The following is a 115,343-nucleotide window of genomic DNA, read 5'->3' as shown; positions in this document are numbered from 1 at the left end:
CCGACGTCTCTCTTGTTACGTGCTCTGGCAGAGACCACCACCGCACCTTCCACGCCAATAAAGACCCACAGGGTAATCAACATGGTGTCTTTCACCTGCTGCCAGACCGGGGTGTGCAGGGCGATACCGGTGAAATCAAAACTGAAGGTATCGAGGCTGAAGGCCAGGCCGGCCAAAACAATAAAACCCCCGATGGGCAGCAGTTTTGCCAGTGTAGCCGCCATATTGATGCTGGCGGCAGTTTGCACGCCACGTAACACCAGCGCATGAACCAACCACAGCAGCAAGGAGGCCCCTAGCAGCGCCTGCCAGGTGTTACCTTCGCCAAAAATAGTGGTGCCCGACTTATCGGTAAAAAAGCTCAATGCAGCAAAAACAATCACTAAATAGGATACGTTTGCAATCACCGCGCACAACCAGTAGCCCCATGCGGAAAAGAAGCCGATAAGGTCACCAAAACCCTCTTTGGCGTAGGTGAAAATACCACCATCCAGATCAGGGCGTAGGCGCGTTAGCAGTAACATGGCAAACGCCAGGAAAATAATCCCGACGCCAGTAATACTCCAGCCAATAAGTAATGCCGCCGGACTGGCCACTTCAGCCATATTTTGCGGCAGGCTGAAGACACCGGCACCCAGCATTGAGCTGAGGACTAGCGCCGTGAGCGCAGTCAGGCCAAGTTTTTTTTCCAATTAGGGTTCCTGATTTTAACAGTATTAATGAATGGTTACTGGCTTGTAAATAGCATTATATGAGGCGGATTAATCAATATTTAACAGATAATAGGCCAGAATTTTCGGAGGATTTTACGGAGTGATAAGCCATCATGCAATGATTAGATATGCGATTTAGACAAAAAAGTATTCAGTCCGTGTTGAGTGGTGAAAAGGGCGCGGCATACAGATAGAAAAGGGCAGCGCGCGGCTGCCCTTATTGCGGTTATCGTGACTAGCAAAGATTATTTGAACAAGTCAGCGCTAACACTCAGATTACCACCACTTTGGTTCTGCCATTGGCGGGTCACATGGTAATACTTCGCACCTTTGGCTGCGGCGCGTTTCGCGACTTCATGGGAGACATCAGTCATGCTGTTAAAGTGACCGCTAAAGCTAATTGAATCAAAGGGGGCCATTTGCGCAGCGGTAGTATTACTCAACTCCTGGATTTGCGTACCATCAGCCAAGGTGACAGTGTAACGCTTACCTGTTGATGATTGCGTCTCAAAGAAACGGCCAACATCAGCACTTGGTGTACCTGAAGAGGCAACACCTGGAATTTCAACATTCGCGGCTGCTGCGCCACCGGCTGCCAGTGCAGCACGGCCCGCATCTGAATCTGCTGGGATCACATCTGGGCTTTGTACCGCGCGTTTTGCGGCGTCTTGCTTATAGATATAAGCGGTCACAAATTGGTTGCCGCCCTGATTGGCATCAACCTGACGCACGATGAAGAAAGAGTATGCTCCTTTCTCTTTCGCCGCTTTTGAAATGGCATCATTAATATCTGGTTGGCTGCGGAAGAAGCCGCTGACAGAGACAGTGTCATAAGGCTGCAAGGCAAAAGCTTCGGCTTTTGGTAGCTCTTTCACCCCGTTAAAGTCACGATACTGGGCTTCTTTGCTCACTTCCGGTGCATCTTTATGATAAACATCGGCCGTTACACGCCAGTTGCCGCCATTATTGTTGCTATTGATATCTTGAATATAGAAAGAGTCCGCGCCCAATTTATCAGCACGGCGGGATACCGCATCAGCTGCTTCATTGATTGCATTAAATCGGCCAGTAATTGTAATGCGATCAAATGGCTTAATGGCTGCTGCTTGCTCTGGTGCGAGTTCTTTTGCCGCATGTGCAGCAGAAAGCGCAGTGAGTGATAGCAATGCCGACGCGATGATCGTGTATTTCAGCTTCATAAAAAATCCTTTCGCCTTGCGCATTAACGTTGATACGTGCGGAACAATTGATGTGTAACAGAATAGCGGATGATTATTACATGTAATAATGGCGGGTGTCTCAGCAATTTATATGACTGGGTGTATGAATACTGAAGTTTCGCCATCAGTACTTTACATTAAGAATCTGGATAAGCTTTACGAATAGTGGCTTTAACGTCATAAGTGCGGGTTATTTACATTTTTCTAACCTGATGCCGCGCCACTACTGGGCTGCCTTATTATCGCGAGACTTGTCACTCTTGCGCAAAGTTGCAGGAGATGCCGCTAGTAAATATAATTTTTATAGTGAATTATACAGAGTTCTTTCCGCCTGCCAGTTTTAGTGCAAAAACTGCATCAGAAGCTCAGACAAATATGGATCATCGGTCACATTTTCAGTAGGTTATAGGGAGCTATAACCGAGCAGATTTGTCAGTACATAGGCAGGATGACATTATTTATCATCAAAGACAGGTAAAAGGGAACATTATGCGTATTGGTGTACCAAGAGAGCGGTTGGCCAATGAAGCCCGTGTCGCAGCAACACCGAAAACGGTGGAACAATTGCTGAAATTAGGCTTCACCGTGGCGATTGAGAGCGGAGCTGGGCATTTAGCCAGTTTTGACGATGCAGCGTACCAAGAAGCGGGTGCCACCATTACGGATACCACCGATGTGTGGCAATCCGACCTTATCCTCAAAGTGAATGCGCCCTTTGAGGACGAAATTGCGCTAATGCGCGCCGGGAGCACCTTGGTCAGCTTTATCTGGCCGGCGCAGAACCCAGAATTATTGCAAAAACTGGCAGCGCGCCAGGTGACGGTATTGGCGATGGATTCCGTGCCGCGTATCTCTCGCGCCCAATCGATGGATGCCCTGAGTTCCATGGCGAACATTGCGGGTTACCGCGCCATTGTTGAAGCCGCCCACGAATTTGGCCGCTTCTTCACCGGGCAAATCACGGCCGCCGGTAAAGTGCCACCGGCAAAAGTGGTCATTATTGGCGCCGGTGTGGCGGGGTTGGCCGCCATCGGTGCAGCCGGGAGTTTGGGGGCGATCGTCCGTGCTTTTGACACCCGTCCGGAAGTTAAAGAGCAAGTCCAGAGTATGGGCGCTGAATTCCTTGAGCTGGATTTTGAAGAGGAAGCGGGCAGTGGTGATGGCTACGCGAAAGTGATGTCCGAAGCCTTTATCAAAGCTGAAATGGAGCTGTTTGCCGCACAAGCCGCTGAAGTGGACATCATCGTCACCACCGCCTTGATCCCAGGCAAACCTGCGCCACGATTGATCACCAAAGAGATGGTGGCATCAATGAAATCGGGCAGCGTGATTGTCGATTTGGCCGCGCAGACCGGGGGCAACTGTGAATTGACCGTCGCCGATAAAGTGACCGTCACCGAGAATGGCGTAAAAATCATTGGTTATACTGATTTACCTAGCCGTTTGCCGACTCAGTCATCTCAGCTATATGGAACCAACCTGGTTAACTTGCTGAAATTGCTCTGTAAAGAGAAAAATGGCGAGATTGACATTGATTTCGAAGATACCGTTATTCGCGGTGTAACCGTGGTTAAAACCGGTGAAGTGACCTGGCCTGCGCCACCGATTCAGGTGTCAGCACAGCCTCAGGCAGCCAAAGCTGCGCCAATAGTGAAAGAGGAGGCTAAACCAACATCACCATGGCCGAAATATATCATGATGGCGCTGGCGATTGTGCTGTTTGGCTGGTTAGCGAATGTAGCCCCGAAAGAGTTCTTATCTCACTTTACGGTCTTTGCGCTGGCGTGTGTGGTTGGCTATTACGTGGTGTGGAATGTCAGCCATGCGCTGCATACCCCACTGATGTCAGTGACTAACGCCATTTCGGGCATTATCGTCGTCGGCGCGTTGTTGCAGATTGGTCATGGCGGCTGGGTGAGTTTCTTATCCTTTATTGCCGTGCTAATTGCGAGCATCAACATTTTTGGTGGCTTCACCGTCACCCAGCGTATGCTGAAAATGTTCCGTAAAAACTAGTTTTTCGATAAAAACTCAGTTGGTATAACACCATGACTTATAAGAATGAAGGGGTAACTGATGTCTAGTGGTCTCGTTACAGCTGCGTACATAGTTGCTGCGATTTTATTTATTTTCAGTTTGGCTGGGCTGTCGCGCCACGAAACATCCAAACAAGGTAACACCTTCGGTATGACAGGGATGGCCATCGCGCTTATCGCGACCATTCTGGGGCCGGACTCCGGTAACGTGGCCTGGATTATCATTGCCATGGTGATTGGTGGAGCCATTGGTATTTATCTGGCGAAGAAAGTCGAAATGACCGAAATGCCAGAACTGGTGGCGATCCTGCACAGCTTCGTCGGTCTGGCGGCAGTTCTGGTTGGCTTCAACAGCTATCTGGATCACGGCACGGCAGTGATGGATGCGGTGATGGTGAACATCCATCTGACCGAAGTGTTCCTGGGTATCTTTATCGGCGCGGTGACATTCACTGGCTCTATTGTTGCCTTTGGTAAATTACGCGGGATTATCTCATCCAAGCCGCTGATGCTACCACAACGCCATAAATTGAATCTGGTGGCGCTGGTTGTCTCATTCTTGCTGATGATTCTGTTTGTCAAAACCGATAGCCTTGCCCTACAAGTGGTCGCGTTGTTATTGATGACCGTGATTGCGCTGGGCTTTGGCTGGCACTTGGTGGCCTCTATTGGTGGCGCAGACATGCCAGTTGTGGTGTCGATGCTGAACTCCTACTCCGGTTGGGCCGCGGCGGCAGCAGGTTTTATGCTGAGCAACGATCTGTTGATTGTCACCGGTGCTCTGGTGGGTTCTTCTGGTGCAATTCTGTCGTACATCATGTGTAAAGCGATGAACCGTTCGTTTATCAGCGTCATTGCCGGTGGCTTCGGTACTGATGGCTCCTCTACCGGTAATGCCGAAGAGATGGGCGAATACCGTGAAACCAATGCGGAAGAAGTGGCTGAGCTGCTGAAAAATGCTAGCTCGGTTATCATCACTCCGGGCTATGGCATGGCGGTAGCGCAGGCACAGTATCCGGTGGCTGAAATTACAGCAAAACTGCAAGCTCGTGGCATCAAAGTGCGCTTTGGTATTCACCCAGTTGCGGGTCGTTTGCCTGGTCATATGAACGTGTTATTGGCCGAAGCCAAAGTCCCCTACGACGTGGTGTTGGAGATGGATGAAATCAATGATGATTTCGCCAGCACCGATGTGGTGTTGGTGATTGGTGCTAATGACACCGTTAACCCGGCAGCGCTGGAAGATCCGCGCAGCCCAATTGCGGGTATGCCAGTGTTAGAAGTGTGGAAAGCACAGAGTGTGATCGCCTTTAAACGTTCAATGAACACCGGCTATGCTGGCGTGCAAAACCCATTGTTCTTTAAAGAGAATACTCAGATGCTATTTGGCGATGCCAAAGAGAGCGTAGAAGCCATTTTACGCGCACTGTAGTGATCGGGTAGTACAGACGAAGGGCCACATTATGTGGCGCTCAGACTGCTGACGAACCCCGATGATGCGATCTGGAACGGAGAGGACGGGTAGAAGAGTAAAGCGTCCGCGCCAGGGATGGCGCGGTTCGAGCCTCCAGGGAGGGATTTACGGCGTCTTTACGATCTAGCTGTTCTCTCCTCAACCGGCACTTTGTCAATAACCTCAGGGCCACATTATGTGGCCCTTTTTTAGCTTAATGATGAGGAAGTAGGGAAGGGGATCTACTCGGTATCATCCTGATCTTCATGGCCTTCTATCGGGCAGGTAAATCCTTCTGGCTTAATGGCCAACAAATCACATTTAAGATGGTCGATCACATGTTCGGTGGTGTTGCCAATAAAGGCGGCAGACAATCCGGTGCGGCCTAACGTCCCCAGCACCACCACGCCAGCCCGCAAATGCTCAGCCAAATCAGGGATAACCTCTTCAGGTAATCCTTTCTCTACGTGGGTGAATTTCTCATCGATACCAAACTGCTGGCGCAAGGCTTTCATCGCCACCAAATGTTGACCACGAATAGCATCGTTATAGACGCTCGGGTCAAAATCAGGCAACTCAATGGCGATATTAATCGGTGTAACCGGATAGGCACTGATCAAATGCACTTGAGTTTGGTTAACATTCTCGGCGAGTTCTAGGGTCTCTTTAACTAACCGCAGATTGAGCGGGTCATGAAGTGGGTCTTCGCTTGAGAGGTTGACGGCCACCAGCGCGGTGCCACCCTCCGGCCAGGGCTGATCTTTGACCATCCAGACCGGGCATGGACATTTGCGCAGTAAGTGCCAGTCAGTTGGCGTGAAGATGATCGACTCCAGCCGGTCATGTTGATGGGCCATTTTTAGCAACAAATCGTGTTTGGCTTTCAGCACTTCCTGAATAATGGCTTCATAGGGGCGGTTATGCCACACCACTTTGATCTCAATGGGGATACCGGCATCAATATAGAACCGACACTGCTCGCTTATCCATGCAGAACGCTGGCTGATAACCCCTTTACGCATTGCGGTGCGCTCATCAGGTGATAGCAAGGTCGTCATATCATATGACAGATCATAAATAGGCAAAAATGCTTTGATTGTGCCGCCATTGCGCTGCACAAGGTAAACGGCACGTCTTAATGCCGGTTGATCATCCTGATTGGGGTCAATAGCAACCAGAATATTCTGATACTTTGCCATAGAGTCTCCTTACAACCGTGAATTAACAGTATGTTAGTTAAAGAGTAAACCATGAAAGTGAAAGTGGATAGCTGGGAAAGAGAACCAGATCAATTATATTGATCTGGTCTACGATGATATTACAGCGTTGCTCTTGGGTTACCGGCTAATTTGCCCAAGGCTTCAGTATTCTCGATTGTGATATATTTACCTTTCACACTCAGAATTTCGCTTTTCTGGAAACGGCCTAACAAACGACTGATGGTCTCAACCGTCAGACCTAAATAGTTGCCGATATCACCCCGTGTCATGGTGAGGCGGAACTCACGCGGAGAGAAACCACGTTGCGCAAAACGGCGTGACAGATTATAGATAAAGGCCGCCAGACGCTCTTCTGCATTCTTTTTCGACAGCAGCAAAATCATATCTTGATCCCCTTTGATCTCGCCACTCATCAGGCGCATCATCTGCTGACGCAGGTTGGGCATCTTGCCGGATAAATCATCCAGCGTATCAAACGGGATCTCACAGACCATTGAGGTTTCCAGCGCCTGTGCAAAACTTGGATGCTGCAAATTACTGATAGCATCGAAACCGACCAAATCGCCCGCCAGATGGAAACCAGTGATCTGCTCGTCACCCTCTTCGGTGATGGTATAACTCTTGATGGTCCCGGAACGGATGGCATACAGGGATTTGAGTTCATCACCTGCTTTAAACAGCGCCTGTCCTTTCTGAATAGGTTTTTTCCTTTCAATGATATTGTCGAGCTGATCCAGCTCATGTTCATTTAAGGTAAACGGTATACAGAGCTGGCTAATACTGCAATCCTGACAGTGAATTGCACAACCACCAGATTGAATACGTCGGATTACGCGTTTTTCCGGGATCATAGGGTATTCCCAATAATATTGATATGCGTCAATTTTAACATCTTTTCTGGCGTCTGATAAGTGCAAGAACGGTTAGCATGCTAAAAGATAACCCTCATGCATTAATAACCAGCGTTTTCGCTCCACCCCACCGGCGTAACCGGTCAATGCCCCTTGCTGCCCAATCACCCGATGGCAGGGAACCACAATCGAGATAGGATTCAGGCCATTCGCCATGCCGACGGCGCGCGAAGCGGTTGGCCGATTGATTCTTTGTGCCAATTCGCCATAGCTAATGGTTTCGCCGCAGGGTATTTTCCGCAACTCCTGCCACACCTGCCGCTGAAAATCAGTACCGGCGGTTTTCACCGGCAGATCGTCAATGATGCTCAACTCGCCAGCGAAATAGCGCTGCATACAGTCACTCAGCCCGCCGGGATTGCGTTTCTCCACCAGGGTAAAGCTATCCGCGCGGTAATGATGGCGTAGCAACTTTAGCAGGCGCTCATAATGGTCGCTCCAATCAATGGCCCGTAGCCGGTGCTCTTCGTCTGCTATCAGTACCAGTTCACCCTGCGGGGTCGCCATCCGATCAATAAAAAATCTGTTCATAACTCTCCGCTACATCGCTGCCATCAGCCGATAAACATTTTGCCGATAATTATTGCATGAAATAGGGCTTCACTAGCGACCTATCATGGTGCCAAGTTAAAAACCTGCTTTTATCGTGATGATAATCGCATAACGCAGAAAGTTTAGTTATAAGGCCAGGGTGGGTGAAACGGCGATTAGTCGCTAGGATGCCGGGCACAGCTGTTACCACAACTCCTCAATACACTGAATGATCCCGCATAAAGGGTGATAATAGCTATTTGGCGTAGAAATGATGTGCTCTAGGTTCATGACCAGAGGCTATTAATTAGCTATTATCGGCATAATCATCATCTCCTATTTGCCACATAATATTCATTAAGGTTGATAACCACGTGGAATCGGAATCGAAACCTGCACGCATCCTGATCAGCGCCTGCTTGATGGGAAAACCGGTGCGCTATAACGGCAGTGCACTCCCTGTCAGCGATGACATTATTCAGCGCTGGCAGGACGAAGGGCGCTTAGTTCTCGTCTGCCCGGAATTAGCCGCCGGAATGCCAGTACCACGCCCGCCCGCTGAAATTCAGCAAGGTAACGGTGAGGCAGTGCTGCAAGGGCAGGCGCGGGTGATTGAGCAGTGGGGCAATGACGTCAGCCGCGAATTTCTGCAAGGGGCTTATCAGGCATTGGAGTTGGCGCAAAAGCACCATTGCACATTGGCAATTTTGACTGAAGGTAGTCCATCTTGTGGCAGTAGCCGTATCTATGATGGGCACTTCAATGGCAGCCAGCGTGCCGGTCAGGGGGTCACTACGGCACTATTGCGCCGCCATGGGATTACAGTTTTCAGCCATCTCCAACTTGAGCAGGCGGATGAATTTTTGCGAAGCTCTTCGCAGATTCAGGTTAAAAGCGAATAAATGTCATAAAACATCGCTATGCTGTATAAATAAACAGTTGTTGTGCGAAATCGTAATTTTGGTCACTTAATCTTTATTGAAATCATTCAGTCGAGGTAACGATATGACATTTAAAATAGTGGAAAAACAGCCGAAAAAAATCGTCAGCATCCGGCTCATTGGCCCTTATCACGAAACTATCCCGCTAGGTTTTAAGCAACTTTCATCACTCTACTCCCAGCACCAGCTTCCCGCTATAGAGTGGCTGGCGCTCTACTGGGACAATCCAGAAACCAATCCTCCGGCTGAATTACGAGCGGATGTTTCCCTGTCTGTTGCTGATGACTATATTTTGCCGGCACAACTGGGTGATCAACTGACACTGCAACAGATCCCCGGTGGTCTGTACGCGGTCTATCACAGCCGCGTGACAGACGATGATTACGCCAAAGCATGGGGTGAATTGTATCATCATCACCTGCCGCAAAGTGGTTATCGCCCGGCGGAAGGGGCATGTTATGAGGTCTACCTCAATGATGGTTTGACCGACGGCTACTTTGATATCGATATCTATCAATCCGTTGAGAAAGCACTTTAATCGCTAGTAGCAGCCGAGCAGAACAGTTCGGCTGCTATCGTGGTCACAGGTGTGCCGTGCTGCTGTAAATATTGCGGTGTCGCACAGGTGGCTTGTGGTAGCAGTGCGACGCGGCGAGCCACCATATCGCTATCTTGCAAATTACCGACACGTAACAGATGAAACCGCTAAGAGAGCATCTGGGGGGTAACCTAACAGCCGCAGGAATAATTAATATCGACTGTCATAAAAGCGTCATTCGCTTGTTCTAGTATCCGTTGTAACCAATTAATACAAACTGTATTACTGTTTTACAACAAGGAATTATACTGATGCAGAACCGCGAATCCTCTTTTATCCGTCGTAATTCACTATCCGTGATCGCGTTATCCACCCTGATGCTAAGTAGCACGCTATTCACACCCAATGCCATTGCCGCCGCCACCGGTCTATATGATCGCAGCGCCCAAGGTGATATCACACAATTTGGTGGCGCGCGCCGTTTGACCGGTGATCAAACCCAGGCACTTCGCGATTCGCTCTCCAATAAGACAGTGAAAAACGTCATTTTACTGATTGGCGATGGTATGGGGGATTCAGAGATCACCTCGGCACGTAACTATGCCATGGGCGCTGGCGGCTTCTTTAAAGGGATTGATGCCCTGCCGCTGACGGGGCAATACACGCACTACTCATTAGATAAGAAAACACAAAAACCGGATTACGTCACTGACTCCGCCGCCTCTGCTACCGCATGGTCATCCGGCGTGAAAACCTATAATGGTGCCTTAGGTGTTGATGTATTTGGTAAAGATCAGGTCACGTTACTGGAACTGGCTAAAAAAGGGGGCAAAGCAACCGGCAATGTCTCTACCGCTGAATTGCAAGATGCCACCCCTGCGGCGCAGTTTGCTCACGTCACTGGGCGAAAATGCTATGGCCCAGAAGAGACCAGTGAGAAGTGCGGCACTAATGCGCTGGAAAATGGTGGGCGTGGCTCCATTACCGAGCAGATGATCGCCGGCCGTGCTGATGTCACCCTCGGCGGTGGCGCTAAATCCTTCAGCCAGGTGGCCAAAGCGGGTGAATGGAAAGATAAATCCTTACGTGACCAAGCCTTGGCCCGAGGTTATGTGATTGTCGAAAATCTTGATGAGCTGAATGCCATCAAACAAGCTGACCAACAAAAACCGCTGTTGGGGCTATTCAGCGCCGGCAATATGCCGGTGCGCTGGCAGGGGCCGAAAGCCTCCTACCATGGCAACCTGGATAAACCGCCGGTGGTTTGTGAAAACAATGCTGAGCGCACCAAAGAGGTTCCAACCTTAGCGGTCATGACGGAAAAAGCGATTGATCTGCTGAAAACCAATGAGAAGGGCTTCTTCTTACAAGTGGAAGGGGCGTCAATTGATAAGCAAGACCACGCAGCTAACCCTTGCGGCCAGTTTGGTGAAACTGTTGATCTGGACGAGGCGGTGCAAAAAGCATTGGAGTTTGCCCGCGCTGACGGTAATACATTGGTCATTGTGACGGCAGACCATGCGCACTCCAGCCAGATTATCGAAGCCGATGCTAAAGCGCCTGGTTTGACCCAGGCATTAACCACCAAAGATGGGGCGGTAATGGCGATAAGTTACGGCAACTCTGAAGATGATTCGCAAGGGCATACCGGTACGCAATTACGTATCGCCGCTTACGGCCCGCACGCCGCAAACGTTGTGGGTCTGACGGATCAAACTGATCTGTTCTTTACCATGCGCGATGCCATGGCAATTAAATAAGTCATCATCCATGGTGATTAAACAATCCCGGTATAGTTATGGCCGGGATTTTTCGTTTTTATTTCCGCTATTGCATCAGATTATTGTGCCTCAAGGCTCTCAGCAATCATCCCCGGATCAGCAATTTTCTTAACTAAAGAGAGGAAAGACATCCCCCAGTTATCGGCATGAGCAGCGCCATCAAAATCCTGTTCAAATATCAATTTCTCACCTGAGGCATAATTCCACAGTTTGCCAGCAAACCAGGAGCAGTTATTAATGGGCGTATATGCCCCATTTTTTGGATCTTTCACTTCCATACCCATAATATTTGCAATTGCATAACTTTCTTTATTTAATCTGGGAATAATAGTTTCCTCCAAGGTGGCTGGATGTTTTCCAGGATCGGTTAAAGGTACTGTCCGTTGCAGATGGAACCTCCGCTCGGGGCTATCATTTCTATCGGATGCAATACCATTTTTCACAAAACCATATTTTTCATGATAGGCATAGGTGGTACAATCGCCTTTTTTAGCACTATAAAAAAATATGATCCAAGCATGACCAAAACTACCACCACCAAATAGTTCCGTCAGCACTTTAACAACAGCCTTAGCTCGATTCTCTTTATCATCGGCAGGGAACTGGTTTGCAGCATTGTCAGCGATTTTAATCACTTCATTTAAATCTGAACGCTCGGCAGTACGGTTAGTGCGAATAGATAATTGAGGGTAGCTGACACTCGCGTCTCCAGTTGGCGCATATTTGTCATTTGAAATACTAAATAATTCATATTGATTTGACATGATTATTTTCTCCTATCTATCAACAGATATATAAGTGTTGGTTTTAATTGCCAACATAATCATGCTACTACCACCGACAATACAATGACCTTAATTATCTCTATTAGGGGTGGGCGGGGAAATGGAAAGTATCTTGGTTTTCAATTGCTTTAATTGCGGGCCAGGGCAAGCCCGCGACATAAAACTCACAATAAAAAACTAAATGCGGCCATAAAAGGTCACTCTGGCCGTTTCGGATAACGCAATATTTGGCTGTGCATTATAGGCCAACACCACCAGCATGCGCGTAATATCCCCTTGGGTGGGGGTGACACGGTGAATAGCATTTCGCCCACGGAATAACACCAAATCACCGGGTTCAATCTGCAATGTTTTAGGGACAATCTGTTGATTTAATAATTGTTCCACGCCGGCGTAATTCATCTCGCCATTATCGGCATCACGCATCTCTTCAATATATTCAAAAACGCCACCGGCCTGAGGTTTTTGTACCAATAAAGTAATAGCAAACGACGAGTTATCAAAATGCCAACCCAGCTCCTGGCCTTGACTGGCATAGTGTAAGTTAATTGATGAAAGCGAATCTGCGTAGGGATAGAGCTGATTTTCATCTAATACAGCACACAGAAAATCTTGAAAATCTTTGGCGTCATAGAGTGTTCGTAGTGCGGAATTCGCCGGGATCTCCTCATCGGTAATACAGCCTTTTGACGAAGTGACTAACCGATTTCGCGGATGGTCGGCGGGGAAGGCGGGGTCTGGCTTGGTTAGATAAACATTATGCTGATTAGCGGCATAATAGGCTTGATACTGCTGTTCGATCCCCTCCTGCTTAATGCTGGCCAGCACCGGAGCTAATAAAAAGTCCGATAATACCAGTACACCGGAGGTTTCAAGGGTGCTCTTACACTGTGCAATGAACAGCGCATCGCTGATTGGATGGGCAACCATATTAATAATTTCAGCTAATTTCTGCATATATCCCACCGTGATGCTCAATGTTACGGGTTGATGTTTCACCAAAAGCTACGGAATTTATGCCATGGTTGCATAGACTTTACTAGCTGAATGCATAATCAACTGGCATAATTGATTTATTAGAGGCTTAAGCCTACTGTATTGTTGTCTGGACAATATTTAAATTTAAAACTGACTTATTACTTAACCTATAAATTTGACTTAAGTACAAATTAAGGCTTTTTATACGCTTTTTTACTCTAATCCATTGCTAACTAAAGCGTGTATAAAAAGAATTTTTTATTAAAAATCGCCATTAAAGGCAGTATAAAAATTAGCAGTTTAAGATAGGGGCATATAAAGCATCGTGGCTAAGAGAAAATCTACCGGTACTGGCTGGGTTATCCTACTGATAGTCGTTTTAGGGCTGATCACCGGAATCCCAAGAGAGGCGTGGATTGCACTAAGCGCGGCTATCTTATGCCTATTTTTTGTTTGGCAAAACCTCAAAGGGGCTAAGCCCCGCCTGAGTCCAGTGATTAGCAGTGACATGCAGAAAACTGCCGCTATCCCCGATCTGGGGGATTACCCGATAACCCCTTCGCAACTGGAACCGGAACATACCACGGATAACAATAACACTAAGCAAAATCCACCCGTGGAAGAGGCCAGCAAACCTGAGGCGAAACAGCCCGAAATATCCCGCGGTTCTCTAGCCCGTGCATCATGGCTGCGTCCTGGTGAACTGGCGGTGGTCGCCGGAATTAACTTGCCGGATGGCATGGTTTACATTGGTAATAAATACAAAAGTAATCGTACCGGTGCCGAGCCTGCATTTATTAATCCATCAATGGATGTCGCGGAAACAGAGAGTGATATCTCATTACCGCTGATTGATAATGCGCCCGACTATTCGACATGCTCACCGGAAGCAAGACGAGCCTATTTACAGTGGTTATCAGAAGGTCGTAAATCGCCTACAGCGCAGATTGGTTATGTTTTCTTATTTTTCTATGGCTTAGAGCACCGAATATTGGTTGATGCCACCATAGATCCCGTGGCGAAAAGGGAACTGCCTACTCTTGAGGCAGAGATTAACCGGCTGTTAGGAATTTATGGAAAAAATAATGCGTTCAACCACTACGCGCAGAATTTATTAGTTTATCTCTCTCGAGTAAATATCGAAGAGAAACTCTATTTGTCGCCTCCGCCACCCACACGGGATTCGTCAACGGAGTTACCGCTGGCACTGCTGGTTGGGTTAGGGCAGTTAGCTGTTGACCAAAAACCATTGCCCGCAGCCTGGGCACTTGCCTGGGGGGAAGCCGATCCGGCAATAAATCAGAATGTCTCGATGGCCCATTGTGCTGATATTTTCTCCGCGCTGTTTCAACAGCGTTATCAGGAGAAGTATGGCGATGGATTTTTATTACCCGTTAATAAAACCAGGCTACTGATATTTTACCGGCCAGCTTCTGCGGGGTTAATGGGGCAAGAGTTTTTCCAACAAATGGGCGAGTTGCCCAATGTGGCTGTATGCAAAGCTCACCGAGATAAACTACGGGCAATATTTGAGTCTTGTCAGCAAGACCTCGATATTTATAACCGCTTCGCCAGTGTTAATCCAAAGAAAAAAATGTCGCTGGAGGGGCAGTTATTAATGCCGATACCTTTGTGGTCTGCGACATTAAAAACTGAGTTAGAGAGCATCAAAGCCAGAGTGGGCTATGGTTTATTGCTGATCACACTGGAGGAGATTTTTCTTCGGCTCAGCACCGCGTGTGATACCAAACCCTTAGAGCGCATTACTCGCAGTCAGGTGATGGCACTCACTTTTGCTCTCGCCTCTTTGCAAGTGGGTATTGAACCTGATGTCAGAGCGGATAATCGCACTCCAGTGCTGCAAGATACTGTGGCGCTATTTCCTATTGAATCAATGGTGGCTGAATCTGCGAGCTTTGCCGCATATCGTGTCACTATGTTGGCAGTGGAGCTCGCTTGTGCTGCGGTGATGATCGATGGGCATATCGGCGAGCCTGAGTCACTGATTTTAACTCGGCATATTGATGCCTGGGGTTATTTGAGCCCAGGTCAGCGTATGCGCCTAAAAGCCTATCTCCAACCGGGTATCAGAAAAAATAACACCTTGTTGGCACTGAAAAATAATCTAGAGCCGCTCTCGCTGGATAATCGCCGTGCTATTGCGCGTTTCCTGGCACACTTAATGCAAGTTGAGGGAACTATCACCCCGCAAGAAGTGAAATTCCTTGAGCGGGTGTATAAGCGTTTTGCCTTAGACAGCAAATGGGTTTATACCGACCTTGATAGTCGGGCTACGCCAATGACATTAAGTCTACCATCGCCAACAGCTGAAATTATTAATAATACCGATCGGATTAATCTGCTAAAGAGTGAGAGTCTGGAGCTGGTAAAATTGCTCGAAAACCTATTTGTCACCGAAAATGTCGTGGTGCAGACCCCAGAAGAGATTCATCCACAATCAATGAGTGCCATCGCGGCTAATTTAGCTGAGAGCACAGCTACCTTCTTGAAATTGCTTATTTCACGTGACACTTGGGAGCGTGAGAAGTTGGTTGATATTGCGGCAGATATGGAGGTTAAACTCGATGATGCGCTGGTTGAGATTAACCGCAAAATTTTAGCCGCATTTGAAGCGCCACTCATCACTGGCGAGGCGACGATTGCCATTAACCGGGATATCTCCGCAGCACTGCTTATATGATAGTCAGCGTAGCTTGAGCTAAGCGGTAATAGCCGCTACCATAGCGCGCCTAATGATATTAGAGAGATAACAGTGATGAAATACCAATGGATATTGTTCGATGCGGATGAAACTTTATTTCACTTTGATGCTTATCAAGGGTTAAAGCTGATGTTTTCGCGCTTTAATGTGGATTTCTCCGTGCAGGATTTCGATCACTATCAATTGGTTAATAAGCCTCTGTGGGTTGATTATCAGGACGGTAAGATATCTGCCAGTGAATTACAAAATACCCGTTTTGAAATGTGGTCGGAAAAATTAGGTGTGGCGGCAACGCGGCTGAACAGTGAGTTTTTAGTGGCGATGGCTGATATCTGTTCATTATTACCGGGCGCCCGTGAGTTGGTCGATGCGCTGAGCGGTAAAGTGAATATGGGCATCATTACCAATGGTTTTACCGGATTACAGACCATTCGGTTAGAGCGCACTGGCTTAAAAGATATCTTCTCTCCGCTCATTATTTCTGAAGAGGTCGGGGCAGCTAAACCTGATGTGGCGATCTTTGAGTATGCTTTTAATTTAATGAATCATCCGGCGAAAGATCAGATTCTGATGGTGGGAGATAACCTCCATTCGGATATTCAGGGCGGTATTAATGCCGGTATTGATACCTGCTGGCTCAATATGCATGGGGCCGCACTGGATGATGATATTTCACCACGCTATCAAGTCAGCTCATTAGCTGAATTACAGAAGTTATTGCTGGCGTAATTGACCGACTCTGTTAGCCAGAAGAGGCCGTTAACGGCATATTACCGCAACGGCCAATTTAAAATTAGCTATCCGTTCTGAGTCACACCTTATACAGATTATACCCCAGCGCTTTTGCCACATGAGCCACCATTTTCTGTCCGCGAACACTATTGCCGATAGAGTCTAACGGCGGTGAAAACCCGGCAATGGCCATCACCCCTGGAACCACCGCTAATATCCCCCCGCCGACACCACTTTTACCCGGTAAGCCGACACTGTATGCCCAATCACCGGAGCTACCATATAAGCCCTCCATCGTCATCTCAGCCAAAATAAAGGGGATGTTACTGGCAGTTAATACCCGCAATTTGCTGATAGGATTAATGCCAGCGGCAGCCAAGGTGGCGCCGATAGTTGCCAGCTCAATGGTATTTAGCAATGTTGAGCATTGGCGGGTATAAACTTCGCACGCCTCCATCGGGTCACAATACATCGTGCCGGCAGAGTAGAGTAACCAGGCAATGGCCCGATTATGAAAGTTGGTTGTCTGTTCCGATTGATTCACTTCATCGGATAAACTAATGGGGGCTGCGGATAATTGTTGCTGGATTTGCAGAATATCATGCCAACGCGCCTCGCTACTATTGGCTTGAATAATGCTCACGGTGGACATTGCACCGGCATTGACCAGTGGTGATAACGGTTTGCCCTGATGTAATTCAAGCGCCATAACTGAATTAAAGGGTAAGCCCGTAGGATCAGCGCCGACTTTTTCTTGTACTTGCTGCGGGCCGACATCTTCCAGTGCCAGTGCGAGTGTACATATTTTAGAAATAGATTCGATGGCAAAGCGATATTCTGTATCACCTGCCGCAATAATATCGCCATCAATGGTCACCGCCGCCAGGCCAACTAATGATGATGGGACACTGGCCAGATAGGGAATATAATTGGCGTTACTCCCGCCAGCGGTGGTTGAATATTGTCGATGCGCTTTATTGACGCTGTGTTGCAGCACTTTTAAGTCAGGTTTCATCATCCCACTCCACAGTGAGTTGCAGTTATCAGCCCGTTGATTACTCTGGTTTTTATGTTTTCTAATCTATAGTCTCACCCTGAATGCTCATGTTCTCCTTAGTTATTAACCTCTCTGCGGGCAGGCCGGGATGGCTATTTGCCGCTTGCCAGGTAAAGGGGGCAAAATCAGTTTTTTCATCACGCCAATGGGGTTTACGCGCCGCATAAATCAGCAGCGGTAAAATAAAGAAGAACAGAGTGGCGATAATTAAGATGCCGACATAAGTTTCTGGGCTGCCGATGGCAATTTGACTGGGTGGCACAAAACTGAGCAGGAAAACCAAAATTGAACCAATCCATCCAGCGCCACCAATTACCCACATACCAATATTCCCACCAGGAATACGATAGGGGCGAGGGCGTTGTGATTGGCTATAGCGCAGATAGATGGCGGCGCTAAACATCAGGATATACATAATGAGATAGAGAATAACGGTTAATTGGCTGAGGATCTGAAATGCCGCTTGCACCGAAGGTAAGATGACAAACAATATTGATAATAGAGAGACGATCAGCGCCTGTAATAATAAAATATGTGTTGCCATGCCATTCTTGTTGGTATGTTGCCACCAGCGGGGTAAATAACCGGCTTTTGCCACGGTCAATAGCCCGGTTGAAGGGCCGCCGACCCAGGTTACCACTCCGGCCAAGACCCCGATAGCCAACGCAATCGCCATTATCGGGCTGAGCCAGTGCAATCCGGCCCACTGGAACATATCTGAATAGGCCACCAGAATACTTTGCGTCAGATTAATATCAGCTTTCGGAATAATAAAAGCGATGGCGAGAGTGCCAAAGACAAAAATAATCACGGTTCCCAGCGCGGATAACATAATGGCAATGGGATAATTACGATTAGGATTATCCACATCCTTAACATGAATTGCATTCATCTCCATGCCGGCATAGAACAGAAAAATACTAGCGGCTAAAACAATATTGTTAAAATTGGAAAAATCAGGGATAACTTCATCCCATGCCAGTGTTATTTGTGGCGTTCCGCCTGCAAACAGATAAGTAAACCCCAAAATAATCAGAATAATGGCGGGAATGATGGTGCCGATAATACCGCCCCATTTGGATACTCTGGCAAAGGTGGCAACCCCCTTAAAGGCAATAAAGGTCGCCAGCCAATAGACAATTAACACAATGCTCAGTACGAAGAATTTATTGGCCGATAGCGCCTCATCCCAGCGCTGATTGGGGCCAATAAACGCCAACGAGACCGCGGCAAAAGTTAATACTGTCGGGAACCAAACCGTGACCTCTATCCAGAGCATAAACATGGCTAAAAATGCCCAGCGGGGGCCAAAAGCCTCACCGACCCAGCGAAAGACGCCCCCTTTTTCAGGCCAACCGGTCGCTAATTCAGCTGCCACCAGAGAGACGGGAATAAGAAAAAAAATGGCGGCGAAAATATAGTAAAAAATAGAACTTAATCCGTATTCAGCTTCAGCGGGTAAGCCTCTTAAACTGACAACGGCAACAATATTCATAATAGCTAATGTGGCGATGCCGAGTTTTTTGGTAGCCATCGGCCTGGATTGATTATTTGCCATAGATATCCATCCTTTAATTTCTGCAATTAAGCTGGCAAGTTCTAGGTGTGCTTGAAACTATTCTGTTGGGCAACGCCATGGAGTTCGGGGTGCTCATGCAAATAGTGGAGCGAGTATTTAATGTCATCCAGTAATAGCGCGGCAAAATCCATTTCGAATCCGCGGCGACACATAATTCGCATCACCACAATATCGCTGGCATGACCGGTTAGGGTAAAGGCGGGCACTTGCCAACCTCGCAACCTCAATCTCTCAGAGAGGTCATACAGGGTATAACCCGGGTTAGCGCCCGCTTTAATTTTGAAGCACACGGCGGGTAACCCCTCTTTAGGATCACCGGTGCAGATAAATTCATAGGGGCCCAATGGCGCAATCGCCTGACTTAAGAAGTGTGCGACCTGATAGGCCGCTTGTTGCACTTTGGTATAACCCTCGCGACCCAATCGGATAAATTCATAATATTGAGAGATAACCTGCCCGGCAGGGCGGGAGAAATTGATAGCAAAAGTGCCTACTTGCCCGCCGAGATAATCCACATTAAAGATCAGCTCATCCGGCAGTGCGGCTTGATCACGCCAGATAACCCAGCCGCAGCCCAGCGGGGCTAAACCATATTTATGGCCTGAGGTGCTGATGGATTTCACTCGCGGCAGACGAAAGTCCCACTTGATCTCTGAGGCGACAAAAGGGGCGAGGAAACCGCCACTGGCCGCATCGACATGAATATCAATATCTAGCCCTTTCTCTTGCTGTAGCTTATCCAATGCCTGGTGCAGCGGTTCGGGAAACTCATAGTTTCCTGTATAGGTCACGCCGAAAGTAGGGACAACACCTATGGTATTCTCATCACAGGCAGCAATCATGCGCTGCGCATCCATAAAATAGTTTCCCGGTTCCATCGGAATTTCGCGGATTTCCACCTCCCAATAGCGGGCAAATTTGTGCCAGCACACCTGCACAGGGCCGCAGACCAGATTAGGTTTGTCGGTAGGTTTACCGGCAGCTAACTGCTTTTTACGCCAGCGCCACTTCATCGCCATACCCCCCAACATACAGGCTTCGGATGAACCTATGGTATTGGTGCCTGTGGCCTGGCCGTTAATGGGCTTTGGCGCATGCCAAAGATCAGCCAGCATATTGACGCAGCGTAAATCGATGGCCGCTGATTGTGGATACTCCTCTTTATCGATCCAGTTTTTATTAATCGACAAATCCATTAGCCTATGAACATATTCATCATCCCAAGTTTGACAAAAAGTGGCTAAGTTTTGTCGTGCATTACCATCTAAATAAAGTTCATCACTAATAATTTGAAAAGCAATATCCTCGCGCATCTCTTTTAACGGGAAATGGCTCGACTCAGCAATATAGCGAGAGGATTGCGAACCAAATCGGGAGTCTAATAACTCTTCTTGCAATTTATTTGCGGTGTTACTAATCATGATTCAATAACCGTGTTATATGAGTAAGAGTTTTAAACGTAGACGGGTAAATTATATGGCGCAAGATTTAAGTTGATATAATGAAATTAATTTTATTAGCTAATAAATCATTTAATTTAGCTGCATTTTCAAAATAGCAGCCACATCATTAGAGTGGCAGGTTATTATTAGCCTAATCACGGGATGAGGTGTGGTGAAATTATCTTGCTTAAATTTAAATAGAGGCTGTTGTTATAATTTAGTGGGGTAGGGATCTATTTTATTATAAGTCAATGCTACTCAGTTAGCCTTTGTTGATGTCATGTTTAAAATTCAGCCATTAAAATTAGAACTCTTTTCTAGCAAGAGAAGTGGTCACTGCGTTAAGAATCAATAAGCCTAAATATTTCGCAGTTAACTTTTTCATCTGGATTAAGGTATAAGTCCAAGGAGCTTGATATGTATATGATTGACTATAATAGTTTTCGTGCTGTTAAATCCTTTAACTCCCGTGTACGATTTTTAGTTTTACACTACACCGCTGAAAATTTTGAAGGATCAATAAAGTCCTTAACTGGTGATAACGTCAGTGTTCAATATTTGGTGCCAGATATTACCGATGAAAGTTATATTCAGGCCGGATTTAAAGATATGCAGATATTTAACCTGGTGGATGAAAATGCCCGCGCATGGCATGCGGGAGTCAGTAGTTGGGCAGAGCGCACCAATCTCAACGACACCTCCATTGGTATTGAAATCGTCAATTTAGCCACTGAAAATAAAGGTGTTTGGCATTTCCCGCCTTATACTGCGGTGCAAATTGCGGCGGTAAAACAGCTGGCGGCCAATATTTTACAACGCTACCCCGAGATCTCGCCGGTAAATGTGGTGGCACATTCTGATATTGCCCCCACTCGTAAGAGTGATCCCGGCCCCGAGTTCCCCTGGCAAGAGCTATATGAAGAGGGTATTGGTGCCTGGTATGACCCCGAGACTAAAGAGAAATTTATTCAGGAATTTACCGCTGAGGGGTTACCGAACAAAGCGGAAATAGTCGCGCACTTCGGCACTTATGGTTATGACGCCACTATTGCCAGCAGTGAGTTAGGCTACCACGACTTAGTCCGGGCATTTCAGTTACACTTTAGGCCGAATAATTATGACGGCGAAGTCGATATTGAAACCGCCGCTATTTTGTATGCGCTAGTCGAAAAATATTTGCTGATACTCTAACGGCCAGCTCTGCAATGGCTAATTATGGTTATGCACTCCCGATATAGATCGGGAGTGATGGTGATATATTTACACTACAAAAGATCTGCGCTACCCAATATTTACGCTACCACGACTGTGATTCTCACTATTTACCCAGTGGGGATATTAGTCTGTTTTGAGTAATCTATTTTGAGTAATCTGTTTTAAAAAGCATAAAAATTGCCGCTAATTGTTGGCGATGGTGCGCCGTTATTTCACGGCTGGCTGAATACCCCTCGTTCTGAATAATGATTTCACCTAAGCCAACCAGCCAGTCATAAATATAAAATGCCGTATTATTGGTCGGCGTGTGGGCTAATTTGGTTAATCGCTGAGCGGCTCCCAGTGGGGTGGCTGATTTAGGCGGCTGAGCAAAGATCTTCGCGCCGCGATTAATGCGGCTATCAGGGCGTTGTGCTTCACTGATTTGCAAGAAACCGAGCCAGGCGACGAAATCACCCAAAATGGTCAGGGCGCGCGAGACCTGGCGATCCGCTTTCGCTTCGCGCTGCAGACCCACTTGCTCGCTGTCCGCCAATATCGTGACCAACTGCCCGGCAATATCCAATCGAATGCTCGCGGTAATCAGCTCCGCAACCAGCAACTCAAGGGTCGGTTTGCTGATCCCCAATAGCTCAATTAATGGGCCATTATCTGGCAACTGCCGCAGGTGGTTGATCCAATAGCGCTGCACCCTCGCCGCATATTCGGTTTCATAATCATAGCCGGCGGCGGGGGTCATTGACCGCTCTACTTCAGGCGACAAGGGCAGGTCGCTGAATAAGTCGATATCAATACCGATACTAAATGGCTCGGGGTTGACCGCAGTTAAGCTCAACTCGGCGCTTCGATGTTGCGGTTGCCGTGAGTCGGGCTGCTGTAAATAGAGCGCACGTAACTCATCGCGGCAGGGTAACAACCGCTCCAGTAACTCGCCGTGCAGGCCGGTGCGCGTTTGCAATGCTTTGAGCAAAGTTTCGGCGATCCGCTGTTTTTGTTGTGATTCACTGGCCGCCGATTGTGTCCAGTCCGCCAGCAGGTTCTCGGTCAATTCCCGTTGTAACTCAATGAGTTGTTCATTGATACGTTCTGTTTTGATATCACGGCGAATCTCTTGGGTCAGGTAAGTGACCATGCGCTCAATCCCCCGGCTATCCAGTGCCAGCAGGGTGCCCCAGCTGTCGCCGGGGTTACCGACATATCGTTGCACCGCTTCGTCGTAATTCGTCGCGCCCGCCACTGATTGATCTGAGGTGATGCGCTGATCAAAAGGGGTCAGCGCCCAGATTAACCCTGGGTTGCGGCGGCTACGCACTTGCGCATTTTCACCTTGCGTCTGTTTAACCCAATAGTCCAGCGCCTTACCGACCACTTTGACCTCGGCGCGTTGAGCCGCCGCATTACAGACCAACAACAGGTTAATTTGCTGCTGGTCGGTGTAGCGCTCCAGTAAGTAGCTATTTTTAGCCTGTGATAGCAGTGCCGCTAGCGGATAAACGTGGTGATCAAGGGGGGGCGCTGCATTGAAGCTGGGGTTAACAGCGGGAAAGTCCAATAGATCGACGGATGCAAAGATATTATCAGTGGCGGGCATTGATAGTGGGATCTGTAGCTCAACAGCTAACAGCGTCAGTTCGGCAAGTGACAACGTCACTGAATTACCCGCCTGATGATTAACCCATGGCAGCACCTGAATATGAGTATCCGCAGGGGTGTTCAGGTCATCGAGGGTCGCGACATTCATGATGCCATTGGCTGGCAGTAACATATCGTCGACTAACACGCTAAGCGGGGCCAATACTTGGGCCGCACCGCCCAAATGTTGCAGCGTATAGGCGAAATGACGATAAGCCTCCGTCAATGGCGGGCGTTCTGCCCAGAGCACCGAGAACAAACGGGCGCGATCATCAATGCTAAGATAGGGGGCTAACTCAATGGCCACCGGCCAGAAGTGAGAGTTCAGTATCTGCTGATGTGGCGCATCATGGCGGGCCAGATAATCCCACAGCCTAATCACCTCATCACCGCTGATCCCGGCGATGGCCAGCGGCTGGCGGCGCATGATCAGTTGCTGCAAGTGATCGGCAATATGTTGTTCATCCAGTGCATGCCGTTGCTCATCCTGCTGATTATCTAGCAGAGAGGCCCCTATCACCAAGGTGACAATATCCACTTCCCTCAGTAAGGAGAGCAGCACCGGATGGCTTGCATGATTGACCGCCGCCTGATAGCTAAAGCGGGTCACTACGCCACTGGCCTGATATCCCGGCTTGACTTGCTGCCAAAAATCGAGAGTTTTGCCGCCGAGCGAGGTCTCCAGTCGGCCATTGCCATCCGCCACCAGTGCTGAAATAAGGTGCTGTTTTCCTGCGGCGGAGTGGCCGAAAAAGCCGATACTCATGGCGGTCAATGCGCTATCTGACAACTGCCGCGCCTGATGGTGATGGCGGCGCAGTTTAATGGTCAGCAGGTCAGCTTCAATATCCAGCCGCATGGCGTGTTGGCGGGCATCACTCATCCAATCAATCGCCTGGTCTATGCCTTGGGTTATCTGCTGAAGTTGGTGATTGAGCTGCTGGTTGGTTAATGATCTCATTTTCTAAATACGCTCCCACTATCAATCCAATAATGGGTTGATCCTGAGCCATGGCTGGCTAATGTGTTTAGCTTGAGGCGCAGATGATGCAGCGGAACCGGACTGCCATCTTGCAGCACCGCATCGGCTATCTCAAAACGCTCGGGGCTATTTTCAGTTTGTTTATCAGATTGTTGCGCTTCACCTTGCGTCAGTTTTAACCTAACGTGCAACACACTGTCACCGGCAACTTTACGCGCCAGCTCTTGATCGACAATCGACAGGGTGTAGAGCGGCGAGGCGGGCCAGCGATCATTGTCAAGCTGACGGAACCCCAGGCACAACGCGCCTGTTACCTGAAAACGGCTCTCGGTGGGCAAGGCAAAATCGCGGCTATCCAGATCGATATCGCGATAGTAAACATTCTCTTCGCTCAGCGCGTCGCGGCTATCTAACATGCCCAGATAGCGGATGGTTGAGTAGGGTTGGAAATCGCCCGCTTTAAAGTAAAAACCGGCCAGGCGCAAATCGAGCGCCAGCAAACAGAGCATCGCCCCCACTGCGGCGGTGGATTTTGGGTTATCAATGCGGCCATGCTTGTTAAACGGATACCAATCACTGGTGTGGTAGCCATCCAGCGAGAGAATACGATTATTGGGCAACGGTTGTAGATGGCGAAATAGCGCCTGAATCCCGGGGAAGCGCGCCGGACGGCCGGTCAACAGCAGCACGTCGCAGGCGTAGAGCGAAACCACTTCCGAGAGTGAACGCAGATTTTGCGTAATACTCATGCGGTGAGATAAGAACTCGCCGTGCAATTTGCTCAGCTTCAGCACCAACGGCAACTGCAAAATATCAAACTCTCCGGCATCGGCCGGCAGCTCACGCTGAACTTCACTGTTAATGTAATCCAACACTTTTTGGGTCGGGCGTTGTAGTAATAGTTCGCCGAAGCTGGCTTCGATCTCGGCATTTGCATCTAGCGGATCAAAGTTTTCATAGGCTGCCAAAATGGCCCGCCCGATGGGCATAAATATCTGTAGTGTCGCTTGCTGGCGCAGTGTCGATTGCCCATCCATCCGGCCATCATTGCCAAATAATTTATCCATCAGCGCATCACTATTGGTGACCGCGGCTTTTTTCAATCGCGCCTGCAAGGCTGGCAAAATATAGAGCTGAATAACATCCAGCAAGATATCGTCACCCGCCACTTTGAATCCTTCGCGAAACAGCAGACGCGGGCTGATTTTGACATTATTGCCAACACCATCATCCAGCCAATATTGCGTAATCGCCAGATCCGTGGTGCCACCGCCAATATCAATCGAGGCGATACGCACGGTTTTTCCGGCCACTTCACCGGCGGCCAACTGCTTATCGGGCCGCGCCATACTGGCAAAGAAGGCGGCAGTGCGACCGCCGAAATTAACCTGGGTTTCGTTATAGAGATAGACCATCTGACCGCAAGTCGCTTCGTCCCACTCCATCTGCACGCCTGGCACCGGAATTTGGCTTTTGGCGCGGTCTGACGCGGAGGCAAAAGGATCATCTGCCGGGTGCCAGCCCATGGATTTCCACACTAAGGCAATGGCTTCATGCATCCGACGGCGGAAAATTTCGCGCTCCGGTTTTGGCATGGCGGAGGGCAACGTCAGAATGATGGCACGCAGTTGCCGTGGTGCATTGCTATGGGTCATCTTTAGCCGTTGCGCCGCGCTGTTGATCTGCATCAGCGCTTGCGCCAGTAGCTCTGACAGCATTAATGTCATCAATGAACTGCGGCTATAATGGGGGGAAAATACCGGCAGCCGTTCATCCAGCGGTAAGCTATACAGCGGTTGACCCTCATCATTGAGCAGATGGGTCAGCGGCAGTGCCGTGGCGGGCGGCTCATCTGTCTGCGCCGTTGCTGTTTCATTAAAGCGCCAACCCGGCGCGTAACTCTCTTCATCCCACAAGTAGCGCCGTGGGCTGGAGAGGCCAGTAGACCCCTCGGTGCCTAATCGGTGCAGCGCCATACGGCTGGCTTCGCGGCCAACACGGGTAATGGCCGGCCAGATAAAGGCATCATCACGACCACTCTCGACGGAGAAATTCTGCTTACCAAACTTCGCCTGGGCGAACTCAACCCGGCTCTCAAACAGCTCGTTATACAGCGAGTGAGGCTCGCTCAAATCACGAATCTGTAGCTCATAGCTCTGTTGCAGCCCATGACTCTCATCATGATGATCTTCCACCAAAATACCGCAGGTATGGGAGTTGCCGACATCAAGAATCAGATCGACATTGACCACTGGCTGTTGCCCGCTGCGGGCATTGATTTTGATCTCAGGCACGCCAATCTGACTGCCCAGTAACTCCAGCAGGTTAAGGTAGTGCGCTTGATACTCAAACTCCCGCAACGAGGCGGTGATATGCCGGGCACTGCGCGCTTCTTGTTCGCCGGCTTGCTGGGTAAACACTTCCCGTAGCCAGCCGTCGACCCAGGTCAAATCAAGAAACTCCGCCAGCTCTTCATTATGGTAAGCCAGCGCAAAACTTAATCCGCTTTTGATGTCGTTCTCATTGGGGGCCAGAGACTCATTGGCGTGACCTTCAGGGTAAGCTTTGGTATCAAAGGCCATGGTGACCCGTAATGTATTGCCATCCTGATCCGGCGTCTCCAAGAGTAAGATTTGCACTCTGGCCCAGTTGTCCGGCCCATTAAGAAAGGTGCGCGGCGGGTTAAAACGCAAAAATGGCAGCGGCAGCCAGATCTTGTTCAGTAGCTGCAGCGACTGCTCCAGCGGAAAGCTAAATTCAGGCTTCACAATCTCAGGGGCGGCACCGGGCACCAACAGCGAATATTTGCCATTGTCGGGATGGTAGTTCAGGCGCAGTAGCGGGCCATTGGCGCTTTTACGCACAAATTTATTTGGCAGTTCGCTATCAATTGCGGGCTTTAACGCGAAGTCCAGAAACTGGATGCCACTGTCCTGAATCAGCGTGATTTTCTGTTTATAATCAGTGATGGTTGCCAGCATAATATTATTTAGTCTCACGCTTCATCGTCATGGGAAGGGTCGTATTGGCATCATATCGGCCTTTGCACTCAGCAACGCCGCTCACACCTTGCTTACAGACAATCTCCGGTATTTGATATTTAGAGCCATCGCTGCACTGCGCCCGGTAGCGGCTATTGATCACCAAATTACCTGACTTCATCACGCCGGCGGTGATGTTGGCACGGCAAGTGACATTATCACCATGGGTGATTTTTGCTGTGCCTTTGCCATTGTTAATCTGATATCTCAAGCTGGGTGCTCTACCTGTTTGGGCGGCTTTAATCTCGGGAGTGACCCGCCAGTTACCATTAAGGAAGGCGGTTGAACCCACTTTGACGGCCTCAAAAGGCAAGATCAGCGCCGTTTTACTCTCCGCGGCACTCACAGCCGGGATTGCGGCAGCTTCCGCCACGCTGGGTGCAGAGATCACGGTGGCAGGGTTCAATGGGAGTTGTGGTGCCAGCGGCGGTTGAGTCCTGTTGGCTTCAGGGGCGGCAACCCTATTTTGCGGTTCAGCGGCTGCGGTTTGGACTTCGGCCGCTTTGACCGCAGGCACCGCAGATGGCTGCTCAGTCATTCCGCCACTAAATTGCACTATTAATGCGATAACTAATGCCAATACAGGCAGCGCCCAACTAAATCGCAGCCAACGGCCGGTTTTTTTGACCGGATCTACAGCGGGTGCGGGTTCAGTGGCCGGCAGCGGAGCGGGTGGCACTTCTGGCGCTGGCGGCGGTGGGGCGACCGGGGTGACCACTGGCGCCAGCGGTGCGGCACTCAGCGCGGTGATTGGCGGCTCAATGATCTCTGCGGTTTGACGTAAGCAATCGAGTGGGTCAGTGCGCGGCTTTTTATCCTGACCGACAAAGCCCCAGAAGCTCAGCACCGGTTTCCCCGCCACCAAATAGAGGTAGCTCTGATCAGGGAACTGCATGGTTTTGGCGAGTAACACGCCAAACAGTCGCTGGGCGGCTTGGTCTGATTTTTGCGCACGTTGACACAAATCACTGGCGCTCGCCAGACAGACTGACAGCTGCTTAATCGCCGCTTTGCGCTCCGCGTTACTGGCCGCCAGCCATGAGGTCACTTTACCTTCAATGGGGGCGTACCAATCAATGCGGTCACCTTGCTCATTGAGCTGAGGAATGGCGAGGCAATCAGCAATATGCTGTTGTTTTTTAAGGCGCAATGCCTCTCTAATCTGCAGCGCTGAGACATAAACCGGCTGCCCGTTTTCGCCCAACGCCAGAATATCGTCCAAACTACCACTGCGTAAAAATGATTTCGCCACGCAAAAGAGACCTTTGTAAGAAGAGCAAGGCAGAAAATAGTGTGCTATCTGCGACAACCACTACTTTAGTGCTGATAAAGGAAATCAAACGCCGGAATAAGTGGCAAAATCGGCCGTTGTTTAGCGGGCAAAGTGGGATCGCCACAGGATGAGGGTAATGAAAAGCTGCGCCGAGAGGTTGGCCCTAACTCAATAAGTTTGCTGTGAAATAGCGCATTTTGCTGCATTGCGGTGTAGGGTAAACTCATCACCGCCTTTACACGTATTGCAAGGAGTTATCTTGAATCAATCACAAGCGACGACCCATCTCTCAGCCACCGAGGCGATTGATCAACTGGAGAGTTTATACCAGTCGGCGCTGACGGCATTACGTGATGCTATCAGTGCATTTATTCACGACGGTAGATTGCCTGATGTGGGTGAGCGGGCCAAGGGGCTGTTTTCGTACCCGCAACTGAGTGTCAGTTGGGATGGCCGATTCCGTGACCATCAACGCACCCGCGCCTATGGGCGTTTCTCACGCACGGGCCAATACAGCACCACCGTGACGCGGCCCGCGCTGTTTCGCGAATATCTGACCGAGCAACTGACGTTACTGGAGAGTGAGTACGGCGCGAGGTTTGAAGTGACACCGTCACAACAAGAGATGCCATACCCTTTTGTTATCGACGGTTCCGACCTGGTGCTTGACCGCTCAATGACGGCGGGGCTGGCTCAACACTTCCCGACCACTGATCTATCAAAAATTGGTGATAGCATCACTGATGGCATTGATACCGGTTCGGCCGATTTTCCGCTATCGCATTTCGATGCGCTGCGCACCGATTTTTCACTGGCGCGGCTGAAACACTACACCGGCACGCCAGCAGAAGATATTCAGCCCTATATTCTGTTTACCAATTACAGCCGCTACGTTGATGAGTTTGTCAGTTGGGCCTGCGAACAAATTCTGGACCCAACCAGCCCCTACCAAGCGCTATCCTGCGCCGGTGGCAGCTACATCACGACGGAAAATGCCGATCCAGAGAGAACCACCTCTGATCTGGCATGGAAAAAGCATCAGATGCCGGCCTATCACTTAATCGCGGAGAGTGGGCATGGCATTACGCTGGTGAATATTGGTGTAGGCCCATCAAATGCCAAAACCATCTGTGATCATCTGGCGGTGTTGCGGCCTCATGCCTGGTTGATGATAGGGCACTGCGGTGGCCTGCGTGAGAGTCAGGCCATTGGCGATTATGTTTTGGCCCATGCTTATTTGCGTGACGACCATGTGCTGGATGCGGTGCTGCCGCCAGATATCCCGATCCCCAGCATCGCCGAGGTGCAACGGGCACTGTATGACGCCACTAAAATGGTCAGTGGTATGCCGGGTGTCGAGGTAAAACAGCGGCTGAGAACCGGCACGGTGGTGACCTCTGACGATCGTAACTGGGAACTGCGCTTTTCTGCTTCCGCACTGCGCTTTAGCTTAAGTCGGGCGGTGGCGGTGGATATGGAGAGCGCCACCATCGCGGCGCAAGGTTATCGCTTCCGCGTGCCTTATGGCACCTTGCTCTGTGTTTCCGATAAGCCGCTACATGGTGAGATAAAATTACCCGGGCAGGCCAACCACTTCTATGAAGGGGCGATCTCTGAGCACTTGCAGATTGGTATTCGGGCGATAGATTTGCTGCGGGCAGAGGGCGATCAACTGCACTCACGTAAATTGCGCACCTTCAATGAGCCGCCGTTCCGCTAATGGGGCGGGGTAATCATAGTAGGCAAGTAGGCGACGTTTAAGGCAACATCGCCTGTAAAAGTAGGGAGTTAGCTAGTGCATCAATGGCAAATTTGCGCCACTTCTTTATCGCTCAGCCCAGTCATTTTCATTACCGTGACGCGATCAAGACCATTGGCGAGCATGGTACGGGCAATTTTAAGAGTGGCATTCTTCTCGCCTTTAGCTTCGCCTTCTTGTTTCAATTTCTGCGCAATCGTCATGAGTTCCTCCTCGTGCTGTGGCAAGTGGTGGGCCAGATCCAGGATAAACCTTTGCGGCTCAGTCGTTTCACCATTTTGTAGTATGTAATGTATCACCGAGATTAGCTGATCTTTGGTAGTGTAACTGTTCGATAACAACCTGACCAGTTTACCCGATAATTCGGAGAGGTCACGTTGACGAATATGTTTCTGCAACAGTTCCAGCAAGGCGATACCCTTGTGGGTCATGATTTCATCATCGGGGATAACGGTCACATCAATCAGCGGAAAGTTGCCACCATACAGCTCCCCCGCCAGTGTTGGCTCGCTGAACCCTTGCAGCCAGCTCATGGGATAGGGGTATGGCGTGACCATCCCATGGTAGAACAGGATGGGGATCACCAGCGGCAGTTTGTCGTTGCCATTATCAAGATGGTGTTGCATAGCGGCAATGGCATAGCGCATCAAGCGGAAAGCCATATGTTTATCAGGGGAACTTTGGTGTTCGATTAGGGCGTAAATATACCCGTCCTGCCGCTGCGTTTTTAGCGAGTAGAGCACATCGGAGTAGTAAGCCCGCAGGCTATTTTCGATAAAGCTGCCCGGCTCCAGCCGCAGGGTTCTCAGGTCACAGATTTTCCGCAGGGCGGGGGGCAAATGAATATCCAGAAAGTCACGCGCGGTCTCCTGGCGAGTCATAAACTGCTTAAACAGTGCATCATGAGGTGTAGAGGTGGTTTTCATCGGGCGATGATAGTCATCGAGATCTGTGTGAGCAATGACTCAGCGCCACTTTAGGATAAACATTTTTTTCTGTAAAAATAATAGGTTATAGCGGTGAATAAGCAGAGGGGGAATAATCACAGCGTGAAATAAGTAGGGGGTTAAAGTTGCCGCCATTAGCGGCGAACACCGGTGCCAATAGTGATACTGGAGATGCCACCTGAGCCGCCGCTCACCCCAACATGGCCACTATTGGCACAGCCGAGCAAGAGTAGGGCAATCATCACTACCGGTAATATCTTCATTTGGTGTCCCGCGCTATTTAAATCATTCGATAACTCATTATATGTGCAACAGCGGAATAGGTCGCCTGCAAAGTCATATACAGCGTAAATGTATAGCGATAATAGGCTGATTCAACCTGATTGGTGACAGCATCTGTTTAATAATCAGATCAACACCTTTGGTCACACTTAATTAACAGGATCGCCTATGCACTTTACTCAAGCCATCGCCAGACGCCCAGCGGAAACCTGTGCTAGCGGCCAGACCACTTCCCAACTGGGGGCACCGGATATTGCCGCCACCGGTCAGCAGTTTTTGGCCTATGTGGATACCTTGCTGCAACTGGGGCTGAAAGTGACTATTTTACCGGCGGCCCCCGCCTATCCCGATGCCCATTTCGTTGAGGATACGGCGGTGGTGATGCCTGAGCTGGCGGTGATAACGCATCCCGGTGCGCCGAGTCGTCAGGGGGAGGTGGAGACCATCGAGCCACTATTTACTGACCGCGCCGTTTTTCGGATGAGCAGTCGCGGCCATCTTGATGGTGGCGATGTGCTGTTGGTGGATAAGCAGTTTTTTATCGGGCTGACATCACGCACTGATCAGGCGGGTATCACTGAATTTACCGACGCGGTGGCGCGCTATGGCTATCGCGTTACCGCCATTGAAGTGAGTGCCGGGTTACACCTGAAATCAATCGTTAACTACGTGGGCCGCAACACCTTGCTGCTGACGGAGGATTATCAGCACCATCCCGCATTTGCCGCGTTTGATACCATGGTGATCCCTGCTGCGGAGTCTTACGCCGGTAATACCTTATGGATCAATGATACGCTGATAACCCCTCAGGGTTATCCTGACACCCTGGCGCAAATTGAAAAACTGGGGATGCCGATCATCCAGCTCAATACCCATGAATTTAAAAAGATGGATGGCGGCTTGACCTGCCTCTCACTGCGTTTCTAATGACGACTGTTTTTAACGATTTTTCGTTTATCACCACTTGCTACCACCGGGATGTTAACCATGAAAAAGACATTAGCGGCTCTACTGACTGGCATGATACTTTCTGCTCCGATGCTTTCGGCCACAGCTGCGGCTGCGGCGATTGAGACGATAAGCTTTGGGGTTGATGGGGGGTATCCCCCTTTTGACGTGCTCTCTCCCAGCGGGGAGATCACCGGTTTTGATATCGATATCGCCAATGCGCTGTGTGACAATCTGCACGCCAAATGCGTCTTCGTGAAACAGCCCTTTGAAAGCATGATTGCGGCCCTTAACGCCCGCAAATTTGATGCCATTATTGCTTCACTCAGCATTACCGATGAGCGCAAAAAAGAGGTGGATTTCACCGACCGCTACTATCGCAGCGCCGCGCAGTTAGTGGCGCGTAAAGGTAGCCCGCTACTACCGGAAGTGGCTAGCCTCAAAGGTAAAACCGTCGGCGTGCAGACCGGGTCGATTCATGAAACCTACGCGAAAAAACATTGGGGTGGGCAGGGAGTAAAAATTGTCTCCTATGCTAATCAGGATAACGTCTATCTGGATCTGCTCTCTGGTCGTATCAATGCGTCACTGCAAGATAATATTCAGGCCGCCAGTAGCTTTATTGATACGCCGCGTGGGCAGAAATTTGCTTTTGCAGGCCCGGTTATTCAGGATGACACCATCTCCTCTGATGTGGGCATTGCGGTCGGTAAAGATAATCCGGCATTACGTGATGCACTGAATGGCGCGATTAAGGCGATCCGCGCCGATGGCACCTATGACGCCATCCAGAAGAGATATTTTAGCTTTGACATCTACGGCGGCTAAGCGATTGACGGCGATGAAGATATTGCTGGCCACGCAGCTTGATAGCCATTTGCTTCTCTTGATCAAGCCAAACCCGGCGGGAGGCCGATAATGGTCACAGACTATTTGCCACTACTGGCACAGGGGGCGGGGTTGTCGCTGTGTGTCATGCTGCTGTCATTAGCGGTAGCACTGACCCTCGGGCTGATAAATGCGGTGATCAAGCTGTTTGGCCCGCGCTGGCTACGTTGGCTCTCCACCGGTTACACCACCCTGGTGCGCGGCATTCCTGAACTGGTGATCATGCTGCTGCTGTTCTTTGGCGGTGAAATGGTGGTGAATGGCCTCCTCGGGGTATTTGGTTTGGGGCCGATTCGCTTCAACACCTTTATCTCTGGGGTGCTGGCGATTGGCATTGTGTTCGGCGCGTACTACACCGAAACTTTCCGTGGGGCGTTTCAAACGGTGGATCGCGGCCAGTTAGAGGCGGCGGTGGCCTATGGTATGCGTCCGGCACAGGTGTTTCGACGCATTATGTTGCCGCAAATGCTCAGTTTTGCTATTCCGGGCATCAATAATAACTGGCTGGGATTGATGAAGGCGTCAGCGCTGATCTCTATTTTGGGATTGGAAGATATGGTGTGGCTGGCGGAACAGGCGGGGCGAGCGACGCAAAAACCCTTCCTGTTCTACTTCCTGGTGGCGATAATTTATATGGTCATTACCGCGCTCTCCAGTTGGGGCTTTAGCCTGCTGGCGCGGCGCTATGCGCTATCAACCTCAACCGCTGCGAGGGCGCAGTGATGAACCTGCAAACCATGCTGGAAGCCGCGCCCACCTTTTTGTTCAGCGACGGTTCGGATACGACCGGGCTGGCGATGACCGCCAAACTGTTTTTACTGTCGGTGCTGCCGGGTATGTTGCTGGCGCTACTGATGGCGGTCGGGCAGGCGTTTGGCCCTCGGCCGCTATCCTGGCTTATCCGCAGCATCAGCTACTTCTTTCGCAGCACGCCGCTCTATCTGCAATTAATGCTGATCTACTATGGCCTGTCGCAATTTGACATCGTGCAGTTGGGTTGGCAGGAGGATCAACCGTTCTGGTTGCTGTTCCGTGATGCCACCTTCTGCGCCACGCTGGCACTGGTGCTCAACACCAGCGCTTATGTCGCCGAACTGCTGGCGGGCATGATGGTGACCTTTCCGCGTCAGGAGTGGGTGGCGGGCGAGGCGTTCGGCATGAGTCAGTGGCAGATTATTCGTCGGCTGGTGCTGCCCGCCACACTGCGGCGCGGTATTCCGGCATTGAATAACGAGATGGTGTTTCTGCTACATGCCACCTCGCTGGCCAGCACCGTCACCTTGCTGGATATCACCGGTGTGGCGCGCTCTTTTTATGCCTCGACCTATTCGCCATTTATCCCCTTTCTGATGGCCGCGGCACTCTATCTGCTCTGTACCTTTATGCTGATCTTCCTATTTTCGCGGGCAGAACGGCGCTGGCTGGCCTTTGCCCGCCACGACTGAGTGCGGGTTCAGCTTTATTTGATCACTTGTAACTCGGTCAGGGTGACGATTCTATCGACCCGAAATTTCTTACTGGTCAGCCAGTTATCGGCCAGTAAGCGGTAATGCTCCATGTTGCGGCAACCAATGCGCACCAGAAAATCAAAGCTGCCGCCGACCAGCCAGCAATCCAGAACTTCCGGCGTTTTGCGCACTTCTTGTTCGAACGCCCCTTGCGATTGACCATGGTCAGCCAGGGCGATTTGCGCCTGAATGACAAAAGTATGCTCTGGCTCCGGCAGCGCAATAATGGCGCTGTAGCCGCGAATAATACCGGCACGCTCCAGTAGCCGAACCCGCTCCAGACAAGGGCGCGCAGTCAGATTGACCTGCTCAGACAGCTTCTGATAAGAGATGCGGCCATCCTGGCTCAGTATTTCAAGGATTTTTTTGTCAATTCGGTCAAGTCGGGCTTTCTTTTCCACAGATAGGAGGTCCAATGAAAATCAATCATCATAAGTTACCTGAACATGCCCTGAGTGGGCAGCGGCAATTAACCAGTTTTCATTTCGGCCAGCCGGATCTTGGCGAAAAAATTTACCTGCAAGCGGGTCTCCATGCCGATGAGCTGCCCGGCATGCTGGTGTTGCACTATCTTAAAAGATTACTGAGTCAGGCGGAACGGCGCGGTGATATTCAGAGTGAAATTGTTATTGTGCCGCTGGCAAACCCGGCGGGTAGCGCGCAGCTGCTGTTGAACTGCGGCATCGGCCGTTTCGATCTGGTGAGTGGTCGCAACTTCAACCGCGATTTTCCTGATCTGGCCCGACTGGCGCAACCCCGGTTGAGTGCGGCCCTATTGGACAGTGATAACAGTCCGGGCGAGCAAAAGTCTCTGCGGCAACAGATCCGCCGCGCCATGGTTGAGGCACTGCATGAGCTGCCTGCACCCAGTGAAGTGGCCGCCATCCGTCAACAGTTGTTGCAGTTGGCCTGTGATGCTGATCTGGTGCTTGATCTCCATTGTGACGACCGCGCCATTTTGCACCTATACGCCGATCCCGCCTGGCGTGAGCAGGTGGAGACACTGGCGCAATTTTTGGCTATCGACACCGTGCTGCTGTCACAAGATAGCGGTGGCGGCTCCTTTGATGAAGCTTGCGGCCTGCCGTGGCATCGGCTGGCGGCGCACTATCCGCATCTCAGCCTGGCACCGGCTTGCATGGCGGTCACCGTGGAGCTGCGCGGCCAGCAGGATGTCAGCCACGCAGTGGCGAGTGCCGATGCCGAAGCTATTTACCACTACTTGCAGCACCGTGGCGCGCTTGCCGGGCCAGCGCCAGTCAGGCCGCAGCGGGAAATCGTGATGTTGCCGTTCAGTGCCGGCGAGATAGTCAGCGCGCCGGCCAGCGGCATTCTGCTGCTGTTGCGTCAACCGGGTGAATGGGTCGGCAAGGGGGAGGTGGTGGCTGAAATCATTGACCCGATCACCGACACTGTAAAAGCGGTCCGCGCCCAGGCGGGCGGGATCATCTACGCCAGCCGACGCGCCCCCTTTGTGACCCTTGGCGCAGAGGTGATGAAAATCGCCGGAAAAGTGCCCTATGAGGGTGGCGGGGAGGTAGCGCAGTAGCGGTTGCCGCAAACCATTAACTCGGGCAGGGAGTTATTCTCCTGCCCGATGTTTATTGCCCATGGCACGACTGATGGTATCGAGTGCCGTGCTTTTTCCGCTGTTACTTCAAATGATCAAAGTCTGATGCGTCGTGGCGCTCCGGTAACTGCTCTTCCGGCTCGCCCCAGGTGCGGTTAACAATGCGCCCGCGCTGCACCGCCGGCCGTTTGGCGATATTTTCGGTCCAGCGCAGCAGGTGAGTGTAGGATTTCACATCTAAAAACTCCCCAGCTTCATATTGCAGACCCAGCACCAGGTTGCCATACCAAGGCCAGATGGCGATATCGGCAATGGAGTACTCATCACCGGCAATATACTCACGCTCTTTGAGCAGGGTATTGAGCAGATCGAGCTGGCGCTTGGCTTCCATGGTGAAGCGGTCGATGGCGTACTCAATCTTCACCGGCGCATAGTGATAAAAATGGCCAAAACCACCGCCTAAATAGGGGGCCGCCCCCTGTAACCAAAACAGCCAATTCAGTGCTTCGGTTCTGCCCGCCGGGGATTTCGGCAGGAAATGACCAAATTTGTCAGCCAGATAGAGCAAAATGGCCCCGGACTCAAATACCCTGATTGGCGTGGATGTTGAGTGGTCCATCAGCGCCGGGATTTTTGAGTTGGGATTGACCGCCACAAAGCCACTGGAGAACTGATCGCCTTCACTAATGCGGATGAGGTGTGCGTCATATTCCGCCCCTTGCTCACCGAGCGCTAGCAGCTCCTCCAGCAGGATAGTCACCTTCTGCCCATTGGGTGTTGCCATCGAGTAGAGCTGGAGCGGATGCTTACCCACCGGCAGGGTGGCTTCATAGCGGGCGCCGGCGGTAGGTCGGTTGATTTTCGACCATACACCGCCGCTTTCACTGTTCTCACGCCAGACCTTCGGGGGCTGGTATTCGTTATCTTTCATCATGGATTACCTTAGTTGAGAATGAAGACGAACTTGATCATACGCATAATAGCCGCAGAAATTATGCTATCTCTACTATTGCATACTCCCGCAGAATTGAGCGAGTTTCAGTCAATTAACGCCATTCAATCCATTATGCACTCTCATGCAACACCTCTGATGTGGCGGCTTCCAGTTGCCGCTCCAGACTGTTGAGGATCTTGGATAACACCTTCTCTTGTGATTTGAACCACTCATCTTTATTGGCGTGGCAGGTGACCAGCCGCCAGGACTCCTGACCTTCCAGCTCATCCAGTTCGCGCAACATGGCATCAATTTGGTCTCTAACTTCATTGATTTTGCGGCGAAGTCGCTCCACATCATCAATGCAATCACTCGCCATCAACGGCTCCAGCCCTTGCTTTAAACTCCCCAGCAGAGTGTGGATCGCCGTGAAATCGCCTCGTTGGCGAGCTTGATTAAGCTCAACCATCAGTTGATGGGCATTTTCTTTAAATTCATCCGCCACTAAATCTGGGTGGCATAGCCGACTGGCTTGCCGCCACAAGCGTTTTAGCTCCAGACGCTGATCATCTGAGAGTTTTCGATCACTGTCATGGCGCTGCTCAGCACTATATTGCTGCTCCTGATAGCTTTCGTACTTCTCTTTCGCCTCTTCACGGGCTCTGCGGGTTGATTCGGTATTATGGGTATAGCAACTGTTTTCAAACTGTTGGATTTCGCTCAGCAGAGAGGTCACCAACTCTGTTTTTTGGTGGATCTGCTGACGTAGCTCGATGGTTTCATTGGAAACAGTGGAGAGCGATAACCAGCGCTGCTTTAACGCCGCCAACTCATCAATGGCCTGCGCAATATAGTGCTGGCAGTGACGATAGTCGCGCTCTTTGCGGCGGGCTTCGGCCTCAGCTTTGCGCAGGGTACTTTCCGCTAACTGCTTGCGTAAATTGAGGATCTGCTTCGTTATTGGGCCAAGACGCACATGGTAGAGATCGTTAAAATCATCGAGCAACTGGATGCGCTCGTTACGTTTATCGATTAACTCGCGTAACTGCTCCTCCAGCGCTTTTAGCTCCAGTTTACAGGCGGCTAATTCAAGATCCTGCCACTGCGTGACCCCCTGTTTATTGTTCAGCCACGCCGAAATCGCTTGCAGCGCATCGTGAAATTTCCCCTGTTCAATCGCCATGACGATAAACCCCAACGCGACATCTTCAGCTTCACTTTTAAGGTAGGGAAGTTGCTGGCGGACAATATCATCATCTTCAAGCTCAATGGCGCTTTTAATGATCTCCAGCCGCTTAATGATTTTTTTCATAGATTTCAAATTGGTTAATGGCGAAAAGAGAATACCCCCATACTAAACAACGGTGACCATTTGTTCCAGATGAATAGGGGGTATCCAGCAAAATAGAGTGATAATTCATGGGCGAATGGTGGAGGTACTGATTGGCGATGTCTTAAGTTAAATTCGCGTGCTCGCGGGGCTTACGCGAATGTCGAGCCACCCATTCAAGATGGTGATCGGGTTTATGCTAAGCCCGATGACCGCGTTATTTAAAGTCGTCAAACTGGCGTAGTGCCGATTTAATTACAGGTTCCCTTAAGCGTGAATTAATAAATGAAATTTACATATCAGATGGCAAGCCGATACTTGTCATCTCATCTTGGCAATCAGTTGTTATCACGCGTTATTACAAGGGGAATCACATGACTAATATTACCAAACCGGATCAAGCCACCGATCACTCTTATGTTATTGATGGCTTTATTCCGACAACAGAAACACAGAAACTGAGTTATACCTCCGCGCGGGTAGTTAACCCGCTCTATAATCACTATGCGACTCAGGGTAAACCAAAAGTATTTGGTTACTATACCGATTGGTCACAATATGACGGACGATTGGAAGATATTAATTGCCCGCCCGCTTCCCGTGGACGCGGGGTCGATTTAGCACTATTGGACCCAATGGCATTCGATAAAATTATTATCGGCTTTGTGGGGATTCTGGGTGATCAGGGCGACAAATCGCGGGAGATCTCTGCCGCAGCGCCGCAATTTGCCCGCTCCAAATTAGGTGAGGTGACCTTCCTTGACCCTTGGGGCGATTGCCAATCTGCCAGAAACAATGGTTTTGACGGTTGGGCCGACATTCAGCTACCGCGTGATTTTTATCAGGACAAAGTCAGAGGCGTATTAGGCGGGTTACGTGATAAACAAGCCGCCGCGCAACGGGCGGGTCATAACCTGATTCTATCATTCAGTATTGGTGGCTGGACCATGAGTGATGGTTTCTACCACACGGCTCGCGATCCGCTGAAACGCGCTAATTTCTGTGCCAGCGTGGTGGATCTACTCCACCGTTTTGACATGTTCTCGGAGCTGGATCTGGATTGGGAATATCCCGGCGCTCCGGGTAACGGCAATAGCTATGGGCCGGACGATTGGCAATACTACAAATTGTTAGTGCAAGATCTGAAAGCCGCGCTGACGAATTCTGGGCTAGGTCAGGTGAAAATCAGCATCGCGACCTCAGCCGACCCGATGGTGATGGCGCTAGCACATATACCGGAACTGATCAGCGCCGGAGTGGAAGGCATCAACCTGATGACCTACGATTTCTTCGGCACCCCTTGGGCGGCAAAACTGAATCACCATAGCAATTTGTACAGCACCACGGAAACGGCATTTAGCGTCGATGCCGCCGTCAATTACCTGTTAGATCTTGGGGTTAACTCGGCCAATATTAATATTGGTTATGCGGGTTACACCCGTAATGGTCATAATGCGACCATTGAGAGTGAATCCCCGTTAAGTGGTCATTATATTCCGCAGCCTGAAGTGGGCACCACGACCGGTAGCTTTGAGTCTGGGACATCCGAATGGTTTGATATTCTCTATAACTATTTGGATCTCAATGGGAAAGCAGGTAAGAACGGCTTTTCGCTGTATACCGATGAAAAAGCTGACGCAGACTATTTGTACAGTCCACAGTCTCATCTCTTTATGTCGCTGGATACTCCACGCAGCGCAAAAGCCAAGGGAGCCTACGCCTTGAGCAAAGGGCTGGGCGGGGTATTTACCTGGACCATCGACCAGGACAATGGCCTGTTAGTCAATGCGGTGCGGGAAGGATTGGGCTGCCATGTCACCACTCAGGTTGTCGATATGCAACCCTTCTACTTTAAGGGGGTGAATGTCGGGCCATCGCCGATTGATAAACCGCCGGTCGCGGTGATTACTGGCCCCGATAACCCGGTAACACCCGGCGAGCCACTGACCTATAGCGGCGCGAAATCCTTTGATCCCGAAGGCCAGGCGTTGACTTATCACTGGAGTGCCTCGAAAGGGCTAGAAGTGATTGATGGCATGAATAATGTCACCATTCAACTTCGCGTGCCAGCCAGCAATCCGGCAGCGACCTATACCATATCGTTGACCGTTTCTGATGGTAAACAGAGCAACAGCAAAGAGTCTCTCATTCAGGTGGCGGGGGGGCAGAACTTGCCGCCAGTGGTGGTGATTACTGGGCCAACGCAGGTGAACAGCGGGGCGGTAGCCACCCTTTCCGGCAGCCAATCACATGATCCCGAAGGCTTTGCGCTAAGTTATTTCTGGGCGGTGCCTCAGGGGGTGAAGGTTGATTCACTGAACCATGGGGTGATCAATTTTACTGCCCCCACGGTGAACAGTGATACTCCGCTGATCTTTAAGCTCACAGCAACGGATATTCTTGGTCTGAGCGCTAGCCAATCACATAGCATCTTGGTGAAAGCTGCCGATGCCGCCCCGCTCTGGAGTGCGACACAGAGTTACAATACCGGTGATAAAGTCTCTTGGAATGGCTACAACTGGGAAGCTAAATGGTGGAATCAAGGTGTGGAGCCGGGCAGCGAAGAGCGTCCGGGAGGAGGTGCTTACCCATGGCAGCAACTCGGAGAGATTGGGCGTAATTCTGCCACACCGACGGCCTCTCACTGTTATCGACGAATTGATCGTAATCCTGGTCGTGCTCGTCGCTAAGGGGGGTGATTAATTTTGTGGCTAACTATTTTTTGACCATTGTCACAAAATTATTGAAATGGTGTTTTAAAAACAGTAAGCTCTGTTTTGTGATGCACATCACATAGAACACGCCAATCTTTCAGGGGAGCAGCAAATGAAAAACTTAGCCAATATTCGCCAATTGTTTGAAAAACTCGGTGATGCCTACGATGATTTTTGCCAACGTATTGGCTCCGTTGTTTCACCGTTTTAATGGGGCGTGGTAGTGGCTGTTACTGGTGTTTGGAGAGTCGTGAGTGAGTGCGCATACCGCCGTCCCATATTCCCGACATCTGTTTCACTATGCACCGTTTAGAAACTTATTTTTTGCTCGGCTGCTCACCGTATTAGGCAATGGAATTGCCCCTATTGCATTAGCTTTCGCGGTGTTGGATATCGGCGGCTCCGCAACTGATCTAGGTCTGGTTGTTGCTGCGCGCTCTATTTTCAATGTCGCTTTCTTATTGATCGGCGGGGTACTTGCCGATCGTTATTCCCGCAGTATTGTTCTACTCTCTTCATCTACTATTGCCGCCTTATCTCAAGGGGTGGTGGCCTGGTTAGTGCTGGATGGCACCGCAACCATCATCGGGTTGGCGGTACTTGGCACCATTAATGGTGCCGCTGCGGGCATCGCACTGCCGGCATCGTCGGCCATGGTGCCACAAACCGTACCGGCATATCACCTCCGGGCAGCAAACGCTTTTATCCAAGTGGGCATCTATGCCGGCACCATCATGGGGGCCTCTCTGGGTGGCATTTTGACCAGTACCATTGGGCCTGGCTGGGGCTTAGCGGTTGACGCCTTAGGATTTGCCGCCGCCGCACCGCTATATTTCTTCATCCGTATTAATCCCGCACTCGCTGTGGAGTCGAACCGCCATATCTTGCAGGATCTGCGTGATGGTTGGAGAGAGTTCATTGCTCACTCATGGGTTTGGTCTATCGTTGCCCAGTTCACCATTGTTAATGCCGCGTTCAGTGGCGTGGTCATGATCCTTGGCCCGATAGTGGCTGATGCCTCATTCGGCCGGGTAGGTTGGGGCGCTATGGTTGCTGCACAAAGTATTGGTCTCATTACGGGTTCTTTTATTGCGCTCCGCTGGCGTCCACGACGCGATCTATTTATTGGGGTCATGCTGGTTTCGCTTTGTGCTATTCCCATTATTCTCCTCAGCATGATTTCATCGACGGCGATCCTGATGGCGGGATTTTTTATTGCGGGTGTCGGCTTTGGCCAATTCGGCGTGGTGTGGGCGAATGCTCTGCAAACCCATATTCCTGCCGACAAACTTGCGCGAGTATATGCCTATGATGCTTTGGGCTCATTTATCGCCATTCCGGTCGGGGAACTGGCTGCAGGTCCGCTGGCGATGCGCTACGGCAGTTCGACCGTCCTATTCGCCTCAGCAGTGGCGGTGATTATTGCGACTATCGCCGCGTCGCTGACACCATCCATTAGGGCGTTGGATAATACGGCCAAACCGATCAGTTCAGGAGTGGATAGCGGCAGTTGATCAGGAGCTATCTATGAGCGTGGTTAACGCTGCTGAGCGACATTCACATAAACCTGCATAATCTGATGTAGACAACTGGCCCGCATAAATGCGGGCTTTTTTGTGTCTGCTGTTTGGTGAAATCTGACGGGCAATCATGCTGCCAGTTCTACAGATTTCACGTAGCGTCACTGGCCAAAAATGAGGGAAGGGGTTTTAATTCGCAGTTTTTGCTATTTGTAGCTGAAAGATGGATCGCAGGGAACCAGGTTCAGCTTAACGGATTACGGGCGGAATTGACTAGCGCGTATGGTTTGGTTATGCATAATTTCAATTTAACATAATATACATTATGCGCACCAGTGTTGTAGTAGCAAAGTTGTAATCATTCTATATTTCGAGTCAACCAACCAGAAAAACGCAATACTGCCGTGACTCAGTATGGTCGTGCCCTACATGACCTAGGCATAGAGCTATTTTGCGCAAACAGCCCTCTTTGGATAGGCAGCGCAACAGAGAAATCTGACCTTCCGGTATGAGGTATATAACAATTCAATCATTAGATACAGATACATGCGGAATGTTCATGGTTGTATTAAAAAACAGAGTTAAAGCATGTTGCCATTGCAGCGGTAACTGGGCACTTCCCGGGAAGTATCCATCTCTTTTCATAGATGTCGCACGAGAAAAGCTATGGTGATACCTTGCGCCTGGTTTATCAGCATTCAGGGAATTAGATGCCATCTTCATTTGAGCAAAATGACAGTTTATTTTTATCAGGCTAAACCCAAGGGAACTGGATGGATCAAAACCAGCTTGCTTCACCACCGCGGTATGGTGCGTCATTCCAGCAGCACGATTTAGAAGATATTCAGGCATAGCTGAGTCACCAACTCTCTCACCGGCAGCGCCTGAAGCATAGCGGTTCATGCCCTGCATTGAAGTATTATTTAATACCGCTGAATCCAGATTTCCTCTGGCATCGAATATATTTACAGGAGCTAATTTTACGGAACGCTTTTCTGTATCAACTACACCAATAAACCACTGCCCAGACAGCGCAGATTTCCAGTCAGCGATGCTGTCATGGTCAATGCTTAAGTACGGAGTGGCATTAGAATGATAAGGCATACGTGAAAACTCTAAAAATAAATACAGTTGCATACTAAAAGATATGGAAGCTATTTTAAAATCTAAGATGCAACAGAGTATTTCTGCTTACCAAACCGCAAAAACGCTTCTGTATTGACTGGGTGATAACAAACGTCTTGGTACAGTATTAAAACTGGCTCAAGCCAGAGTGCAGGAACAACTCCGAGCCATCAATCCAGTCTTAGCGAATCCAGAGGAATTTAGAGCAAGCCTACGAAGATAGAATCCCCTGTTCTTCTGAATAAAAAGTGACATTTCTACTTTGGAGGATTGGGTGACATTTTAACTTTGTGTAGGACCGCTCTCGTACTGAGCCGTAGAGGATGAGAATACGCGGCATGGTTTCGTTGTTGCCTGTAAGTTTGCTGGCAAGCGCATCATCAAAGCAATCCGGTTCGATTGCCGGTAAGTCGGTCATAAAAAATCTCCATCTCATAAGCTATGCTTTAAAAGTTATCACATATGAAATATCATATGTATTGTTATTTTTTAACGAGGTTAAGCATGCTACAGCCTGTTCAGCTTTTTAAACTGCTCGCCGACGAAACCCGTTCGACTATCGTGATGCTTCTCAGGGAGTCCGGTGAGATGTGCGTCTGTGACATCTGTGCGGCAACCGCAGAATCTCAGCCAAAAATATCACGACATATGGCACTGTTACGCGAAGCAGAACTGGTCATCGACCGCCGCGAAGGAAAATGGGTGCATTACCGACTGTCGCCACACATGCCTGCATGGGCTGCGGGTATTATTGATACAGCCTGGAATTGTGAACGAGAAAACATACGCAACAAGCTTAGTAGCGTGGCATCTGCCTCCTGCTGATGACGATGTATATATTCGAATAAACAAATGTGAATGGAGTTTCTGATGTTACTGGCTGGTGCTATCTTTTTATTCACGCTCGTCCTGGTTATCTGGCAACCCAGAGGGCTGGGGATTGGCTGGAGTGCCTCACTGGGCGCAGGTCTGGCATTGCTGACTGGCGTCGTTCATCTGGGGGATATTCCGGTGGTCTGGCAGATAGTGTGGAATGCGACCGCCACCTTTATTGCTGTGATTATCATCAGTCTTCTGCTCGATGAATCCGGCTTCTTTGAATGGGCCGCGCTGCACGTTGCCCGTTGGGGGAATGGCCGGGGGCGACTGCTCTTCACCTGGATCGTGCTGCTTGGCGCGATGGTCGCCGCACTGTTCGCCAACGACGGTGCCGCACTGATCCTGACGCCTATCGTTATCGCGATGCTGCTGGCGCTGGGATTCAGCAAGGGGTCAACCTTAGCGTTTGTCATGGCCGCTGGGTTTATCGCTGACACGGCAAGCCTGCCGCTGATTGTCTCAAACCTGGTAAACATTGTCTCGGCGGATTTCTTTAAGCTTGGTTTCTCCGAATATGCAGCCGTGATGGTGCCGGTAAACCTGGCGGCCATTGCGACGACGCTTGTGATGTTGCATCTGTTTTTCCGCAAGGACATTCCTGCCGTTTACGACGTTGCTCTGTTGAAAGAACCGAAAGACGCTATACGAGATGTGAATACCTTTAAAACCGGCTGGCTGGTTCTGATTTTACTTCTGGTGGGGTTCTTCGGACTGGAGCCGCTGGGCGTTCCTGTCAGTCTGGTCGCTGCTGTTGGTGCCCTGCTCCTGTTTGTGGTTGCGAAAAAAGGTCATGCCATTAATACCGGCAAGGTGTTGCGAGGTGCGCCATGGCAAATCGTTATCTTCTCGTTGGGGATGTATCTGGTGGTCTACGGCTTACGAAATGCCGGTCTGACCCATTATCTTTCATCCGTGCTGAATCAGCTGGCAGAGCAAGGATTATGGGCGGCAACGCTGGGTACTGGCTTCCTGACAGCCTTCCTGTCATCGGTGATGAACAATATGCCGACCGTGCTGGTTGGGGCGCTGTCGATTGAGGGCAGCACAGCGACTGGTGTTATCAAAGAAGCGATGATTTACGCCAACGTCATCGGTAGCGATCTGGGGCCTAAAATTACCCCTATCGGCAGCCTGGCAACCTTGCTTTGGCTGCATGTTCTTTCGCAGAAAAACATCAAAATCACCTGGGGATATTACTTCCGGGTGGGCATTGTTATGACACTCCCCGTGCTGTTTGTCACGCTGGCAGCACTGGCGCTGCGGTTGACTGTATCACACTAATTTTTATAACCCCGGAATCAGCAGTTTCCGGAGTTCACAAAAGAAGACGGCGAAAAAGTTGTTGATAAAGAAGGGCATCGTTTGATCCTATCCGTATGATATTCAACTTCATGGAAATAATACGAGTTAAGTAAATATGATGCAGCTAAGAGAACGGCTTGAAAATCATCAGGTCGTTATTTTTTTTTTTGCAGTGGTCCTGGCTGCTATTTTCGCCACATTGCTTCCGGGCACGTCAGTATTTGAAAAAGCAATAACTCCGGTGCTGGCACTGATGTTGTATGTTACGTTTCTCCAGGTTCCTGTAGCCGAACTTGGCAAAGCATTCACCCGTATTCGCTTCCTCATGCCATTGCTTATAGCCAATTTCGTGATCGTACCGGTGCTGGTTGCTTTCCTGATACAGTTTATTCCAAATAACCCGCTTGTCATGCTGGGAGTGCTCATGGTTCTCCTGACCCCCTGTATCGATTATGTGGTGACATTTTCACAATTGGGTCGGAGCGATTCGAAACTACTTTTGGCTTCCACACCTGCGCTACTGATTATGCAGGTACTGCTCTTGCCAGTGTATCTGCATTTATTTCTGGGTGACCAGGCTGAAGGGCTTGTCAGACCCGGGCCATTCTTTCAGGCCTTCATGTGGTTGATCGTGATGCCTCTTTGCCTGGCAAGTTTGACCCAATTCTGGAGCAGCAGGAGTCAACTGGGGTATTCAATTAATAAAGGGCTTGGTTTACTACCCGTTCCGGCGACGGCAGTTGTCTTGTTTGTTGTCGTCGCAGCAATGGTTCCCCAACTGGGAGATGCTAAATCAGCGGCATTACATGTTGTGCCTGTATACGTTGCCTTTGCAGTGCTCGCGCCATTAGCCGGGTGGTGTGTATCCAGATTATTTGGATTAAATGCTACCTCTGGCAGAGCAATTGCGTTTAGTGCAGGAACACGAAATTCCCTGGTTATACTTCCTCTTGCGCTTTCAGTACCCGGAGCAATACCTGTTTTACCAGCGGTGATTGTTACACAGACAATGGTCGAATTACTGAGTGAGCTTATTTATATTCGACTAATACCATTACTGGGAAGCAAATCAGAGAAATAACAATTCAGGCATAATTCATTTGCCGCTCTGATTGGGCGGCTTATCAACTGATGAAACCATGCTATGGACATTTGAACTTTGCCCTACCCCGGACATCTCTACTTAGCTTTGACAATGAAAACTATGACGTATCAGCGATTATGGTCAATGAGGAAGAGTTTTTCGTTTCCATATAGATAATAAAACAAGTTATGTTGATATCCTGCTCACTGTTCCAATTCAGTAATTGCCATCTCAGCAACTTTTATTGTTGTTGATACAGTGTCGTTACTTTCGAGGGACCAAGTTGTTGAAAGCCCGCACCATGCAATTATCCATTTGAGAAGGCGTTCTCTGTCCAGGTTAGCCGTTTCGGTAACGATACTTAGCCGCTGTTTAAATATCTCCGGAACAGTCGCTACACAAGGCACTGGATGACTAAGGTCTGGATTAGTGAAAATATTGGCAAAATCGAATCCTCGTTCACCTAGTAGTCCTTTTGGATCAATGGCCAGCCAGGACGTCGCAAAATCAAGCACGTTGCCGTGATGTAAGTCACCATGCAATACAACCACATCACGTGGAGAAGAAAGCAACTCTTCTGAAATTTCTGCACAACGTGTCAGGATACCGCCATACTTCAGGGCTGCTGATTTTAGAGGATAAAACCACTCATGTAGAGGTGTAAGCTGGGGTAATGTTTTTTTTGGGGATGTATGAAGTCGGTTCGCAGTAATACACAAAATACGACAAGCTACATCATCCTGATCTTCTCGTGACATAGCTGACAGTGACGCGGAACCAGTGGCTCTTGAGAGAAGAATTGCTTCATTTTCATGGGCAATAACCTGTGCGGCGCCATTCCCTTCCCACCATGCCATTAGTGCATTACCGGCTTGTTCATCCGCATCATCCGTGACTTTTAGCATGGCTTTAATACCCTGTGTTGCTGTTTTAACTGGGAGTAACTGTGACGTATGGGTTATAAATGGGGCGCCATCAGGAGTGAGATTCCAGCGATTTAACCAAGGTTTTAACTTGAACATATCCATTTTAGTATTGTTTACGTTGCAAAAGTGGCGTTATAAGTGAGTTTTGTAACCTTTACATTACCATCTTAATCGCAGGGTCTGCCACAGGCTATCTCGCAATGCTTCAGGAACGCCCTCTTCTTCAGCTAATTCACGCCAGCCAGATACTATCCATTCCCTAACGTATAGGTTACAAAAGCACAGCACGTCTCTACTACAGCAATGACTTTTTTAGCCTAAAATCCGAAAGATCTGCGCATCACTGGCTAAACCCAGTGATGAGAACAATACTAATACCGCTATGCAGGTAAATATCTTTTGGTCAATATCGTTAATGAGAGGAACACTATGAAATTATTTAAAGCAATAACGACCTTAGTGCTGTTAGGCGCATTCTCTTCCGCGGCTATCGCCGCTGAGTTGTTAACTAAAGAAGATCTAAATAAAAGCCCTGATCAGTATGAAAAAATTGGGACCATCGTGACGTCTGGTGAATTAGCCCCCATTGATGCCAAGGCTGAGTTATCAAAAAAGGCAGATGAACTGGGTGGGGATTATTATGTAATCACCTCAACCAACACCAATACGAAAATTCACGCTAGTGCTGATGTGTATAAGAAAAAATAGCGCGATGACTCTATTACTCAAGCTAAATCGGGCTGTTATCGTCACGGCTCGATTTTTATCCTCCCCCTTTAGCCCGTAATGCCATCGCATAAAACCCCCCTTCTTAATCCCCGCCGGATCCGGTATGCTCAAAATATGTGATAAAAATTCCCGGATTGGTACTGAAAAATAAGGAATGCATATGATCGTTTTTGTTACCGGTGCGACCTCCGGATTTGGTGAGGCTATTGCACGCAAATTTATTAGCCACGGTCATCAGGTTATCGCCAGTGGTCGTCGTCAGGAGCGGCTGGAAGCGTTAAAGGATGAGCTGGGCGCTAAGTTGCATATTGTGCGGTTAGATGTGCGAAATCGTGCGGCTATTCAACAGGTTATTGATGACTTGCCGGCTGAGCTGAAAAATATCGATCTGCTGGTTAACAATGCCGGACTGGCATTAGGGCTGGAGCCTGCTCACAAAGCCAATGTTGCAGACTGGGATACCATGATTGACACCAATACCAAAGGCCTGGTGAATATGACGCGCGCATTGTTACCTGCCATGGTCGAGCGCAATGTGGGGCACGTGATTAACATCGGCTCTACCGCCGCTAACTGGCCCTATGCCGGTGGTAATGTTTACGGCGCGACCAAAGCATTTGTTAAGCAGTTCAGTCTGGGCCTGCGCGCCGATCTGCATGGCACCCGGATCCGGGTGACAGATATTGAGCCGGGTATGGTCGGCGGTACTGAGTTTTCAGCGGTGCGCTTTAAAGGCGATGGTGACAAAGTGAATAAAACCTACGATGGCGCTAATCCATTAATACCAGAAGATATTGCTGAGGCGGTATATTGGGTGGCGACCCTGCCCGTGCGGGTCAATATTAACTCACTGGAGATGATGCCGGTCAGCCAATCTTTTGCCGGGCTGAGTGTTCACCGCGAAGGTTAAAGCTAGCTGCTATTTAGGTTGGGGTGCTCAGCGCCCCGCCCTTAATATTTTATGTCGAACCACAGAATCTGGGACAGGCCCCTAATGTCCGCTATTTTCTCAATATGTATAACCGATTAATGATGATGTTTATCAACACCCCGCACACGCCGGATTGCAACATAGCTCACAGCACCAGTCATAATCGGTTTCCAAAAGTGGCGGGTAATTAATATCGCAAACTCTGTTTTTTAACTCAACTACCATTGGTGTTGATGATATATCACCCGCACCTGTTAGCACCTTATCTTGACCAATAACAGAAAATGAAGCGATCATTAACGCGAGAACCAGAATAACTTTTTTCATAAAACCTCCATAGCTCAGTGGTAGAGCCTATGCTAAGTAGTATCACAAATTAGAAAATAAAATCTCAAAGCTACAAATAGAGAAAATACGATGTTGGGCACCGTTTATGGGCCTGTCCCAGATAATGCGTCACGGTTATTTTTAATGCTATCTCTTAATACTATCTTTTAATACTATGCTAACTATTCAATTAGTTAGCTGAACCAAGTCATAGCTTAGTCGATATTTTGGCTTCCAGTGAAAGTCACTATTAATAATTCATCTATAAATCTTTATATATATCCCTCAGGTTATCTTTATTGTTGATTATTAAGGGTGATACTGACTTAATGATTTAACCGATTAATTATCTGCCTAAATATATTAGCTGAATTTTTCTTAACGAAGAATATAAGGCTATTGGTATAGGTCACACCTTTAGGTGGCCGTCTAAGTTATCAGGACAGGCCAATTGTCTACATATGGCACTGAGTTGATGCTTAGGGTTATCGATTGAATACTTTATATCATTATGCAGCCCTGATGCCGTTTCCTATGCTCTGTCTGGAGAATGGCTGTCGTTCCCCGTGACCGACAGTACCTGGTTGTCTGATCCACAACCCCATCATAGGAGTACACTGCAATGTCATTCGTTCAATTTGCTTCAGACCCTACCTTAACGGCGCCCCAAATTCCTGATGCCACCCGCAGCGGCGGTTTGGGATTCTATCCTGCTGGCGGGCAAATTCCGGTGCTACTCACCCCCGGCCACGCCGATATGCATATCAATGATGTGCTTATTTTGTTCCTGCAGGGGGCGGGTGATATTGGTTATCGCGAAGTCAGTCGCCGGGTACTATCCGCGATTGATTTGGAGATCGGCAGTTTGCTGCTGCCGGTCTCGGCAGACGGTCTGCTCTCGGGGGCGGCCAATTTTTACTATACATTGGGGGCGGCCAGCTCTTTCCCGCTCACCGTGAGAGTCAAAACCAGTGTGCCCGGCGGCCCGCCAGTTTTGAACGAGAATCCCTATGTGAATGAAGCCTTGCCACCCGTCGCCGGGCTACCGGCTATCATCAAGGCCAGCGATGTGCCGGGGAGCGGGCTAGCGGTCACTATCGCCAGCTACCCCAATATGCATGATGGCGACACTGTGTATCTCACCTATGGCAATACCCGTGTGGTACGTCATATTGCCGGAGAGGACGTGGGCCTCCCGCTAAAAGTGGTGATCCCGGCCGCCACCTTGTTTGGTCAGGGAGACTGTATCGGACTGGTGGTGCGCTATGAGATCTGTGACCAGGTCAATAACTGGTCTCGCTGGTCGCAGGCGGTGCGGGTAGACGTGCGCACTCTGTCACCCGGAGAGCTGCTCCCGATCCCCTGGGTTCGGGATGACGTAAATGCCAATCTTGACCTCTCCACTTTGGGGTTGCAGGATGTGGCCATCTTTTTGCCGAGTTATCCTGATATGGCTATCGGCGATATCGTTAATCTTCGCTGCTTCGGGATGGTGCCCGCGTCGACCGACTGTGGTGAGGAGTCCACCTGGTTACCAGGCCAGGGTCAGAGCCTGACGGTTAATACGGCAGATATCCAATTTCCCTTGCAGTTTACCATTGCCAATAGCTGGCTACATATGCTGCCTCTTGGCAGTTTGCTGCTCTCTTATAACGTCGAAAAGGCCGATGGCTCCATGCCTAACTCCCGTAGCTTAGGGCTGACGGTGACCGGGGCCGGCGTGGGTCTTGGTCTGCCAGCGCTAACAGTGGAAAGTGCTGTGGGGGATATGCTTGATCCGGATCTGGTGTTGTCCCCGGCCCTTGAAGTGACACTGTCACCCTATCCGATGATGAACCATGGTGACAAGGTCATCTTCACCTGTTTGATCAATGCCGCTCATGATCTTGGCAATATGGGTTCGTTCCCAGTGTTGCTGGAGGAGGTGCGTTACATTGAAAGCTATCCGCCATACAGTTCGCTCAATTTCTCGCTGAATAAATCAATGCTGGAACATGAGGTCAATAATAAAAATCTGGGGTCAATTATTCTGATGTACCGGGTGGTGAGAAATGGCAATGTCCGCGTCTCGCCACGTCAGGTATTCCGGCTGCCGGAGGCGCAGTTCCGCTTACCGCGCCCAATGATTATCCCCGCCGCTCAGGACGGAAAGTTGAATCTCACTGATTACCCGAATGGGTGCGTGATCACTATTCTGCCGTATCCGGGCATGGCACGAAAAGACAGTGTGTTCTGCTACTGGAATGGCTTTGGCGCAGCCGGAACATATGAGGAGGAACAAGGGGTGACGACAAATATGGTCAACAGCCCACTGAGTTTCGAGATAAGTGCGGCGGTAATGCGGGCCAGTGCGGGACACCAAGTCAAGGTCAGCTATATGGTAGACCATGCTGATGGTGAACTCAGTTACTCAGAGGTATTGCAGCTAGAGGTGCTGCCGCTCGCGACTGTAAAGAGCTAACACTCACGCTGGATCGTCAACATGCCAAACGTGAGCAGAGCATTCAATTGGTGCTGACTGCCAGTGATGGGAAGGGAAAACCGCTGAATGGAGCCAATCTGGCACTGACACAGTTGTCGGCGACCAATCGTCAGGGAATAAGCTACCCCGCAACGTTATTGCTAAATGGTGAGAAGACCTACAGTGGTACTACTGGGGAGGATGGTACAGTGATGCTGATGCTAACCGACCCGGCGGGATTAGGGCTGGAAAGCACGCTGACGTTCAGCCTGCTTGGTGACGCCGGGGAGGTATCCGCGACAGCGAGTCAGTCGGTGATTTTTACCATAGTGACCAGCCCGGACACCAACAAGGCTAACTTCTGGGGACATATGAGCGATACGATAGTCGTCAGGAATGTTACGTTTAAACGTCCACCGTTGGCTGCTGAATGGGCAGCTGTTAGCCGAGAGGTGAATAATGAAACTTGGTCATGTTGTGAGTGGTTTGCTGCGAGTCAGTCCGGTGTACTGGCGAGCAGAGAACAATTGCTCGACTTACAGAGCAGTTACCCATTTGATAAGATTGAGACTTTTTATGGCTGGCCACTCCAGTTCTCGGGTACCGGGCATTTTTGGTCGTCAACAATCGGCATTAATCAAGTTAATCACTATGTCGTTAACCTCTCTAATGGTGTATCCGGTGAAAAGAATAACAGGGATCTTTACTGGCCGGGCTGGTTATCAAAATAGTAAAATAGATTAATTATCAACCCCTAAAACGCCTGATGATACTCATCGGGCGTTTAATTATGTTATTAATAAAGAGCAAATCTTTGAGGGTTCCGCTGTGGAAACCCCTCGTCAACCACCAGGAGTGGGAAAATGAAAGCCAATGCAATCCACTATGTTGTCGCGGGAGCCGTGTTCACTGCTATCTGTACTCAAACCTCGATAGCTGCTGCTACTGAGTCTGCTGAGACGCTTTACAAACAGTGCCAGGCCAAACAAACGACTGTCGAGCAGCGCGAATGCTATCCGCTAGTGGCAAAACAATCGGAAGTTGAACTTGTCGCGGCCGAGAAAAAGGTGCGAACTGCCATGGTCGAGTTGGAGAAGGTAAGCGAAGGTAGCCGGTCGATGCATCCCGTTAAGGCATTCGACAACGCTGAGCGCGCCTACCGGGCGTTTCGAACTGCCGAAAGCCATCGGGTGTTGGCCTCTTACGGTTCAGGGAATGGCGGTGGTCTTGCCTCCTACCAGACGATCATCGAAATGAATATGATGAGGATCCATCAGTTGAATGACCAGTGAACCATGTTCTCTTTTATGCCGCAATCAAGCTATTGTTATTTAAAGTAATATGCTCAATTCACATTGCGTTACTTTACCTATCCGTCAGCGCGCTGCTACTGACTGGTTTATCGGCCTCAAGCAATGATATAATTTTTACTCGCTGATAGCGTGCCAGTGAATAACATACTGATTGAACATCACCGACTGATAAAGGACTTAAGACGATGAAGATAGCTAGAGTGCCACGCCTGATCGGCGTTTTTCTACCACTCGCTCTGCTGGCCTTGCCGCTGACATGGCAAACCACGGCATTGGCACAATCAGCAAACTGCACTCAGGGCAGCACTTGCGTCTCTGTCGGCGGGAGTAATGACCCGATGTCCAAAGAGCAGGCGCGCCAAAGCCAACAGCAGTGGGATGATAACCATCGTCTGCGCAACAAAGTGAACAGTCGGGTAGAAAAGAATTTCGATAAATTCGATCGTGCTGAAGATGCGAAAGATAGCTGTAATCGCAGCGAGAATTTAAACGCCTATTGGGAGCCGAATACTGAGCGCTGCCTCGACCGCTTATCCGGCCGCCAGATTAATCCGTAAACAGCGGCGATGGCTCAGATTTACTTGAGGTCATCGGGATCTGGGCTATCCTTTAAGCTGAGTTTAGGGATCAATACCTAAGGCAACCTGTTCATCCACATAAGGATTTTATGATGAAAAAAACAATTATTATCAGCACACTGCTACTCTCTCTCGCGCCTCTGGCGGCACTGGCATCTTGCGAAAGCGTCAAGGCGGAGATCGCTCAGAAAATTATTAGCAACGGCGTGCCTGAATCAGGTTTTAGACTGGATATCGTCCCTAATGATCAGGTCGAGCAAGCAGGTGGTCAAGTGGTTGGCCATTGCGAGAATGATACCCAGAAAATTGTTTATATCCGCATCAATAACGGCGAGTAATCCCGTGCCCTTTCCCGTCAGGGCGTGCCTTATGGTGCGCCCTTTTTTGTTGCTAACTTTTTTTTGTTGCTAACTCTTTTTGGTCGCTAATCCTCTGTTGGCGGAAATAGCGGGCAATATTGATAAAGATTCACTGGTCATTCACTTGACGGCAAGTAACAATCTATCAGCTTGCTAAATAAGGGGTTTATCTCGCTATGTCAGTTAGTGACTTTATGTCAGTCAACGACGTTACATGAAACGTCCAGCGCATATCTATTACTACCGCGCCATGCTGCGCCGACTGCTGATCTCAATCATGTTGGGCATGATGGCAGCCCTGATCGTGTGGTTATTTCATCAGGCGATGTTGGGGCTGGAGTGGCTGCTTCACGCCCTGAGACATTCGACAAGCTTTTTATGGCTTCAGTAAGGGCGAGTGTCGCGCTTCGAGAGCCAGCAAATATTTCGCTTCGTCGTAGCGGGTTCTGGTCTTCCAGCAGCGGTAAATGATCCTTATCCATTTAAACGCCAGAGCCCGGATTGCAGATTGGTGAGATTTTCCTTTTTCTCGCAGTCCCTGATAATAAAGTCTGGCCCAGTATGATGAGTTAACCGTCTTGGCAGCCCATTCAACAAAGGTCTGCCTGACGAACTTGGCACACTGCCATCGCCAGTGAACCCAGGATTTCTGGCCACTTCGTTCTGTCACCGGTGCAATACCTGCGTAGTTTTGAATTTCTTCAGCGCTGTTAAACCGGTCACGGTTATCACCAAGTGCAGCAAGCATCCGTGGGCCCATACACGGCCCCATGCCCGGAAGTGATTTGAACAGCCCCGCATCTGGCAATGTGTCAAACAGCGTTTCGATTCGTTCGTCATAGGTTTTGATGATTTCACTCACGACTTTAATTTGTGTCGCCAGTGCTGTTGCCATCAAAGCATTAGCCTCTATAACACTCGGGTCTGTAGTCAATGGGATCGCGTTATCAATACTCGCAACACGTTGCTCGGTAAGGGCCATTGCGCGGCCACCTTTGGCATTCAGAAAGTTGCGGATCGTGTCGCGCCTGGCTCGTTTCAGTTGTTGCAGACTGGGCCACCGGATAATCAGCTCACACAACAGTAAGCTACCCCTATGTGAGAACCACTCCAGTGGCTGAGGATAATACTGTTTAAGCGTGTTGATTATCCGGTTCACAAAGCGTCGTTTATCTTCAACCAACTGACGACGTTGCTCAACCAGTTGCTGAAGTAAGCGAATATCCGCATTGTCGGGTTCAATAGCTTTTATCTTCTGGGGGTAACGCAGCATTAACTCTAATGCCAGCTCGGCATCCTGCGGATCATCTTTAGCGCCGCTGGGCGAGAAGGCTTGTCGGTAACGAGCCAGGGACAAAGCGTGGACGGGGAAAACGGTGATAAAGGGATATTTTTGAAGAGCATATACTACAGGGCCCTTCTTCAGTTCGAGAGCAATTGCGATTCTACCTTTTACTTTCTGGTGTAACTCAGTAAGCCAGGCATCAAGCGCTTCTGCTGTATGTTCAATCACATCGAATACGCGTTCACCGTTTTTAAACTGAACACAGACATCGTGTTTTTTATCAGCCCAGTCCAGACCAACGTGCGCAGCAAATTGATTAGTCACAGTCATCACCAACTCCTTTTTATCGGGGATTGGTATGCATTCCACGCTCTTCGAAAGAAATATAGCCAGCAGTTTATCTGCATGCCCTGAGTATTCGTTAGCGAACGTGGAGCACCTACTGGCTCGAAAGAAAAGCGGCGATCATCACGTGATTCTCGCTCAATATTCGTAACCAGTAAGCGCATACCCTGAATCACTTCAAAGTGTAATTCTCAGGGACCGAATGACTATATTTCGCCCGAACCGATGGCAGTCTGGTGGCGGCGGCCTCTTCGATTACTGGCTGGCGACGGGCATTAACCCCGGCACTGGGCGGTTTGGCCGCCGGTGCTTTACTGTGGGCCTATCAACGTTATCAACAGCAAAAGCCCAGCACACCGACCGACTATATGGAGGCCATCGAGATCGGCGATGGGCGGTTAGCTGTCTCCGCCAGTTTGGTCAAATCCCTCGCCTCACTATTGGTGGTCTCCAGCGGCAGTGCCATTGGTCGTGAAGGGGCGATGGTGCTACTGGCGGCCCTGTTTGCTTCTGTTTTTGCCCAGCGTTATGCCAAACCGAGTGAGTGGAAACTTTGGGTTGCCTGTGGGGCGGCGGCCGGGATGGCGAGCGCCTATCATGCGCCCCTGGCGGGCAGTCTATTTATTGCAGAAATTCTGTTCGGCACCTTAATGCTCGCTTCCCTCGGGCCAGTGGTCATTGCTGCGGTCAGTGCCTTGCTCACCACCAATTTATTGCACGGCGGGCAGGAGGCCCTTTATCAAGTCCAAGCCCTACCATCACCCTGGCCGATACAATATCTCCTAATGGCATTACTGGGACTCTTTGCCGGATTCTGTGGGCCGCTATTTCTCAAAGCCATGGCGGCCAGTGGCCACGCTTTCCGCTCACTTAACCTGCCACCGCCGCTGCAACTGGCACTCGGCGGGATCATCGTTGGGCTATTATCGCTAATTTTCCCCGAGGTCTGGGGGAATGGCTACAGTGTGGTGCAGTCGCTATTAACTACGCCGCCGGGCGTTTTATTGATTGGTGGAATACTGATATGCAAGTTATTGGCGGTGCTCGCGAGCAGTGGTTCGGGCGCGCCGGGCGGCGTATTTACCCCGACACTGTTTGTGGGCGCCGCTTTGGGGATGTTATGTGGGCAGATGCTGGCCTGGTGGCCGGTTCTCGGCGACAACATTGCGCTGTTAATGGCGCTGACCGGGATGGCAACCCTACTGGCTGCGACGACTCACGCCCCGATGATGGCGGCATTAATGGTGTGCGAAATGACCGGCGAATACACCCTACTCCCCAGCCTGCTACTATCCTGCGTGATTGCGACAACCATTGCGCGCTGGTTACGCCCAATATCGGTCTATCACGGGCGTCAAAATAACTCAGATTGATTCATCTGCCTGGTATTTTAGCATGAGTAATTGGTGGCGGTTTTATATAACAATAAGGTAGTCGCTAACCATCAACAATTAACATTCGATACTGGTGAGTAATGTGCAATTATTAACTGCGCCAGACGAGAACGGTGCATCTATACGGACTCTTTTATTCTGCCCATTAAATAGGATGATATAGTTCTGTAGTGATTTTATCATGCATAAATTTAATAAAAGAGTTATTTTTCAATTCATAAGGTTCAAATCATGAAGTTAAAATTAATTACGCCCGCCAAGTATGGCGGGAATAATTTAAAAGGAGTTTCATATGAATACAGTACAAGCTTGGGCCGCCCCATTATTTTGGGGGCCGTGGGTAAATTTAAGAGGCCATACTGGTAGCTCAGTTTACACCGTAAGTTTTGAAACGGAATCAACAGCACCCTCATCTTTTGATGTGGAAATTGAATATGCGACAGAAACTCATATGCAGCTGGTCTATACTCAAGGCCCCGGTGAGTTTCAAATCTCTAATAATAATGGCACCGGCACAGATAGAATAAGATTTAAAAGTCATACTGTCGGTCAGGTCATCAAGGTTAACTTCTAAGTAAAGTGAAATTCCGTGGGCTTTTATCTTTATCTGTTATAAGTAATAAACTCTGCGGAATTTCTTAATTGGCATATTCATTGACTATGGCTAATGCCACTGCCCGGTTAGCGACGGCCTGGTAATATAGCCCATTAACAAAAAACAGCGCAGATACTATTTTGGTTTCCGGGTATATCTGGTAGCCGTTAAATAGCGTTTGCATTTTTTCTCCAATATTTGAATTGATGAATGTTGAAAATTGCTTCACACACTCTTTCTTGTTATCCAGTTCTATAATGAGATTATCATTTTTATAGAATAGAGATTTGTCTTCACGCAGAGATACCTGTTCAACACATGTTTTTTCCAGAGAAAAATATTTATTATTAATCTTGTAAACTAACAGTCGTGATTCATTTTTTGTTGTACATGAAGAGAGTATTAATAATGAGAGAGTGGACAATATTATTTTATATAGTTTGACAGCGTTTTTTCTCATAGCAACAAACCTCATTAGTAAAAACAGTCTCAGTGGTCAATAAATAATCACATAACTGCCTGATTAGCACCCATCATATACCTCGGGTGCTAATCAGTGGCAGACTGACCGCATAAATATTTAATCTCTGGCCTTAATCTAGTGGCCTATCGGGCATAACTCACCTTGCCACTCGTACTCTGTACGAGTAATATAACAACTCACAGGGAAGGAGTCGAGGCAGATGGATCTATTACATTTCATTGAAACCTCTATTTTTCAAAGGAAAATCGACGGTTTATTAAGTGCTGATGAGTATCAAAGGTTCCAAGAATTTCTCAGTTTAGATCCTACGGTTGGCGATACTATATCCGGCACGGGTGGATGCAGAAAAATCAGGTGGGCATTATCAGGAATGGGAAAAAGTGGTGGGATTAGAGTCATTTACTACTACCTGACCCGAGAAGGTGAAATATATCTACTGATAGCCTATCCAAAGAGTGAGAAAGATAATCTGACTAACAGTGAAAAAAACCAGCTCAGAAAAGTCATCGAGGCTATCGAGGAGGCAAAATGAAAGATGAATTATTCAGTGAATTGATGGCCAGTGCTCAGGAAGCATTAGCAATTAAGCGAGGTGACATGCAGGCTGCGCGAGTCACTACACTCACTTTGCCGGATGTTAAAGCTATCCGCGCAAAAGCGAAACTAAAACAAGATGAGTTTGCTCAAGTAGTTGGTGTGTCCCCTTCCCTTGTTCAGGCATGGGAACAACATAAAAGAACACCAACCGGTAGCAGTTTGAAATTACTGCGCATTATTGAAAAAAACCCAGACATGCTGAATATTTTCAGAATGGCATGATAATACTAGCGAGAGCTCCCCTCACGCTAATGAATCAGATCTATTCGTCGCGGTTTGAGCGGCTAGAATAGCGCACGGGTTATTACTCATTTCATTACCCCAGCCAATGGGGTAATTATATTATTGACTAATCACCGATAAATCTAAGTATTTCGCCAATGGTTTCTCTTCCGGGTGTGGCAAATAGGGTAATTGTCCTAACTGCGGTGCCGGTAAACGTTCCCGTAGCATGGCGATGGTTTCCGCGTAGTGGGCTAATCCGGGGTTAATGCGATTTGCGACCCAACCTAATAGTGGCAATCCATCATTGATAATGGCTTGTGCGGTTAATAGGGCGTGGTTGATACAGCCTAATTTAATGCCGACGACCAAAATAACCGGTAATTGTTCTTGTATTACCCAGTCAGAATAGAAACGTTGGTCATTCATCATCACTTTCCAGCCACCACAACCCTCAACCACCACAGTATCCGCTTTGGCGGATAAGCGCTGTAGCCCCTGGGTCATTTCGTCGTAGTTAATCAGTGTATCCGAGCAGGCGTGGATAACATCCGCTTGCAATGGGAACGGGTTAACTTCCTGATAATTAAGCTCAATGGATGACGATGCTTGTAAAATTAGCGCATCCTGATTGCGCAATCCATTGGCGGTCTCTTTGCTTTCGGTCGCGACAGGTTTATAGCCCGCCGCTGTTCTGCCATTTTGGCTTAAAGCCTGAAGTAAGGCCCGTGACACTACGGTTTTACCAACAGCGGTGTCGGTACCCGTCACAAATACTCGCGTTAACATAACAATACTCCAAAATCTGGTCACGCAGACTTAACTCTTTTCACTTAACATTAGCGAAATGGGCAATATGGACAAAAGTCTAGGCGATGCCGACCATGGACAGCTTGCGTTAGCGCAAGGTTTTACCGAACTGAGAGAGGTTTTTAGCGGATAAGCGCAAATAATAGGAGGAGTAGACACGAGATAACCACTAATAATTAACTCTTAATTATTAGTGGTTAATAGCTTAGCCTTGCAGCAGTTTCACTAATAATGAGCCGTTATAGAGCGCCTCTTTTACTAATGCCGCGCCGGGCATTGTACCCTGATTAAAGAATGCGGTCGGTTCAACCAGAATATTATCGCTGTATGCGGGCAGTGCTTGTTGGCGAATACAAGCGGCAATGGCCGGATGTAAAATAGAGGCGGCTTTATTTAGCGGCGAGCCTACCAGGATCTTTTCCGGATTAAATAAGTTGACCATAATGGCGACAATTCGCCCTACGCTGTGGCCGACACCCAAAATAATATCTTTGGCGAGTTGATCACCGGCTAACGCGGCATCACATAAAGATTCAACACTCAGTGGCGTGCTATGTAATAACGAACTCATGGAGCCGTTTAATCGTTGCTGGGCAATTTCCAGCATATTTTCAATACTGGCAACTGTCTCAAGGCAGCCATGATTACCGCAATAACAGAGCTTGCCATAGGGGTCGACCTGGGTATGACCAATCTCCACCACACTGCGGCTACCGGCATGTAATACCCTGCCCGCTGTAATAACACCGGCCCCCACATTATGGTCAATCACCACCTGAATCACATTCTGGCATCCGCGCGAGGCACCATACAGCGCCTCGGCCATGGTCCAGGCGCAAATATCGTGTTGCAGATAGACCGGCAGTCCCGTTCGCTGCTGCAGTGCGGGGCCAAGCAGCATCTCATCAACATCATAAAATGGCATTTTATGCACAATACCTGCCGGTGCATCAATGATACCCGGCATGGTAATGGCGATAGCGGTTAGCCTTTCCAGCTTTTCCTGATGACGGATAAAGAAGCGGTCCACTTCGTTGAGAATACGATTTAGCAGGGGTTCCGGGTGGCTATCCGGTAGCGGAATGTGATCCTCAACCACCAGTTTGCTACTGAGGTCACGTAGTGCAAGGGTGATGAAGTCACGACTGATACGGCCGGAGACATAGTGCCAGGCTTCGGTATCCAGGACTAAGCCAATAGCTGGCCGCCCACGGCTACCCACATCTTGATATTCGGTCTCTTTAACCAGGTGCGCTTCAACCAGCTCGCGCACAATTTTAGTGATACTGGCGGGGGCCAACTGGGCCCGCTTAGAGAGTTCAATGCGGGATATGGGGCCGAACAGATCAATTAGCCGATACACGGCCCCTGCGTTGGTCTGCTTGATTTGATCAATATGCCCAGGCTGTCCATCCGTTATCACTAAACCGGCTCCTTCTCTGCCAACCGAGTATTTTTCGCGCTTCTAAATAAAGATTATCGGCTATGTTGGGGCTTTTAGCATATGGCGTCAACTATTTGATTAGTTATGTGATTTACTGCACATAATAAGTAATCATTGCTGGTTATTTATACCGTTTGAAGTCAAGGGAGCAGTGGTTTTTTTACCACTACTGCAGCAGTATTTTCTAGGGTTCTTCCACTGGCCCCCTTTCAGGAAGGAGTTAGTGGAGGGCCGAGGGGAAATAACCCACAAAACTGATTACCTTGTGACGTAGAGGTGTATTTGACCAGCATTAACTATGCCATATCGACTGATATACTGAGGATTCTGTCTGCTGAAATAATCGGTTACCATTGTTATAAAATTTTTCTGGTCTGGTGACCATCGAATGCTGGTGACATGTTGCCAATAACCATTTCTTCTTAGAATATCAGGTAAGTTACCCGGTTCCACTCTAGATATATGACCCCTATCAATAGGCGTCATAACCCACTCCATTTTACCGCCGACAACAACCCTAATGCGTCCAGCTGCGATAGCATTTTCTATTATCTCATCAAATGTCCGTGGTAGCCCTATTAGTATTGGCGTTTGGTATGGAAACATATTGGGTTGTGCTGGGAAAAGGCCTAATCTTTCTAACTCTGTACGTGATAGCATATTATTCACCGATGATATTTAATGGTTAATGTAACCTAATGGACTATTTGCCATTGGCAACCAATGACATGAAATATTACCGCCTCACACCCACAGTGCTCTGCTTACCAAACCGTTGGGGCATGTTATATATCTAAAAATTGACCGAGTTGCTCCATAGGACGAGTTTGTCTTGATCGTTCAAGTCAATATTATTGAGTTCTTTTGGTATAAAAACATTAATTGTAGGCTGGCCCTCAACCGTTTCGAGTATCTGTGTGCAATGAATTCGATGCGGATTTCCAGCAAAACCTAGATTGAAACGAACGACGCGGCGACGGGTGGGACCAATAACGAGGCTGACTCCTGCTCCACCACGAGAACCTCCCTGCAAACTTATACTTGGTATGTCCTTGATCGGCAGCTCCCACTCAAAGCCGTTACGCGCGATCCAATGTTTGACCTCAGCTTCAGGGGCATTTATGAGTGTGACTGGAAACCCTCGGGTATTTCTTGCAAATGTATAACGATACCCTTCCCTCCACGTGATAAAAGTTTGCGACAATGGATTTGCTGCATATAAATCTTTATGGCGTGGCTCACTCCCCACGTAAATCCATGTCTCTGTTTCCAAATCTAACTTATACCAGTCTATGGTTTCGAACCATTGTAACTTTGGCCAATCAATACCTTCACCAGAAAATAGCCCCATAGTGCGCGGTTCGACTTTCAATCTTGTGACGAATTCGAAGCTGTGTCCTATTTGTCCTGGAGATTGTATTAGTCTGACGTTGCGTAATTCAAGTTTGGTCACTGTCACTTTTGCTTTCATATCTATATCCCTTTAGAAAAATCCATCATCCTATTGGCGATTAAAAAAGTGATAAATGGCACACCAAAATTGTCGGTAATCATAAATCCTGACATTGGCATGGCACTTTTTATCATATCTATCTTGTTCTAAAATTACCTCCCGTTATGTACATAATATTTTTATATAGAGAATTAACGGCGCAGTAAGCAAAAACGCTATTTTTTTAATATTCATTTAACCAACGTTAAAATAACGGTAATACACTGAAAGTAGGTTTCGAAACTCCGGCGGTTTTTCATTGGCCGCAGGGAGACATTAATTTATGTACAATTAACTGATAAAAAAGGGACTTAAAATGGAATTAGCCCAGTCTATTAATGGAAAGCGTATATTGGTCCGCAGGTGCAATAGCACGCCTTCCAGACGTGTGGCGGTTATTAGTCATGGGCGGTTCCTGCCCTTACAGGCTTTTTTGGGTGGTATGCCGATGGACACCCGTGTTCCAACAGGCGTCTCGGTTAACTGGTATGTCAGACACGGTGAAACCATTTCAAATCATACCGTTATGGGGCTATATGAGCGGTTACACCGGGGGGATTCTCCGGTGTCGATAAAAGATTATTCAGGTAGAGACACGGTAAAAAACTATATTCTGCGTGTGGATGTTTCTCTTGGGCTATCTTGCACCTCCCGCTCAGGAGGTCACTGTGATGTTATCCTCCCGGTGGATATTGTCACCACACAAAACATTCTGGAAGCCATCCACGCAGGCCAGTTGCCATACCATGAGGTACACTTCCTCTCTTGCCGTGCAAACCGACTGACACAGGCGACTATCTAATTTATCGCCGGGTTATTGTCCATGGCATTAGAACCGTCAAAGCTGGTGATATCTTGAATTGGCGCGATAAATATGACTGTATTCAGTGACTATCTGGTTGGTCTGGCTTTTAATGCTGCCATTAAGAAATTCAATCTTGTGGTATTGGACATCAAACGTATTGTTCTGCGGCTCATCATGTTTAAATACGCGAAAGTACTCATTGAGGTCTCTGTTATATTCTGGCCCGTGTCCATGTTTCGAAAACAGATCATTCGCATCTTCTTGCAAAAATCCTGTTGTAACCGAACCGGCATAGCCAACGACATAAGTGTTGGCAATTATACGTGACAACTCTGCCGCTATAGACCCTAGATAAAAATCTGCCGAATGGCAAAATGCCAAATGTATACGCCGGATATTCGCCACCGGGGCACTTCTAATAAAGTTCGCTAGATCCCCCGCACGACGAAACCGATTGCCGATAATCGCCACCTTCGATATAAATATATTGTTGTGAAAATCAAATTCACCATGACAACTGATGGTTAACTCTGTTCCTATCGGAGTCTTTTCCTTAAAGATATAGCTATCTCGGCAGTGCAGGACTAACTCTTTCACAGCTCGTTTCCTTACGTTGATTGAAATCATCCGCAATGACCACAAAACCCCTTTTGTTCGGTTTTTTTACACTGCGCGGTACTCTGCCGATCCGCATGGATCAGCATCGTTACGACGTTAAGGACGGTTGAATACGGCTGTCAATACTCATCTCAATCGTGGCCCATGATCTATGGCCTACGGTTGAATATCCGCCACCATCAGGCGAATCAAGGCCTCGGCTGGGGCGGTAATTGGTCGATGCTTATGATTGACCAGCCACACCTCGGTGGTGGCACTCGCTTCCGCCAACGGCAAGTATTTCACCCCATCCACTTTTATCCGGGTAAATGAAGCCGGCAGAATTGATACCCCCAAACCAGAAGAGACCAGGCCGACAATCGTCATCGCCTCGCCAACTTCCTGGGTAATATAGGGCGTGATACCAGCGCGAGCTAATAACGTGAGGATCTCATCATACAGCGCCGTCCCCACCTCGCGCGAAAAGAAGACAAACGGCTGCTCAGCTAGCGAGCTGAATTTGACACTGCCATGGGGTAATGTGGCTAGCGGGTGCTCTTCGTGGACTACCGCAACCAGCGGTTCACGCAGCAACAACCGATATTGCAGCGCATCTGGCAGCCGTGTATTGCGCATCACACCAATATCAAGCCGCCCATCCAGTAGCGGCTCAATTTGCTGCTTGGTGTTGACCTCCTGCATCTTAATGTGAACTTGCGGGTGCAATTGACGAAATGCCCGCAAATTTTTAGATACCGTGCTAATAAATGGTGCTGATGAGGTAAATCCGATGGTCAGCTCGCCGGACTCGCCACGATGTAGACGCGCCGCCTTTTCTGATGCCGAGTTTACCTGCGCCAGAATTTGATAAGACTCCTTTAAAAACAGGGCGCCCGCTTGGGTCAGACTGACATTGCGGTTGTTGCGGGCGAACAATCGCGCACCAATTTGCTCCTCCAGAATTTGAATTTGCTGACTGAGCGGTGGCTGAGAGATACGCAACCGCTCCGCTGCCCGGCCAAAGTGCAGCTCTTCGGCCACCGCAATGAAGTAACGTAAGTGCCTGAGTTCAATACTCATTGAGTTCCATTGATATGTTTAAAGTCTTATTTCGAATAATTAATATATTAGACAAAAAACTCAGCTATTTCTATCATCCCGTTATTGAGCCGTTAAGTGGCTAACGCCACTGGAGGTTATTGACAAAGTACTGGTTGCGGAGGGAACAGGTAGATCGTAAAGACGCCGTAAATCCATCCCTGGAGGCTCAAGCCGCGCCATCGGAGGTTGTCAACAGTCTGAAGTAGTTAACACCACTGTTTTTTGGCGAAAATGGGCTTTTGGCAAGAAATTGTCTTTGATTGTATTAATGAAAAGGAAATACCGTGACCACCTCTACGCGCACCACGGCGACCCCAGCGCCAGCGCCCGCAGCCAATGATGATAGCACCGCTTCAGCCCCCGCTCCCAAGGTGGCTCGCTTATCGAAACGCCCCTATATTCAACGTGGTACACCAGAGTTTATCCGCGTTACACTGGCTTTCTTTTCCGCCGGATTAGCGACCTTTGCCCTACTCTACTGTGTACAACCGATCCTGCCGTTGCTGTCGCAGGACTTCAATATCTCACCGGCGGGCAGTAGCTTATCCCTCTCGGCCGCCACCGGCATGTTGGCCTTTGGCCTGATGTTTACCGGCCCCCTTTCGGATGCGGTCGGGCGTAAATCAGTGATGGTAGTGGCGTTGATGTTGGCGGCGATCTGTACTCTTATTTGCTCATTGATGACCAGTTGGCACGGTATTTTGTTGATGCGGGCCTTGATTGGTCTCTCCCTTAGCGGCGTGGCGGCGGTGGCGATGACCTACCTCAGTGAGGAGATTCACCCGAGTTTTGTTGCCCTCTCCATGGGGCTATATATCAGCGGCAACTCCATTGGTGGGATGAGTGGTCGTCTGGTCACCGGCGTACTCAGCGACTTCTTTTCATGGCGAATCGCGCTGGCGGTGATTGGCTTATTTGCGTTAGCCGCCGCCTGCATGTTCTGGCGCATTCTTCCGGCATCGAAACACTTCCGCCCCACTTCGTTACGGCCCAGAACATTGGTCATCAATTTTAAACTGCACTGGCGTGATCCCGGCTTGCCGCTCCTGTTTGCCGAGGGTTTTCTCATTATGGGCAGTTTTGTCACCCTATTTAATTATATTGGCTACCGCTTACTGGCTCAGCCCTACTATCTCAGCCAGGCGGTGGTGGGATTATTATCAATAGTTTATCTGACTGGCTCCTATAGCTCGCCAAAAGCCGGGGCATTAACCAGCCGCTATGGCCGTGGGCCGATATTATTGGCATCAATTGGTATGATGCTGATTGGGGTGCTGATCACCAGTTTTCCGCCAGTGATCACCATTTTTATCGGCATGATGGTATTTACTGCGGGCTTTTTTGCCGCCCACTCGGTGGCCAGTAGCTGGATAGGCCGTCGTGCGCGCCGAGCGAAAGCACAGGCATCTTCACTCTATCTATTTTGTTATTATGCCGGTTCGAGTGTCGCGGGCACCTTAGGCGGGATTTTCTGGCTTAATTTAGGCTGGAGTGGCGTTGTCACATTTATCGCCACCATGTTATTACTGGCGCTATATGTGGGTCAGCGGCTACGCCAATTGCCTGAAGCGGCGAAAAATTAATTTTCAATAAAAACGGTTGAAATATAAATTAAGTATATAATGTAGTTAGTGATTTTTTTACCGTACTGAGTTACTTAATTTACGTCATTTCAGGAGAGCATATGACCAGTCACTTTCTTACGCTTTGGGATATTCTGGCGACCACTTTTTCAATCTTCTTTTTTATTGCCTATTTACTGATCCTGTTTCAGGTTATTTCGGATCTCTTCAGAGATCATGAGCTAAATGGTTTTTATAAGGCGGTTTGGATTATCTTCTTGCTGTTTATCCCACTACTGACCTCACTTATCTATCTGATCACTCGCGGTAAAGGCATGGCGCAGCGCTATCGTGCCACCGTACAAAAATCTGTCTCTGAGACCAATGATTATATCCGCCAGGTTGCGGGTAAATCACCGGCAGAACAGATTGCTGACGCCAAAAAACTGTGGGATGAAGGTACGATCACTGAAAGTGAATATATGCAGCTTAAAGCCAAAGCACTGGCCTAATATTTGATTAATCACTAAAGGCTAAATGTCATTTATTAGATCATTTAGTCTTTAGTGGCTGGTTATTCTCCGCGATAAAACTCACTTTAATCAAAACCCTCACTGAGCAAATTGCGGTGTCATCTGTATCCTGCTTATAATGGGGTCGCCCTGGGAAACGGAAAATATCCTACGTTAAGCCTATTTTTGCTGCAAAGTTAAAACTTCCCCAACAGCCTCTCACTCGGAGTATGTAATTTCACATGCAAAACGGTCCTGACGTCATACAGCAACAACAGTGGCGGCCAATTCAGGAACCTGAAGAGTCGATACTGATAAACATCAGTCAGACCACGCTTTCACCAACGATAAGACTGTGGCACGCACGCTACGAGACTACGTTTTTTCCAACCCAAAACGCCTTAATACGAAAAGCATTACACGACGCGAAGTTGGGAACAGCGACAAAGAAGCGTCAGGCTGAATTCTGGGCTGGCCGCAGCCTTATGATGCTGGCATTTTGTCAGAATATCCCTTTAGGGAAGTCAGCGTCCGGAGCTCCAGCATTTCCTAAAGGCAGAAATGGAGCGCTGTCTCACTCTCGTGAAAATGTATTACTTCTGGAGGGACCAGACGACTTACTTTTTGGTGTGGATATAGAACCGCCTTTAGTACCGGTTTCATTACAGGCTGTGCTCAGTAAAGTGGCGACAGAAGCAGAGCAAAAATGGCTGAGGTGCCTTCCGCCCGAACAACAGGTTTATGCCGCAACCATTCTTTTTTCAGCGAAAGAAACCCTTTTCAAATTACTCAATAGGGAAATGGACATTCGCCCATGTTATGCCACAGTCGAGGCCAGAGAAGCCCCTAACTCAGGTTCGGTAGTTTTTGAGTTGACCAGACGTTCAGGCTATGGGCTGCCTGCGGGAGAGCGTTTTATAATTATGTATGACAGGATTAGAGAAAATACAGTGACATGGGGAATTCATTCGCCAAAATGCACATCGTTCAGTAACCGTTGATCTTCTTCTTCGACCAGTATCAGAGTGTCATTCAGGGTACATATTCCTAAGTCAGTCAGTGCAATGATACGTTCTCGCCTGTCTGGCAGGAAAGGCTGAACAGTGATTAAGTGATTAAGTTATTATGCTCAAGCCGCCGTAGGTTCAGAGACACCTGCATTTTGGGTATACCTGACATTTCCACCAACACTTTTTGTCTGACGGCAATGCACTTGGTCGCCCGATAGTTTTTTCCGACAGCCAGCCACACATAGCGAGAATACTGAAGCTTTGTTGCGTCAGGCTGTAGGGGGATAGAATGATGTCAATACGTCGCTGCCACTGCTGGAACATTTGCAGGCAGCGGAAACCCCGGCTGTCCATCGGCGCATTATGGGTAAACCGTAATTCCGTTATGTTATCTGACATCTTGTATCCTCTCCTACAACCTGGGTATTTACGGAATATCTAACGTACTGTTTTATCACCCGTCAGCGCACGTTGACTCAACTCTGTCATAGCCTCACACGCGCAGTATGAGCAGAACGGTGAAGTCAGAGATGACTGCAGAGCCAGCACTGAGAATTGAAAAAAGTAACATGAGGATATCCGTTTGAAATGACCATTATGTGTATGGTGTGCCGTCTTTATGGGTGAATTTCCACTTACCCTTCTCTGCCACCGCCTGGAGATCGTCGTCAGGATAGCGACCTTCATCTCCCGGCGTCCTATCACCGACTTCGATGTACACCACCTCCTCTGATGTCTCGTTAACCAGATGGTGACCGTTGCCACTACCCGCTTTGAAGCCAGCACACATGCCGGGGGAAAGTTCTGTAAGTCCTTCATCGGTGTAAAGCGTTGGGCTTCCCTGCAAAATGTAGATGAACTCATCTTGTTTAGTGTGGGCGTGGCGAAGAGCAGATACTGCATTGGGAGCAAGACGTGTAAGATTGACACCGAAGTTCGCAAGCGCAAATAAATCGCCAAGTGATCGCTTTTCCCTGCCGACCATACGTGATGCGAATGGTTCGGGGTAGTTTGAAGGCTTTGTTCGAACCGGTGCGTCCATAGCGTTGATTGCAATCAGATTTTCTCGTTTTGTCATTCGATCCTCCGAGAATAAAAATTAGGGGTAAGTGCCAAGGTCGACGATAACAATCGCATAATGCGACACATATGCTGGACGGCTTGCTGTATCACGAATCAGAACTGTGCATCGAAGTACACTATACCGATCCCAGGGCGGATTGCTCTTTCGCTATAAGGCTCATATTCCCGTTAATTAATGATGACACTTTGCTGTCAAAAGTGTGCTTTTTTTATTGATGCTATATAATGTATGTTGTAACTAAAATTACCTTTATTAGAAAAGAAAATGAACAAATATGATTTGATAGAACGATTGAATAGTCGCTTTACCTCACTAGAGGTTGCCCTGCAACTCCTCCACCAGCAACTTAATGATTTACCTTTGCTTGCCGCGCGGGTCTTTTCGCTGCCGGAGATTGAAAAAGGCACTGAACATCAACCTATTGAGCAAATCTCGGTCACCGCGACTGTCGGTAATCAAGCCCGAGAGATGGGGTTACAACATTATCAGCGACTGTTTATTCATCACCAAGGCCAAAATACCAGCAGCAAAGCCGCCCTGCGCCTGCCTGGTGTACTCTGCTTCTCAGTGACTGATAATCAATTGGTTGAATGCCAACATACCATTGGTGAAATTAATCAGCTAAAGAGTGAATTGGAACGCATCATCACCATTGAGTCCGGGCTACCCAGTGAGCAGCGCTTCGAATTTGTGCATACCCACTTGCATGGTCTGATTACCCTGAATAGCTATCGCACCATTACGCCGCTACTGAACCCAAGCTCGGTACGCTTTGGCTGGGCGAACAAACATATTATCAAGAGTGTTACCCGCGAAGAGATATTGGCGCAGCTAAATAAAAGCCTGAATGCGGGGCGCGCGGTTCCGCCCTTTACCCGTGAGCAGTGGGTTGAGTCAATTAGTATGGAGATCAATGATATTCAGCGCCTGCCTGAAAAAACCAAGCTGAAGATTAAGCGGCCCGTCAAAGTGCAGCCGATTGCCCGCGTCTGGTATCAGGAGCAGCAAAAACAGGTGCAACACCCCTGCCCTATGCCACTGATTGCATTTTGTCAGGCGCAATCAGTGGCTGAATTACCTAAGCTAGGTGAGTTAACCGACTACGATGTACGCCACATCAAACATAAATATAAGCCCGACGCCAAGCCGTTACGGCTGCTGGTGCCGAGATTACATCTATATATTGAAGAGAAGAGATGACATAAAAAACGCCGGAAAACAGATCCTCTGCTAACTATCACTCAGCAGAGGATGACTTCATGCTACCCACCATCTCTTCCGGCTTAACCCACTCATCAAACTGCTCACGGGTCAAATAACCTAACTTCAGCGCGGCCGCTTTTAGTGTTAGCCCCTCTTTATGGGCTTTTTTAGCAATCTCCGCCGCTTGGTCATAACCAATATGGGTATTTAGCGCGGTGACTAACATCAGTGACTCATTTAATAGCTGCGTGATGCGATCACGATTTGGCTCAATACCCACGGCACAGTGTTGATTAAAGCCACGCATCCCATCGGCCAGTAAGCGAATTGATTGCAGGAAGTTATGGATAACCAGCGGACGGAACACATTCAGCTCAAAATTACCGGATGCCCCACCAATATTGACCGCCACATCATTCCCCATCACCTGTGCGCACAGCATGGTCATAGCTTCACATTGTGTCGGATTCACTTTACCCGGCATGATGGAGCTGCCCGGTTCATTCTCCGGAATAGAGATTTCACCGATCCCGCAACGAGGGCCAGAGGATAACCAGCGCACATCATTGGCAATCTTCATCAACGACGCCGCCAACCCTTTCAATGCACCATGACCATGTACCAGTGCGTCACAAGTAGCTAATGACTCAAATTTATTTGGCGCAGTGATAAAGGGTTGATGTGTCAGGGCGGCAATCTCATTGGCAACACGTACCGCATACTCTGGATGTGTGTTCAGGCCGGTGCCGACAGCCGTCCCCCCAAGCGCCAGCTCACACAGATGGGGGATCACGGCTTCAATATGCTGTCGGCTGTGGGATAACATCGCCACCCAGCCCGAAATCTCCTGCCCCAGTGTCAATGGGGTGGCATCTTGCAGATGGGTACGGCCAATCTTCACAATATCGCGATAGGCGGCGGCTTTTTCCGCCAGCGTGTGGTGCAAAACCTGCAATTCAGGCAGCAGACTCTCTTTTAATCCTATCACCGCCGCGACATGCATTGCCGTCGGGAAGACATCATTTGAACTTTGACTTTTATTAACATCATCATTGGGATGCACCAGGCGGTTATTTCCCCGCTCACCACCCAATAGCTCACTGGCGCGGTTAGCCAGCACCTCATTCATATTCATATTAGTCTGGGTACCAGAGCCGGTCTGCCAGATAGATAGCGGGAATTCACTCGCGTGGCGGTCGGCCAGCACTTCATCGGCCGCGCGCATAATGGCCTCCGCGCGGTCGGCAGGTAACAATCCCAGAGCCCTATTAACCTTCGCCGCCGCCCGTTTGGTGAGCGCCAGAGCATGGATCAATGCCGTCGGCATTCTCTCTTGCGAAATGCGGAAATGTTCTAACGAGCGTTGGGTTTGTGCGCCCCACAACTGCTCTGCTGGCACCTCGATCGGCCCCATGGAGTCTTTTTCACTACGAGTGGTCATCATCACTACCTCCTTAGCATGTAAAACGAAAAGGTTGAAGTCGGTCATACCGCCTCCCGGACTGTATGAGCACTATCATGGCATATTTATCGCCACCGTTATGCGATTGATTCCTATTTCTCTCATTCATTGTGCCAACCTGCGAGACGGATAGCATTACTACTTGCAACCCCTTGCCCCCCATTGTTTACTAAGGGACTATTTTTCCCCTGGGCGCGGGGATTGATCAGCTTCTCATCCCCCTACAATAGGGTTAATACAGTATGGTTGATGGGGCTATCCCCAATTGCGGCCCTTAACAGACGGCAGATCATCGATATGCAAAAAATGAAGAATGCAGTACAAAACTATGCCTGGGGCAGTACAGATGCCCTTACCGAGCTTTATGGCATGGTAAATCCGCAGGGCAAACCCATGGCTGAACTGTGGATGGGCGCACACCCCAAGAGCAGTTCTGAAGTGGCTGATGCCAATGGCCAATGGCACTCATTGCGTGAGGTGATCGCGCAACATCCTGAGGCTAATCTGGGGCGCGAGGTGTTCAAGCGCTTTGGTGAGTTGCCCTTCCTGTTTAAAGTGCTCTGTGCGGCTCAACCGTTATCCATCCAGGTTCACCCGAGCAAAGCCGCCGCCGAAATTGGCTTTGCTAAAGAGAATCAGGCCGGAATTCCGCTGGATGCCGCCGAACGAAATTATAAAGATGCAAACCATAAGCCTGAGTTGGTCTATGCCCTGACACCTTTTCAGGCCATGAATGGTTTCCGCACGTTGGCGGATATTCAGGGCTTGCTCCAGCCGCTGGCAGCCGCCCACCCTGATATTGCCGCCTTTTTGCGCGAGCCGGATACTGAGCATCTCGCCACCCTCTTTGCCAGCTTACTGAGTATGGCTGGTGAACCGAAAACCCGCGCCCTTGCCATCCTGAAAGCGGCATTAAATAACCAGTTGGGTGAGCCATGGGACACCATTCGCAGCATTTCGCGCTTCTACCCTGATGATAGCGGTTTGTTCTCCCCACTGCTGCTGAACGTGGTCACTTTACAGCCTGGTGAAGCGATGTTTCTGTATGCCGAAACACCCCACGCCTATCTGGAGGGTGTGGCGTTGGAGGTGATGGCGAACTCGGATAACGTATTACGCGCGGGGCTGACACCTAAGTTTATCGATATCCCTGAGTTAATGGCTAATCTGCAATTTATCCCAAAATCGGCGGATACTCTGCTCACCACACCCCAGCAGCATGGTAACGAGTTGCTCTTTCCGATCCCGGTTGAAGATTTCGCCTTTTCTCTGCATACATTAACCCCTGAAGCTCAGACGTTGGCGCAAAACAGTGCGGCTATTGTATTCTGTGTGCAGGGTCAAGCCGTACTGCAAAAACAGCAACAGCAGATCACCCTGCAACCGGGTGAGTCCTGCTTTATACCGGCTAACGAATCACCGGTAACTGTACATGGAATAGGCGCCATTGCTCGGGTTTACAACGTAGAGTGAACAAAGTCACTCATTTTGTTGTCAATAACTGGCTTTTTGCCGTTTCGATAGATAGATTTCGAACTCGCGTTAAATAGTTATCGTATCAATAATATTTGTGCATGGTGAGTTTGACCTATATTTATCTTTGGTGATATTTAACGAGTAACTCATTACCGTGATCAACACAGTGAACTTGGTGTATTAGAAAAAGGATGAACCGAACAATGAAAAAATCGTTAGTGGCTGTCAGCGTCATAGTCGTACTTGGCGCAGCATGGACTGGAGCCTCATGGTATACCGGCAAACTGATTGAGCAGCGTATGGGTGAACTGGTTAACAACGCCAACGGACAGATCCGTACCTTGCTGCCAAAAGCTGGGGTGAAACTCGCGTATAAAGATTACCAGCGTGGTCTGTTCACCAGCCAGGTTCGTTATGTGTTGCAAGCAGATAGCAGCGTCGCGGGCGAAAAAGCGTTAAAAGAGGGGGATGAAGTCGCCTTTATCGAAACTATCGATCACGGCCCATTCCCGTTAGCGCAATTGAAGAAATTCAATCTGCTCCCGAGCATGGCTTCGGTGCATACCGAGCTTGCTAATACCCCGGCGCTGAAAAAACTGTTTGAAGTCACCAAGGGTCAATCGCCGTTTACTGCGGATTCACGCATCTCATACGGCGGTGATACCTCTTCTGCTATTACCTTTATTCCCATTGATTATCAGCAAAATACCACCAGCGTGAAATTCTCTGGTGCCCAGTTTGATGCTGATGTCTCCCGTGATTTGCGCAATGTGAAGGTGAGCGGTAACAGCGAAAATATCCTCTTCTCAACTAAAAATCAGTGGGATCAGATCGAGCAATTTAGCGTCCAGGGCCTGACACTGAAAAGTGATAGCCAGATGGGTAAGTTTGATCTCAGCATTGGTGACCAGCAAGTTGGCATTAAGCAGATCAGTTTTAGTCTTGATGGTAAAGAGACCGCGACACTGGTTGGCTTTAACCTGAATACCCAATTAGGCGAAACCGATAAAGAGTTGAACGGTAAGCTGACCTACACATTGGATGCCCTTAAAATTCAGGGCAGTGATTTTGGTGCCGGTAAACTGGCCTTCACCTTCGACCGTCTGGATGGTCAAAGCCTGAAGCAGTTCACTAACGCCTACAATCAGCAAGCGCTGAAAGCCGTTCAAGCTGGTGAGAATCTTGATGCTGAAGCTTATCAGCAAGAGATGGCCGAAATGTTGATAGCTAAACTCCCTGCTCTGCTGAAAGGCAGCCCAACATTCAGCATTGCACCGCTGAGCTGGAAAAATGCTAAAGGGGAGAGTACCTTTACCCTGAGTGTTGATCTGACTGATCCGTCACAAGCTAAAGCTGGTAGCGAACCCCTGTTAGCGCAGTCGGTGAAGAAAGTCGATGCAACACTGACTATCCCAATGCCAATGGCGATCGAACTGACCACTCAAGCCGCCAAGTTGCAAGGCTACAGTCCAGAAGAGGCGCAAAAATTGGCACAGCAGCAGGTTCAAGGCGTTGCTGCTATGGGCCAAATGTTTAAGCTGACCACCACTAAAGATGATGTTATCAGCAGCAGCATTCACTTTGCTGATAACCAGGTTGATTTGAATGGTCAGAAAATGTCACTGCCAGAGTTTGTTGGCCTGTTCGGTATGTTCGGCGGTGCACCGGCTGAAGAGGAGAGTGGTGATGAGCCGACAGATGCTCCAGCGCCAGCAGCACCTGAGCCAGCGGTACCGGCCCAGTAAGTCTCTTAGTTTGTGCACAAAACGGGGCCTAATAGCTCCGTTTCAGACTGCTGACAAATGATAAGCGGGGAAATGTGCCGAATGGGTCGTAACGGCGTGAGCCGTCGGAGCGCCCATCGGTGCAGTCGCCCCGCCAGTTTCGGAGTGACAAAATAGGTTTGTCAACAACCTCAGGAGCCTGATGGCTCCGTTTTTTACCCCTCCCGTATTAATTAAGCCTCGCCGAATGACCATTGCCCCAACGAACCACTTTCAGGCCGATCCTCGGCGGATCAACATCGGCGGTAATATCACATTTTGCAGTTGGAGATCGACCCCCGCAATACGCTGGAGCAACCGTTGCCCGGCGCTGTAGCCTATCTCTCGGGCGGAACTGGTAATAAAAGTGAGTGGCGGCTCAGTCAGTTCCGCTTCCGGCACATCGCCAAAACCGATCAATGCCACTTGCTGATCGAGATAGCTGTCCACCCCGGCACTGCCAATGGTTCTGCCAGTGCGCAAAATACCAAAATAGGCCCCGAGCGCAACTGACGCCTGATGGCAAACAAGGGCACTCACATTGGGATGATGGCGCAATAGTGTTTCTGCTGCGTCAGCGGCAGCTTGCTGCTGGCTATCACACTCCACCACCCATTCGGAGCGAAATGGCAGTCCATACTGCACCAGAGTGGCACAAAAGCCCCCTAATCGCTCGGCCCTTGTTAATGAGTGCGAATGGCCCCCCAGATAGGCAATCTGCCGATGGCCGCGATCAATTAGAAACTCGGTCGCCATTTTAGCCGCCTGCATGTTGTCCGGGCGCACCACATCGACCCCCTCCAGTACATTCGAACGAGCCGCGCAAATCAACGGGATATCGTGCTCGGCGGCCCGCTCCTGTAGCCCCATCTCCCTTTTAGCCCCGCCACCCAGCACCAGCCCGTCGACCCCTTGATCAATCAAGGTTTCGAAACAGCGCAACAACCCCTGACCTTCCCGACCACTTTGCGTCAGAAATAGCAGTTTCCCCCCCGCCTCAATCGCCTCACTCAAACCGGCGGTCATGGCGGCATAAAAAGGATCGCCAATATCGCGCACAATCAGACCAATCACGCCAGACTCGCCACCGCGCAGTTGCGCCGCCTGACGATTACGCACATAACCTAGCTGTTCGATTGCCTGATTGACCCGCTCGGCGGTTGCCGCAGAGATACGCCCCTTGCCACTGATAGCCAACGACACCGTCGCCACTGAAACCCCGGCCAATTTAGCCACGTCCGTAATGGTGATTTTTTTAATGGTCATACCGCAGAATAGGCCAAGTTAAACGTTTAATCCGATGATTTACTCTAATACATAAACAGGATCGATAATTGTGATTTGGCGCTCATATTATCGGGGTTAAACGTTTTATCTTATTTTACCTCCAGACCGGGAGACGAAAACATCGCCACTATCCGCGGTGTCAACAACAGGAGCCACTATGTCAGCGGTAAAAAAACAAAAAATCACGCTGTGGGAATTTTTCCAAAGTTTAGGGAAAACCTTCATGCTGCCCGTCGCCTTGCTCTCCTTCTGTGGGATCATGCTGGGTATCGGCAGCTCCCTTAGCAGTAAAGATGTTATCACCCTACTGCCGTTTATTGGCCACCCCGCTTTCCAGCTACTCTTTACCTGGATGAGTAAAGTGGGTTCATTTGCTTTTAGCTTCTTACCGGTGATGTTTGCTATCGCCATCCCATTGGGAATGGCGCGCGAAAACAAAGGGGTGGCGGCATTTTCCGGTTTCGTTGGCTTTGCGGTGCTAAATCTGGCAACCAACTTTTACCTCACCACCAGCGGCGTGTTACCCACCACCGACTCATTGGTACTGAAAACCCATAACATTCAGAATATATTAGGTATTCAGTCCATCGACACCGGTATTTTGGGTGCGGTGATTGTCGGGGTTATTGTTTACTTACTCCATGAACGCTTCAATACCATTCGCCTGCCTGATGCACTCGCCTTCTTTGGTGGTACCCGTTTTGTCCCTATCGTAACCACCGTGGTGCTGGGGCTGGTCGGCTTATTGATCCCGCTGATCTGGCCCTGGTTTGCCGCCGGTATTAATGGATTGGGCCGATTGATTAACGGTGCCGGCATGTTCGGGCCAATGATTTTCGGCAGCGGCGAGCGCTTATTGCTGCCCTTCGGCCTACACCATATATTGGTCGCACTGATTCGTTTCACTGAAGCAGGCGGCACCATGGATGTTTGTGGTCATAGTGTCAGTGGCGCGCTGACCATCTTCCAGGCGCAACTCTCTTGCCCCACCACCAGCGGTTTCTCTGAGAGTGCAACGCGCTTCCTGTCGCAGGGCAAAATGCCCGCCTTCCTCGGCGGTCTGCCGGGTGCAGCACTGGCAATGTACCACTGTGCCAAACCTGAAAATCGTCATAAAATTAAAGGGTTGCTAATTTCTGGCGTAGTGGCCTGTGTGGTTGGCGGCACCACCGAACCAATTGAGTTCCTGTTCCTGTTTGTGGCCCCTTTCCTGTATCTGATCCATGCGATCCTGACCGGTTTGGGCTTTACCGTCATGGCACTGCTAGGGGTGACCATTGGCAATACCGACGGCAATATCATTGATTTCGTGGTGTTTGGTATTCTGCACGGTACGGCGACCAAGTGGTATTGGGTGCCGGTGGTCGCGGGGATCTGGTTTGTTGCCTACTATATGATCTTCCGCTTTGCCATTCAGCACTTCAATATTAAAACCCCAGGGCGCGAGAACGAAACCGCCGCCAGCCTCAATGCCGAAAAAACCGCCAGTAGCACCATTACCGGCAAATCCGGCTACAACTCCCCTGCTATCTTAACGGCTCTGGGGGGAGCGGATAATATTGTCTCGTTGGATAACTGCATTACCCGCTTGCGGATGTCACTCAAGGATATGAATTTGGTGGATAAAGCGGCATTGAAAGCCAACCGCGCAATCGGCGTTATCCAATTGAATGACCATAATCTGCAAGTCGTTATTGGCCCGCAGGTGCAATCGGTGAAAGATGAATTAGACTCACTGATAAGCCATGGTCAATTTGCCACGCCTTAAAGTGCGGTTACCTAACTACTGATAGACCCAAGGCTTTTAGGGTTGCCGCGGATAACCCGGCAACCCTAAATAGCGCGGCTCTATCCCATAAGCGAGATACTCATGTTCGATTTCTCCACCCCCGTCGATCGTCACGGCACCTGGTGCACCCAGTGGGACTATATTGCTGACCGTTTTGGCGCCGCAGACCTGCTACCATTCACTATTTCAGATATGGATTTCCCCACCGCGCCGGTGATCCTGCAAGCACTCAATCAGCGCATTGAGCATGGTGTTTTGGGCTATAGCCGCTGGCAGCATGAGGATTTTCTCGGCGCGATCCGCCACTGGTATCAAACGCGTTTTCAGTGCCACATTGATACCTCCATGGCGGTCTACGGCCCCTCGGTCATCTATATGGTGGCCCAGCTGATTCGCTGCTGGTCAGCGCCCGGCGACTTTGTTGTCACTCACACCCCAGCTTATGATGCCTTTTATAAAGTGATCCTCGGTAATCAGCGCCAGTTGCTCAGTTGCCCGCTACATAACGTGGATAACCAGTGGCAATGTGATATGGCACATCTCGAAGCGCTGCTGGCACGGCCGCAGACCAAAATATTATTGCTGTGCAGCCCACATAACCCGACGGGCAAAGTCTGGTCGCCCGCAGAGCTGGCACAGATGGCCGAGCTATGTGAGCGCCATCAGGTGAAAGTGATTAGCGATGAAATTCATATGGATATGACCTGGGGCAATCAGCAACATACACCATGGAGCCAGGTGGGCCATACCCCTTGGGCCTTACTCACCTCCGGCTCCAAGACATTCAATATTCCCGCCTTAACCGGCGCATACGGTTTTATCAGCGATACTGACACCCGCGAGACCTATAGCCAGATGTTGAAAGGCCGTGATGGCTTATCTTCCCCTGCGGTACTGGCTATCGTGGCACATATTGCCGCTTATCAACAAGCCGCCCCCTGGTTAGACGAACTGCGCAGTTACCTGCAAGCCAATCTGGCTTATGTGGCGCAGCGGTTGAATGGCGCGTTCCCAAGCTTAAACTGGCAGCCACCACAAGCCACCTACTTAGCATGGATAGATTTACGCCCCCTGAATATTGATGACCATCAATTGCAGGAAGTGCTGATCGAGCGAGAGAAAGTCGCCATTATGCCGGGTTTCACCTATGGCGAAGAGGGTCGTGGCTTCCTGCGGCTCAATGTCGGCTGCGCCCGCAGTAAGCTGGTGGCGGGTATGGATAAGCTAATTAGTGGCATTCAGTTTTTACAGAGAGAATAGCAGCATTCCGTCGGATATAACTGTTTGTGCACCAGTTGAATAAATATAAAATGTGACTTCTCTCTTGGAGGACTCACATTTATTTATAGGAAACAAGGATTGGTGCCTAGAATAGATACTATGGATTTTATAACTGCAAGTTATGGTCATTTCAATTTTCATCGCCGCGATTTTTCGATTGATGATCATGATTTTATTATTATTTTCTCAGAAGTTATCATGTTAGAGAGTGGAGGAACCTCTAATTTATCTAATGACGACGTCGGATTTATAATTCCTGAAAATACTTATGAAGTGAAATTTGATCGGGCAGAAAATTTTCGTAATGAACTCTATTTCGAATTACCTGCCGCAAATTACAGTAAATTTGACTATCAAAGTCTAATGCGATTAGGAAATGCATTAAATATTATCATTACCAGTCACTATAATAAGTTCAAACCTCAGGTCTACTTATCTGTTGCCGTTAATACAAGACTAAAACTGTTCTATGACCGATTATGTGAAAAACAGAACTTCGACATTCCCGTGGAAATCAAAATAGATATTGGTGAAGGAGGAAGAGGATATGCCATCAAAACACCTCGATTTTATGATACTGCAACGTAAGAGAGAAGCCATGAAGCGCGCCAAAGCCGCTTTTACCGCTGCTGAAAAAAATGGCACGCTAAAGGTGGTCAGAGTCACTATTCCACCACAATGAATCTTATTTTCAGGCACCACTCAGTGAATGAGTGGTGCAAAATCTGAGTGTCGCCCTCTGCTATTCATCACTAAAGGTGACTTTAGTCACCTTTTAATGCAACGTGCTGGATATTTTCATTAATTTGTTTTTATAATGTTCTGCACTTTACCCGCAAGAATCACCTTCTGATAAAAGTGAGTGCACAATATGATTGATCCCCGCCTTCCCCTGACTGACATTCATCGCCATCTTGATGGCAATATCCGTGCGCAAACTATTCTGGATTTGGGCCGTCATTTTAACCTGTCGCTACCTGCTGATGAAATCAACGCCCTGCGCCCTCATGTGCAGATCACCAAAACGGAACCTGATCTGGTGAGTTTTTTGCAAAAACTGGATTGGGGAGTCGCGGTTTTAGGCTCGCTTGATGCTTGCCGTCGTGTGGCTTATGAGAACGTCGAAGATGCCGCCAACGCCGGTCTACACTATGCCGAGCTGCGCTTCTCGCCCTTTTATATGGCCATGAAGCATCAGTTGCCAGTTGCCGGGGTGGTTGAAGCGGTGATTGATGGCATCACCTCCGGCTGTCGTGATTTTGATATTGATATTCGCCTGATTGGCATTCTAAGCCGTACTTTCGGTGAGCAGGCATGTCAGCAAGAGCTTGATGGCTTGTTAGCCCATCGCGACGCTATTACCGCCCTGGATCTGGCCGGTGATGAGCTGGGCTTCCCTGGTGGCCTGTTTCGCAGCCACTTCAACTGCGCGCGAGATGCGGGTTGGCGTATTACCGTCCATGCCGGTGAAGCCGCCGGTCCAGAGAGCATCTGGCAGGCGATCCGTGAGTTAGGGGCGGAACGTATCGGTCATGGTGTTAAAGCGGTGGAAGATATCAAGCTGATGGATTATCTGGCTGAGCACCGCATCGGTATTGAGTCCTGCCTGACATCTAACATCCAGACCAGCACAGTGGCGACACTGGCAACACATCCTTTGGCGACCTTCTTGCGCCACGGTGTGATTGCATCAATCAATACCGATGATCCAGCGGTTCAAGGTATCGAGATTGCCAATGAATACCATGTTGCAGCCCCTGCGGCGGGTCTAACGCCATCAGAGATTCGTCAGGCACAGGAGAATGGCCTGACCATGGCCTTTATCAGCGAAACTGAGAAACAGGCGCTGCGCGATAAAATTCGGGAGTGAAACGAAACGCCAGACGAGTGACAAACCTCAACCACTCGACCTCAGCTGGTGAGGTCGGGCAGAAGAGTAAAGCGTACGCGCCAGGGATGGCGCGGTTCTAGCCTACAGGGATGCTTATTTTTACAAAGGGAATACGGCGCCTTTACGATCTGTCGGCTCTCTCCGCTGTGGCTATTTTGTCAATTATCTCACGCCGCTATTCCATGGAAGGACTGGCGTGTTATCAATGAGTTAGCTATTTGGTTTCCGCACGACTCGTTGCGGCCTGCAACTCTGTCGCCTGCTCTTTTTCAGCACTCTCTCTGGCGACCCGTTTGGCGTAATGCTGCGCCAATACGGCACAAACCATCAATTGAACCTGATGGAATATCATCAGCGGCAATACCATAACTCCCACCACAGCGGCCGGGAACAGCACATTGGCCATTGGAATACCATTAGCCAGACTTTTCTTCGAGCCACAGAACACAATGGTAATTTCATCGGCGGTATTGAAACCGAGCCAACGCGCAGCCAGGGTATTGACCACCAATACTACCGTCAGCAGCACCATCGAACAGACCAATATTGCCAACAGCGACCAACCATCAATTTGATGCCAAATCCCCTGAACCACTGCCTCGCTAAAGGCCACGTAGACCACCAATAAAATCGATGACCGGTCAGTGATATTAACCAGTTTTTTATGGCGTTCGACCCATTTGGCAATCAGCGGACGTGAGAGATGGCCGACAATGAATGGCACCATCAGTTGCATGATGATTGAGCCGATAGCGTGCAAAGTATCGGTATCACCGCCCTGAGTCTGCATCAACATGCCCACCAGAATCGGTGACAGGAACACGCCAAGGATGCTAGACGCCGAGGCGCTACAGATAGCCGCCGCCACATTACCCCCCGCCACCGAGGTATAGGCGATGGCGGATTGCACGGTGGCGGGCAAGGCACACAGATAGAGGAAGCCGAGATACAGCGTCGGGGTTAATACGCCGGGAACTAGCACATTCATGCCCAAACCGAGCAGTGGGAATAGCGCAAAGGTACTGAGGAACACCAGCAGATGCAGCTTCCAGTGGCCCATGCCGCTGACTATTGCCGCGCGGGATAACTTGGCACCGTGCATAAAGAACAGCAGGGCAATTGCTGCGGTGGTCAGGTGCTCAAACCACACTTTAACTTCCCCTTCGCACGGGAAGATTGACGCGATAATGACCACTAAAATCAGCACTAATAAGAACTTATCTATCTTTAATCGTTGCAGCCATGACATGCCAAGATATTCCCCAAACAAAAACGCTGGGCTATGTTGCCGCCCAGCGAGAGTCAAAACTCAGTTTGCCGATGAAACCGGCAGCGCTTTTTTCTGTTGATCAGAGGCCATACCCAGCTCAATCAACTCCATCACTTTAATCGCTTCGCTGGCCGGCACTGGATTCGGCGCGCTGCCCAAAATGGCATCACGAACCCCCGCATAATAAGCGGGATAATTACCCGGCAGTGTCAGCAGTGGTTTCTCCGCCAGAATACCATCATGTGACAGTGTCACTACGCCATCACGCATATCATAGCCCCAATCAGCCTGCGGTAGACGCTCACCCGCTTTTAGCCGATCTTCTTGTGGGTCGAGACCAAACTTAATGTAGCTACCCTGCATACCGTGAACGATATAGCGCGCGGTTTCTGCGGCGGCGAGCACCGTGCCATGTAGTACCACCCGTTGATCGGGGTAGCTGAGAATCGCATGAAAATAGTCAACCGACTGCGCACCGGGGCGCAACATGCCCAAATCGACATTCAGCGTCTCTGGCAGCCCAAACAGTTGCAGTGCCTGATCCAGTAGATGTGGCCCTAAATCGTACCAGATGCCGCTGCCGGCACCGGCCTGCTCCCGCCAGCGTTGGCGGATCTCAGGGCGATAGCGGTCAAAATGAGACTCAAAATAGACCACTTTGCCCAGCGCGCCTTCGGCCAGCAACGTTTTTAGCGTCAGGAAATCACTGTCCCAGCGGCGATTGTGAAACACGGAGAGCAGTAAACCGGCCTCATCGGCCTGTCGTTTCAGTTCATTCGCTTGTGACAGTGTCACGGTAAACGGCTTATCGACCACCACATGTTTGCCCGCGGCCAGTGCTTTTTGTGCCAGCGGGAAGTGGGTGTCATTGGGGGTAGGAATAACAATCAGGTCGATGGCAGGATCATCAAATAGCGCTTGTGGCTCTGACACCACGGTCATGGCGGGCCAGTCGGCGTGAACTTTACTGGCATCACTGCTGGACACACCAGCCAGTTCTAGTCCCGGTGTGCCCATAATCAGCGGCGCATGGAAGGTTTTACTGGCGTAGCCGTAGCCCAGTAGACCCACTTTTATTTTTTCGGCCATGGTATTCCCTCTTACTCAGGAGATTTCATTATTTGATATCACTCGTTTAACCGATTTGACACCATGATGATTCCCGCGACAAGAGGTAATTTTTTGCTTAACGTCACCGGCGGGCTTAAACCTGCACCATGGCCTCGCCACTATCCCGCCATTCTGGCTGACGCAAACTACGTTGCGGGTAGTTGGTTTCAAGGCTGCGACGCCTGAAATCACTGGGGCTGACCCCCACGCGCTTGCGGAAAACGCGGGAGAAATAGAGTTGATCGTCATACCCCACCACCCGACCAATAGTGGCAATCGGCTCTTGCGTGGTTTGCAGTAATAACTTGGCACGGATCACCCGCTGATCTTCACGCCAGCGCAGGATATTGATCCCCACCTGCTCGCGGAACAGGTGCGCCAGTCGCGACGGCGAGAGGCAGACATGCCGTGCTACCTCGTCAATGCGCAACTCACCGGCCAGATTGCCGGTAATAAACTGACATGCCTCAATGACACGTGGGTCCATAATACGTTGCGGGCTAAGGGGATCTTCCTCCATTGCCCGGAGCAACAGGCGCTCGAGCAAATTCATGCCCAGCTCTTCACCAAAACGTCGGCCCGATTTTTGCGTCTGTTCGATATTGGCAAACAGGCGGTCAAACTCCAGCAGCAAGTTATTGTTTGGTAATGATAAGCGCCCGACTTCATGGGTTTTACTGTGCCACTCCAACCAGTCAGCCCAATACGCCCGTGGCCGGAAGTAGACCCAGCGGTGATACCAACAGTCGCTATTGGGCGAGCGGCCATAATAGTGCGCGGCCTTAGGGGGAAAGAGCAGCAAGTCACCGGGGTTGCTGTAAAAGGTATTTTCGCCGTCAAAAATTTTACCCTGCCCCTTGATGGTCAGGTTGAGAATATACCCTTTCATGCCACCCGGTCGGTCGATAAAGAAATCGAGTGGTCCATCTGCCAGAATCGGGGTTAATCCCGCCACCAGATAGGCGTTAAAGGTGTAGCCTGGTAGCAGTGGATTGGGTTGCGGTTCCTGAACCATTCGATGGTACATTTAGCCTCCTTGGAGTCCTGCGCTGGTTTTTGCTCAACAAATTCACTCTGCCTATTTCAGTTTATCGGACGGATTTAACGCCGCCCGATAGTGATGACAGAAGTGTGAGCCAGATGGAATTTTTATGGATTTTTCTGCCATCAGGCGATTTATACCGTCCGTTTAGCCAGCTGTTTGTAACGGTCGAAGATCACCGCCGCCAGCAGGATCAAGCCACGCACCACATATTGCGAGAAGGGCGAGATGTTTAGCAGGTTCATGGCGTTTTCCACGGTCCCCAGAATCAGGATACCGGCGATGACGTAAGAGATTTTACCAATCCCGCCTTTCAGTGAGACCCCACCCAGCACACAGGCAGAAATCACAATCAGCTCATAGCCAATCGAGGTCATCGGCTGACCGCTGGTCATGCGTGAGGCCAAAATAATCCCTGCCGCCGCCGAGACTAACCCCGATAACACAAAGATAATGATTTTGGTGCGCACCACCGGAACACCCGCCAGCCGGGCGGCATCTTCGTTGCCACCAATCGCCAGGGTATTGCGGCCAAAAGTGGTTTTGTTCAGCAGAAAACCAAACAGCGCCAGACAGGCAATGGTTATCCAGATTGGCGCGGGTAAGCCGAGCCAGTTGGTGTAACCGAGGGCGAAGAATCGTTCGTCTTCGATACCCACCGCTTTACCATCAGAGATGATGTAGGCCAGACCACGGACAATTTGCATGGTGGCCAGTGTGGTGATGAGGGCGTTGATCTTCAGGCGGGCAATCACAAAGCCGTTAATCAATCCGCACAGTGCCCCCAGTAGCAGACCCGCCCCCACCCCCAGCCACAGGCTTTCGGTCATATTGATCACCACCGCAGTGGTGACACCGGCGCAGGCAATCACCGAGGCGACTGATAAGTCAAAATCGCCGGAGGCCAGACAAAATAACATGCCACACGCCACCATCCCCGACATCGAGATAGCCAGCCCCAGCCCTTTCATATTGATGAAGGAGCCAAAGTTAGGCACAAATATCACGCAACCAATAAAGACCACGGCGAACACCACCAGCATACCGTAGCTATCCCAGATGCGAGATAAGCCGAATCCGCCTTTGATCGGCGCATCCTGTGGTGGCTGTGACTGATTTGATGCCGGACTCTTCTTCTCAGAACTCAAAGTAACGCTGGACATGGTTCACTCCTTTACAATCAGGCAACCGCAGGCGCGGCATCAGTAGCAATATTCGGGGTACGTAGCATCGCCAAACTTAACGCTTGCTCTTCAGTGGCATAACCGTGGTCTAACTCACCGGAGATAGCCCCTTCACGCATCACCACAATCCGGTCCGCCAAGCCGAGCACTTCTGGCAGATCACTGGAGGCAAACAGCACGGCAATGCCCTGCTTCGCCAGCTGATAAATGACGTTATAGATCTCATGTTTAGCACCGACGTCAATACCGCGCGTCGGCTCATCCAGCAAAATCACTTTCATATCTTCGGATAGCCAGCGGCCTAATATCGCTTTTTGCTGGTTACCGCCGGACAGATTCATAATTAGCTGTTGGGCGCCGGGTGTTTTGATATTCAGCGATTCAATGCGTAATGCCGCATTCTCCCGCTCCCAGCGGTTATTAATCAGGCAGCCTGCGGTCACTGTTTTGCGGCGGGCGCTAATATTGATATTGTCCTGCACCGAATGGACCGGAATGATGCCGTCAGCTTTGCGGTCTTCAGGGCAGAGCATGATACCGGCGGTGATGGCGTCAATCGGTGAGCGGATCTTCAGCGGTTTGCCATCCAGCAAAATCTGTCCGCTGGTCAATGTGGTGCCGCCAAATACCCCTTTGAGTAATTCGCTGCGACCGGCACCGACCAGGCCAAACAGGCCGACAATCTCCCCTTGATGCACACTCAGTGTGATAGGTGTTTTCACCCCAATGGCTTTTACCGCTTGTAGCGTTAGGCGCTCAGGGCCGAGTTCACGTGGTTGATAGCCATAGATATCCCCCAGATTACGCCCGACCATCGCCTGCACCAGTGAGTCGTTATTCACCTGGCTCATATCATCAAAGGTGCGCACATAGCGGCCATCTTTGAACACGGTAATCGCATCGCTGAGTGCAAAAATCTCCTCCATCCGGTGCGAGACATACAAAATGACCCGCCCTTCGGCGCGTAACTCGCGGATCACCCGAAACAGTTGTTCGATTTCACGGGCAGAGAGTGAGCTGGTTGGCTCATCGAAAGCGATGATTTTGGCATTGCGCGCCAGTGCTTTGGCAATTTCCACCATCTGCCATTGGCCGATGGAGAGATATTTCAGTGGGGTGTCGGGATCAATCTCCAGCCCCAGATGTGCTAGCTGCAAACTGGACTCATAACGCAGCAACTTGCGATCAACCATGCCCATCTTGGTAGGCAATTGGCCTAGATAGATATTCTCTGCCACTGTCATCTCGGGAACCAAATGCAGCTCCTGATAGATAATGGCGACCCCCGCGTCGAGCGCTTCGGTGGTATTGGTAAAATTAACCGCCTGGCCTTTGATGTGGATTTCGCCCTGCGTTGGCCTGTAGTTACCACTGAGAATTTTCAGCAGGGTCGATTTTCCCGCCCCATTCTCCCCCATCAGGGCGTGGATCTGGCCCGCCTGGCAGGTAAAACTAATATCATCCAGCGCTTGAACACCGGGAAAACTTTTTCCGATGCCACAAAAAGCCAGATAAGGTGACTGCCCGGCTTCCAGCTCAGCTTGTAACGCAGAATGGAGTGCTGACATGATGGCTTCCTTATAAAGTTGGGTAGCACTGCCCTCCGAATGGCGGGGTGAATTGGGGCAAGCCGCAGCCTGCCCCCAGTGCGCCATAGCGCCTAACGGAATTACATCAAGCCCTTTTTCTCTAACTCGGTTTTGAAGTTATCGCGGGTTATCAGCACCACATCAGTCACTTCAGTAAATTTCGCCGGTTCAACATCTTTGGTCACCCAGTCATGCAGCATCTGGATGCTCTTATAGCCATGGATATCCGGGCTAGGTAACAAGGAGCCATAGAAGCCCGTCGCCTGACCTTTGGAGAGTTCGCTAACCGCATCCACCCCGTTGATACCAATACCGATCACATTCGGCGCTTTAAAGCCCTGACCTTCAGTGGCGCGCACCCCACCCAGCACCGTGTTGTCGTTCATGCCGACGATCAGCCAGTTTTTCACTTCAGGATGCTGCACGAGCATCGAGTTGGCGGCATCGAATGCGCCGGGGATATCATTGGATTTAGTGGGAACTTTATAGATCTGTTTCTCTGGGAAGCCCGCCGCTTTCAGTGCATCCATGGAGCCACTGGTGCGGCGGCGTGCGGTGTCCAGCTCATCGGAGGTGATCGCCATCACTGCCGTTTCCCCCGGCTGCCAGCCACGATTGTTCATCTCTTTCCACAACTCCTGGCCCTGACGCTCACCAATTTTGGTCGCCGCCATCATCACCAACGGCACACTCTCCATCGGCTTACCTTTGGCATTCACAAATTGATCGTCAACCGCAATCACTTTCAGGTTATAGCTGCGGGCCTTGGCCTCAATGGCTGGCCCCAATTTCGGGTCTGGCGTACAGATAACGAAGCCTTTCGCGCCACTGGCCGCCAGACTGTCGATGGCATTCAGCGTCTTCTCACCATCAGGCACGGCAATTTTTATCACTTCGAAGCCTAAATCCTTGCCCGCTTTATCAGCGAATTTCCATTCGGTCTGGAACCATGGCTCTTCAGGCTGCTTGACCAAAAAGCCTAACTTCATGCTCTCGGCAATAGCTGAATGTGACATAACGGCCGCTAACCCAACCACTGCCAGCGCCTTAGTTAATTTATGCATAGTGTTCTCCGGACTGTTTTTGTAGGAAGAGATGTTTTTTGTCTGTTTTTTCGTCAACCACTCAAATCGCACGATTTTTAGTGGAAACGTTATCAATACTGTTTTTCAGCTCCAGTGCGGCTAGATGCGCTATTTAAAGCCACCTAACTTCAGCACACCCGGTAAGACGTTGACAGTTTTAGCCTGAATTATGCTTTGGAATGTAGAGCGCTATCACATCCAGAGATTACAGTTTGATTATCCATATATTCAGCAAATTTAACCTCTCTCTAACTTTTGACTGACATCACAAAAACGCTGTAGGAAGCAGAAAAGTACATACTTCCAGCTATCTACTCCTCACCGCTTGCCACGACTCACTCCTATCTTGGATAGCAATAAATCGGCTATTGCCAATCAACCCTTATGTTCTGCAATCGTTAGGAGCAACCACTTATGACAGGCGACGTTATAGCGGCAGAGAGTGCCATCCCGGCGAATAAGGCCATCTCCCTTGGGCTGGATTTTGGCAGCGACTCCGTCCGGGTATTGGCGGTTGATTGTCAGCATGGCACCGAGATCGATACCGAAGTGGTCTACTATCCACGTTGGCAGCAAGGTCTTTACTGTCAGGCGGCCAACAATCAGTTTCGCCATCACCCACTCGACTATATAGAAGCGATGGAGCAGGCTATCCGTCAACTGGTGGGCCGTCTCAGTGCCGAACAGCGCCAGCAGATTGTGGCTATCGGGGTCGACACCACCGGCTCGACACCCGCCCCGATTGATGCCCAAGGGCAGGTCCTGGCGCTACGCCCTGAATTTGCCGACAACCCAAACGCCATGTTTGTGCTGTGGAAAGATCATACCGCGATCGAAGAGGCCGAGGAGATCAACCGCTTATGCCGCAGCGGTGAGTTCACTGACTACTCACGTTATATCGGCGGCGTATACTCCTCCGAGTGGTTCTGGGCAAAAATCCTGCATGTGACCCGCGCAGATGCGGCGGTGCGTGATGCCGCAGTCTCCTGGATTGAGTTGTGCGACTGGGTGCCAGCGCTGCTATCGGGCACCACGGCACCAGCAGCTATTCAACGGGGCCGGTGCAGTGCCGGACACAAAAGTTTGTGGCATCCATCCTGGGGCGGCTTACCGCCACGGGAATTTTTGGCCGCACTGGACGCCACTCTGGTTAATGACCTCGATTGCCCTCTGTTTACCGAGACCTATACTGCCGAGCGCCCGGTGGGGTTGATTACCGCGCAGTGGGCTGAACGTCTGGGGCTACCGGCTACAGTGATCCTCGCGGGTGGCGCATTCGACTGCCATATGGGTGCCGTCGGTGCAGGTGCTCAGCCTTATACATTGGTCAAAGTGATTGGCACCTCCACCTGCGATATCTTGATTGCCGATGAAAAGTTGGTGGGTGAGCGCGCCATTGCCGGTATTTGTGGTCAAGTTGACGGCAGTGTGCTGCCCGGCTGGATTGGGATGGAGGCGGGTCAATCCGCCTTTGGTGATATGTATGCCTGGTTCAGCCGCTTGCTGAGTTGGCCGCTACATCAAGCCGCTTTAGCGCAGCCTGAGCTGCAACCGCAACTCAAACAGATTGAATCTACCCTGCTCGCCTCATTAACGGCGGCGTGGGCGAAAAATCCCTCCCTTGATCATCTGCCGATCGTGCTCGATTGGTTTAATGGCCGCCGCACCCCCAATGCCAATCAGCGGCTAAAAGGGGTGATTACCGATCTGAATCTCGGCACCGATGCTCCGACCCTGTTTGGTGGCTTTATTGCCGCCACGGCGTTTGGCGCACGGGCCATTATGGAGTGTTTTGAACAGCAGGATATTCCGGTGGAGAGTGTGCTGGCGCTAGGGGGTATCGCCCGCAAATCACCGGTTATCATGCAGGTGTGTGCCGATGTGATGAACCGCCCGTTACAGATAGTGGCCTCGGATCAGTGTTGTGCGCTGGGGGCGGCGATTTTTGCCGCCGTGGCGGCCGGCGTTTTTGCTGATGTCCCCACGGCGCAGCGCCATATGGCCTGCAAAATTGAACGGACTTTGACCCCCAATGCCGAGCAAGTTGCACGCTATCAGCAGCTCTATCAGCGCTATCAACAGTGGTGTTTATCAGCAGAACCACACTACGCCCCCGTCAGCGAGGCTATGCACTGATCTTAATGGTTAGCCTGATTTATAACTGCATATTAGTTACACCCTATTTATTAATTGGAGCATCAGATGGACGTATTCAAACAATCAGAAGTGTGGTTCGTCATCGGCAGCCAGAATCTGTATGGCCCTAAAACCCTGCAACAAGTGATGGATAATGCCCATCAGGTGGTCAACAGCCTCAACAGCGAAGCGGGTTTACCCATCAAGCTGGTGCTGAAACCTTTGGTCACCACGCCGGATGAAATTACCGCCCTGTGCCGTGAGGCAAATTACGAGACTGCCTGTATCGGGGTAATGACCTGGCTGCACACCTTCTCTCCGGCCAAAATGTGGATTGGTGGCCTGACAATTCTGAACAAGCCGTTGCTGCAATTCCACACCCAGTTTAATGCGCAAATTCCGTGGGAAACCATGGATATGGACTTTATGAACCTCAACCAGACCGCCCACGGTGGCCGTGAGTTTGGTTTTATCGGCGCACGTATGCGCCAGCAACACAGTGTGATCACTGGCCACTGGCAGGATAAAGCAGCACATCAGCGTATTGCTCAGTGGATGCGCGTGGCGGCCGCCAAACAGGAGAGCCAACAGCTGAAGGTGGCGCGTTTTGGCGACAATATGCGCGAAGTGGCCGTGACCGATGGCGACAAAGTGGCGGCCCAAATCCAGTTTGGTTACTCGGTTAACGCCTATGGTATTGGCGATCTGGTCACAGTAGTGGATGCCGTCAGCCAGGGCGATATTGCGACTCTGGTGGAGGAGTATGAAGCCACCTACCGCTTGACTGATGCGGTGAAACTTAATGGCAATAAACGCGAAAACTTGCTGGATGCCGCGCGCATTGAGTTAGGCATGAAGCGTTTTCTCGAGCAAGGCGGCTTTAAAGCTTTTACCACCAATTTTGAAAACCTGTATGGCCTGAAGCAGCTACCGGGCTTGGCGGTGCAGCGCCTAATGCAACAAGGTTACGGCTTTGGTGGCGAAGGTGACTGGAAAACCGCAGCACTGCTGCGCATTCTGAAAGTGATGGGCACCGGCCTGAAAGGCGGCACCTCATTTATGGAGGATTACACCTATAACTTCCAGCCGGGTAATGATCTGGTAGTCGGCTCCCATATGTTGGAAGTGTGCCCCTCGATTGCCAAAGAGCAGCAACCGCTGTTAGACGTCCAACATCTGGGTATCGGTGGTAAAGCCGATCCGGCGCGCTTGATCTTCTCGACGCCCGCAGGCCCCGCGCTGAATGCCAGCTTGATTGATATGGGGGATCGTTTCCGCCTACTGGTCAATGTGGTTGATACCGTTGAGCAGCCGCACCCCCTGCCAAAACTGCCAGTGGCACGGGCTATCTGGCAGGCGCAGCCCTCACTGGCCACCGCCGCCGAAGCCTGGATCATCGCCGGTGGCGCGCACCATACGGTATTCTCGCAAGCCATCGGGGTTGATGAGTTACGTCTGTATGCTGAGATGCACGGCATTGAGTTCCTGCTGATCGATAACCACACCACACTGCCAGCATTCAAAAATGAGATCCGCTGGAACGAGGTCTATTTCCACCTCAATCGCTAAGTGAATCGGTCACTCAAGGGCTTATCCCCCTGAGTGACCGGATCAATTACCCGGTTTGTAGCCGCCACAAGCGGGCATAAACCCCCGCCTGCTCCACCAGCGCCTGATGGCTGCCTTGCTCCAGTATTTGCCCCTCTTTTATCACCAAAATGCGGTGACATTGGCGCAGTGTGTTCAGCCGATGGGCAATACAGATCACCGTGCGATTGCGGATGATCTCCGGCATCTGGCGCATAATGGCGGCCTCTGACTCATAATCCAGCGCACTGGTGGCCTCATCAAGGATCAGAATTTTAGGGTCCGCCATCAGCGCCCTTGCTAGCGCTACCCGCTGCCGCTGCCCACCCGACAACATACAGCCCCGCTCCCCAACCGGCGTTTGATAGCCCTGCGGTAGCGACATAATAAAATCATGCGCCCCCGCCTGGCGGGCAATATGCTCCACCTGAGCCTCATCCGCTGTTGGCCGACACTGGCAAATGTTGTCCCTAATGGTGCCGGAGAACAACACGCTATCTTGCAAAACCACACTCATTTGACGGCGTAACGTGGTGGCATCCGTAATGGCCAGATCCTGCCCATCCACCAGAATCTGCCCATGCTGGGGGATATAGAGCCGCTGGAGTAGTTTGGTCAAGGTCGATTTGCCGCAGCCGGATGGCCCGGTAATGCCGATAAATTCGCCACCGGCAATCTCCAGATTGAGATTTTGTAACACTTCGGCGGTGTCGGGACGATAGCGAAAACGCACCTGTTTAAAGCTCAAACTCCCGCTCCGCTCACTCCCTGACGACAGCCCGGCACTTCCCGGCTCGGTCGGATAATCCAAAATAGTGCCAATCCGTCTCAGCGCCACTTGGGTGTGCTGGAAATCTTGCCATATCTGCGCCAGACGCAAGATAGGTTGAGTGACGTAACCTGAAAATAGGGTAAAGGCGATAAATTGCCCCGGGCTGAGATCTCCCAGCAACACGAGCTTCACCCCATACCACAGCAAGATCGCGGAGGTGACTTTATTGATCAGCATAATGCCCTGCTCAGCAATATTTGCCGTGCGCGCGCAGGCAAATGACGCACGCACATAGCCCGCTAATGATTGCCGCCAGCCGCGATTAAACTGACGCTCTGTCGCCGAGGTTTTGATGGTCTCCAGCCCGCTGATGGCCTCGGTCAAAAAGGCCGTATTCTGCGCACTGGCCTCATATTGCCGCTCCACCCGCTTACGTAATACCCCGCCCACCGCCCACCAAAACAGCAGATAGCACACCAACGAAAACAGCACTATCCATGTCAATTGGCTGCTATAGCAGAACATCACCGCGATAAAGGTGCCGACGAAAATGAGATCCAGCAGCATCGTCAGTGCAGATCCGGTCAGAAAGCTGCGAATTTGCTCCATTTCGCGAACTTTGGCGATGGTTTGCCCAGTTTGTTGCGCCGAAAAGTAGCCCAGCGGTAACCCCAATAGGTGACGATAGAGGCGGGTGTTTAGCTCTGCCCCGACACGACTGGAGAGATGGGAGAACAGCCAACCGCGCAAAAAGGTGTAACATGGCTCAGCTATTGCCAGTGCAATCATGGCACTGCCCAACACCATCAGGCTGCCAACGCCCCGGCTGACCAACACTTTGTCGATCACGGTTTCAAACAGCATGGGTGTCACCAACAAAATGCTCTGTAGCAGCAACGACACCAAAATAATGTTACGCAACTGGTGGCGATATTTGGCAATCACTGGGATAAACCAGCTAAAACCAAAGGCGGCTCTCTTCTGCGCCTGCTGCTCAGCTTTCGCCAGTAAGATAGCCTCACCAGACCACAAACGGCTAAGTTCCTGCTGGTTGATCTGCTGCTGTTGACCATTAGCGGCACAATAGATCACCGCCCCCTGCTCATTCAGCGCCAGCAGTACATACCACTGCGGGCCATCACTGAACAGAATAGGCAGCGCCAAATTGCCCAGTCGCTCAAGTTGTTGATACACCTTTCTGGCGCGTAAACCAATCCAGCCGGCACAGCGGCACAGCGCGATGCTATCTATTTTATCCGGTGTTAAGCCCAGTTGATGGGCTAATTGTGATGGCTCGACGGCCAGATCAAAGCAGGCGGCGGCACGGGCTAAGGCCGTCAGTGGCTGAATAAGCTCAGTTGAGGTTGCATTCGTCATATCAACGCTCCCTCATCGCTTCTGATTGGTACTCTTGCAGCGGGCTGAGTAGGTAGTCGATAACCCGCCGCTGGCCAGTTTTAATCTCTACGCTGACCGCCATCCCGGCCGAGAGGCGCACCGCTTTCCCCGCCACCATTAAGGTATCGCTATCCAGCCGGATGCGCGCCGGGAACACCAGCCCCAGTTGTTGGTCCTCCATGGCATCATGAGAGAGATGTTTGACTTCGCCCGAGAGGGTGCCGAATCGGGTGTAGGGGAAACTGTCAACCTTCACCTCCACCGCCTGCCCCGGTAACACAAAACCGACATCTTTGTTGAGAACCATAACGTCCAGCTCGAGCGGATGGTTTTCCGGTACTAACACCATGAGTGGTTGAGCCGCCGTCACCACGCCGCCCAGGGTGTGAACCGCCAACTGCTGGATAACCCCCGCCACCGGTGCACGTAAGCGCTGTTGGCGCTGTTTTTCCATTAACTTAATCTGCTCCTGCTCTAGCTGGTTGATCACCTCATGGGCCTTATTTAAGCGCTCCTGGTAGCTACGCTTTTTTTCAGCCAAATAGTGCAGGCGGGTTTGGGTCAGGTTACGGGTTTTCGCCTCTAAAATGGCCTGTTCGCTCTGAAAACGGCTGGCCTCTGCGCTGGCATTTAGCCATTCACGCTCCTGGACTAATAGCTCGACCTCCGCAATGGATTTGGATTTAGCTAAGGTTCGCAGTGCCTGTAACCGCTGATGGATATTTTTCATCAATACTTTTTGGTTGGCGATATTGGCAATGCCGGCCGCTATATGGGCTTGATTCACCGCCTGTTCGCTCGCCATACGTGCAAGCTCGGCATTGACCTCATCATGCTCTTTGCGCAACAGCGCCTGAGTCATCAGCAGCAAATCCTCAGGGGTATCAGGGGGTGAGACAAAATGTGCCTGCGGATCACTGCTCAGCAGTGCAACCATGCGCGCGGCCTCGAGCAAACGATGGATTAATTGCTTATTGATATTGCCCAGCTCCGCATCAATACCGATTGGGTTTAGCTCAAGCAACACCTGACCCGCCTCAACTCGGTCGCCATCGCGAACATTAATGGCCGCCACCACGCCAGGCTCCAATGGCTGGATCACTTTCGAGTGTTCAGAAACAATCACTTTGCCATTGGCGGAGGCGTGAATATCAAGTTTGCCGACAATCGACCAGAGAAGCACCAGCAGCAGTGTCAGCACCAGAAACCATGCGGTGCGCCGGGCGAGTGGGGCCACCGGCCGCTCAACGATATCCAAATATGCCGGCAGAAAATCATACTCATCGCGGGGGCGATCCGCCGGAAAGTAGTGCTGCCAGCGGCGTTTTATTGCATTAAACAGTGGCGATTTAGCCAAAAATTGCATCAACTTCATTTTGATTCCTCGTGGCTAAAATCAGCCTGTTGCTGCCAAAGTCGGGCATAGAGGCCATTACGTGCCAGCAGTTGCTCATGGTTAGCCAACTCAGCCACCCTACCTTGGGTGATGACGCCAATACGATGGCAATGCCGCACCGTCGAGAGGCGATGCGCAATAGTGATAACGGTTCGATTGGCAATAATGCGCGCCATATTTTTCTGCACTTCAGCTTGCGACTCATCATCCAGTGCGCTGGTGGCTTCATCGAAAATCAGAATGCGCGGGTTGGCAAGCAGGGTGCGGGCAATGGCAATCCGCTGACGCTGCCCGCCAGAAAGGGATGCGCCCCCCTCCGACAGCACCGTGTCGTAGCCCAATGGCAGCGCCAAAATAAAGCGGTGTGCTCCCGCCAGCGATGCCGCCTCCACCACCTCACTCAATGAGGCGGTGGGCCGTGAGTGAGCAATATTTTCACGCACCGTGCGATTGAACAGATAGCTCTCCTGCATCACCACCCCCACTTGCCGCCGCAAGTATTCGGGGGAGAAGTTGCCTATCGGGTAGCCATCCAAACTGATAACCCCTTGCTCCGCGACATAGAGCCGTTGCAGGAGTCGGGCCACGGTACTTTTGCCCGAACCGGATGGCCCCACCAGGCCAATATGCTCCCCGGCCCGCAGCGTGAGTGAGAAGTTACGCAGTACCGGGTCTAAATCGGGGCGATAGCGGAAATGCACATTTTGCAAAGAGATGTCACCGCGAATATGGCGGTCAGCGGAGGCGGCCCCGGCCGCCTGCTCCATCGGTAAGCTTAAAATATCGGATATCAGCATCAGCCCGACCTGCGCCCGAATGCTCTGTTGCCACAAATCGACCAACTTGCTCATCGGCATTAATGCCTGTACCGCCAACATGTTAAAGGCGATCAGTTGCCCAATACTGAGCTGCACAGCCATCACTTGGTACGCGCCAACCACGATCACCACCGCACCGGCCAGTTTTTGCAGTAACTGCGCCGTCTGGCTGCTGAGATTTTGCAGGTTTTGCACCTGAAAATTGGCTTGTGCATAGTCACGGGTTTGCGTCTCCCAGCGCTGCTGCATTTGCGGCTCTAGCGCCAGACTCTTTACCGTCTCAACACCAGAGACGGTTTCGGTTAAAAATGCGCCATTTTGCGCCGCGCAACCGCACAACACTTCCACTCTCTTTTGCAGTGGCCGGGTGGTCAAAGCGGCTAATAGCAAATAAAGCGGCACCGCCCCCAGAATAATTGATGTTAATAAAGGAGAGATGCACCACATAACCACAAATAATATAAGAGTAAAAACCACATCCACACATAATGTCAGGGCTGAACCGGTAATAAACTCACGAATATTATCTAACTCGCGCACTCTGGCGACAATATTCCCAACATGGCGCTGCTTAAAATAGCTTAATGGCAACTTAATTAAGTGCTTAAATAACTTACCGCCTAATAAAATATCAACCCGGGTGGTGGTGTGGGTGAAGATATATTCACGTAGGAATTTCAATACAACTTCATATACCCCAACTACCAGTAGCGTAATGATTAATACATCTAATGTTGTTAGTGCATTATGCACCAGCACCTTATCCATGATGACCTGAAAGAACAGCGGCGAGATCAGTGCCAAAAACTGTAATAACATGGATAATACCAGCACTTGGATCAGTGATTTTTGATGCTGGAGCAACACAGGAATAAACCAGCGGATATTAAAGCGTGAATGGCTACAATAGATCACCACCCCGCCCCACATATCAATAAGCTCCTGATAACTAATGATTTCAGGCTTATTGCTGTCGGCATGTTGCAGCAAAACTTGTTTTTCATTAAACCGCGCCAATAAAATAAAATTGCCTTGCAAATCACGAAATGCCAGGGGTAACTGTTCAGGTTTAATTTTATTTAATTGCTGTTTTTTGACTTTGAAACGTGCCGTGGTGGCACTTGAGAATTGCGACAAATAGCGCTGCAATAGAGCGACCGTGGCCATTGTCGAGCGATCTATTGCCGCACTCTGGCCAAAATCCTCAACAGTTTGCGAATTCAACCCCGCTAAACGGAGTAGCCGTGTGGCGCAGACCAGTGAGGAGTGAACATGGTTTTCCATAAATTACATTACCACCTAAATGTTTAGAGACGTCGCCACCGAAAAAATAGATACCGGACACGTCAAATAATATATAACGCAGGTATCATAGAGGGGGTTCTATATATAATCAGCATTAGATAAGAGTGTGTAATTTTTATTAATTAAAAAAATCTTGCTTGCAGATTAAAAGAGATATTCGATTCACATAATAAATACGCAAGATAATAGCATTAAATCTATATATTAATATTCCACCATTAAGCATCATACCTTAGAGCCAATGCACTATTTGCGCTGAGTCACGTCACATTTATTGATTTATATCGCCAATGACCAGGCTCTTTATGTGATAATTTTGCGCTGATTTATAGCTATCTGATCTATAGCCATAGTGGTTGGCTGCCGCCGTTTTATCACTGATAACAGGACTTTTTCTCGCCATGACACCGACAATACCCGCGACTGCCGATGAGCTATCCCCTATTGCTGATCTCCCTACTCCTGCTTTGAGCCATGACACCCGCTTGCTACCGATCCAACAGATTGCCCAGCAACTGGGTCTGTCGGCGGATGACCTCATCCCTTATGGTCATCATATGGCGAAAGTTGATATTCGCGCATTACGGCCGCAAGCCCCACAGGGCAAGCTGATTTTGGTCTCCAGTATTACCCCCACGCCCTTGGGGGAGGGTAAAACCGTCACGACAATTGGGTTAACTCAGGGAATCAATCGGTTAGGTTATCGCAGTGTCGCCTGTATCCGTCAACCCAGTCTTGGCCCTGTTTTTGGTGTTAAAGGGGGTGCGGCCGGCGGCGGCGCGGCGCAAGTGGTGCCGATGGAGAAGCTGAACCTGCATCTGACTGGCGATATCCATGCAATTAGCGCCGCGCATAATCTGGCCGCTGCCGCACTGGATGCGCGGTTGTATCATGAGCAGCGCCTGGGCCAGGACTTTAGCCCACAAACCGGTATGCCACTGCTCAATATTGATCCGCAGCAGATCCTCTGGCCACGGGTGGTTGATCATAACGATCGTGCGCTGCGCCAGATTCGGGTGGCTATCGGCGGTGGTAGCAATGGGGTTGAGCGGGCTGATCATGTGGAGATAACCGCAGCATCTGAATTGATGGCTATTTTGGCATTATCAGAAAATCTGCAAGAACTGCGCCAACGGATTGGGCGCACTATTTTGGCTCACTCCATCAGCGGCCAGCCGATTACCGCTGATAATCTGGGCGTCGCCGGTGCCATGACCGCGCTGATGAAAGAGACTATCCACCCGACACTGATGCAAACCAGCGAGCAGACGCCGGTGCTGATCCACGCAGGCCCCTTTGCCAATATCGCGCACGGCAACTCTTCCGTGCTGGCTGACCGCTTAGGGCTGCAACTTGCCGATTATGTGGTGACAGAAGCGGGTTTCGGTTCAGATATGGGGATGGAGAAGTTCTTTAATATCAAGTATCGCCAATCAGGTATCGCCCCGGCCTGTGTGGTGTTGGTGGCAACCGTGCGCAGCCTGAAAGCCAATAGCGGGGCTTTTGATATCAAACCGGGTCAGCCGCTCCCTGCTGCGATCCTCCGCGAAAATATTCCGCTGCTGAATGCCGGCTGCGCCAACCTTAAGTGGCACATTAATAACGCCAAGAGCTACGGCTTACCGGTGGTGGTGGCAATCAACCGTTTTCCTGACGATAGCGCCACCGAGCTGACACTGTTAGCGGACTATGCGCTCTCTGCTGGCGCACTGGCCTGTGAGCTAAGTGATGCTTTTGCCGAGGGGGGAGCCGGAACACTGGCGCTGTCCCAACAGGTGATCAATGCTTGCGCACAGGCGGCAAAACCTCGCTTGCCCTACCCTGATAGCGCCTCGTTGCAACAAAAACTGCACATTTTGGCCCAAAGCTATGGCGCGCGGGAGGTGACCATGACCCCGCAGGCGCGGCAACAGTTGGAGCAGATAAGCGCCGCCGGTTTTGCTCATTTACCCCTGTGCATAGCTAAAACACCACTGTCGATTAGCGCCGATGCCAGCCTAAAGGGGGTGCCGCATGATTTTGTACTGCCCATCACCGCCTGCGCCCTGTCAGCCGGTGCCGGATTTGTCCGCATCTATGCCGGTAACATTATGACCATGCCCGGTCTGGGCGCTCAACCTGGGTATTGCCATATCGATATAGATGACGAAGGACACATTTGCGGGTTAAGCTAGACCCATTCAGAAGAGTGATGGCCGCAGTATGGTTATCGCTTTTTATCAATAGATAAAAGGTTCACCATGTCTCAACCGCAGCAATATCAACGTATCGGGGGCTGGTTATTGGCTCCGCTGGCCTATCTTATTGTCACGCTGCTCAGTGCCACTTTAATGCTGACGCTGTATGCCATGGCCATTTTTACCCCAGCGTCGAGAGAGTATCTGGTGACCAACTCGCAGGCATTTACCTTGCAGTGGTACTTCTCCGTCATCACCACTGTTTTTATGTGGATTTATACCCTCTGGGTGATCTGGCTATTTTGCAGCCGCTCTCGGCGCCTGGTAAAATGGTTTACTCTTTGGCTACTCATCACGGTATTATTGGCGCTAAAAGCCTTCGCTTTCTCACCCATCAGTGACGATATGGCGTTACGTACCTTAGGGTGGCCTCTATTAGCGGCGGCAATTTTCGTGCCTTACATCAAGCGATCCCAACGGGTGAAGCATACTTTTACCGAGGATTAAGGGAATTAAGCACATTTCCCTCCTAAAATCGCAATAACCCTGCACTTCATCTGTTGTCGTCAGGCCGCCAATTTTGGATAATAGGCGGCTTTTATTTTTTTAGGTTCCGCAATGACTGAATACCTGCTCCTGTTCGTCGGTACTGTGTTGGTAAACAACTTTGTTCTGGTCAAGTTTCTTGGCCTGTGCCCGTTTATGGGTGTCTCCAAAAAACTGGAGACCGCCATCGGTATGGGGCTGGCCACCACTTTTGTCCTGACACTGGCCTCGGTTTGCGCCTGGATGGTTAACAGCTTTATCCTGCTGCCCCTAGGTTTGGTCTATTTGCGGACCCTCTCATTCATTTTAGTTATCGCAGTCGTGGTGCAATTCACTGAATTAGTGGTGCGCAAAACCAGTCCGGCACTTTATCGCCTGCTGGGTATCTTTTTGCCCCTGATCACCACCAACTGTGCGGTGTTAGGTGTTGCCTTGCTCAACGTGAATCAATCTCATAATTTCATGCAGTCGGCGGTTTATGGCTTCAGTGCAGCGGCCGGTTTCTCTCTGGTGATGGTGCTGTTCGCCGCTATTCGTGAACGGCTGGCCGTGGCCGACGTTCCTGCGCCCTTCCGTGGCTCCTCCATCGCCCTGATTACCGCGGGGCTAATGTCACTGGCCTTTATGGGCTTTACCGGATTGGTGAAGTTCTAATGATGTCGTTATGGATTGCCATTGGAGCATTAAGTACATTGGCGCTGATTTCAGGCGCAGTGCTGGGTTTTGCTGCCCGCCGTTTTCAGGTTGAGAGTGATCCGGTGGTTGAGCAAGTGGAAGCCATCTTGCCACAAAGCCAGTGTGGGCAATGCGGCTATCCAGGTTGTCGCCCCTATGCCGAAGCGGTCTCCAGCAATGGCGAAAAAATCAATAAATGCGCCCCCGGTGGCGAGCAAGTGATGCTCAAGCTGGCGGAGTTGCTGGCGGTGGAGCCACAACCGCTGGATGGCGACGAAGCGGCAGCCCATCCGCAGCGTAAAGTGGCTTTTATTGATGAGGCCAACTGTATTGGTTGCACCAAATGCATTCAGGCGTGCCCAGTCGATGCCATCGTCGGCGCAACCCGTGCCATGCATACCGTGTTGCCGGATCTCTGTACCGGCTGCGACCTTTGTGTCGCCCCTTGCCCGACCGACTGTATTGAGATGATCCCGGTGGCTACCACCACCGCCAACTGGAAGTGGGACCTGAACACCATCCCGGTGAAAAATCTTCCGCCTCAATTAGTCGCCTCGCAAATGATTCCGGTGAAAATGATAAGTGTGGAGCAAGATGTTTAAGCTGTTTACTGCCCGCCAACGCGACAATATTTGGGATTTTGACGGCGGTATTCATCCCCCAGAGATGAAGTTGCAATCCAGCACCGTGCCGATGCGGGTTGCCTCTTTACCTGATCAGATGATAATTCCGTTGCAGCAACATCTTGGGCCGGAAGGTGAATTGTGTGTTAAGGCCGGTGAACAGGTGTTAAAGGGCCAGCCGCTGACTGTTGGTCGCGGCCGCACGGTGCCGATACATGCATCGACCTCCGGAACCATCACCGCCATTGCCCCCCATACCACCGCCCATCCATCCGGGCTGGCAGAGTTGTGCGTACATATTACCCCCGATGGTGAAGACCGCTGGCGTCAACAGCAGCCGTGGGCCGACTACCTGTTGCGGGACAAAAATAGCCTGCTGGATCGCATTCATCAGGCGGGGATTGCCGGTTTAGGCGGCGCGGGTTTCCCAACTGCCAGCAAATTGCAGGGTGGCTTGAATAGCGTCACCACATTGATTATCAACGCCGCCGAATGTGAACCTTATATCACTGCCGATGATAGGTTAATGCAAGATCATGCCGATGAAGTGATCACTGGCATCGAGATTTTAATGCACTTGCTGCAACCTCAGCAGGTGTTGATTGGCATTGAAGATAATAAGCCGCAAGCCATTGAGGCCCTGCAACAGGCCCTGCTCGGCCACGATGATATTCAGTTGCGGGTGGTGCCCACCAAGTATCCCTCCGGTGGGGCCAAGCAGCTCACCAAGCTGCTGACCGGTCAAGAGGTCCCCTGCGGTAAGCACTCCTCATCCATCGGCGTGTTAATGCAAAACGTCGGGACCGTGGTGGCTATCAAACGAGCCATTATTGACGATCAGCCGTTAATCGAGCGGGTGGTGACATTAACTGGCGATGCACTATCAAAACTAGGGAATTTCTGGGCCAGAATCGGCACGCCAGTGCTGCATTTGCTGAAGTTGGCGGGGTTTCAGCCACAGAGCCAGCCAATGGTGATTATGGGCGGGCCATTAATGGGCTTCACCCTGCCCAGTTTAGAGGTGCCGATCGTTAAGATCAGTAACTGCATTTTAGCCCCCGCAGAAGCGGAGATGGGGCTATCCGAAGCGGAGCAATCCTGCATTCGCTGTGGTTTATGTGTCGACGCCTGCCCAGCCGGCTTATTGCCGCAGCAACTCTACTGGTTCAGCCGTGGTGAAGAGCATGAGAAGGCGCGCAATCATAATTTATTTGATTGTATTGAGTGTGGTGCCTGCGCCTATGTCTGCCCGAGCAATATTCCGCTAGTGCAGTATTACCGCCAGGAAAAAGCTGAAATACGCGCCCTCGATATTGAGAGTGCGCGCGCGGCTGAAGCCAAAGCCCGTTTCGAGGCCAAACAAGCCCGTCTGGCGCGGGAAAAGTTGGCCCGTGAGTTGCGCCATCAGCAAGCGGCGGTCAAATTGACCGCTACTGACCAGCAGACCGTTGAGGCTGCCGTTAACCGTCTCGCCCGACAACCGGAGAGCGCAGATTCAGTTATCAAGGTCACCGCCGGGCAAACGCCGGATAACAGCGCGGTGATCGCCGCCCGTGAGGCCCGTAAAGCCGAGGCCAGAGCGCGTCAGGCGGAGAAACAGCTAGCCGTCGAGGCTGCCACGCCAGCGGAGGGCGTTGATCCACGACAGGCGGCAGTGGCTGCTGCCATTGCCAGAGTGAAAGCCAAGAAAGCCGCGCAAGCAGCGCCACCATCAGTGGTTGAGCAGCCCGAAGCTGCCGCAACTGAAGAAGATCCGCGCAAGGCGGCAGTGGCTGCTGCCATTGCCAGAGTGAAAGCCAAGAAAGCCGCGCAAGCAGCACAACTGTCAGTGGTTGAGCAGCCCGAAGCTGCCGCAACTGAAGAAGATCCGCGCAAGGCGGCAGTGGCTGCCGCCATTGCCAGAGTGAAGGCCAAGAAAGCCGCGCAAGCAGCACAACCGCCAGTGGTTGAACAGCCCGAAGCTGCCGCAACTGAAGAAGATCCGCGCAAGGCGGCAGTAGCTGCCGCCATTGCCAGAGTGAAGGCTAAAAAAGCGGCGCAAACTGTTAACTCCGATTAAGGCGCATTAACCGATAAAGTGTGGCTACTACTCTGCCGACTCATGGGGCAGAGTCTTAGCTCACTGACATAAGATAGTTGTAATTGCATGAAATATCGCGCATTTTCGCTTCAGCATGGCAACTATCAACCTCAATAACTTCCATCTCTACACCACGGCCAAACTCTTCACGCAATTTGGGTAAAACGTCATTAAACAGGTAAATGGAGAACTTCACGCACTCTTTGGCACTGCCCTGATGGGATATCGACAAAAATTCGCCCGCAGGAATTGAAATATGATCTATTTCGCGATGCCCCTGAATTTCATGGCGTTTCTCTTTATCAACCGCCGTCGAATAGTGCACACTATTTTGACCTTGCTGACACTCATCGGCAGAGAACAGGGAGTAGACCCGCTGGCAAGAGAAGTTAACTTCCTTAAAGAAGTCGAGCAAGATTTCATCTTTCATCGCCATGCAAGATGAGTGCTGACCGCTGCAATGGTTGCGCTCATCAAAATCCAGCCGCCGTGTAAAGCCCACCAGCTGTTGCTCTGGTAAAGATATCCGCTTGATTTCTGGCATATAATTCTCATAGAAACCAAAACGGGGGATCATCCCCTGCACATCCCAATGCGCCATTTGGCGAAAACTATTGGGTGTGATACCAAAACGCTTCTTAAATGTGCGGGTGAAGGTCTGCTGTGAGTCAAAACCTAACTCATCAGAGATCTCAATAATTGGCCGCCGCGAGATGCGCAACGCCACGGCAGCTCGGGTCAGTACCCGCCCGCGTATATAGGAGGCTAATTGTAACCCCACAATACTTTTAAATTTCCGTTGCAAGTGCCATTTTGAATATCCTGAAATCTTCGCCACATCGTCCAATGTGGGCCTCTTTTCTAAATTGATTTCAATCCACTCAATTAACTCTTCTATAAACAATATGTCTTCGTTTATCATTTCATTATTCTTTGAATATATAATTATAATGCATAGTACATTAATCTATCATTATGCCAATGCTTTTCTCAAATCTAAATTTGAACGTTAATAAATCGTTAAGTTACAATTGGTTACCACTTGATTGAGTGATAAAAAAACCTATTAAAACAATGGCATCAAGTTGCCTTTCTGATCCGAGCAGTTAATTACTCTACTTATCTACTCATCAGTTTTTTTGCTATATCCGTGTAACTATCACGATATAAATTGCAAGTTAAATCTTTAAATTAGCGCTATTAATGAGAACATTTGGGGCGTTAATATTCTCATGCTAGATGAGTAATAACCCTATAATTAAGGCGTATTACACGCCGCTTGAATAGGGTAGAATGCGCGACACAATTATCCCCGATGACGGCTAAGTGTATCGCTGCCCGCAAGAGTCGCTTGCTCGCACAGCACCTGCATTTAAGAGCCCGGTTAAGCATTCGACATATGGTTGCCATTTCATGAAATTCAGGCCAGTAACACCGACCCAGAACCGAGGGTTGCAGATAGCCAGTTCCCCTTTTACCCATAACCAGCGTAGCACCCGCAGCATCATGCTACTGGTGATTCTGGCCTGCATTCCGGGCATCCTCGCCCAGACCTACTTCTTTGGTTACGGCACTCTGATACAGGTGGCGTTAGCCATGATCACCGCCCTATTGGCTGAAGGGGCCGTTTTGCAGTTACGTAAACAACCGGTGCTGATTCGCCTACAGGATAACTCCGCCCTGCTGACTGGCTTACTGTTAGGCATCAGTCTGCCGCCACTGGCTCCCTGGTGGATGATTGTCTTGGGCACCCTATTTGCTATCGTCATCGCCAAACAGCTCTATGGTGGCTTAGGGCAAAACCCATTTAATCCGGCGATGGTCGGCTATGTGGTTCTGCTGATCTCATTCCCAGTGCAAATGACCAGTTGGCTGCCACCGCTGCCGCTACAGGGCACACCGGTCGGATTTTATGACAGCTTGCTGACCATTTTCACCGGGTATACCCACAGTGGTGCCGATATTCATCAGTTGCAGATTGGTTTTGATGGCGTCAGTCAGGCCACACCACTGGATAGCTTCAAAACCGCCTTGCGCTCACAACCCGCCGCACAAATACTGCAACAGCCCATCTTTGGCGGAACCTTAGCTGGCGTGGGCTGGCAGTGGGTTAATCTCGGTTTTCTGGCCGGTGGCTTGTTACTGTTATGGCGCAGAGCCATTCACTGGCAGATCCCCGTGAGCTTCCTGCTGGCACTGGCAGGTTGTGCTGCTATTAGCTGGAGTGTCGCCCCACAAAGCTTCGCCTCACCGATGCTGCATCTGTTTTCCGGCGCGACTATGCTAGGCGCATTCTTTATCGCCACCGATCCGGTCAGTGCTTCTACCACCCCCCGTGGACGTCTGATTTTCGGCGCATTAATTGGTATTTTAGTGTGGTTAATCCGGGTTTATGGCGGCTATCCTGACGGTGTCGCCTTTGCGGTGCTACTCGCCAATATTACCGTGCCGCTGATTGACCACTATACCCAGCCACGGGTTTATGGCCACCATCGCGCCGATAAACGCAGCCGTACCAATAAATAGGGGCCATTATGCTAAAAACAATGAAGCGTCACGGTATCACGCTGGCACTGTTTGCCGCTGGGGCCACCGGATTGACGGCGGTGGTTAATGCCTTGACCGAGACTACCATCGCCCATCAAGCCGCTTTGCAACAAAAAGCGCTGCTGGATCAGGTGGTGCCGGCTGAAAACTACGACAATGATATGCAGGGTGAATGTTACGTTGTCACTGATCCTGCTCTGGGTAATATGGCCCCTCACCGCCTCTATCTGGCACGCAAGGAAGGTAAGCCGGTGGCCGCCGCCATTGAGACTACCGCGCCAGATGGCTACTCTGGTGCTATCCAACTATTGGTGGGTGCCGATTTTCAGGGTAATGTTCTGGGCAGCCGGGTGGTTGAACACCACGAAACACCGGGCCTGGGTGATAAAATTGATATTCGTATCTCTGATTGGATTAGCCATTTCAGCGGCAAACAGGTCGATGGTGAGCAAGATAAGCGCTGGGCGGTGAAAAAAGATGGCGGTGATTTCGATCAATTTACCGGGGCCACTATCACCCCCAGAGCGGTGGTTCGGGCGGTGAAAAACACCGCGCTCTATTTGGAAACCCTGCCCAGCAAGCTTGATAACTTGCCGGTCTGTGGAGAGAGTCAATGAGTGAAGCAAAAAATCTGTTAGCCCAAGGGCTATGGAAAAACAACTCGGCACTGGTGCAGCTGCTGGGCCTCTGCCCACTGTTGGCGGTCTCATCGACCGCCACCAATGCCCTCGGTTTGGGGCTAGCCACCACCCTGGTGCTGGTGTGCACCAATACCGCGGTATCGGCGCTGCGCCGCTGGGTGCCGAATGAGATCCGCATCCCTATCTATGTGATGATCATCGCTTCGGTGGTCAGTACCGTGCAAATGCTGATTAACGCCTATGCTTTTGGCTTATATCAATCGCTAGGGATATTCATCCCGCTGATTGTGACCAACTGCATCGTGATTGGTCGCGCGGAGGCTTATGCCGCCAAAAATCCGGTGGGGTTATCGGCGCTGGATGGCCTGGCGATGGGGCTAGGGGCAACCTGCGCACTCTTCGTGCTGGGTTCACTACGTGAAATTTTGGGTAACGGCACCCTATTTGATGGCGCCGATATGCTACTGGGGAGCTGGGCAAAAGTGCTGCGCATTGAAGTGATGCATTTAGATAGCCCGTTCCTGCTGGCGATGCTGCCACCGGGTGCCTTTATTGGCTTAGGGCTGTTGCTAGCCGGTAAGTATGTCATTGATGAGAAAATAAAAGCGCGCAAAGCCAGTGCCCTGGCAACAGCGCCACAAGATCAGGATATCGCGGCAGAGAAAGCCCTATGAATAGAGAGAAACGTGTCGCCATTTTGACCCGTCTGCGGGACAATGACCCGCATCCCACGACCGAGTTGGTCTATACCACCCCTTTTGAGTTGCTCATTTCGGTGCTGCTTTCAGCACAGGCAACTGACGTCAGTGTTAATAAGGCCACCGCCAAACTCTATCCGGTGGCCAATACCCCACAAGCAATACTGGATCTAGGGGTTGATGGCCTAAAGTCATACATTAAAACTATAGGTCTGTTTAATACTAAAGCTGAAAATGTGATTAAAACCTGCCGTATCTTGCTGGAACAGCATCACGGCGAGGTGCCTGAGGATCGTGCAGCCCTGGAAGCGCTGCCCGGTGTGGGCCGCAAAACCGCCAATGTGGTGCTGAATACGGCCTTTGGTTGGCCAACCATCGCGGTAGATACCCATATATTTCGTGTCTGTAACCGCACCGGTTTTGCCCCCGGTAGCAATGTTGATCAGGTGGAAGCCAAATTGCTCAAAGTGGTGCCCGCTGAATTTAAGCTCGATTGCCACCACTGGCTGATTCTCCATGGGCGCTATACCTGCATTGCCCGTAAGCCCCGCTGCGGTTCCTGCCTCATTGAGGATTTGTGTGAATATAAAGAGAAAGTTTATCCGGAGCATTGATACATATCCCCTTTTGGTTTGGCAGGGCCAGCAATGATGGGCACAGATAGGCCCATGAATTTAACTGGGAATTTCCTTGCAACAAGATATCTCGCTTGCCCGATGAGGCTGATTCGCGTAAAACTGTCAGCCGGATTAAACCCACTCACTACCGCATTCACTGGACGCTATGTTTCAAGATAACCCGCTGCTGGCGCAGCTAAAACAGCAACTTCACACTCAGACCCCGCGCGTTGAAGGCGTAGTGAAAGGTACTGAGAAAGGCTTTGGCTTTCTTGAGGTAGACGGACAGAAAAGTTATTTTATTCCGCCACCACAGATGAAAAAAGTGATGCATGGTGACCGGATTATTGCCACCCTGCATACTGATAAAGATCGTGAAATTGTTGAGCCAGAGAGCCTGGTGGAGCCATTTTTATCCCGCTTTGTCGGCCGCGTACAGCGAAAAGATGATCGCCTCTCTATCGTCCCGGACCACCCACTGCTGCGTGATGCAATTCAGTGCCGTTCTGCCACCGAACTGCCCCATGACTTCCAGAGCGGTGATTGGGCAGTGGCTGAAATGCGCCGCCATCCATTAAAAGGCGATCGTACTTTTCAGGCGGATCTGACCGCCTTTATTACCCATGGCGAAGACCACTTTGTGCCTTGGTGGGTCACATTGGCCCGTCATAATTTGGAGCGTGAAGCCCCAGTGATGGTGGAATCTGCCCTGCATGATGCTGATCTGCAACGTGAAGATCTCACCGCGCTCAATTTTGTCACCATTGACAGCGCCAGCACCGAAGATATGGATGATGCGCTCTATGTGGAGGACAAAGGGGATGGTTCCCTGTTGTTGACCATCGCCATTGCCGATCCGACCGCTTATGTCGATGAAAACAGTGAGTTGGATTTAATCGCCCGTAAACGTGCATTTACCAACTATCTGCCGGGCTTTAACATCCCGATGCTGCCACGGGATTTGTCCGACAATCTCTGCTCATTGCGGCCAAATGAGCGCCGTCCGGTAGTGGTGTGCCGTGTCACTATCGCCGCTGATGGTGCTTTGGGTAACGATATTCGTTTCTCTACCGCCTGGGTCGAATCTAAAGCCAAGCTGGTTTATGACGAAGTGTCCGACTGGCTGGAGGGTCAGGGTGACTGGCAGCCGCAAACCCCTGCGATAGCACAGCAAATCACCCTGCTTAAACAGGTCTGTGAGGCGCGCAGCCATTGGCGTCAGGCACACGCGCTGGTGTTCAAAGACCGCCCAGATTACCGCTTCCTGCTGGGTGAGAAAGGCGAAGTGCTGGATATCATCGTTGAACATCGCCGCATCGCTAACCGCATTGTTGAAGAGTGCATGATTGCCGCCAACGTCTGTGCCGCCATTGCGCTGCGTGATAATCTTGGCTTTGGCATTTATAACGTGCATACCGGTTTTGATCCGGCGCTGGTTGAGCAGGCCGCCACGGTGTTGCAAGCCAATGGGGTTGCAGCTGACCCACAGGCGCTGCTGACCCTGCCGGGCTTTTGTGAGTTGCGCCGCCATCTTGATGCGCTGCCAACCCAGTTCCTCGACAGCCGTATCCGCCGCTTCCAGACCTATGCCGAAATCAGCACCACTCCCGGCCCACACTTTGGTTTAGGGCTGGAGGCTTACGCCACCTGGACCTCACCTATTCGTAAATATGGCGATATGGTCAATCACCGCCTGCTGAAAGCTATCATTACCGGCCAGCCAGCAGAGAAGCCACAAGATGAGATAACCGTGCAATTGGCGGAGCGCCGTCGGCTGAATCGGATGGCGGAACGCGATGTCGGCGATTGGCTCTATGCCCGCTATCTGCAACCTCAGGCCGGCACTGATACTCGCTTCGCTGCGGAGATCATTGATGTGACCCGTGGTGGCCTACGGGTGCGCTTGCTGGATAACGGCGCCGTGGCCTTTATCCCCGCGCCATTTATTCATGCGGTGCGTGATGAGATGGTGTGCAGTCAGGAGAGCGGCACCGTGCAGATTAAAGGTGAGACGGTTTACAGCCAGAGCGACAAAATTGAGGTTCGTATTGCAGAAGTTCGCATGGAGACCCGCAATGTGGTGGCCCGCCCGGTGGTTTAACCGGATTAACGGCCTGAAATAGTGGCGTGAGTTTGATAATAAGCCGTGGTGATGCCAAACATCCCACGGCTTTTTCAATTTTGAGCCATGCAATTAACTACCGTTATAGTGACTAACAGAAAGATTCACATAAACATCAGTATATGTAAAAAAGTGCTACCAATTATGACGTAAAAACATTTTACACTTCACAAATTTCACTTCTGCTACTTTTTTTTTACATCAAAACTCCTAAGTTAAGTGATCGTGATATCCCCCTACCAAACGAAGGAGTCGTTACCCATGAAGAACGTCAAGACTGTCGTCATTTGGCTGACCGTGGCGTTAATAGGTGCATTTGCCTTTGCCATGCTGGCACTTAGCCGAGGTGAGCATGTTAATGCCATCTGGTTGGTGATTGCGTCGGTAGCCTGCTACAGCATCGCTTATCGTTTTTATAGCCTCTTTATTGCCAAAAATGTCTTTGAGCTGGATGATCGCCGCTTAACCCCAGCGGAGCGCCGCAATGATGGTTTAGATTATGTCCCGACCAATAAGTGGGTGTTGTTCGGCCACCACTTTGCCGCTATCGCCGGGGCGGGGCCATTAGTGGGGCCAATTCTGGCCGCGCAGATGGGCTTTTTACCCGGCACCATCTGGATTTTGGTTGGGGTGATGATGGCCGGTGCGGTACAGGATTTCTTGATCCTGTTTATCTCCACCCGCCGCGACGGCCGCTCGCTGGGGGAGATGGCAAAACAGGAGCTGGGTGCCTTTGCGGGGGTTATCACCATGCTAGGGGCATTGGGCGTGATGATTATCATCTTGTCTGCGCTGGCATTAGTGGTGGTTAAAGCGCTGGCAGACAGCCCATGGGGCCTGTTTACCATCGCGGCAACCATTCCGATCGCCCTGTTTATGGGCGTCTATATGCGCTTTATCCGCCCCGGTAAAATTGCTGAGGTGTCATTAATCGGTTTCGTACTGATGATGGCCGCCATCATTTATGGTGGCAATATCGCCGCCGACCCTTACTGGGGGCCGCTCTTCACCCTGCACGGCACCACCCTGACCTGGGTGCTGATTATCTACGGTTTTATTGCCTCAGTGCTGCCCGTGTGGCTGCTGCTGGCGCCACGGGATTACTTATCCACCTTCCTGAAAATTGGGGTCATTATCGGTTTGGCGGTGGGGATCGTCTTCGCCATGCCGGAAATGAAGATGCCTGCGGTGTCGCGCTTTATTGATGGTAGCGGCCCGGTGTTCTCCGGCAGCCTGTTCCCGTTCCTGTTTATCACCATTGCCTGTGGCGCAATCTCGGGCTTCCATGCCTTGGTGGCCAGTGGCACCACACCGAAACTGATTGAGCGCGAAAGCCATATCCGCTTTATCGGCTATGGTGCAATGTTGATGGAGTCCTTTGTCGCCATTATGGCGTTAATCTGTGCCTCGGTTATCGATCCCGGCGTCTACTTCGCCATGAACTCGCCAGTGGCATTGATTGGTTCCACCGTCGAGAGCGCGGCGCTCGCCATCAATAGCTGGGGATTTGTGGTCACCCCAGAGACCTTGACGATGATAGCCCAGGATGTCGGCGAGAAGTCGATTCTATCACGGGCCGGTGGTGCGCCGACCTTTGCGGTTGGCATGGCCCATATCATCAGTGAAGTCTTTAACAGCCGCAACATGATGGCCTTCTGGTATCACTTCGCCATTCTGTTTGAAGCGATGTTTATTCTGACCGCCGTCGATGCCGGTACCCGCGCTTGCCGCTTTATGGTGCAGGATCTGGTGGGGGTGGTGGTACCAGGCCTCGCCAATAACCGCTCATGGCTGGGTAATTTATCCGGCACCACGGTCGCCGTGGCCTGTTGGGGCTTCTTCGTTTACCAGGGGGTGGTCGACCCACTAGGCGGCATCAATACCTTGTGGCCACTGTTCGGCATTGGTAACCAGATGCTAGCATCAATGGCGCTGATTTTAGGGACGGTGGTGCTGTTTAAAATGAAGAAGCAGCGCTATGCTTGGGTAACCATAGTGCCAACCATTGGGCTGTTTATCACCTCAATGACCGCCGGCTTCCAGAAGATTTTCCATGAGAAACCGAGTATTGGTTTCCTGGCTCAGGCGCGGAAATTCTCTGCCGGGGTTGAGCAAGGGGTATTAATCGCCCCAGCCAAGAGTATTAAGGATATGGAAACTATCGTGTTCAATAATCAGATCAACGCGGCGTTATGCGCCTTCTTTATGCTGGTCGCGATAACCATGTTGATCTCATCGGTGTTTGTGGTGCGTCGGGCGCTGAAATCCAGCCAGCCAACCACCCATGAATCTGAAATTGTCTTCCGTGAGGAGGCTCTCCGTGGCTAATGCAGGTCTCCCTTTCCGCCCACGATCAGCAAGTGCGCCGCACCGGATTACGCGCTGTATTCCGCTGGTGCCAGTGGTCGCTCACCCCACCCATCTACGGGGTTGGCTGCGCTTGATTGCACAACGTGTCGCGCAGAGTTTTCGCCTGATGGTGGGGGTACAGGATTACGGTAATTATGTGAATCATATGCGCCGTCATCACCCAGAAACCACACCAATGAGTGAGCGGGAGTTCCACCGCTACTGTCTGGATGCGCGTTTTCCGAGCAAAGCAGGCAAATTGGGAAAATGCCCTTGTTAAGGGTGAAAAACTAAGTGACACCGTAACGCCCTGTTAACCATTTGCAGGGCGTTTTTCTATGCTCGCCGCGTGCGGTCACCGCGCTAACGCCTGCGGCCACAGCAACACAACCGGCCTGTTTTGCTAGCTAAGGATTGCTGAGCCAAATGCGCCCTGCCAATCATGCTCAAACTGCTCTACCGCCGCTTTTACCGCTGGCGTGCTGATAAACAGCTCAGCCACATCCACCGGGATGGTGACCGACTGACAGCCCGCTAACAGACAGTCAAGCACCTGCCGTGGTGTGCGGAAACTGGCCGCCAGCACTTTTGCCCCCGGCGCATGTAAAGTCAGTAACTGCTGCAACTCACGCACCATCGCAATACCATCACCACCCTGTGCATCCAGCCGATTTACGTATGGCGCGACATACTCTGCCCCAGCCAGGGCTGACAGCAAGCCTTGCCCCGCCCCATAAACTGCGGTGCCGAGTGTCGGGATCGACATCGCTTTCAATTTCTTAATCGCCGCCAACCCCTCCGCCGTGGCTGGAACTTTGATCACCAACCCAGGGACGCGCTGTGACAACAGTACCGCTTCAGAGACCATCAACTCGCAATCACTGGCCAG

101 protein-coding genes and 3 pseudogenes (2 of these 104 only partly in view) are annotated in these 115,343 nt (G+C 50.3%); 57 read left to right on the top strand and 47 right to left on the bottom strand.

Translation table 11 applies throughout. From position 1 onward, the window contains the following. Both HRK25_RS16180 and ydgH read right to left on the bottom strand, forming a co-directional pair. Window positions 1-692, bottom strand: the 5' end (the start) of a protein-coding gene (locus tag HRK25_RS16180; RefSeq protein ID WP_005270537.1) for an amino acid permease. Its footprint begins 700 nt before the window's first position; only the first 692 of its 1,392 coding nucleotides appear in the window; it begins with the start codon at window positions 690-692; its stop codon lies beyond the left edge, outside the window. Between the two features lie 266 nt (window positions 693-958). After that, complete coding sequence (ydgH, locus tag HRK25_RS16175) at window positions 959-1,912, bottom strand: DUF1471 family protein YdgH (RefSeq protein WP_032896257.1); 954 nt, start codon at window positions 1,910-1,912, stop codon at window positions 959-961. 510 nt (window positions 1,913-2,422) lie between these two features. Here ydgH and pntA point away from each other — a divergent pair. After that, window positions 2,423-3,949 carry a Re/Si-specific NAD(P)(+) transhydrogenase subunit alpha gene (gene pntA / locus HRK25_RS16170; RefSeq protein WP_005270541.1) on the top strand — a complete coding sequence of 509 codons (1,527 nt, stop codon included), beginning with the start codon at window positions 2,423-2,425 and terminating at the stop codon, window positions 3,947-3,949. A 60-nt stretch (window positions 3,950-4,009) separates the two neighbouring features. Further along, window positions 4,010-5,401 (top strand): Re/Si-specific NAD(P)(+) transhydrogenase subunit beta, encoded by a 1,392-nt coding sequence (gene pntB, locus HRK25_RS16165; protein ID WP_032896263.1) that lies wholly within the window; start codon window positions 4,010-4,012, stop codon window positions 5,399-5,401. A 263-nt stretch (window positions 5,402-5,664) separates the two neighbouring features. Here the strand turns inward: pntB and uspE are convergent, their stop codons facing one another. The 3 genes from uspE to ogt form a co-directional block, all read right to left on the bottom strand. Continuing rightward, window positions 5,665-6,621, bottom strand: a complete 957-nt coding sequence (uspE, locus tag HRK25_RS16160) for a universal stress protein UspE (RefSeq protein ID WP_005276678.1) — start codon at window positions 6,619-6,621, stop codon at window positions 5,665-5,667. 119 nt (window positions 6,622-6,740) lie between these two features. Then, a complete protein-coding gene (locus tag HRK25_RS16155) occupies window positions 6,741-7,493 on the bottom strand; it encodes an FNR family transcription factor (protein WP_005276679.1) in 753 nt (250 codons plus the stop codon). Between the two features lie 72 nt (window positions 7,494-7,565). After that, window positions 7,566-8,084, bottom strand: a complete 519-nt coding sequence (gene ogt / locus HRK25_RS16150; RefSeq protein WP_005276680.1) for a methylated-DNA--[protein]-cysteine S-methyltransferase — start codon at window positions 8,082-8,084, stop codon at window positions 7,566-7,568. 422 nt (window positions 8,085-8,506) lie between these two features. Here ogt and HRK25_RS16145 point away from each other — a divergent pair, with 422 nt between their 5' ends. Beyond that, window positions 8,507-8,986, top strand: coding sequence for a 2-thiouracil desulfurase family protein (locus HRK25_RS16145; protein WP_005276681.1), 480 nt, complete (start codon window positions 8,507-8,509; stop codon window positions 8,984-8,986). Between the two features lie 103 nt (window positions 8,987-9,089). Continuing rightward, window positions 9,090-9,563, top strand: coding sequence for a DNA gyrase inhibitor SbmC (sbmC, locus tag HRK25_RS16140; protein WP_005276682.1), 474 nt, complete (start codon window positions 9,090-9,092; stop codon window positions 9,561-9,563). On the opposite strand, the gene HRK25_RS20320 is transcribed toward sbmC, so the two are convergent. Continuing rightward, window positions 9,560-9,688 carry a hypothetical protein gene (locus tag HRK25_RS20320; RefSeq protein ID WP_257210076.1) on the bottom strand — a complete coding sequence of 43 codons (129 nt, stop codon included), beginning with the start codon at window positions 9,686-9,688 and terminating at the stop codon, window positions 9,560-9,562. The two genes, sbmC and HRK25_RS20320, sit on opposite strands and share 4 nt — an antisense overlap. Before the next feature lie 186 nt (window positions 9,689-9,874). Between HRK25_RS20320 and phoA the strand changes: the two genes are divergently transcribed. Then, on the top strand, window positions 9,875-11,323 hold the full coding sequence (gene phoA / locus HRK25_RS16130; RefSeq protein WP_005276683.1) for an alkaline phosphatase: 1,449 nt from the start codon (window positions 9,875-9,877) through the stop codon (window positions 11,321-11,323). Between the two features lie 80 nt (window positions 11,324-11,403). On the opposite strand, the gene HRK25_RS16125 is transcribed toward phoA, so the two are convergent. Both HRK25_RS16125 and HRK25_RS16120 read right to left on the bottom strand, forming a co-directional pair. After that, window positions 11,404-12,108: a hypothetical protein gene (locus tag HRK25_RS16125; protein WP_005276684.1), complete on the bottom strand. Its 705-nt coding sequence runs from the start codon at window positions 12,106-12,108 to the stop codon at window positions 11,404-11,406. A gap of 198 nt (window positions 12,109-12,306) precedes the next feature. Next, complete coding sequence (locus HRK25_RS16120) at window positions 12,307-13,086, bottom strand: HalD/BesD family halogenase (protein ID WP_032898375.1); 780 nt, start codon at window positions 13,084-13,086, stop codon at window positions 12,307-12,309. A 346-nt stretch (window positions 13,087-13,432) separates the two neighbouring features. Here HRK25_RS16120 and HRK25_RS16115 point away from each other — a divergent pair, with 346 nt between their 5' ends. Continuing rightward, on the top strand, window positions 13,433-15,808 hold the full coding sequence (locus HRK25_RS16115) for a tellurite resistance TerB family protein (RefSeq protein WP_005276686.1): 2,376 nt from the start codon (window positions 13,433-13,435) through the stop codon (window positions 15,806-15,808). Between the two features lie 75 nt (window positions 15,809-15,883). Continuing rightward, the gene (gene yjjG / locus HRK25_RS16110) at window positions 15,884-16,558 is read left to right on the top strand and encodes a pyrimidine 5'-nucleotidase (protein ID WP_032898376.1); all 675 of its coding nucleotides are present in this window, start codon (window positions 15,884-15,886) and stop codon (window positions 16,556-16,558) included. An 82-nt stretch (window positions 16,559-16,640) separates the two neighbouring features. On the opposite strand, the gene glsA is transcribed toward yjjG, so the two are convergent. The 3 genes from glsA to gad all read right to left on the bottom strand — a co-directional run bounded on the left by glsA (window position 16,641) and on the right by gad (window position 20,618). Further along, a complete protein-coding gene (glsA, locus tag HRK25_RS16105; RefSeq protein WP_032898377.1) occupies window positions 16,641-17,576 on the bottom strand; it encodes a glutaminase A in 936 nt (311 codons plus the stop codon). Window positions 17,577-17,637: 61 nt separating this feature from the next. After that, a complete protein-coding gene (gene gadC, locus HRK25_RS16100) occupies window positions 17,638-19,176 on the bottom strand; it encodes a glutamine/gamma-aminobutyrate antiporter GadC (RefSeq protein WP_050413694.1) in 1,539 nt (512 codons plus the stop codon). Window positions 19,177-19,217: 41 nt separating this feature from the next. Then, window positions 19,218-20,618, bottom strand: coding sequence for a glutamate decarboxylase (gad, locus tag HRK25_RS16095; RefSeq protein ID WP_005276690.1), 1,401 nt, complete (start codon window positions 20,616-20,618; stop codon window positions 19,218-19,220). Between the two features lie 438 nt (window positions 20,619-21,056). Here gad and HRK25_RS16090 point away from each other — a divergent pair, with 438 nt between their 5' ends. Beyond that, entirely contained in the window at window positions 21,057-21,830 is a 774-nt protein-coding gene (locus HRK25_RS16090; RefSeq protein WP_005276691.1) for an N-acetylmuramoyl-L-alanine amidase, read from the top strand. Between the two features lie 166 nt (window positions 21,831-21,996). On the opposite strand, the gene HRK25_RS16085 is transcribed toward HRK25_RS16090, so the two are convergent. From HRK25_RS16085 to HRK25_RS16075, 3 genes are read right to left on the bottom strand one after another with little or no spacing between them, the layout of a single operon-like run. Next, complete coding sequence (locus tag HRK25_RS16085) at window positions 21,997-24,447, bottom strand: putative virulence factor (protein ID WP_032898379.1); 2,451 nt, start codon at window positions 24,445-24,447, stop codon at window positions 21,997-21,999. Then, on the bottom strand, window positions 24,444-27,449 hold the full coding sequence (locus HRK25_RS16080) for a virulence factor SrfB (RefSeq protein ID WP_005276693.1): 3,006 nt from the start codon (window positions 27,447-27,449) through the stop codon (window positions 24,444-24,446). The genes HRK25_RS16085 and HRK25_RS16080 overlap by 4 nt, the downstream gene beginning before the upstream one ends. Window positions 27,450-27,453: 4 nt before the next feature. Then, complete coding sequence (locus HRK25_RS16075) at window positions 27,454-28,761, bottom strand: SrfA family protein (RefSeq protein WP_005276694.1); 1,308 nt, start codon at window positions 28,759-28,761, stop codon at window positions 27,454-27,456. 280 nt (window positions 28,762-29,041) lie between these two features. On the opposite strand from HRK25_RS16075, the gene HRK25_RS16070 reads away from it, so the two are divergent. Then, the gene (locus HRK25_RS16070) at window positions 29,042-30,502 is read left to right on the top strand and encodes an AMP nucleosidase (protein ID WP_005276696.1); all 1,461 of its coding nucleotides are present in this window, start codon (window positions 29,042-29,044) and stop codon (window positions 30,500-30,502) included. 80 nt (window positions 30,503-30,582) lie between these two features. Here the strand turns inward: HRK25_RS16070 and HRK25_RS16065 are convergent, their stop codons facing one another. Then, entirely contained in the window at window positions 30,583-31,467 is an 885-nt protein-coding gene (locus HRK25_RS16065; RefSeq protein ID WP_099460585.1) for an Rpn family recombination-promoting nuclease/putative transposase, read from the bottom strand. Window positions 31,468-31,622: 155 nt separating this feature from the next. After that, entirely contained in the window at window positions 31,623-31,751 is a 129-nt protein-coding gene (locus HRK25_RS20315; protein ID WP_005276699.1) for a hypothetical protein, read from the bottom strand. A gap of 187 nt (window positions 31,752-31,938) precedes the next feature. Between HRK25_RS20315 and HRK25_RS16060 the strand changes: the two genes are divergently transcribed. The 4 genes from HRK25_RS16060 to HRK25_RS16045 all read left to right on the top strand — a co-directional run bounded on the left by HRK25_RS16060 (window position 31,939) and on the right by HRK25_RS16045 (window position 35,051). After that, a complete protein-coding gene (locus HRK25_RS16060) occupies window positions 31,939-32,697 on the top strand; it encodes a dimethylarginine dimethylaminohydrolase family protein (protein WP_005276700.1) in 759 nt (252 codons plus the stop codon). Between the two features lie 60 nt (window positions 32,698-32,757). Then, window positions 32,758-33,546 carry an ABC transporter substrate-binding protein gene (locus HRK25_RS16055; protein ID WP_032898381.1) on the top strand — a complete coding sequence of 263 codons (789 nt, stop codon included), beginning with the start codon at window positions 32,758-32,760 and terminating at the stop codon, window positions 33,544-33,546. 90 nt (window positions 33,547-33,636) lie between these two features. Beyond that, a complete protein-coding gene (locus HRK25_RS16050) occupies window positions 33,637-34,329 on the top strand; it encodes an ABC transporter permease (RefSeq protein ID WP_032898382.1) in 693 nt (230 codons plus the stop codon). Beyond that, on the top strand, window positions 34,329-35,051 hold the full coding sequence (locus HRK25_RS16045; protein ID WP_005276702.1) for an ABC transporter permease: 723 nt from the start codon (window positions 34,329-34,331) through the stop codon (window positions 35,049-35,051). The genes HRK25_RS16050 and HRK25_RS16045 overlap by 1 nt, the downstream gene beginning before the upstream one ends. Before the next feature lie 14 nt (window positions 35,052-35,065). Here HRK25_RS16045 and HRK25_RS16040 read toward each other — a convergent pair whose 3' ends face one another. Further along, window positions 35,066-35,515: an Lrp/AsnC family transcriptional regulator gene (locus HRK25_RS16040; protein WP_005276703.1), complete on the bottom strand. Its 450-nt coding sequence runs from the start codon at window positions 35,513-35,515 to the stop codon at window positions 35,066-35,068. Window positions 35,516-35,529: 14 nt separating this feature from the next. On the opposite strand from HRK25_RS16040, the gene HRK25_RS16035 reads away from it, so the two are divergent. Continuing rightward, on the top strand, window positions 35,530-36,663 hold the full coding sequence (locus HRK25_RS16035; RefSeq protein WP_005276704.1) for a succinylglutamate desuccinylase/aspartoacylase family protein: 1,134 nt from the start codon (window positions 35,530-35,532) through the stop codon (window positions 36,661-36,663). A gap of 103 nt (window positions 36,664-36,766) precedes the next feature. Here the strand turns inward: HRK25_RS16035 and yghU are convergent, their stop codons facing one another. Both yghU and HRK25_RS16025 read right to left on the bottom strand, forming a co-directional pair. Then, complete coding sequence (gene yghU, locus HRK25_RS16030; RefSeq protein ID WP_032898383.1) at window positions 36,767-37,615, bottom strand: glutathione-dependent disulfide-bond oxidoreductase; 849 nt, start codon at window positions 37,613-37,615, stop codon at window positions 36,767-36,769. 133 nt (window positions 37,616-37,748) lie between these two features. Next, entirely contained in the window at window positions 37,749-38,930 is a 1,182-nt protein-coding gene (locus HRK25_RS16025; RefSeq protein WP_005276706.1) for a coiled-coil domain-containing protein, read from the bottom strand. A 392-nt stretch (window positions 38,931-39,322) separates the two neighbouring features. On the opposite strand from HRK25_RS16025, the gene HRK25_RS16020 reads away from it, so the two are divergent. Together HRK25_RS16020 and HRK25_RS16015 are read left to right on the top strand one after the other, a co-directional pair. Then, window positions 39,323-41,638, top strand: coding sequence for a glycoside hydrolase family 18 protein (locus HRK25_RS16020; RefSeq protein WP_005276707.1), 2,316 nt, complete (start codon window positions 39,323-39,325; stop codon window positions 41,636-41,638). Window positions 41,639-41,916: 278 nt separating this feature from the next. After that, window positions 41,917-43,176: an MFS transporter gene (locus HRK25_RS16015; RefSeq protein ID WP_005276708.1), complete on the top strand. Its 1,260-nt coding sequence runs from the start codon at window positions 41,917-41,919 to the stop codon at window positions 43,174-43,176. Window positions 43,177-43,707: 531 nt separating this feature from the next. Here the strand turns inward: HRK25_RS16015 and HRK25_RS16010 are convergent. Continuing rightward, window positions 43,708-44,319 carry a hypothetical protein gene (locus HRK25_RS16010; protein ID WP_005276709.1) on the bottom strand — a complete coding sequence of 204 codons (612 nt, stop codon included), beginning with the start codon at window positions 44,317-44,319 and terminating at the stop codon, window positions 43,708-43,710. A 199-nt stretch (window positions 44,320-44,518) separates the two neighbouring features. Beyond that, window positions 44,519-44,725 (bottom strand): hypothetical protein, encoded by a 207-nt coding sequence (locus HRK25_RS20240; protein ID WP_032898384.1) that lies wholly within the window; start codon window positions 44,723-44,725, stop codon window positions 44,519-44,521. Window positions 44,726-44,811: 86 nt separating this feature from the next. Here HRK25_RS20240 and HRK25_RS16000 point away from each other — a divergent pair, with 86 nt between their 5' ends. The 3 genes from HRK25_RS16000 (at window position 44,812) to HRK25_RS15990 (ending at window position 47,569) form a co-directional block, all read left to right on the top strand. Beyond that, a complete protein-coding gene (locus HRK25_RS16000) occupies window positions 44,812-45,132 on the top strand; it encodes a transcriptional regulator (RefSeq protein ID WP_032898385.1) in 321 nt (106 codons plus the stop codon). 45 nt (window positions 45,133-45,177) lie between these two features. After that, window positions 45,178-46,467, top strand: coding sequence for an arsenic transporter (locus HRK25_RS15995; protein WP_057646669.1), 1,290 nt, complete (start codon window positions 45,178-45,180; stop codon window positions 46,465-46,467). 136 nt (window positions 46,468-46,603) lie between these two features. Next, window positions 46,604-47,569, top strand: coding sequence for an arsenic resistance protein (locus HRK25_RS15990; RefSeq protein WP_005279640.1), 966 nt, complete (start codon window positions 46,604-46,606; stop codon window positions 47,567-47,569). Between the two features lie 206 nt (window positions 47,570-47,775). Here the strand turns inward: HRK25_RS15990 and HRK25_RS15985 are convergent, their stop codons facing one another. Continuing rightward, a complete protein-coding gene (locus tag HRK25_RS15985) occupies window positions 47,776-48,600 on the bottom strand; it encodes an aminoglycoside phosphotransferase family protein (RefSeq protein WP_005279638.1) in 825 nt (274 codons plus the stop codon). A 327-nt stretch (window positions 48,601-48,927) separates the two neighbouring features. On the opposite strand from HRK25_RS15985, the gene yahO reads away from it, so the two are divergent. Then, window positions 48,928-49,206 carry a DUF1471 family periplasmic protein YahO gene (yahO, locus tag HRK25_RS15980; protein WP_005279636.1) on the top strand — a complete coding sequence of 93 codons (279 nt, stop codon included), beginning with the start codon at window positions 48,928-48,930 and terminating at the stop codon, window positions 49,204-49,206. Between the two features lie 181 nt (window positions 49,207-49,387). Next, complete coding sequence (gene ydfG, locus HRK25_RS15975) at window positions 49,388-50,137, top strand: bifunctional NADP-dependent 3-hydroxy acid dehydrogenase/3-hydroxypropionate dehydrogenase YdfG (protein ID WP_005279634.1); 750 nt, start codon at window positions 49,388-49,390, stop codon at window positions 50,135-50,137. Between the two features lie 132 nt (window positions 50,138-50,269). Here ydfG and HRK25_RS15970 read toward each other — a convergent pair whose 3' ends face one another. Continuing rightward, on the bottom strand, window positions 50,270-50,485 hold the full coding sequence (locus HRK25_RS15970; protein ID WP_032899105.1) for an ST-I family heat-stable enterotoxin: 216 nt from the start codon (window positions 50,483-50,485) through the stop codon (window positions 50,270-50,272). Window positions 50,486-51,107: 622 nt separating this feature from the next. Between HRK25_RS15970 and HRK25_RS15965 the strand changes: the two genes are divergently transcribed. The 6 genes and pseudogenes from HRK25_RS15965 to HRK25_RS15940 form a co-directional block, all read left to right on the top strand. Next, window positions 51,108-52,946, top strand: a complete 1,839-nt coding sequence (locus HRK25_RS15965) for a hypothetical protein (protein ID WP_005279630.1) — start codon at window positions 51,108-51,110, stop codon at window positions 52,944-52,946. A gap of 50 nt (window positions 52,947-52,996) precedes the next feature. After that, window positions 52,997-53,677, top strand: coding sequence for an adhesion domain-containing protein (locus tag HRK25_RS15960; RefSeq protein ID WP_005279627.1), 681 nt, complete (start codon window positions 52,997-52,999; stop codon window positions 53,675-53,677). Between the two features lie 132 nt (window positions 53,678-53,809). Beyond that, window positions 53,810-54,238, top strand: a complete 429-nt coding sequence (locus tag HRK25_RS15955) for a lysozyme inhibitor LprI family protein (protein WP_005279625.1) — start codon at window positions 53,810-53,812, stop codon at window positions 54,236-54,238. 206 nt (window positions 54,239-54,444) lie between these two features. Next, window positions 54,445-54,816 (top strand): DUF1283 family protein, encoded by a 372-nt coding sequence (locus HRK25_RS15950; RefSeq protein ID WP_032899102.1) that lies wholly within the window; start codon window positions 54,445-54,447, stop codon window positions 54,814-54,816. A 113-nt stretch (window positions 54,817-54,929) separates the two neighbouring features. Beyond that, entirely contained in the window at window positions 54,930-55,175 is a 246-nt protein-coding gene (locus tag HRK25_RS15945; RefSeq protein WP_099460581.1) for a DUF1161 domain-containing protein, read from the top strand. A gap of 235 nt (window positions 55,176-55,410) precedes the next feature. Continuing rightward, window positions 55,411-55,551 (top strand): annotated as a pseudogene (locus tag HRK25_RS15940) (voltage-gated ClC-type chloride channel ClcB); the annotation flags it as partial. 21 nt (window positions 55,552-55,572) lie between these two features. On the opposite strand, the gene HRK25_RS15935 reads toward HRK25_RS15940, so the two are convergent. Then, window positions 55,573-56,811: an IS110-like element ISEsa2 family transposase gene (locus HRK25_RS15935; protein WP_032899238.1), complete on the bottom strand. Its 1,239-nt coding sequence runs from the start codon at window positions 56,809-56,811 to the stop codon at window positions 55,573-55,575. 227 nt (window positions 56,812-57,038) lie between these two features. Between HRK25_RS15935 and clcB the strand changes: the two are divergent. Together clcB and HRK25_RS15925 are read left to right on the top strand one after the other, a co-directional pair. After that, window positions 57,039-58,199, top strand: a pseudogene (clcB, locus tag HRK25_RS15930) (voltage-gated ClC-type chloride channel ClcB); the annotation flags it as partial. A gap of 313 nt (window positions 58,200-58,512) precedes the next feature. Further along, window positions 58,513-58,794 carry a colicin Z C-terminal domain-related protein gene (locus tag HRK25_RS15925; RefSeq protein WP_032898919.1) on the top strand — a complete coding sequence of 94 codons (282 nt, stop codon included), beginning with the start codon at window positions 58,513-58,515 and terminating at the stop codon, window positions 58,792-58,794. A 64-nt stretch (window positions 58,795-58,858) separates the two neighbouring features. Here HRK25_RS15925 and HRK25_RS15920 read toward each other — a convergent pair whose 3' ends face one another. Beyond that, complete coding sequence (locus HRK25_RS15920; protein ID WP_032898917.1) at window positions 58,859-59,275, bottom strand: hypothetical protein; 417 nt, start codon at window positions 59,273-59,275, stop codon at window positions 58,859-58,861. A 223-nt stretch (window positions 59,276-59,498) separates the two neighbouring features. On the opposite strand from HRK25_RS15920, the gene HRK25_RS15915 reads away from it, so the two are divergent. Beyond that, window positions 59,499-59,831, top strand: a complete 333-nt coding sequence (locus HRK25_RS15915) for a type II toxin-antitoxin system RelE/ParE family toxin (protein ID WP_032898916.1) — start codon at window positions 59,499-59,501, stop codon at window positions 59,829-59,831. Then, window positions 59,828-60,118, top strand: a complete 291-nt coding sequence (nadS, locus tag HRK25_RS15910; RefSeq protein ID WP_032898914.1) for a NadS family protein — start codon at window positions 59,828-59,830, stop codon at window positions 60,116-60,118. Before HRK25_RS15915 ends, nadS begins: the two co-directional genes overlap by 4 nt. A gap of 120 nt (window positions 60,119-60,238) precedes the next feature. Here the strand turns inward: nadS and bioD are convergent, their stop codons facing one another. The 4 genes from bioD to HRK25_RS15890 form a co-directional block, all read right to left on the bottom strand. Continuing rightward, window positions 60,239-60,907 (bottom strand): dethiobiotin synthase, encoded by a 669-nt coding sequence (bioD, locus tag HRK25_RS15905; RefSeq protein WP_005279033.1) that lies wholly within the window; start codon window positions 60,905-60,907, stop codon window positions 60,239-60,241. 226 nt (window positions 60,908-61,133) lie between these two features. Further along, window positions 61,134-62,351 carry a sugar metabolism global transcriptional regulator Mlc gene (gene mlc, locus HRK25_RS15900; RefSeq protein WP_005279031.1) on the bottom strand — a complete coding sequence of 406 codons (1,218 nt, stop codon included), beginning with the start codon at window positions 62,349-62,351 and terminating at the stop codon, window positions 61,134-61,136. A 279-nt stretch (window positions 62,352-62,630) separates the two neighbouring features. Continuing rightward, entirely contained in the window at window positions 62,631-63,032 is a 402-nt protein-coding gene (locus HRK25_RS15895; RefSeq protein WP_032898913.1) for a hypothetical protein, read from the bottom strand. Window positions 63,033-63,165: 133 nt separating this feature from the next. Further along, entirely contained in the window at window positions 63,166-63,843 is a 678-nt protein-coding gene (locus HRK25_RS15890) for a hypothetical protein (RefSeq protein WP_032898911.1), read from the bottom strand. 469 nt (window positions 63,844-64,312) lie between these two features. Here HRK25_RS15890 and HRK25_RS15885 point away from each other — a divergent pair, with 469 nt between their 5' ends. Further along, the gene (locus HRK25_RS15885; protein WP_143707656.1) at window positions 64,313-64,666 is read left to right on the top strand and encodes a putative adhesin; all 354 of its coding nucleotides are present in this window, start codon (window positions 64,313-64,315) and stop codon (window positions 64,664-64,666) included. Window positions 64,667-64,702: 36 nt separating this feature from the next. Here the strand turns inward: HRK25_RS15885 and HRK25_RS15880 are convergent, their stop codons facing one another. From HRK25_RS15880 to HRK25_RS20390, 3 genes and pseudogenes are all read right to left on the bottom strand, one after another. Continuing rightward, window positions 64,703-65,266, bottom strand: coding sequence for a hypothetical protein (locus tag HRK25_RS15880; RefSeq protein ID WP_005279025.1), 564 nt, complete (start codon window positions 65,264-65,266; stop codon window positions 64,703-64,705). A gap of 177 nt (window positions 65,267-65,443) precedes the next feature. Beyond that, window positions 65,444-66,346 (bottom strand): LysR family transcriptional regulator, encoded by a 903-nt coding sequence (locus tag HRK25_RS15875; RefSeq protein WP_005279024.1) that lies wholly within the window; start codon window positions 66,344-66,346, stop codon window positions 65,444-65,446. A gap of 112 nt (window positions 66,347-66,458) precedes the next feature. Then, window positions 66,459-66,524 (bottom strand): annotated as a pseudogene (locus HRK25_RS20390) (gluconate 5-dehydrogenase); the annotation flags it as partial. Window positions 66,525-66,651: 127 nt separating this feature from the next. On the opposite strand from HRK25_RS20390, the gene HRK25_RS15870 reads away from it, so the two are divergent. The 3 genes from HRK25_RS15870 to HRK25_RS15860 all read left to right on the top strand — a co-directional run bounded on the left by HRK25_RS15870 (window position 66,652) and on the right by HRK25_RS15860 (window position 69,442). Then, window positions 66,652-67,950, top strand: a complete 1,299-nt coding sequence (locus HRK25_RS15870; protein ID WP_005279022.1) for an MFS transporter — start codon at window positions 66,652-66,654, stop codon at window positions 67,948-67,950. Between the two features lie 101 nt (window positions 67,951-68,051). Beyond that, the gene (locus HRK25_RS15865; RefSeq protein ID WP_005279020.1) at window positions 68,052-68,441 is read left to right on the top strand and encodes a PLDc N-terminal domain-containing protein; all 390 of its coding nucleotides are present in this window, start codon (window positions 68,052-68,054) and stop codon (window positions 68,439-68,441) included. 242 nt (window positions 68,442-68,683) lie between these two features. Then, window positions 68,684-69,442, top strand: coding sequence for a 4'-phosphopantetheinyl transferase family protein (locus HRK25_RS15860; RefSeq protein ID WP_005279018.1), 759 nt, complete (start codon window positions 68,684-68,686; stop codon window positions 69,440-69,442). Window positions 69,443-69,586: 144 nt separating this feature from the next. Here HRK25_RS15860 and HRK25_RS15855 read toward each other — a convergent pair whose 3' ends face one another. Both HRK25_RS15855 and HRK25_RS15850 read right to left on the bottom strand, forming a co-directional pair. Then, window positions 69,587-69,850: a hypothetical protein gene (locus tag HRK25_RS15855; protein WP_005279016.1), complete on the bottom strand. Its 264-nt coding sequence runs from the start codon at window positions 69,848-69,850 to the stop codon at window positions 69,587-69,589. A gap of 196 nt (window positions 69,851-70,046) precedes the next feature. Beyond that, window positions 70,047-70,529: a cupin domain-containing protein gene (locus HRK25_RS15850; RefSeq protein WP_032898905.1), complete on the bottom strand. Its 483-nt coding sequence runs from the start codon at window positions 70,527-70,529 to the stop codon at window positions 70,047-70,049. A 270-nt stretch (window positions 70,530-70,799) separates the two neighbouring features. Between HRK25_RS15850 and tus the strand changes: the two genes are divergently transcribed. Then, window positions 70,800-71,735, top strand: a complete 936-nt coding sequence (gene tus, locus HRK25_RS15845) for a DNA replication terminus site-binding protein (protein ID WP_005279012.1) — start codon at window positions 70,800-70,802, stop codon at window positions 71,733-71,735. Between the two features lie 37 nt (window positions 71,736-71,772). Here the strand turns inward: tus and fumC are convergent, their stop codons facing one another. Beyond that, window positions 71,773-73,182 carry a class II fumarate hydratase gene (fumC, locus tag HRK25_RS15840; protein WP_032898903.1) on the bottom strand — a complete coding sequence of 470 codons (1,410 nt, stop codon included), beginning with the start codon at window positions 73,180-73,182 and terminating at the stop codon, window positions 71,773-71,775. Window positions 73,183-73,497: 315 nt separating this feature from the next. On the opposite strand from fumC, the gene manA reads away from it, so the two are divergent. Further along, window positions 73,498-74,673: a mannose-6-phosphate isomerase gene (gene manA, locus HRK25_RS15835; RefSeq protein ID WP_032898902.1), complete on the top strand. Its 1,176-nt coding sequence runs from the start codon at window positions 73,498-73,500 to the stop codon at window positions 74,671-74,673. A 206-nt stretch (window positions 74,674-74,879) separates the two neighbouring features. Beyond that, window positions 74,880-76,421 carry a YdgA family protein gene (locus tag HRK25_RS15830; RefSeq protein WP_032898901.1) on the top strand — a complete coding sequence of 514 codons (1,542 nt, stop codon included), beginning with the start codon at window positions 74,880-74,882 and terminating at the stop codon, window positions 76,419-76,421. A 252-nt stretch (window positions 76,422-76,673) separates the two neighbouring features. Here HRK25_RS15830 and malI read toward each other — a convergent pair whose 3' ends face one another. Next, entirely contained in the window at window positions 76,674-77,705 is a 1,032-nt protein-coding gene (gene malI, locus HRK25_RS15825; RefSeq protein ID WP_005277633.1) for a Mal regulon transcriptional regulator MalI, read from the bottom strand. A gap of 178 nt (window positions 77,706-77,883) precedes the next feature. Between malI and malX the strand changes: the two genes are divergently transcribed. The 5 genes from malX (at window position 77,884) to add (ending at window position 82,666) form a co-directional block, all read left to right on the top strand. After that, a complete protein-coding gene (malX, locus tag HRK25_RS15820; protein ID WP_005277635.1) occupies window positions 77,884-79,494 on the top strand; it encodes a maltose/glucose-specific PTS transporter subunit IIBC in 1,611 nt (536 codons plus the stop codon). A 102-nt stretch (window positions 79,495-79,596) separates the two neighbouring features. Then, window positions 79,597-80,775, top strand: a complete 1,179-nt coding sequence (locus HRK25_RS15815; protein WP_005277637.1) for a MalY/PatB family protein — start codon at window positions 79,597-79,599, stop codon at window positions 80,773-80,775. Between the two features lie 102 nt (window positions 80,776-80,877). Continuing rightward, the gene (locus HRK25_RS15810; RefSeq protein ID WP_226713300.1) at window positions 80,878-81,384 is read left to right on the top strand and encodes a hypothetical protein; all 507 of its coding nucleotides are present in this window, start codon (window positions 80,878-80,880) and stop codon (window positions 81,382-81,384) included. Next, the gene (locus tag HRK25_RS20310) at window positions 81,344-81,478 is read left to right on the top strand and encodes a hypothetical protein (RefSeq protein WP_257210077.1); all 135 of its coding nucleotides are present in this window, start codon (window positions 81,344-81,346) and stop codon (window positions 81,476-81,478) included. Before HRK25_RS15810 ends, HRK25_RS20310 begins: the two co-directional genes overlap by 41 nt. A gap of 189 nt (window positions 81,479-81,667) precedes the next feature. Beyond that, on the top strand, window positions 81,668-82,666 hold the full coding sequence (gene add, locus HRK25_RS15805) for an adenosine deaminase (RefSeq protein WP_005277640.1): 999 nt from the start codon (window positions 81,668-81,670) through the stop codon (window positions 82,664-82,666). A 235-nt stretch (window positions 82,667-82,901) separates the two neighbouring features. Here add and HRK25_RS15800 read toward each other — a convergent pair whose 3' ends face one another. From HRK25_RS15800 to HRK25_RS15775, 6 genes are all read right to left on the bottom strand, one after another. Continuing rightward, on the bottom strand, window positions 82,902-83,936 hold the full coding sequence (locus HRK25_RS15800; protein ID WP_099460600.1) for a bile acid:sodium symporter family protein: 1,035 nt from the start codon (window positions 83,934-83,936) through the stop codon (window positions 82,902-82,904). 60 nt (window positions 83,937-83,996) lie between these two features. Then, a complete protein-coding gene (locus HRK25_RS15795) occupies window positions 83,997-85,046 on the bottom strand; it encodes an oxidoreductase (protein ID WP_005277645.1) in 1,050 nt (349 codons plus the stop codon). A gap of 115 nt (window positions 85,047-85,161) precedes the next feature. After that, window positions 85,162-86,094 carry an arabinose operon transcriptional regulator AraC gene (gene araC / locus HRK25_RS15790; RefSeq protein WP_032898596.1) on the bottom strand — a complete coding sequence of 311 codons (933 nt, stop codon included), beginning with the start codon at window positions 86,092-86,094 and terminating at the stop codon, window positions 85,162-85,164. 149 nt (window positions 86,095-86,243) lie between these two features. After that, window positions 86,244-87,272 carry an L-arabinose ABC transporter permease AraH gene (gene araH / locus HRK25_RS15785; protein ID WP_005277649.1) on the bottom strand — a complete coding sequence of 343 codons (1,029 nt, stop codon included), beginning with the start codon at window positions 87,270-87,272 and terminating at the stop codon, window positions 86,244-86,246. Between the two features lie 17 nt (window positions 87,273-87,289). Next, entirely contained in the window at window positions 87,290-88,861 is a 1,572-nt protein-coding gene (gene araG / locus HRK25_RS15780; protein WP_032898598.1) for an L-arabinose ABC transporter ATP-binding protein AraG, read from the bottom strand. 101 nt (window positions 88,862-88,962) lie between these two features. Continuing rightward, the gene (locus HRK25_RS15775) at window positions 88,963-89,946 is read right to left on the bottom strand and encodes an arabinose ABC transporter substrate-binding protein (protein ID WP_004715863.1); all 984 of its coding nucleotides are present in this window, start codon (window positions 89,944-89,946) and stop codon (window positions 88,963-88,965) included. Window positions 89,947-90,381: 435 nt separating this feature from the next. On the opposite strand from HRK25_RS15775, the gene HRK25_RS15770 reads away from it, so the two are divergent. Further along, window positions 90,382-92,103, top strand: a complete 1,722-nt coding sequence (locus HRK25_RS15770; protein WP_005277655.1) for a ribulokinase — start codon at window positions 90,382-90,384, stop codon at window positions 92,101-92,103. 66 nt (window positions 92,104-92,169) lie between these two features. Then, entirely contained in the window at window positions 92,170-93,672 is a 1,503-nt protein-coding gene (araA, locus tag HRK25_RS15765; RefSeq protein ID WP_005277658.1) for an L-arabinose isomerase, read from the top strand. A gap of 46 nt (window positions 93,673-93,718) precedes the next feature. Here the strand turns inward: araA and HRK25_RS15760 are convergent, their stop codons facing one another. The 3 genes from HRK25_RS15760 to HRK25_RS15750 are packed head-to-tail and all read right to left on the bottom strand — an operon-like array spanning window position 93,719 to window position 99,358. After that, window positions 93,719-95,839 (bottom strand): type I secretion system permease/ATPase, encoded by a 2,121-nt coding sequence (locus tag HRK25_RS15760; RefSeq protein WP_005277661.1) that lies wholly within the window; start codon window positions 95,837-95,839, stop codon window positions 93,719-93,721. Between the two features lies 1 nt (window position 95,840). After that, a complete protein-coding gene (locus HRK25_RS15755) occupies window positions 95,841-97,235 on the bottom strand; it encodes an HlyD family type I secretion periplasmic adaptor subunit (protein ID WP_032898600.1) in 1,395 nt (464 codons plus the stop codon). Continuing rightward, window positions 97,232-99,358: a peptidase domain-containing ABC transporter gene (locus HRK25_RS15750; protein WP_005277665.1), complete on the bottom strand. Its 2,127-nt coding sequence runs from the start codon at window positions 99,356-99,358 to the stop codon at window positions 97,232-97,234. Before HRK25_RS15750 ends, HRK25_RS15755 begins: the two co-directional genes overlap by 4 nt. A gap of 422 nt (window positions 99,359-99,780) precedes the next feature. On the opposite strand from HRK25_RS15750, the gene HRK25_RS15745 reads away from it, so the two are divergent. The 5 genes from HRK25_RS15745 to rsxC all read left to right on the top strand — a co-directional run bounded on the left by HRK25_RS15745 (window position 99,781) and on the right by rsxC (window position 105,459). Then, window positions 99,781-101,553 carry a formate--tetrahydrofolate ligase gene (locus HRK25_RS15745; protein ID WP_005277669.1) on the top strand — a complete coding sequence of 591 codons (1,773 nt, stop codon included), beginning with the start codon at window positions 99,781-99,783 and terminating at the stop codon, window positions 101,551-101,553. A gap of 66 nt (window positions 101,554-101,619) precedes the next feature. Then, window positions 101,620-102,063: a DUF2569 domain-containing protein gene (locus HRK25_RS15740; protein WP_005277672.1), complete on the top strand. Its 444-nt coding sequence runs from the start codon at window positions 101,620-101,622 to the stop codon at window positions 102,061-102,063. A gap of 111 nt (window positions 102,064-102,174) precedes the next feature. Beyond that, window positions 102,175-102,756, top strand: a complete 582-nt coding sequence (rsxA, locus tag HRK25_RS15735) for an electron transport complex subunit RsxA (RefSeq protein WP_032817551.1) — start codon at window positions 102,175-102,177, stop codon at window positions 102,754-102,756. After that, a complete protein-coding gene (gene rsxB / locus HRK25_RS15730) occupies window positions 102,756-103,379 on the top strand; it encodes an electron transport complex subunit RsxB (RefSeq protein ID WP_005277674.1) in 624 nt (207 codons plus the stop codon). Before rsxA ends, rsxB begins: the two co-directional genes overlap by 1 nt. Then, a complete protein-coding gene (rsxC, locus tag HRK25_RS15725) occupies window positions 103,372-105,459 on the top strand; it encodes an electron transport complex subunit RsxC (RefSeq protein WP_173361775.1) in 2,088 nt (695 codons plus the stop codon). Before rsxB ends, rsxC begins: the two co-directional genes overlap by 8 nt. 55 nt (window positions 105,460-105,514) lie before the next feature. On the opposite strand, the gene HRK25_RS15720 is transcribed toward rsxC, so the two are convergent. Next, complete coding sequence (locus tag HRK25_RS15720; RefSeq protein WP_032898927.1) at window positions 105,515-106,402, bottom strand: helix-turn-helix domain-containing protein; 888 nt, start codon at window positions 106,400-106,402, stop codon at window positions 105,515-105,517. Between the two features lie 491 nt (window positions 106,403-106,893). Here HRK25_RS15720 and rsxD point away from each other — a divergent pair, with 491 nt between their 5' ends. The 7 genes from rsxD to HRK25_RS15685 all read left to right on the top strand — a co-directional run bounded on the left by rsxD (window position 106,894) and on the right by HRK25_RS15685 (window position 114,734). Beyond that, window positions 106,894-108,006, top strand: a complete 1,113-nt coding sequence (rsxD, locus tag HRK25_RS15715; RefSeq protein ID WP_005279055.1) for an electron transport complex subunit RsxD — start codon at window positions 106,894-106,896, stop codon at window positions 108,004-108,006. A gap of 8 nt (window positions 108,007-108,014) precedes the next feature. Beyond that, window positions 108,015-108,644: an electron transport complex subunit RsxG gene (gene rsxG / locus HRK25_RS15710; RefSeq protein ID WP_005279057.1), complete on the top strand. Its 630-nt coding sequence runs from the start codon at window positions 108,015-108,017 to the stop codon at window positions 108,642-108,644. Then, the gene (locus HRK25_RS15705; protein WP_032898929.1) at window positions 108,641-109,342 is read left to right on the top strand and encodes an electron transport complex subunit E; all 702 of its coding nucleotides are present in this window, start codon (window positions 108,641-108,643) and stop codon (window positions 109,340-109,342) included. The genes rsxG and HRK25_RS15705 overlap by 4 nt, the downstream gene beginning before the upstream one ends. Next, entirely contained in the window at window positions 109,339-109,980 is a 642-nt protein-coding gene (gene nth, locus HRK25_RS15700; RefSeq protein ID WP_032898931.1) for an endonuclease III, read from the top strand. The genes HRK25_RS15705 and nth overlap by 4 nt, the downstream gene beginning before the upstream one ends. A 169-nt stretch (window positions 109,981-110,149) precedes the next feature. Beyond that, entirely contained in the window at window positions 110,150-112,084 is a 1,935-nt protein-coding gene (locus HRK25_RS15695; RefSeq protein WP_005279064.1) for an exoribonuclease II, read from the top strand. Between the two features lie 282 nt (window positions 112,085-112,366). Continuing rightward, window positions 112,367-114,433, top strand: a complete 2,067-nt coding sequence (locus HRK25_RS15690) for a carbon starvation CstA family protein (protein ID WP_005279066.1) — start codon at window positions 112,367-112,369, stop codon at window positions 114,431-114,433. Continuing rightward, window positions 114,426-114,734, top strand: a complete 309-nt coding sequence (locus HRK25_RS15685; protein WP_032898933.1) for a YbdD/YjiX family protein — start codon at window positions 114,426-114,428, stop codon at window positions 114,732-114,734. The genes HRK25_RS15690 and HRK25_RS15685 overlap by 8 nt, the downstream gene beginning before the upstream one ends. A 123-nt stretch (window positions 114,735-114,857) precedes the next feature. Here HRK25_RS15685 and fsa read toward each other — a convergent pair whose 3' ends face one another. Then, on the bottom strand, window positions 114,858-115,343 hold the 3' portion of the coding sequence (gene fsa, locus HRK25_RS15680; RefSeq protein ID WP_005279070.1) for a fructose-6-phosphate aldolase. The gene runs 180 nt beyond the window's last position; 486 of the gene's 666 nt are visible here — the last part of the coding sequence; its start codon lies beyond the right edge, outside the window; the stop codon is at window positions 114,858-114,860.

This window comes from Yersinia bercovieri ATCC 43970, from assembly GCF_013282745.1.
In the GTDB taxonomy this organism is placed as follows: Bacteria; Pseudomonadota; Gammaproteobacteria; order Enterobacterales; family Enterobacteriaceae; genus Yersinia; species Yersinia bercovieri.
Note: the sequence above shows the minus strand (reverse complement) of the source record. Positions and strands in the feature narration are given on the sequence as shown.

Coding starts and splice junctions, on each gene's coding strand:
- ydgH (WP_032896257.1), bottom strand. CDS start 1,912: ATGAAGCTGAAATACACGATCATCGCGTCGGCATTGCTATCACTCACT.
- pntA (WP_005270541.1), top strand. CDS start 2,423: ATGCGTATTGGTGTACCAAGAGAGCGGTTGGCCAATGAAGCCCGTGTC.
- pntB (WP_032896263.1), top strand. CDS start 4,010: ATGTCTAGTGGTCTCGTTACAGCTGCGTACATAGTTGCTGCGATTTTA.
- uspE (WP_005276678.1), bottom strand. CDS start 6,621: ATGGCAAAGTATCAGAATATTCTGGTTGCTATTGACCCCAATCAGGAT.
- HRK25_RS16155 (WP_005276679.1), bottom strand. CDS start 7,493: ATGATCCCGGAAAAACGCGTAATCCGACGTATTCAATCTGGTGGTTGT.
- ogt (WP_005276680.1), bottom strand. CDS start 8,084: ATGAACAGATTTTTTATTGATCGGATGGCGACCCCGCAGGGTGAACTG.
- HRK25_RS16145 (WP_005276681.1), top strand. CDS start 8,507: ATGGGAAAACCGGTGCGCTATAACGGCAGTGCACTCCCTGTCAGCGAT.
- sbmC (WP_005276682.1), top strand. CDS start 9,090: ATGACATTTAAAATAGTGGAAAAACAGCCGAAAAAAATCGTCAGCATC.
- HRK25_RS20320 (WP_257210076.1), bottom strand. CDS start 9,688: ATGGTGGCTCGCCGCGTCGCACTGCTACCACAAGCCACCTGTGCGACA.
- phoA (WP_005276683.1), top strand. CDS start 9,875: ATGCAGAACCGCGAATCCTCTTTTATCCGTCGTAATTCACTATCCGTG.
- HRK25_RS16125 (WP_005276684.1), bottom strand. CDS start 12,108: ATGTCAAATCAATATGAATTATTTAGTATTTCAAATGACAAATATGCG.
- HRK25_RS16120 (WP_032898375.1), bottom strand. CDS start 13,086: ATGCAGAAATTAGCTGAAATTATTAATATGGTTGCCCATCCAATCAGC.
- yjjG (WP_032898376.1), top strand. CDS start 15,884: ATGAAATACCAATGGATATTGTTCGATGCGGATGAAACTTTATTTCAC.
- glsA (WP_032898377.1), bottom strand. CDS start 17,576: ATGAAACCTGACTTAAAAGTGCTGCAACACAGCGTCAATAAAGCGCAT.
- gadC (WP_050413694.1), bottom strand. CDS start 19,176: ATGGCAAATAATCAATCCAGGCCGATGGCTACCAAAAAACTCGGCATC.
- gad (WP_005276690.1), bottom strand. CDS start 20,618: ATGATTAGTAACACCGCAAATAAATTGCAAGAAGAGTTATTAGACTCC.
- HRK25_RS16090 (WP_005276691.1), top strand. CDS start 21,057: ATGTATATGATTGACTATAATAGTTTTCGTGCTGTTAAATCCTTTAAC.
- HRK25_RS16085 (WP_032898379.1), bottom strand. CDS start 24,447: ATGAGATCATTAACCAACCAGCAGCTCAATCACCAACTTCAGCAGATA.
- HRK25_RS16080 (WP_005276693.1), bottom strand. CDS start 27,449: ATGCTGGCAACCATCACTGATTATAAACAGAAAATCACGCTGATTCAG.
- HRK25_RS16065 (WP_099460585.1), bottom strand. CDS start 31,467: ATGAAAACCACCTCTACACCTCATGATGCACTGTTTAAGCAGTTTATG.
- HRK25_RS20315 (WP_005276699.1), bottom strand. CDS start 31,751: ATGAAGATATTACCGGTAGTGATGATTGCCCTACTCTTGCTCGGCTGT.
- HRK25_RS16060 (WP_005276700.1), top strand. CDS start 31,939: ATGCACTTTACTCAAGCCATCGCCAGACGCCCAGCGGAAACCTGTGCT.
- HRK25_RS16055 (WP_032898381.1), top strand. CDS start 32,758: ATGAAAAAGACATTAGCGGCTCTACTGACTGGCATGATACTTTCTGCT.
- HRK25_RS16050 (WP_032898382.1), top strand. CDS start 33,637: ATGGTCACAGACTATTTGCCACTACTGGCACAGGGGGCGGGGTTGTCG.
- HRK25_RS16045 (WP_005276702.1), top strand. CDS start 34,329: ATGAACCTGCAAACCATGCTGGAAGCCGCGCCCACCTTTTTGTTCAGC.
- HRK25_RS16035 (WP_005276704.1), top strand. CDS start 35,530: ATGAAAATCAATCATCATAAGTTACCTGAACATGCCCTGAGTGGGCAG.
- yghU (WP_032898383.1), bottom strand. CDS start 37,615: ATGAAAGATAACGAATACCAGCCCCCGAAGGTCTGGCGTGAGAACAGT.
- HRK25_RS16025 (WP_005276706.1), bottom strand. CDS start 38,930: ATGAAAAAAATCATTAAGCGGCTGGAGATCATTAAAAGCGCCATTGAG.
- HRK25_RS16020 (WP_005276707.1), top strand. CDS start 39,323: ATGACTAATATTACCAAACCGGATCAAGCCACCGATCACTCTTATGTT.
- HRK25_RS16010 (WP_005276709.1), bottom strand. CDS start 44,319: ATGCAACTGTATTTATTTTTAGAGTTTTCACGTATGCCTTATCATTCT.
- HRK25_RS20240 (WP_032898384.1), bottom strand. CDS start 44,725: ATGACCGACTTACCGGCAATCGAACCGGATTGCTTTGATGATGCGCTT.
- HRK25_RS16000 (WP_032898385.1), top strand. CDS start 44,812: ATGCTACAGCCTGTTCAGCTTTTTAAACTGCTCGCCGACGAAACCCGT.
- HRK25_RS15995 (WP_057646669.1), top strand. CDS start 45,178: ATGTTACTGGCTGGTGCTATCTTTTTATTCACGCTCGTCCTGGTTATC.
- HRK25_RS15990 (WP_005279640.1), top strand. CDS start 46,604: ATGATGCAGCTAAGAGAACGGCTTGAAAATCATCAGGTCGTTATTTTT.
- HRK25_RS15985 (WP_005279638.1), bottom strand. CDS start 48,600: ATGGATATGTTCAAGTTAAAACCTTGGTTAAATCGCTGGAATCTCACT.
- yahO (WP_005279636.1), top strand. CDS start 48,928: ATGAAATTATTTAAAGCAATAACGACCTTAGTGCTGTTAGGCGCATTC.
- ydfG (WP_005279634.1), top strand. CDS start 49,388: ATGATCGTTTTTGTTACCGGTGCGACCTCCGGATTTGGTGAGGCTATT.
- HRK25_RS15970 (WP_032899105.1), bottom strand. CDS start 50,485: ATGAAAAAAGTTATTCTGGTTCTCGCGTTAATGATCGCTTCATTTTCT.
- HRK25_RS15965 (WP_005279630.1), top strand. CDS start 51,108: ATGTCATTCGTTCAATTTGCTTCAGACCCTACCTTAACGGCGCCCCAA.
- HRK25_RS15955 (WP_005279625.1), top strand. CDS start 53,810: ATGAAAGCCAATGCAATCCACTATGTTGTCGCGGGAGCCGTGTTCACT.
- HRK25_RS15950 (WP_032899102.1), top strand. CDS start 54,445: ATGAAGATAGCTAGAGTGCCACGCCTGATCGGCGTTTTTCTACCACTC.
- HRK25_RS15945 (WP_099460581.1), top strand. CDS start 54,930: ATGAAAAAAACAATTATTATCAGCACACTGCTACTCTCTCTCGCGCCT.
- HRK25_RS15935 (WP_032899238.1), bottom strand. CDS start 56,811: ATGACTGTGACTAATCAATTTGCTGCGCACGTTGGTCTGGACTGGGCT.
- HRK25_RS15925 (WP_032898919.1), top strand. CDS start 58,513: ATGAATACAGTACAAGCTTGGGCCGCCCCATTATTTTGGGGGCCGTGG.
- HRK25_RS15920 (WP_032898917.1), bottom strand. CDS start 59,275: ATGAGAAAAAACGCTGTCAAACTATATAAAATAATATTGTCCACTCTC.
- HRK25_RS15915 (WP_032898916.1), top strand. CDS start 59,499: ATGGATCTATTACATTTCATTGAAACCTCTATTTTTCAAAGGAAAATC.
- nadS (WP_032898914.1), top strand. CDS start 59,828: ATGAAAGATGAATTATTCAGTGAATTGATGGCCAGTGCTCAGGAAGCA.
- bioD (WP_005279033.1), bottom strand. CDS start 60,907: ATGTTAACGCGAGTATTTGTGACGGGTACCGACACCGCTGTTGGTAAA.
- HRK25_RS15895 (WP_032898913.1), bottom strand. CDS start 63,032: ATGCTATCACGTACAGAGTTAGAAAGATTAGGCCTTTTCCCAGCACAA.
- HRK25_RS15890 (WP_032898911.1), bottom strand. CDS start 63,843: ATGAAAGCAAAAGTGACAGTGACCAAACTTGAATTACGCAACGTCAGA.
- HRK25_RS15885 (WP_143707656.1), top strand. CDS start 64,313: ATGGACACCCGTGTTCCAACAGGCGTCTCGGTTAACTGGTATGTCAGA.
- HRK25_RS15875 (WP_005279024.1), bottom strand. CDS start 66,346: ATGAGTATTGAACTCAGGCACTTACGTTACTTCATTGCGGTGGCCGAA.
- HRK25_RS15865 (WP_005279020.1), top strand. CDS start 68,052: ATGACCAGTCACTTTCTTACGCTTTGGGATATTCTGGCGACCACTTTT.
- HRK25_RS15860 (WP_005279018.1), top strand. CDS start 68,684: ATGCAAAACGGTCCTGACGTCATACAGCAACAACAGTGGCGGCCAATT.
- HRK25_RS15855 (WP_005279016.1), bottom strand. CDS start 69,850: ATGTCAGATAACATAACGGAATTACGGTTTACCCATAATGCGCCGATG.
- HRK25_RS15850 (WP_032898905.1), bottom strand. CDS start 70,529: ATGACAAAACGAGAAAATCTGATTGCAATCAACGCTATGGACGCACCG.
- tus (WP_005279012.1), top strand. CDS start 70,800: ATGAACAAATATGATTTGATAGAACGATTGAATAGTCGCTTTACCTCA.
- fumC (WP_032898903.1), bottom strand. CDS start 73,182: ATGATGACCACTCGTAGTGAAAAAGACTCCATGGGGCCGATCGAGGTG.
- manA (WP_032898902.1), top strand. CDS start 73,498: ATGCAAAAAATGAAGAATGCAGTACAAAACTATGCCTGGGGCAGTACA.
- HRK25_RS15830 (WP_032898901.1), top strand. CDS start 74,880: ATGAAAAAATCGTTAGTGGCTGTCAGCGTCATAGTCGTACTTGGCGCA.
- malI (WP_005277633.1), bottom strand. CDS start 77,705: ATGACCATTAAAAAAATCACCATTACGGACGTGGCTAAATTGGCCGGG.
- malX (WP_005277635.1), top strand. CDS start 77,884: ATGTCAGCGGTAAAAAAACAAAAAATCACGCTGTGGGAATTTTTCCAA.
- HRK25_RS15815 (WP_005277637.1), top strand. CDS start 79,597: ATGTTCGATTTCTCCACCCCCGTCGATCGTCACGGCACCTGGTGCACC.
- HRK25_RS20310 (WP_257210077.1), top strand. CDS start 81,344: ATGCCATCAAAACACCTCGATTTTATGATACTGCAACGTAAGAGAGAA.
- add (WP_005277640.1), top strand. CDS start 81,668: ATGATTGATCCCCGCCTTCCCCTGACTGACATTCATCGCCATCTTGAT.
- HRK25_RS15800 (WP_099460600.1), bottom strand. CDS start 83,936: ATGTCATGGCTGCAACGATTAAAGATAGATAAGTTCTTATTAGTGCTG.
- HRK25_RS15795 (WP_005277645.1), bottom strand. CDS start 85,046: ATGGCCGAAAAAATAAAAGTGGGTCTACTGGGCTACGGCTACGCCAGT.
- araC (WP_032898596.1), bottom strand. CDS start 86,094: ATGTACCATCGAATGGTTCAGGAACCGCAACCCAATCCACTGCTACCA.
- araH (WP_005277649.1), bottom strand. CDS start 87,272: ATGTCCAGCGTTACTTTGAGTTCTGAGAAGAAGAGTCCGGCATCAAAT.
- araG (WP_032898598.1), bottom strand. CDS start 88,861: ATGTCAGCACTCCATTCTGCGTTACAAGCTGAGCTGGAAGCCGGGCAG.
- HRK25_RS15775 (WP_004715863.1), bottom strand. CDS start 89,946: ATGCATAAATTAACTAAGGCGCTGGCAGTGGTTGGGTTAGCGGCCGTT.
- HRK25_RS15770 (WP_005277655.1), top strand. CDS start 90,382: ATGACAGGCGACGTTATAGCGGCAGAGAGTGCCATCCCGGCGAATAAG.
- araA (WP_005277658.1), top strand. CDS start 92,170: ATGGACGTATTCAAACAATCAGAAGTGTGGTTCGTCATCGGCAGCCAG.
- HRK25_RS15760 (WP_005277661.1), bottom strand. CDS start 95,839: ATGACGAATGCAACCTCAACTGAGCTTATTCAGCCACTGACGGCCTTA.
- HRK25_RS15755 (WP_032898600.1), bottom strand. CDS start 97,235: ATGAAGTTGATGCAATTTTTGGCTAAATCGCCACTGTTTAATGCAATA.
- HRK25_RS15750 (WP_005277665.1), bottom strand. CDS start 99,358: ATGGAAAACCATGTTCACTCCTCACTGGTCTGCGCCACACGGCTACTC.
- HRK25_RS15745 (WP_005277669.1), top strand. CDS start 99,781: ATGACACCGACAATACCCGCGACTGCCGATGAGCTATCCCCTATTGCT.
- HRK25_RS15740 (WP_005277672.1), top strand. CDS start 101,620: ATGTCTCAACCGCAGCAATATCAACGTATCGGGGGCTGGTTATTGGCT.
- rsxA (WP_032817551.1), top strand. CDS start 102,175: ATGACTGAATACCTGCTCCTGTTCGTCGGTACTGTGTTGGTAAACAAC.
- rsxB (WP_005277674.1), top strand. CDS start 102,756: ATGATGTCGTTATGGATTGCCATTGGAGCATTAAGTACATTGGCGCTG.
- rsxC (WP_173361775.1), top strand. CDS start 103,372: ATGTTTAAGCTGTTTACTGCCCGCCAACGCGACAATATTTGGGATTTT.
- HRK25_RS15720 (WP_032898927.1), bottom strand. CDS start 106,402: ATGATAAACGAAGACATATTGTTTATAGAAGAGTTAATTGAGTGGATT.
- rsxD (WP_005279055.1), top strand. CDS start 106,894: ATGAAATTCAGGCCAGTAACACCGACCCAGAACCGAGGGTTGCAGATA.
- rsxG (WP_005279057.1), top strand. CDS start 108,015: ATGCTAAAAACAATGAAGCGTCACGGTATCACGCTGGCACTGTTTGCC.
- HRK25_RS15705 (WP_032898929.1), top strand. CDS start 108,641: ATGAGTGAAGCAAAAAATCTGTTAGCCCAAGGGCTATGGAAAAACAAC.
- nth (WP_032898931.1), top strand. CDS start 109,339: ATGAATAGAGAGAAACGTGTCGCCATTTTGACCCGTCTGCGGGACAAT.
- HRK25_RS15695 (WP_005279064.1), top strand. CDS start 110,150: ATGTTTCAAGATAACCCGCTGCTGGCGCAGCTAAAACAGCAACTTCAC.
- HRK25_RS15690 (WP_005279066.1), top strand. CDS start 112,367: ATGAAGAACGTCAAGACTGTCGTCATTTGGCTGACCGTGGCGTTAATA.